Below are 115,343 nucleotides of genomic sequence, written 5' to 3'. Positions count from 1 at the left end.
GCAGGCTGGCCTCGACCGCGTAATCGAGCGCGTCGGCGATGAGCTGGTCGCGCGTGCCGAAGTGGTGCCGCACGAGCCCGTGCGAGACTCCGGCCTCAGCCGCGACGGCCCGGTAGGTCAGGGCGCGCAGACCGCCGCGGGCGACGACGGTGATGGTCGCCCGCAGCAGGGCCAGGCGACCGGCGCTGGATTCATCGCTCACGCGGCCAGACTATCCGCCGCGCGGGCTGCGCCCGACCGGCCGCTCGTCCGCCGAAAATCGCGATCCCGGCCGAGGCTCAGGGCGATGCCGCAAGTCTCGACCGGGATGCTGATCCTCGCCGTCGTCTGACGGCCAGGCGACAGCTCAGCCGAGCGTCAGGCCTTGCTCATCCCGTAGATCGGGCTCTTGGCCTGCTCCTGCTCGTGCTCCGGGCCCAGCGGGATGCCGGTGCGGTCGCGCAGCACCAGGGTCGCGACCAGCGCCAGCACGACCACGCCCGCGAGGTACCAGGTGATACCCGCTGTCGAGCCGGTGGACTGGAAGATCGCCTGGGCGATCATCGGCGAGAACGCGCCGCCGAGCACCGCCCCCAGCGCGTACGAGATCGACACACCGGAGAACCGGATGGATGCCGGGAACAACTCGGAATACAGCGCGGCCTGCGGGCCGTAGGTCAGCCCGAGCCCGACGGTGAGGATGGTCAGGGCCGCCAGCAGCGACCAGTACGTTCCGACATTGGTCAGCGGGAACAGCAGGAACACGCCGATCATCAACAGGATCCAGCCCACGATGTAGGTGTTGCGCCGGCCGAGCTTGTCGGAGGCCCACCCGCCGACCCAGGTGAATATCAGCCAGGTCACACCCGAGAGGGCCACGATCCAGAACACCAGGCCCGTGTCGAGCTGGATCGGACCTGTCGGGTCGGTCGCGTAGTGCTGCACGTAACCACCGGTGGTCATGTAGCCGACGGCGTTGTTGCCGGCGAACACAAGGGCGGCGACGATCACGAGCAGCAGGTGGTGGCGCAGCAGCTTGACGATCGGCATCCGCGTCTCGTCCTTGCGCTCGGCGATCTCCTGGAACACCGGGCTCTCGCTCACCCGGCGGCGGACCCAGTAGCCCAGACCGATCAGGACGATCGACAGCAGGAACGGGATGCGCCAGCCCCACTGTCCGAACGGGGTGTCGGCCAGCGCGATGTCGGAACCGGCGGGCACGCCCGGGAAGATCCACTCGACGATGGCCAGCACCATCGACGCCAGCAGCAGTCCGATCGGCACGCCGATCTGCGGCGAGGCTCCGAACAGTCCGCGCTTCTTCTTCGGTGCGTGCTCGACGGCCATCAGCACCGCGCCGCCCCATTCGCCGCCGGCCGAGATGCCCTGCAGCACCCGCAGCAGGATCAGCAGAATCGGGGCCCACACGCCGATCAGGGCATGCGTGGGCAGCACGCCGACCAGGGTCGTGGCCGCGCCCATCAGCAGCAGCGTGATCACGAGCATCGGTCGACGGCCGATCTTGTCACCGAAGTGACCCGCCAGGAATGCGCCCAGCGGCCGGAACAGGAAGCTCACGCCGACGCTGAAGAACGAGACGATCTGTGCGAACTCGTGCCCCATCGGCTCGAAGAACAGCGCAGCGAACACCGTCGCGGCGGCGAACGCATAGATGAAGAAGTCGTACCACTCGACGGTGGTGCCGACCACGGTGGCGAGGATGACCCGCCGTCGGTCTTTCGTCGATGCGATGGTTCCGGTGGGGGTGAACCCCTCGCCGGTGGCCTCGCCCTGCTGTCGTGAACTCATCTGTGTGACTCCTCTGTCGGTGAGACTGCGCTGTCTGCGGCCGAGGCTACCTGACCTGCCGTGTGCACGGAGGGCAACGTCGCATCTTGCCGGAACTCGATTGATCATATACGATTTCAGATACAACACAAGGGCGAGGGAGCTCATGAGTACTGAGAGCACATCAACGACGGATGCCGCCGCCGGCACCGATCTCCGCTTCGCGGGCCTGCCCGGCCGGCCGGGAAAGATCGTCGCGATCCACCTCAGCTACGCGTCCCGCGCCGACCAGCGCGGCCGCCGCCCCGCCGCCCCCTCCTACTTCTTCAAGCCGTCCAGCTCAGTCGCCGCCTCCGGCTCGACCATCGAGCGCCCGGCCGGCACCGAACTGCTCGCATTCGAGGGCGAGATCGCCGTCGTGATCGGCACCACGGCCCGCCGGGTCTCACTCGATGACGCCTGGGACCACGTCGGCTGGGTCACCGCCGCGAACGACTTCGGGCTCTATGACCTGCGCGCGAACGACAAGGGCTCGAACGTGCGCTCCAAGGGCGGCGACGGGTACACCCCGATCGGCGCTCGGCTGCTCGACGCCCGCGGCATCGACCCGGCCGGGCTGCGGCTGCGCACCTGGGTCAACGGAACTCTGGTGCAGGACGACACCAGCGCCGGACTGATCTTCCCGCTCGCGCAGTTCGTCGCCGACTTGTCCCAGCACTTCACGCTCGAGCCCGGCGACGTCATCCTCACCGGCACACCGGCCGGCTCATCCGTGGTCGTCCCCGGCGACGTGGTCGAGGTGGAGGTGGACGCCCCGGCCGCCCCCGGCGCACCGAGCTCCGGGCGCCTGATCACCACGGTGACGCAGGGCGCTGACGGATTCGATCCGGCGGTGGGCTCGCTGCCCGCCGTCGACGACGCGCAGCGGGCAGATGCCTGGGGCTCGCGCGAGGCCGCGGGCCTGCCGGACGCAGCCGACGAGCCGGCCGCGGCATCCCCCACCCTCTCCGACGAGCTGCGTGCCAAGCTCGAGAAGGCGCCAGTGGCCGGGCTGTCGGCGCAGCTGCGCAAGCGCGGCCTGAACAACGTGATGATCGACGGACTGACGCCGATGCACCCCGAGGCGAAGCTGATCGGCACCGCCAAGACGCTGCGGTTCATTCCGAACCGCGAAGACCTGTTCCGCGCGCACGCCCCGGGCTTCAACCCGCAGAAGCAGGCGTTCGACGCCGTGCGCGACGGCGAGGTACTGGTCATCGAGGCGCGCGGCGACGCCGGCGCCGGCACCCTCGGCGACATCCTCGCCATCCGCGCGCACGCCGCCGGGGCCGCCGGCATCGTCACCGACGGTGCGGTGCGCGACTACGACGCCGTGTCCGCCGTCGGCCTGCCGGTCTTCTCGAAGGGCGCGCACCCCTCGGTGCTGGGACGCAAGCACGTGGCCTGGGACTACGACCTGACCATCGGCTGCGGCGGCGCCGCCGTGCAGCCGGGCGACGTCATCGTCGGCGACAGCGACGGCGTCATCGTGATCCCGCCGACACTCGTCGAAGAGGTCGTCGATGCCGCCCTCGCGCAAGAGGACGAGGACGGCTGGATCGCCGAGCAGGTCGCCGCCGGCGGGCGCATCGACGGACTGTTCCCGATGAACGCGCAGTGGCGCGCCCGCTACGAGCAGCACGTCGCGCAGCAGGAGGGCCGATGACGGACACCCTCACGCCGTCGGTCAGCAAGTCCGAGCAGGCCTACGACTTCATCCGCGCGCGCATCACGGGCCACCAGTACACGCCGGGCTACCGGCTCGTGCTGGGCACGATCGCCGACGAGCTGCACATGAGCGTGGTGCCGGTGCGCGAGGCCATCCGCCGGCTCGAGGCGGAGGGCATGGTCACCTTCGAGCGCAACGTCGGCGCCCGGGTCTCGGTGGTCGACGAGAGCGAATACGTGTACACGATGGAGACGCTCGGCCTGGTCGAAGGGTCGGCGATCTCGCTGGCCGCTCCCCTGCTGACGGCGCCGCAGATCGCGCAGGCGCGCGGCCTCAACGAGCGGATGCGCCGGCTGCTGGACCACTTCGACCCGCACGAGTTCACCCGGCTCAACGAGCAGTTCCACGCCATCCTGTTCGAGCAGTGCCCCAACCCGCACATCCTCGACCTGGTGCACCGGGGGTGGCGACGCCTGCCCGGCGTGCGCGACTCGACGTTCGCGCTGGTCCCCGACCGTGCCGCGCACTCGGTCGAAGAGCACGAGCAGATCCTGCGGCTGATCGAGGACGGCGCGGAGGCGCTGGAGGTCGAGCTGACCGCGCGCAACCACCGCTGGCGGACGCTGGATGCCTTCCTTCTCGCCCGCCACCACGACCAGATCCACACCGACTCCCGGACGGAGCAATCATGACCGATACCGCACTGACCACAAGGCACGTCCCCGCGGACCTGCCCACCCGCATCCAGCACTACATCGACGGTGAATTCGTCGATTCCCTCGACGGCGACACGTTCGACGTGCTCGAGCCGGTCTCCAACGAGGTCTACCTGCAGGCGGCATCCGGCAAGAAGGCCGACATCGACCGTGCCGTCGCCGCCGCGAAGAAGGCGTTCGATGAGGGGCCGTGGCCGCGGATGCTGCCGCGCGAGCGCTCGCGCGTGCTGCACAAGATCGCCGACATCGTCGAGTCGCGCGACGCGCGACTGGCCGAACTGGAGTCGTTCGACTCGGGCCTGCCGATCACCCAGGCGCTGGGCCAGGCACGCCGCGCGGCGGAGAACTTCCGCTTCTTCGCCGACCTGATCGTGGCACAGTCCGACGACACCTTCAAGGTGCCCGGCCGGCAGATCAACTACGTCAACCGCAAGCCGATCGGCGTCGCCGGCCTGATCACGCCGTGGAACACGCCGTTCATGCTCGAGTCGTGGAAGCTGGGCCCGGCACTTGCCACCGGCAACACCGTGGTGCTCAAGCCCGCCGAGTTCACGCCGCTGTCGGCGTCGCTGTGGGCCGGAATCTTCGAAGAGGCGGGTCTGCCCCGGGGCGTCTTCAACCTGGTCAACGGCTTCGGCGAAGAGGGCTTCGCCGGCGACTCGCTCGTCAAGCACCCGGACGTGCCGCTGATCTCCTTCACCGGCGAGAGCCGCACCGGTCAGATCATCTTCGGCAACGCCGCGCCCTTCCTGAAGGGCCTGTCGATGGAGCTCGGCGGCAAGTCGCCGGCCATCGTGTTCGCCGACGCCGATCTGGACGCCGCGATCGACGCGACGATCTTCGGGGTGTTCTCGCTCAACGGCGAGCGCTGCACGGCCGGCAGCCGCATCCTCGTCGAGCGCTCGATCTACGACGAGTTCGTGGAGCGCTACGCCGCGCAGGCGAAGCGCGTGAAGGTCGGCTACCCGCACGATCCCGACACCGAGGTCGGCTCGCTCGTGCACCCGGAGCATTTCGAGAAGGTCATGAGCTACGTCGAAATCGGCAAGACCGAGGCGCGCCTGGTCGCCGGCGGCGGCCGCCCGAAGGGCTTCCCCGAAGGCAACTTCGTCGCCCCGACGGTGTTCGCCGACGTCAAGCCCGACGCGCGCATCTTCCAGGAGGAGATCTTCGGGCCGGTCGTGGCGATCACCCCGTTCGACACCGACGAAGAGGCGCTCGCGCTGGCCAACGGCGTGCGCTACGGTCTGGCCGCCTACGTCTGGACCAACGATCTGAAGCGGGCGCACAACTTCGCGCAGGCCATCGACGCCGGCATGGTGTGGCTGAACTCGAACAACGTGCGCGACCTGCGCACCCCGTTCGGCGGCGTCAAGGCATCCGGCCTCGGGCACGAGGGCGGCTATCGCTCGATCGACTTCTACACCGAGCAGCAGGCCGTGCACATCACCCTCGGTGCCGTGCACAACCCGACCTTCGGCAAGGCGCAGCACCACACCGAGGTCGAGCTGGACGACCCCGACCCGCGCTGAAGACCCCACCACCCACGAGCAAGGACGCTGAAATGACCAACCGCAAGGACATGACCCTCTCCTCATCGGGCTTCTACGTTTCCGCCGAAGCGCCGATCACCACCGACAACCCGATTCCGACACCGAAGGCCCCGGCCCCCGACATCCTGCGCTGCGCGTACATGGAGGTGCAGGTGACCGATCTGAAGCGCTCGCGCGACTTCTATGTCGACGTGCTGGGCCTGACCGTGACCGAGGAGGACGCGAACACCGTCTATCTGCGCTCGCTGGAGGAGTTCATCCACCACAACCTGGTGCTGCGTCAGGGCCCGGTCGCGGCCGTGGCGGCGCTGTCGTTCCGGGTGCGCTCCCCCGAAGAGCTCGACAAGGCGGTCGCCTTCTATGAGGAGCTCGGCTGCGAGGTGCGCCGCAACCCGGACGGCTTCACCAAGGGCGTCGGCGACTCGGTGCGGGTGGTCGACCCGCTCGGCTTCCCGTACGAGTTCTTCTACGACGTCGAGCACGTCGAGCGCCTCGCCTGGCGCTACGACCTGTACACGCCCGGCTCGCTGGTGCGGCTGGACCACTTCAACCAGGTGACCCCCGACGTGCCGCGCGCGACGAAGTTCATGCAGGACCTCGGCTTCCGCGTCACGGAAGACATCCAGGACGAAGAAGGCACGGTCTATGCGGCCTGGATGCGGCGCAAGCCCACCGTGCACGACACCGCCATGACCGGCGGCGACGGGCCGCGGCTGCACCACATCGCCTTCTGCACGCACGAGAAGCACAACATCCTCTCGATCTGCGACAAGCTCGGCGCGCTGCGCATGTCGGACTGCATCGAGCGCGGGCCCGGCCGGCATGGCGTGTCGAACGCGTTCTACCTCTACCTGCGCGACCCGGACGGGCACCGCGTCGAGATCTATTCGCAGGACTACTACACCGGGGACCCCGACAACCCGGTGGTCACCTGGGACGTGCACGACAACCAGCGCCGCGACTGGTGGGGCAACCCGGTGGTGCCCAGCTGGTACACCGACGCGTCGCTGGTGCTGGACCTGGACGGCAACCCGCAGCCGGTGCTCGCCCGTGCGCAGACCAGTGAGCTGGATGTCACGATCGGCGCCGACGGCTTCTCGTACACCCGCGGCGACGCGAAGGACGAGGCGATGCCGGAATGGAAGCAGGGCGAGTACAAACTGGGCCACCAGCTCTAGGCGTTCCGACCTCAGAAGGAGACAGGATGCTGAAGCCCGACATCATCGCGCAGATCGCCGAGGAGCTCGCCGAGGCCGACCGCACGCACGGCGTGGTGCCGCGCATCACGGCGCGGTATCCGGATGCCACGATCGAGGATTCGTACGCGATCCAGGGCGTGTGGCGCGACAAGAACCTCGCGGCGGGACGGCGCCTGGTCGGCCGCAAGATCGGCCTGACCTCGAAGGCCATGCAGCAGGCGACCGGCATCACCGAGCCCGACTACGGCGTCATGTTCGACGACACGGTGTACGAGAACGGGTCGACGATCGCCTTCGACCAGTTCTCGAACGTGCGCATCGAGGTCGAGCTGGCGTTCGTGCTGAACGCGCCGCTCGAGGGCCCGCACTGCTCGCTGTTCGACGTGCTGCGCGCGACCGAGTATGTGACACCCGCGCTCGAGGTGCTCAACTCGCACATCGAGCTCGAGGGTCGCACTATCGTCGACACGATCAGCGACAACGCGGCGTATGGCGGGATGGTGCTCGGCGGCATCCCGATGCGGCCCGACCAGATCGACCTGCGCTGGGTCTCGGCGATGCTCTACCGCAACCAGACGATCGAAGAGACCGGCGTGGCCGCGGGCGTGCTCAACCACCCGGCGACCGGCGTCGCATGGCTGGCGAACAAGTTCCACCAGCACGGTTCACGGCTCGAGGCCGGCGAGATCATCCTGGCGGGCTCGTTCACCCGACCGATGTGGGTGCAGCGTGGCGACACGGTGCACTGCGATTACGGACAGATGGGAACCATCACATGTCGCTTCGAGTGAAGCCCACCCTGCGCGACCGGCTCGCCGAGGCCGACCGTCCGCTCGCCGGAATCTGGACCTGCTCGGGCTCCGCCCTGGCCGCCGAGATCTGCGCCGGCAGCGGCATGGACTGGCTGCTCGTGGATGGCGAGCACTCCCCCATCGAACTCGGTGAGCTCGTCGGCATCCTGCAGGCGGCCGAGGCGTACCCCATCACGCCGCTGGTGCGGGTGGCCGCCAACGACCTGGTGCGCATCAAGCAGGTGCTCGACACCGGCGCGCAGAACATCCTGGTGCCGATGATCTCGTCGGTCGCCGAGGCAAAGGCGGCGGTGGATGCCGTGCACTATCCCCCGCGCGGCCATCGCGGCGTCGGTTCGGCACTGGCCCGTTCGGCGCGGTGGAACCGCGTCGACGACTACCTGCACCACGCCGCCGAGCACGTGTCGCTGATCGTGCAGGCCGAGACCGCCGCGGCGGTCGAGCACGCGGCCGAGATCGCCGCCGTCGACGGCATCGACGGCGTGTTCGTCGGCCCGAGCGACCTGGCCGCGTCGATGGGGCTGCTGGGTCAGCAGTCCCATCCGGATGTCGTGGCCGCCGTGCACCGCGTGTTCGAGGCCGTGCACCGGGCCGGCAAGCCGGTCGGTGTGAACGCGTTCGACCCGGCGGTGGCCGACGCGTACGTCCAGGCCGGTGCCGACTTCATCGCCGTCGGCGCCGACGTCTCGCTGCTGGCGCGGGCGTCCGAGGCCCTGGCTGCCCGGTTCATCCCCGACTCCGATCGCGCCGCTCGCGCCTCGTACTGAGCCCGCGCGCCGTCCTGGGCCGGGGCATCCTCGCCTCAGGCGAGGAGATTTCCCCGAACGAGGACCATACACGCGGAAAAGCTCCTCGCTTCGGCAGATCCCCTCGCCTCAGGCGAGGACGGCCACTCGTCGTGCCCGCGTCGACGCGGGCGACGTCCCGTGACATCCTGAACCCATGAAGAAGTGGATCGTCAGGTTCGGCTCGCTGCTGGTGTTCAACATCGTCGTGCTGCTGATCATCGGCGCCGTGACACCGGCGCACGTCGGGTGGTCGGCGCTGTGGGCGGGCATCATCATGACGGCGCTCGTGATCTGGGTCAAGCCCCTGGTCACCACGTGGTTCCGCTCGATGGCGGCGAAGTCCGCGACGAGGCGCTCGAAGCTCGGCGAGAAGCTCGTGCAGGCGCTGCTGGCGATCGCCGTCGCGTTCGTCGTCTGGATCGCGACGGTCGCACTGTCGGGTGTCGGCGTCTCGGGCTGGTTCTGGGGGTACGTGCTGCCGCCGGTCATCCTGCTCATCGGCTGGGCGATCTACGACGCGATCGACGACCGGGTCGAGGCCCAGGCATCCGACCTGTATGACAAGGCCACCGGTGCGGCCACGCGCACGGATGCCGCGACACCGGCGCCGCCGACGGCGGTCGAGCAGGCGGGCCGGCGCGAGCCGGCGGACGGGCTGACCCCCGAGCAGCGGAAGATGCTCGACGACCTCGGCTGAGCGCCGAACGTCGATGAGGCGACAGGTGGGAGGACTGCGACGATGACGACGAAACCGCTGCTGCGGATCGCGCTGGTGGGCACGGGCTTCATGGGGCGGATGCACACGCAGGCGTGGCGCACGGCACCGCGCTTCTTCGACCTGCCGGCGCAGCCGCAGCCCGCCCTGCTGGTCGGACACCGCGACGAGCCGACCGCCACTGCTGCCCAGCAGTGGGGATGGCCGGAGCACACGACCGATTGGCGCGAGGCCGTCGCCCGCGACGACATCGACCTGATCGACATCTGCACGCCCGGCGACACCCATGCCGAGATCGCGCTGGCGGCACTGGCAGCGGGCAAGCACGTGCTCTGCGAGAAGCCGCTGGCGGGCAGCGTGGCCGACGCCGAGCAGATGGCGCGGGCGGCCCGGACCGCGCCCGGGGTCGCGATGTGCGGCTTCAGCTATCGCCGGACGCCGGCCCTCGCCCTGGCCCACCGTCTGATCGGCGCGGGGCGCCTGGGCGAGATCAGGCACGTGCGCGCGCAGTACCTGCAGGACTGGCTGAGCGACCCCGACGCGGCGCACACGTGGCGACTGGACCGCGAGCGCTCCGGTTCGGGCGCTCTCGGCGACATCGGCGCGCACAGCATCGACCTCGCCCAGTGGCTCACCGGGCAGCGCATCACGGCGGTCTCGGCCACGATGCACACTTTCGTGCGGTCACGCCCGCGCGGCGGCTCGGCCGAGGGGCTCGGCGCCGTCGCCGACGCGACCGGCGAGCGCCTGCCGGTCACGGTGGACGACGCGACGGCGTTCACGGCGCAGTTCGACGACGGCGCCCTCGGCGTCTTCGAGGCGACCCGGATGGCCACCGGCCGGCGCAACGCGAACCGGATCGAGATCAACGGCGAGCGCGGCTCGATCGCGTTCGACTTCGAGCGGATGAACGAGCTCGAGGTCTACGACGTCGTCGACGACGACGCACAGGGCTTCCGCCGGGTGCAGGCCACGGAGGCGCGGCATCCGTACGCCGGCGCGTGGTGGCCGCCCGGCCACGGCCTCGGGTACGAGCATCTGTTCGTGCACCAGGCCGCCGACCTCGTGCGCGCGATCGCCGGCGAAGCGCCCGCGTCGCCGAGCTTCGACGAAGCCGTGCAGGTGCAGCGGGTCCTGGCCGCGGTCGAGGACAGCGCCGGCCACGACAGCATCCGTACCGCCGTTCCCGGCGGCGACGCATCCGAGCGAAGGAACCCCGCATGAGCCGCACCGCACTCGTCGTCCGCGGTGGCTGGGAAGGCCACCATCCCGTCGCTGCCACAGAGCTGTTTCTGCCGTTCCTGCAGGAACAGGGCTTCGAGGTGCGCGTCGAGGACGACCCGCAGGTGTACGCGGATGCCGACGCCATGAGCCGCACCGACCTCGTGCTGCAGTCGGTCACGATGTCGCAGATCACGCCCGAGGCGCTGACCGGACTGCGCGCCGCGGTGCGGGCGGGAACGGGGTTGGCGGGATGGCACGGCGGCATCGCCGACTCGTTCCGGGCGAGCTCGGACTATCTGCAGCTGGTGGGCGGGCAGTTCGCGACCCATCCGTCGAAGCATCCGGATGAGGTGCGCGGCGATGAGAGCGACAACTTCCTCGACTACACGGTCGAGATCACTCCGCTCGGGCGCACGCACGAGATCACCGCGGGGATCGAGGACTTCACGCTGACCACCGAGCAGTACTGGGTGCTGCATGACGACCTCATCGACGTCCTCGCCACCACGACGCATCCGGTCCGCCCCTACCACCCCTGGCACCGCACGATCGTCTCGCCCGTCGTGTGGACCCGGCTGTGGGGAGCCGGGCGCGTCTTCGTCGCCACGCCCGGGCACAGCCTCGATGTGCTGCAGGATGTCCACGTCCGCACCATCATCGAGAGGGGCCTGCTGTGGGCAGCGCGCGCCCGGTGACCGGCATCGGCATCGTCGGCCTCGGCGTCATCTCGGCTGCGTACCTGCAGACGCTGGCGGGCACCGACCGGGTGCAGGTCAGTGCGGTCGCTGATCTCGACGTGGAGCGGGCGCGCACGGCCGCCGACCGGATCCCGGGGTGCCGGGCCGTCGCCCCCGAGCAGCTGTTCGCCGATCCGGCGGTGGACACGGTCCTGAACCTGACGATCCCCGCGGCGCACGCCGACGTGGCCCTGGCCGCGATCGCCGCCGGAAAGGACGTCTACGGCGAGAAGCCGCTGGCGGCGACCCTCGCCGGGGCGGCACAGATCATGGATGCCGCCGCGGCGGCCGGTGTGCGCGTGGGCTGCGCTCCGGACACGGTGCTGGGCACCGGGGTCCAGACCGCCCGCGCCGCGGTCGACGAGGGGCGCATCGGCAGACCCGTCGCCGCATCGGCGATGTGGATCTCGGCGGGGCATGAGGCCTGGCATCCGCACCCGGACTTCTACTACCGCTCCGGCGGCGGGCCGCTGCTGGACATGGGCCCGTATTACCTCACGGCACTGGTCCAGCTGCTCGGACCGGTGTCTGCGGTGTCGGGGGCGTCCTCGCGCTCCCGCGACAGCCGCGTGATCGCGTCCGGGCCACGTGCCGGGGAGCGCATCGGCGTCGAGGTGGACACGCATCTGACCGGCATCCTGCACCACACCGGCGGCGCGATCTCGACCGTGACGATGAGCTTCGACGGCGTGGCCTCGCAGAGCCCGCCGATCGAGGTGCACGGCATCGAGGGCTCCCTCGTGCTGCCGGATCCGAACCTGTTCGGCGGCGAGGTGCTGCTGCACCGGCGCGGCGGCGAGGGCTGGGAGGCCCTGCCCCCGTCGGCCGGATTCGTCGACGCCTCACGGGGCGTCGGGCTGCTCGACTTCATCGACGGCGGGCAGCGCGCGAGCGGCGCGATGGCCCGCCACGTGCTGGAGATCATGGACGCCGTCGCCCAATCGGCCGCGTCTGGAGCGCGCGTCCCGCTGCGCACGAGCGTGACGCGGCCTCCGCTGGTGCCGCTGACGCCGGCAGCGGCCTGGCGCCGCGGCTGATCCGGCCACTGGCTGATCCGGTGGTGGGCTGCGGATCCGGCTTCTGGCTGCGGATACCGCGGCTGCCCCGCCGCCGGGTCAGCTCGCGGCGCGCTCGGCGGCCTCGACGACGTTGGTCATCAGCAGGGCGACGGTCATCGGGCCGACGCCGCCGGGGTTCGGCGACAGCCACCCGGCCACCTCGACGGCGGCCGGGTGGATGTCGCCGTACACCTTGGACTTTCCGGTCTCGGGATCGGTCTCGCGGGTGACCCCGACATCCAGCACCGCAGCGCCCGGCTTGACGTCTTCGGCCCGCACGATGTGCTTGACCCCCGCCGCGGCCACGATCACGTCCGCCTGTCGCAGGTACTTCGGCAGATCCACCGTGCCGGTGTGGGTCAGCGTCACCGTCGCGTTGATCTCGCGCCGGGTCAGCAGCAGGCCGATCGAACGGCCGATCGTCACGCCCCGGCCCACGACCACGACGTGCTTGCCCGCCAGCGCGTAGCCGTTGCGCGACAGCAGCTCGATCACCGCGCGCGGCGTGCACGGCAGCGGCGAGGTGATCGGCCCGTTCACGTTCAGCACCAGCTTGCCGAGGTTGGTCGGGTGCAGGCCATCGGCATCCTTGTCCGGATCGATCCGCTCCAGGATCGCATCCGTGTCCAGGTGCCCCGGCAGCGGCAGCTGCACGATGTAGCCGTGGCAGCCCGCGTCGGCATTGAGCCGGTCGATCGTGGCCTCCACGTCTGCCTGCGTGGCGGTCTCGGGCAGCTCGATCTGGATCGACTTCATCCCGATCGCCTCGGATTGCCGATGCTTCATCCCGACATACAGCTGCGAGGCCGGATCGGCCCCGACCAGCACCGTCGCGATTCCCGGGGTGATGCCGCGCGCCTTCAGCGCCGCGACCCGATCGGCCAGCTCGGCCTTGATCGTGGCCGCGGTGGCCTTGCCGTCCAACATGATCGCCGTCATCGTGACTCCGCTTCGTCGTGTTCGTGTGCTCGTGCTCGTCGTGCCTGTGCCCGCTCGCCGCACGCCGACCCGCGCCCGAAGGCGACGGATGCCGCAGCCGGCGCCCACCCGCGGATACCTATGTCGATAGTGATATTACGGGACGGATGCCGCCGACGCCAGACCCGCTACTGCTGCAGGCCCGGGTACAGCGGGAATGCCTCGGCCAGCGCCGCGACGCGGGCGCCCAGCGCCGCGATGTCGGGGTTCGGCAGCAGCGCGTGCGCGATGATGTCGGCGACCTCGGTGAACTCGGCGTCGCCGAACCCGCGCGTCGCCAGCGCCGGCGTGCCGATGCGCAGGCCCGAAGTGATCTTCGGCGGCAGCGGGTCGTTGGGCACCGCGTTGCGGTTGACCGTGATGTGGATCTCGTGCAGCAGATCCTCGGCCTCCTTGCCGTTGACGGCCGCATTGCGCAGGTCGACCAGCACCAGGTGCACGTCGGTGCCGCCGGAGCGGACGGCGACGCCGGCATCGGCGACGTCGGGCTGCATCAGCCGCTCGGCGAGGATCTTCGCCCCCGACAGCACCCGCTGCTGGCGCTCGGCGAACTCCGGCGACGCCGCGAGCTTGAAGGCCGTGGCCTTCGCCGCGATCACGTGCATCAGCGGGCCACCCTGCTGGCCCGGGAACACCGCGACGTCGATCTTCTTGGCCAGGGCCGGGTCGTTGGTCAGGATGAAGCCCGATCGCGGGCCGCCGATGGTCTTGTGCACGGTGGAGGAAGTGACGTGCGCGTACGGCACGGGGCTCGGGTGCAGCCCCGCGGCGACGAGCCCGGCGAAGTGCGCCATGTCGACCCAGAGCGTCGCGCCGACCTCGTCGGCGATCGCCCGGAACTCGGCGAAGTCGAGCTGGCGGGGGTAGGCCGACCAGCCGGCGATGATGACCTTCGGCTTGTGCTCGATGGCCAGGCGCCGCACCTCGGCCATGTCGATCAGCGAGGTCTGCGGGTCCACGCCGTAGGCGACGATGTTGTAGAGCCGGCCCGAGAAGTTGATCTTCATGCCGTGCGTGAGGTGGCCGCCCTGATCCAGCGACAGACCCAGCAGCGTGTCGCCGGGACGGGCGATGGCGTGCAGCACGGCCGCGTTCGCGGTCGCACCGGAGTGCGGCTGCACGTTGGCGTACGCCGCGCCGAACAGGTCCTTGGCACGCGCGATGGCGAGGTCCTCGGCGACGTCGACCTCTTCGCAGCCGCCGTAGTAGCGGTGGCCCGGGTATCCCTCGGCGTACTTGTTGGTCAGCACCGAGCCTTGCGACTGCAGTATCGAGACCGGCACGAAGTTCTCGGAGGCGATCATCTCCAGATAGGAGCGCTGCCGATCCAGCTCGCGCTCGAGAACCTGCGCGATCTCGGGGTCAACCTCAGCGAGCGGGGCGTTGAAATAACGATCGGTCATAGGGTGTCTCCTCGACTCGGCAGCCACACAGCACGGAATAGGGTTCCACATCGGCCCAGGCGTGCGGTCGAATGCCGGTCGGTCGCTCCCCGGTGGTGGCCCACCTCAACGCCAGTTGCGACATCCTGAGCATACCGGATGCCCGGGCGCCCGCGTGCTTGTCGCCTCATGACCGGTTTGTTAGTGTTCCTTACATGACCGGCCGCGCCCGTGCTCTCCCGAGCCGCGGCGGCCGCGGCCAGGCAGCAGAGGAGCATTCATGGCGGCGCTGACGGCGCTGGTTCCGATCCCCGCCTCGGTGACGGTGGATGCTGCCGCACCGTTCACACTCGCGGCGTCCACGCGGCTGATCGCCGGCGCCGGTGCCGGCGCCACGGCGGCCCTCGCAGCGCAGCTGATCGAGACGGTGACCGGGCGGCTGCTGCCGATCGCCTCGCAGGATGCCGGGTCCGCCGACATCGTGCTCGAGATGGCCGGGGCCGGCCCGGCGGAGTCCTACCGGCTGCGCGCCGGCACCGACGGCGTGCGCGTCACCGGCGCCGATCCGGCGGGCCTGTTCTACGGGATGCAGACGCTCGCCCAGCTGCTGGCCGGCGACGGTCGGCAGGTGCCGGCCGTGACGATCGCGGACGCCCCGCGGTTCGCCTATCGCGGGGCGATGCTCGACGTCGCCCGGCATTTCTTCCCAGTGGCCACCGTGACAGGTGTCATCGACCGCGCGGCATCTCTCAAGCTGAACCACCTGCATCTGCACCTGACGGACGACCAGGGCTGGCGCATCCGACTGTCGTCCCGCCCGAAGCTGACCGAACAGGCCGCCGGCGAGTGCTACACCGCCGCCGACTATGCGCAGATCGTCGATTACGCCGCGGCGCGGCACGTCACGATCGTGCCCGAAGTCGGCGGCCCCGGCCACACGCACGCGGTCGGGGTGGCCTACCCCGAGCTGGCCGGCGCGCCGGTGATCACGGATGCGGTACGCGCGGCCACGGCGCGGTTCGGCGGCGAACTGCCGGTCGCAGGGCAGCCGTATCGGGGCGTCGCGGTCGGGTTCTCGTCGCTGCGGTGCGACAGCGACGCCACATATGATTTCCTCGCGGACGTGTTCGGCGAGCTGGCGGCGATGACCCCCGGGCCGTACCTGCACGTGGGCGGCGATGAGGCCCTCGGCACGCCGGCGGACGATTTCGCCGAGTACATCCGTCGGGTCACCGCCCTGGTCACGGCCTCGGGCAAGACGCCGATCGCGTGGCACGAAGCGGGTGCAGCGGCCGGCCTGGCGGCGGGCACGATCGGCCAGTACTGGGGCTTCCGCACGCCGCGCGACGGGATGGACGGCCACGCCCGCGCATTCGTCGCGAACGGCGGACGGATGATCCTCTCCCCCGCCGACGCGATCTACCTGGACATGAAGTACGATCTCGACACTCCGCTCGGGCTCACCTGGGCGGACGGCCCGACCAGTGTCGAGCGCTCCTATCGCTGGGAGCCGGTCGACGTGGTCCCCGGTGCCGGACCCGCCGACATCCTCGGCATCGAGGCGCCGCTGTGGACCGAGACCGTCCGCACCGCCGCCGACATCGACGCGCTGGCGTTCCCGCGCGTCGCGGCCGCGGCCGAGATCGCGTGGTCGCCGGCGCCGGCCGATCACCCCCAGCGCAACTGGGCGTCGTTCCGCGCCCGGGTCGGCGGCCTCGGTGCGCTGTGGCGGCGGGCGGGCATCGACTTCTTCCGCTCCCCCGAGATCGACTGGGAGGCCCCATGAGCGTGGACCGCGTCATCCATTCGGCCCGGCTGGTCGATGCGGGCCGGGTCACCGACCGCGCGTGGGTGGCCTTCGACCAGGGGCGGGTCGTGGCCCGGGGCGCCGGCGACGGATGGCGCGACCTCGTGCCCCGCGCCGCCGACGATGCCGCCGGCCGATGGCTGACGCCGGGCTTCATCGACATCCACGGGCACGGTGGCGGCGGCGCCTCCTTCGACGACGGTCCGGATGCCGTCGCGACCGCCCGGGCGATGCACCGGGCGCACGGCACGACCCGCGCCGTGCTGTCGCTGGTGACGGCGGCGATCGGCGACCTCGCCGACCGCGCGGCGATGGTCGCCGAGCTGGCCCGGGCGGATGCGACGATCCTCGGCTCGCATCTGGAGGGCCCATTCCTGGACCCGGGCCACAACGGCGCGCACACCGCGGCGCTGCTGCGCGAGCCGGATCAGCACACGATCGAGCGGCTGCTGGATGCCGGAGCCGGCACGATCCGTCAGGTGACGCTGGCTCCCGAACTGGACGGCGGTCTGCCCGCGGTGCGCCGCTTCGTCGCGGCGGGGGTGCAGGTCGCGGTCGGTCACACTGCCGCCGACCAGTTCACCACCGCGGCCGCCTTCGACGCCGGTGCGACGATCCTCACGCATGCGTTCAATGCGATGAACGGCATCCATCATCGCGCCCCGGGCCCCGTCGTCGCCGCGCTGAACGACGACCGGGTGACGCTGGAAGTGGTCGCCGACGGAACGCACGTCGCGCCCGATGTGATCCGGCTGCTGGTGCGCAGCGCTCCCGGCCGGCTGGCACTGATCACCGACGCGATGGCCGCCGCCGGGGGCGCCGACGGCAGCTACGCGCTGGGCGGCCGGCAGGTCACCGTGACCGGCGGCGTCGCCCGCCTCGCCGGAGGCGGGGCGATCGCCGGCTCCACGCTCACTCAGGACGCCGCCATCGCGCTGATGGTGCGCCGGGTCGGAATGCCGCTGCCCGACGCCGTGCGGGCGGCGACGACCGTCCCGGCCGCGGCGATCGGCGTGGCCGATCGGTTCGGTGCACTGACTCCCGGCCGTGCCGCGGACGCCGTGTTGCTGGATGAGGATCTGGCCGTCGTGCGCGTCTGGGTCGACGGCGAGCCGATCGCCTGACCGCAGCGGCAGGCGGGCACCGAGTCGAACAGTTGCGGGGAGGGGGAGTTCCTCCCCCGAATACCTCGCCCTCCCCGCGGGCTGTCTTCGGGTGACAGCCGCCTACAGTCCGCCCCCGGGGGAGCTGCGGGCCTGTTCACTGATGAGACGCCGCCCCTGCCGGATCATGACGCGACTTCGCAGAAATTGCTTTCCGGCGGCCGAACACCCGCGCGCCCGCGCGCAATCCGTGCCGGAGACGACGCCGCGGCCGCCATCGGCGAGAATGGACGCAGCGCCGCGGCCGGAACCGGGCAACGGCCGGCCCCGACCGAGGAAGCCATGAATCAGCGCCGCAGACGTGAACGAGACGGCCGACGCCGACCTCGTGCTGCACACGCGCTCGGGGGATGCCGACGCCTTCGGGCAGCTCTGGCAGCGACACTATGCGTCGGGGATCGCGGTGGCGCGCTCGATCACCACGAGCATCGACCCGGACGATCTCGTCCAGGAGGCATACACCCGCATCTATCGCTCGATCCAGCGCGGGGGCGGTCCGACCGCGTCGTTTCGCGCCTACTTGTTCACCAGCATCCGCAACACGGCGGCCGCGTGGGGACGGGCCCGGCATGAGATGGCGTCGGATGAGCTGGATGCCGTCGAGCAGCCCGACGCTGGGCACCACCACGGCGACCTTCACCGGACGCGACGTCGTGCTGACCATCCCCGTCTCGGGCGCGCCCGACACCCAGGTGGTGGCGACCCTGGGCACCGACATCCAGCAGTCCCTCACGACCGACGGCAGCGGATCCGGTCGGGTGGTCATCAGCTCCACCCGGCAGAAGCTGCTCAGCAGCACACTGCTGTCGGTGCAGTAGCAGGCCGGCGACCAGCTCGGCACGCCCACCCAGATCGCCGTCCGCGAGCTGGTCCTGCCGGCGCTGCGCGGCTGATCGGGCTGATCGCTGCGGCAGTCCGCCCGCGGTGGCCGCGCCCGTGCCCCGGGTAGAATGGACACATGTCTGCCGCCGATCACGCCGAGCTCGCCCCGGGCACCCGCCCGCCGCTGTCCGCGGTCGACGTGTTCGCCGTCGTGTGCGAACTGTTCGCGTTCTGCACGTTCGCTTTCTGGGGCTTCGCCGGCTGGCTCTTCCCGTTCAACATCGCGGTGGGCATCGGCCTGCCCGTGGTCGCCATCCTGATCTGGGCGCTGTTCGTCTCACCGCGCGCCGTCATTGGGGTGCACCCGTTCATCCGGGCCGTGATCGAGCTGCTCGTCTACGCCGGCGCGACGATCGCCTGGTGGAGCATGGGCCAGACCTGGGTCGGCCTCGTGTTCGCCGTCGTCGCCGTCACGATCGGCGTGCTCGCCGGTCGTCGCCGGTTCGGATGACCGACTCCGTCGTCGACCGGCTGCGCGCCGCACTCGGCGAGCGCGTCGACACCTCCGAATCCGGCCGCGCGGCGATGCGGGCCGACAAGTCCGGGCACGCGGCCGACGGAATGCCGCTGGCGGTCGTGCACGCGGCGTCCATCGCCGACGTCCAGACGACGATGCGCATCGCGTCTCAGACCGGCACCCCGGTCGTCCCCCGCGGTGCCGGCACGGGCCTGGCCGGCGGCGCGAACACCGGCACCGGCGAGATCTCGCTGTCGGTGCTCGGAATGGATCGCATCCTCGAGGTGCGCCCGGACGATCTGCTGGCGGTGGTCGAACCCGGCATCATCAACGCCGACCTGAACGAGGCGCTCGCCGCCGACGGCGTCTGGTGGGCGCCCGATCCGGCCAGCCGCGACATCGCCACCGTCGGCGGCAACATCGCCACCGGCGCCGGCGGTCTGCTGTGCGCGAAGTACGGCGTCGTGCGCGACGCGGTGCTGGCGCTGGACGTGGTGCTCGCCGACGGCCGGCTGCTGCACCTGGGCCACCGCAGTGTCAAGGGCGTCACCGGCCTGGATCTGACCTCGCTGTTCATCGGCTCCGAGGGGGTGCTCGGCATCGTCGTGGGTGCGACCCTCAAGCTGCGCCGGCTCGTGCCCGGCCAGGTGCATACGCTCGCGGCGACCTTCCCCGATGTGCGCGCCGCGGCCGCCGCATCCGCAGCGGTGACGGCTGCGGGCATCCAGCCGTCGATCATGGAGCTGATGGATGCCACCTGCCTGGCCGCCGCGCACCGCCTGCTGGGACTGGCCCCGATGCCGGCCGGCGCCGCGCAGCTGACGGTCCAGACCGACGGCCCGGCCGCCGCCGCCGAGGCCGACGCGATCGCCGACGTGCTACGGGCGGCGGGCGGATCGGTCGCGGCATCCGGCGACCGCGCCGAGGGCGAGCGGCTGCTGGCGATCCGCCGGGCGATGCACCCGGCGATGCTGACGCTGGGCACGACCCTGATCGAGGATGTGTCCGTGCCGCGCAGCCGCCTCGCGGCCATGTTCGACGAGATCGCCCGCGTCGAGCGCGACCACGGGGTGGTCATCCCCACCGTCGCGCACGCCGGCGACGGCAACCTGCACCCGAATTTCATCTTCGACGGGCCCGACGTGCCGCCGCAGATCTGGGCGGCCGCGGACGACCTGTTCCGCGCGGCGCTGCGCCTGGGCGGCACCCTGACCGGCGAGCACGGCATCGGGGTGCTCAAGAGCCGCTGGCTGGCCGCAGAGCTCGGTGACGACCAGTGGCAGCTGCAGCGTCAGGTCAAAGCGGTGTTCGACCCGCAGAACATCCTGAACCCCGGCAAGGTGTTCGCCCCGCCCGCCGCCTGAGCGTCGGCACGGCGTTCGCCCCGCCCGCCGCCTGAGCGTCGGCACGGTGTCCACGTCGCGGCATCCTGCCCTGGTGCGACCCGTCTACAGCCCCTGCCAGGCAGGCTTGTTCGCATAGGTGTGCCGGTAGTAGTCGGCGAAGCGCAGCTGCGACGCCGCCGATTCGTCCACGACCACGCTCACACGCGGGTGCAGCTGGATCGCCGACCCCGGCAGCGACGCCGTCACCGGCCCTTCCAGCGCGCCGGCCACCGCGGCGGCCTTGCCCTCGCCGAACGCCAGCAGCACCAGGTGCCGGGCGCGCAGAATCGTGCCCAGACCCTGCGTGATGCAGTGCATCGGCACCTGGTCGACCGTGTCGAAGAAGCGCGCGTTGTCGTTCCGGGTCTGCTCGGTGAGCGTCTTGACCCGCGTGGACGAGGCGAATGAGGACCCGGGCTCGTTGAAGCCGATGTGACCGTCGGTGCCGATTCCGAGGATCTGCAGTTCGATGCCACCCGCGGCGGCGATCGCCCGCTCGTAGTCGGCGCCGGCGTGCTCGATCGTGGCGAGCGCGCCGTCGGGCGTGCGGATGCGCTCGGGGTCGAGCCCGAGCGGCTCGACGACCTCGCGCAGGATGACATTGCGGTAGCTCTGCGGGTGGCTCGGATCGATGCCGACATACTCGTCGAGTGCGAAGCCCCGCACCCGCGAGACGTCGACGCCGCGAAGCCGGGGGCGCAGCGCCTCGTAGACCGGCACAGGTGTCGACCCGGTCGCCAGCCCCAGCACCACCTCGGGGTCGGCGCGGATCAGCGATGCGATCTCGTCGGCGACGAGATCGCCCGCCGACTGCGCGTCCGGGACGATGACGACCTCAGCCATGGTTCCTCTTTCTCTCTCAGTGGTCGAAAATTCTCTCTCAGCAGCCGAACGGCCGGCCGGTCTTCGGGTCGTGCCCTGGCCTAGGACACGCCCAGTTGTTCGGACAGGACCATGACGGCCGCTCCGCGCAGGACGATGTCCCGGCCCTGCTCGGTCATCCGCACACGAATGCCCTCGTGCACCCCCGCGAGGGTGCGGGTCCGGAGGGTCGCCGCGGCGGTCGTGGCGAACGCCCCGCCGAGCAGGTCGGCGGGGCCGGCGAGGATGACCTCCGACAGGTCGAGTGCCCCGACGATGGGCGCGAGGCAGATGCCCAGGCGCTCGCCGGCGTCGCGCAGCACACCCGCGCGGGCTTCGTCGCCGACGGCGTCGGCCAGCCGCGCGGTCAGTGCGGGCACTGAGATCCATGCTTCGAGGCATCCGGTCTTGCCGCACGAGCACAGCGGGCCGCCGTCGGTGCCGACGGTGACGTGCCCGATCTCGCCTGCGGCGAAGCGCCTGCCGAGCATCGGCAGGCCGCCGGACAGCAGGCCCGAGCCGACGCCCCGACCGATCTTGACGACCATCACATCGTCACCGGCGCCGCCGAAAGCGTATTCGGCGAACACCGCGGCACTGGCATCGCCGGCGACGGTGACCGGCAGCGCGAGCGCAGCGCGCAGCGCGCCCGCGAGGTCGCAGCTGACCAGTCCCAGATTCGGCGCGGTCAGCACCACGCCGGCGTCGTCGACGATGCCGGGCGAGCCGACCCCGACGCCGAGCACCCGCTCACCCGCCTCGGCGGCCAGTTCCCGGGCGAGGTCGACGACGCACCGCACGACGTCTCCGCCGGCTCCCGGGTGTCGAACGTCGCGGCGCACCACGACGGCGCCGTCCAGGGTCAGGATGCCGCCGGTGAACGCGGTCGGACCCGACAGGTCGATCGCCACGATGCGATGCCCGGTCCGGTCGAGGTCCACGAGCATCGCGGGCTTGCCGGGCCGGACTCCCGCGCGCACGCCTTTCTCGGCGACGAAGCCGTCGCCGATCAGCTCGGCGACGAGGTCGGAGACGGTCACCCGCGTCAGAGCCGTGCGGCGCGACAGGTCGGCCCGGCTCATCGCCCCGTCATGGAAGAGCGTCTGCAGCACCAGTGCGCGGTTGTGCGTCCGGGCGTGCCCGGGCAGCACCTTGGCCGTCTGCCGCGCATGGCGCCGCAACCCGGGCACGGTCGTCGACGGTGACGACGGGGCAGGCAGCAGCGACTCGGCGGTGGCAAGGCTGCGCCGTGCTTCCGGGGCAGACATATTTGTTAGTACACCTTACGAACACACCCGGCACAAGCCGTGACCGACATCCGCACCCGGTCTTTATCAGAACGTTATCCACCGAGGGCCCGAAATCGCGCCGATCGGCGCCGGCAGATCTTCCCCGCGCATGCTCGTCGAATACCATAGAGCCGAGGGGAAGACAATCGGGGGTGATGGTGTGGCGGACACACCGGGGGGTTCGAGCGCGCACGCATCGTCTGACGGCCGCGCACTCGAGTGGGCGCCTGGGGCGCTCGTGCGCCGCAAGCGGCACCTGGGTCTGTGGATCGGCACACCGCTCGCGGTCGCGCTGGTCGGCGTGATCGCCGCCTCTCTCGTGCTGATCGCCCCGGGCACCGCCGTGGCCGGGGTGCAGGTGGGCGGCATGACCGCCGGCGCCGCCGCCGCCGCCATCCAGTCCCGGCTGAATGAGACCACCGTCGAACTGACCGGCCACGGAGTGCACGCGACCCTGACCGGCGCCCAGCTCGGCGCGAAGGTCGACGCGCAAGCGCTCGCGAAGGCCGCATTCGCCGACCACCCGATGTGGAATCTCGGCGGCTGGTTCTCCGGGGCCGACCACGCGCCGGTGACGCTGGATGCCGACACCGCCACGGCCGCGCTGCGCGCCGCCGCCCCGGCGCTGTTCGAAGCGCCGGTGGATGCCACGGTGACCTTCGACGCGAAGACCGCCTCCTACGCGAGCACACCGGCCGCAGGCGGCACCGGCGCTGATCTGGACGTCCTCGCGACCGCCCTGCAGGACGCGTTCGCGAAGGGCGAGGGCACCGTGCCGGTGGCGGCCACCCAGGCGCCGGTGGCACCGGCGATCTCGACCGACACCGCGAAGAAGACCGCCGCTGCCCTGAACACGATGCTCGACAAGATCGGCTTCTACGTCGGTGACGAGCGCACTGTCCCGGTGGATCGCAAGGTCGCGGCATCCTGGCTCACCGTCACCGCCGCGGACGACGGCTTCACCATCACGGCCGACCAGGCCGCGATCGCGAACGTCGTCGGCACGCTGGAGAAGTCAGTGAACCGTCCGCCGCAGAACGGCACCGAGATCACCGACCGCCAGGGCACAGTGCTGCGCGTGGACCGGCCGGCCCTCGACGGACGCACGCTCGGTGACACCAGCGGCATCGCCGCGGCGTTCGCCGGCCAGCTCGCCGGCGGCGACGGTGTGTACCGGCTTCCGGTGACCGTGACCAAGGCGTCCACGACGAAGGTCTCGCGGCATATCGTCGTCGACCTCAGCCGGCAGATGACCTACCTGTATCAGAACGGCGCGCTGCTGCGCAGCTACTTGATCTCCTCCGGTACGGCCGGCCACGCCACCCCGACCGGTTACTTCCGGGTGTTCGCGCACGTCGTGAAGCAGGACATGGGATGCTTCGACGGCGCCGAGTACTGCACCAAGAACGTGCCCTGGGTGACCTACTTCGCGCCGGACGTCGGGTTCCACGGCACCTACTGGCACCACAACTTCGGGCACGTGATGAGCCATGGCTGTGTGAACATGCCGATCGACATCGCCAAGTTCGTGTACGACTGGGCGCCCACCGGCCTCGAGGTCACCGTCCAGAACTGAGCGGTCGCGCGTCACGGGCGCGCCGCCAGCCTCGAGACCCCGCCGAGAAGGCGCAAACGGCGCATCGACGGGCACCGCGGCGCAGTTCGCGCATTCTCGACCGCTCCCCAGCCGTCAGCCCGGCAGGTGTCACCGTCGGGAGGATGTCACCGTCGGGAGGATGTCACCGTCGGGCGGATGTCACCGTCGGGCGGTGCCACGACCTCGCGGCGCCAGGGCCGCGCAGCCAGCGTCGAGACCCCGCCGAGAACGCCCAAACCGCGCGTCAACGGGCACCGCGGCGCAGTTTGCGCATTCTCGAACCACCCTCGCGGGCGGTACCCCCCACCCGCAGCCTGCTCGCCCCGCAGGCCGACCCTATTCAGCGCAGGCCGACCCTATTCAGCGCAGGCCGACCCTAATCCGCGCAGGCCGACCCCGCAGGCCGACCCCGACCCCGCAGGCCGACCCCGACCGGCGCAAGCCGACCCGCAGGCCGGACCCGCTCAGCGCAGGCCGTCGATGATCGCGTTCAGGGTCTGCGACGGGCGCATCGCCTTCGCGACCAGGTCAGCGTCCGGACGGTAGTAGCCGCCGATGTCGACCTTCGAGCCCTGCACGGCCAGCAGCTCGTCCACGATCTTCTGCTCGTTGTCGGACAGCGTCTGCGCGATCGGCGCGAAGATCGCGGCAAGCTCGGCGTCCGCGGTCTGCTTCGCCAGCTCCTGCGCCCAGTACAGCGTCAGGTAGAAGTGGCTGCCGCGGTTGTCGATGGTGCCGAGCTTGCGTCCCGGCGACCGGTCGTTCTCGAGGAACGCGCCGGTCGCGGCATCCAGCGTGTCGGCCAGCACCTGCGCCTCGGCATTGCCGGTGAAGTCCGCGTAGTGCTCGAGCGACGCCGCCAGGGCGAAGAACTCCCCCAGCGAGTCCCAGCGCAGGTAGTCCTCGGCCAGCAGCTGCTGCACGTGCTTCGGGGCCGACCCGCCGGCGCCGGTCTCGAACAGCCCGCCGCCGGCCAGCAGCGGCACGATCGAGAGCATCTTGGCGCTGGTGCCGACCTCGATGATCGGGAACAGGTCGGTGAGGTAGTCGCGCAGCACGTTGCCGCTGACCGAGATGGTGTCCAGGCCCTGTCGCATCCGCGCCAGCGAGTAGCGGGTCGCCTCGGCCGGCGGCAGGATCGTCGTGGTGACGCCGGCCGTGTCGAGCTTGCCGAGGTAGGTGGCGACCTTCGCGATCAGCTGTGCGTCATGCGCACGGTTGGCATCGAGCCAGAACACCGCCGGGTCGCCGGTGGCACGGGCGCGGGTCACGGCCAGCTTCACCCAGTCGCGGACCGGGATGTCCTTGGTCTGGGTTCCCCGCCAGATGTCGCCGGCGGCGACGGTGTGCTCGATGAGCACCTCGCCCTCGCTGTCGACGACCTGCACGCGGCCGTCGGCGGCGATCTCGAACGTCTTGTCGTGGCTGCCGTACTCCTCGGCGGCCTGGGCCATCAGGCCGACGTTGGGCACCGTGCCGATCGTGGCCGGGTTCAGCGGCCCGTTGGCGATCACGTCGTCGATGACGGCCTGGTAGACCCCGGCGTACGACGAGTCTGGAATGACCGCCAGGGTGTCGGCCTCGCCGCCGTCGGCACCCCACAGCTTGCCGCCGTTGCGCACCAGCGCCGGCATCGAGGCATCCACGATCACGTCGGAGGGCACGTGCAGGTTCGTGATGCCCTTGTCGCTGTTCACGTACGACAGCCGCGGGCCGCGGGCGAGGTCGGCGGTGATCTGCGCGGCGATCTCGTCTCCGCCGGCGACGGCGGACAGCCCGGAGAGGATGCCGCCCAGGCCGTTGTTCGGGCTCAGCCCGGCCGCGGCCAGCGCCGCGCCGTGCGTGTCGAAGACGTCGGCGAAGTACGCCTTCACGACGTGGCCGAAGATGATCGGGTCGCTGACCTTCATCATCGTCGCCTTCAGGTGCACCGAGTACAGCACATCGTCGGTCTCGGCCGCCCGCAGCGTCTCGGCGAGGAACGCGTCCAGGGCCGCAGCCGACAGGAATGTGGCATCCACGATCTCACCGGTGACCACCTTCAGGCCCGACTTCAGCGTCGTGACCGTGCCGTCGGCGGCCACGTGCTGGATCGTCAGCACATCGTCGTGGGGCACGACGATCGACTTCTCGTTGTGCGCGAAGTCGTCGGCGGCCATCGTCGCGACCCGGGTCTTCGAGCCCGGCGCGAACGGCTTGTTCAGGTGCGGATGCTTGCGCGCGTAGTTCTTCACCGACAGCGGCGCGCGCCGGTCGCTGTTGCCCTGGCGCAGCACCGGGTTCACGGCCGATCCCTTGATGCGGTCGTATCGGGCGCGCACGTCCTTGGCCTCGACCGAGGCGGCCTCGTCGGGGTAGTCCGGGATGTCGTAGCCCTTGCCCTGCAGTTCGGCGATGGCCGCCTTCAGCTGCGGCATCGAGGCCGAGATGTTCGGCAGCTTGATGATGTTCGCCTCGGGCAGCGTGGTCAGTCCGCCGAGTTCGGCCAGCGCGTCACCCACCTGCTGGGCGGGCGTCAGCTGCTGCGGGAAGGCGGCGAGGATGCGGCCGGCCAGCGAGATGTCGCGCGTCTCGATGTGCACACCCGCCTGACCGGTGACCGCCTGGATGATCGGCAGGAAGGATGCCGTGGCGAGCGCCGGCGCCTCGTCTGTGTAGGTGTAGATGATGGTGGACTCGGTCACCGCGCGCCTCTTCGTCTGTGTGGCTTGAGAATGGGGTGACTCCAGCTTATCGTGCGCGCCAAAGTATCTTGACGTCGAGATATCTTCGCGGAATCGACGGCGCATCGGCGGCGTCTTCGGACCGTCCCCGGCACCTGCCGACGTGTCTGCAGGGCGCAAATGCGGATAGCCTGGCGGTATGGGTGAGCTCAGCTTGGTGGAACTGTCGGCGTCGACGATCGTGGCGGTCAACAAATTCTCGCTGAAGCCCGGCCAAGAGGAGTTCCTGTCTCCGGTCAGCTACGGGATCGCCGCGACCGTGGTCAACCCGCAGACCTCTTGGCAGCGCGTGGTCGTGGACGGCGATGAAGTGGTCGGCTTCATCAGCGCCAATTTCGACTTGGATTTTCCGCAGGAGCACTTCCGCTCCGTGCTGTGGCGCATCAACGTGGATGCCGACGAGCAGGGTCGCGGTGTCGGAACGTTCGCCGTGCAGGGCCTGCTGGCCGAAGCCCGCGAGCGCGGCATGGACCGGGTCGACGTGATCTACGAGGCCGGCAGCGCCGGCCCCGCGGCGTTCTTCGAGCGGGTCGGCTTCCGGCCGGTCGGTGAGACGGAGTACGGCGAGGTCATCGCCGAGATCTCACTCTGATCCGGACGAGCTGACGGTGGGGGCTCGGATCCCCTCCCCGACCGAGGCCCCGTCGTCGCTGCATGGCGGCCGCGCGGCCGCCCGGCTCAGACCAGCGACTCGCGCCAGGCGGCATGCAGCTGCGCGAACTTGCCGGTGCCGCTGATCAGTGCCTCGGGGGTGTCGTCCTCGATCATCCGGCCGTGCTCCATCACGAGCACCCGGTCGGCGATCGAGACCGTCGACAGCCGGTGGGCGATGATGATCGCGGTGCGGTCGGCCAGCAGCGTCTGCAGCGCCTGCTGCACCTGCCGCTCGCTGGGCATGTCCAGCGACGCCGTCGCCTCGTCCAGGATCAGCACCGCCGGGTCGGCCAGGAACGCGCGGGCGAACGAGATCAGCTGGCGCTGCCCCGCCGAGACCCGGCCGCCGCGCTTGTTGACGTCGGTGTCGTAGCCGTCCGGAAGCGCCTGGATGAAGGCATCCGCTCCCACCGCCTCGGCGGCGGCGTGGATCTGCTCCATCGTCGCATCCGGCTTGCCCAGGGCGATGTTGTCGGCGACGGTGCCACTGAACAGGTATGCCTCCTGCGTGACCATGACGATCGCGCGCCGCAGGTCCTTGGGGTGCAGCGCGCGCAGATCCACGCCGTCCAGTTGCACGCTGCCGCGGCTGGGGTCGTAGAAGCGCGAGATCAGCTTGGCCAGCGTCGACTTGCCGGCACCGGTGGTGCCCACCAGCGCGACGGTCTGCCCGGCCGGGATGTCGAGGCTGAAGCCCGGCAGCACGACGGCGCCTGAGCCATAGGAGAACTCGACGTCGTCGAAGTGCACGTTGCCGCGCGCCTCCCACAGGTCCACCGGCTTGTCCGGGTCCGGCACCGAGGGCGCCTCCTCGAGCACGCCCGACACCTTCTCCAGCGCCGCGGTGGCCGACTGGTACGAGTTCAGGAACATCGCCACCTCCTCCAGCGGGCTGAAGAAGTTGCGGATGTACAGCACCGCGGCCAGCAGCGAGCCGATCAGCAGCGAGCCGTCGACCACCCGGAACGCGCCCCACAGCAGCACGACGGCCATCGTGACGTTCGCGAGCAGGATCAGCGCCGGGTCGAAGACGCCGTAGAGCTTGACCAGCCGCAGGTTGACGTTGCGGTAATCGGCCGAGACCTGGCCGAACTCGCCGTCGTTGCGCTGCTCCTTGCGGAACGCCTTGACCGCCCGGATGCCGGTCATCGTCTCGACGAACTGCACGATCAGCTTCGCGCTGACCACTCGGGATTCGCGATAGCCCTTCTGCGACTGCAGATAGAACCAGCGCATCAGGAAGGCCAGCGGGATGCCCATCGCCACCAGCACCAGCCCGCTGCGCCAGTCCAGCAGGAACAGCATCATCAGCGTGAACACGCCGTACAGCGCACCTGAGACCAGCTGGTTCAGGCCGCCGTCGAGCAGTTCCCGGATCGACTCGAGGTCGCTGGTCTGGCGCGAGATGATCCGTCCGGACGTGTACGTCTCGTGGAACTCCAGGCTCAGGCGCTGCGTGTGCTGGAAGATGCGGGTGCGCAGATCGAGCAGGATCGCCTGGGTGATCTTCGCCGACAGCACCACGAACCAGCCCATCAGCAGGGCGCCGATGCCGCCGGTGAGCACGTAGGCGGCCGAGATCATGATCGCCGGCATCCAGTCGGCGACCTCCAGTGCGCGCGGCAGCGCGGTGTTGATGCCGTACGCGATCAGGGTCGGACCGATCACGCGCAGCAGCGTCGAGACCACGACCACGACCCCGCCCAGGGCCACCAGGGGGGTCATCGGCTTCACGAGCACTCCGAGCAGGCGCACCGAGCGGCGCCGGATGGCGCGACTCTCGGCCTTCGAGTAGTCGTTGCGGTCTTCGCCGCGGGTTCCCTGCACCGTGCTCACAGGTTCACCTCCATCTCTCGCTGGCGCAGATCGTCGGCCTGAAGGCTCGAGATCACGTAGCGGTAGTGCTCACTGGAATGCAGCAGCTCGGCGTGCGTGCCGACGGCCGTGATGCGGCCGTCCTGCAGCACCGCGACCCGGTCGGCCAAAGCGACCGTCGAGGGCCGGTGCGCGACGATCAGCGCCGTCGTGGTGGCCAGCACCCGGCGCAGGGCGGCCTCGACGAGCGCCTCGGTGTCCACATCCAGCGCCGACAGCGGGTCGTCCAGCACGAGCACGGACGGCGCCGCCGCGACCGCGCGCGCCAGCGCGAGGCGCTGACGCTGCCCGCCGGACAGGCTCAGCCCCTCTTCGCCGACGGTGGTGTCCACACCCTCCGGCAGCTCGTAGACGAACTGCGCCTGGGCGGTCCGCAGCGCCTCGTCGAGCACCGCCTGTGCCTGTGTGCTGTGCAGGTCGAGGTCGGCGCGACCCAGCAGCACGTTCTCCCGCACCGACGACGAGAACAGCGTCGCATCCTCGAACGCCATCGAGATGTGGCGGCGCAGCTCGCCGAGCTTCAGGTCGCGCACGTCGACGCCGTCCAGCTCGACGCGGCCGGCGGTGACGTCGTACAGCCGGGTGGGCAGCGTCGTGAGGGTGGTCTTGCCCGACCCGGTCAGGCCGACCAGCGCCATCGTCTCACCGGGGCGCAGCACCAGGTCGACGCCGTCGAGCAGATCGCGCTCGTCTGCACGCGCATCCTGATACCGGAAGTGCACGCCGCGGAACGCGAGCTCACCGCGGGGCTCGCCGAGCGTGACCGGATCGGCGGGGTCGACGATCGCGTTCTCTTCGTCGAGCACCTCGAAGATCCGGTCGCTGGCGGTGCGCGCGTCCACCAGGAACGAGAACAGGAAGCCGAGTGACTCCAGCGGCCACCGCAGCGCCGTGGCCATCGCGAAGAACGCGAACAGCTCGCCCACGGTCAGCTGGCCGAGCGTGGCCAGCCAGATGCCCAGGAACAGGCATCCGGCGAAGGCCAGCGTCGGCATCATGTCGAGCCAGAACCACAGCACGCCGACCTCGCGCGCCTTGTGCAGCTCGGTGCTGCGCAGCGTGTCGGCCTGCCGCGTGAACTTCAGCAGCGCGTGCTTGCCGCGGCCGAACGCCTTGAGCACGCGGATGCCGTGCACGCTCTCTTCGACGGCGGTGGCCAGGTCGCCCGCCTGGTCCTGGCTCTGCCGCGCGAGCAGGCCGTAGTTGCGCTCGAACCGGTAGCCGAAGAACCACAGCGGGATGGAGATCACGATGAACGCGGTGCCCAGCGCCCAGTGCCAGCGGAACAGCAGCACGGCACCGATGATGATGGTCAGGATGTTGACCACCAGCAGGATCAGGCCGAAGATCAGCCAGCGCCGCACGATGTTGATGTCCTGCATCATGCGGCTCAGCAGCTGACCGGACTGCCAGCGGTCGTGGAAGGCAACCGGCAGCCGCTGCAGGCGCTGGTAGAAGTCCTGCCGGATCTCGTACTCGATCTTCGTGCCCGGGGTCAGCACGAAGGCGCGCCGCAGGAAGACGAACAGCGCCTCGAGGATGCCGAGGACCAGCACGCCCACCGCCGCCCACACGATCAGCGCGATGTCGCCGTCGGCGATCGGTCCGTCGACGGCGGCCTGCAGCACGAGCGGGATGATCAGCGTCATCAGGGCACCGCCGAGCGCGGTCAGCAGCCCGCCGATCATGCGGGGCATGGCGGGCTTTACGAAGGGGTACAAGCGCGCCAGGGCGCGGAAAGTGGACAGGCGTTGAGGCGTGGTGGCAGACGAAGAAGTCATGATCCTTGCGGCGTGGAGACAAGTGTCGCGAGCGGCGACGGAGCGGGGCGCCCGGGCGAGGGCGCAGATGTCAGGCGGTGGCGCGGGGGCTATCCCCGGCGCCGGTCGAGGTCGGCGCGGAAGGCGACCGGATTTACGGCAACATCCTGGTACATGTCTTCCCCCTCGAATCGACGGGCCGCCGCCGATGCGACAGCCCTTCAGCCTATGCCCGGTGTGCGGCCGATTGCAACCTTAGGACCATCGCCGCCGGTGCCGATCCCATGCGGCCGGTGCCGATCCCGCACCAGCGGCGGGCCGTTCACAGCCTTCGGAGGATCGCACGAAGTGCGGAGGCATCCGGCCGAACGGGTCCGACGTCGGTCACATCTTCCGAAGTCTGTGAACGGCCGGGCGGCGGCATCCGGCTCGGCGCGCTCGTCAGTCGGGGCGTGGGTCGGGCGGCGCGCGCGTCAGGCGGCGCGCTCGCGCGCGAGCAGGCTGCGCTTGACGTCGGTCCCCCAGGCGTATCCGCCCATGGAGCCGTCACCGCGCAGCACCCGATGGCACGGCACGAACAGCGCCGGCGCGTTGCGCGCGCAGATCGACGCGGCGGCGCGCACCGCCGTGGGGTGGCCGAGCGTCGCCGCGAACTCGGTGTAGGTCAGCGGCTGCCCCGGCGCGATCGCGCGCAGGGCGCGCCACCCGTCGTCCTGCATCACGGTGCCGTGCTGGCTGACCGGTACGCGGCCGACGGCGGCGAGATCCCCGGCGTAATAGGCGCGGACGGCGTCTGCGGCGTCCGTCTGGCCCACCGCGACCTCGTCGGGTCGCAGATCGGGGTGGATGCGCGCGAGCGCCGCGTCGACGTCGGCGGTCCATCCCGAGGCGAGCACACGCTGGTGGTCGTCGACGATGATCGTGAACGGTCCGTCGGGCGTGTCGATGGTCTGCACGGTGCCTGTTTTGGCGGTGGTGCCGGTCATGGGGTCTCCTTCGTGGGGCTGGATATCGCGCGGGCGGATACCGTGGGTCCGGAGGCCGCGGGGGCGACGAGCGCGCGCCAGAGGTGCGCGGTCAGATAACTGCGCCACGGAGCGGTGCGAGCCGCCCACGCGGTGAGCGGTTTCGGTTCGGCGGGCAGGCCCAGCCGGGCGGCTCCCGCACGGGCGGCGACGTCGCCGGGCAGGAACGCGTCGGGGTCGCCGGTGATGCGCATCCGCACGTAGTCGGCCGTCCACGGGCCGATGCCGGGCATCGCCAGCAGCGCCGCTCGCTGCGCGAGGGGATCGTCGCCGGCGCCAAGCTGAAGATCGCCTGCGGCCAGCGCCGCCGCGGCACCCGTGATCGCACGGATGCGGGCGCCCGGTCCGCGCAGCACCTCGTGGCCGTGCTCGGCGATCGCGGTCATGGTCGGGAACAGGATGCCGCCGTCCGGCAGCCGCTCGCCGAGCGCCTCGACCAGTCGGGTCAGCGCCGTGCGCGCGGCGGCGACCGTGACCTGCTGACCGATCATCGCCCGCACCAGCATCTCGCCGGCGTCGACGGCACCGGGCACGCGGATGCCGGGCGTGGCGCGCACGGCCGCGGCGAGCTCGGGCTGCCCGGCGAGGGCGTCGTCGATGCCGACCGGGTCGGCGTCGAGGTCGAACAGCCGCCGCGCGCGGGCGATGAGGGCGGGCAGATCGGACAGGTGCGTCAGCCGCGCATCCAGCCGGATGCGGCCCGAGTCGGCGGAGATGCGCATCCAGGCCGGGCCGTGCGGCAGCGCGAGGGTGCGGGCGTACGAGTCGGCATCCGCGTCTTCCATGCCCGGCACGGCTCGCGCCTGCATCCAGCCGAACAGGCCGGCCAGGTCGATCGGCTCCCGGTGCGCCAGCACGAGGCGGAGCTGCCCGCTCTGGCCCGTGCCCGGCAGCGTCCGGCGGCGCGCGCGCAGCTGCAGCGGCGTCGTGCCGAACACGTCGCGCAGGGTGTCGTTGAACTGCCGCACGCTGGCGAACCCGGCGGAGAATGCGACATCGGCGGCCGACAGCTCGGTGCCCACCAGCAGCATCCGCGCGACGTGCGCGCGGTGCGCGCGCGACAGGGCCAGCGGCCCCGCGCCCAGTTCGGCCGTGAGGATGCGGCCGAGCTGGCGCTGCGAGTAGCCGAGGCGCTGCGCGAGCCCGGGCACCCCCTCGCGTTCGACGACGCCGTCCTCGATGAGCCGCATCGCGCGGCCGGCGACGTCGGTGCGCAGATTCCACTGCGGCGAGCCGGGTGCGGCATCGGGCAGGCACCGCTTGCACGCGCGGTAGCCGGCCTCGTGCGCCGCCGCGGCAGTGGGATAGAACGTCACATTGGCCGGCTTCGGGGTGCGCGCCGGGCAGCTCGGCCGGCAGTAGATGCCGGTGGAGCGCACGGCCATGATGAACTGGCCGTCGAAGCGGGCATCCCGCGCATCGATCGCGCGGTAGCGCTGGTCGAACGTCATGCCCTGGATGCCCATGCCTCTAGCCTGGCACGCGCCGGGGGCCCGAGGTAGCGGAAATCCGCCATCACGCTGTCGCGGCGCGGCCAGGGCGGCGCGACCGGCCGGCTGACACGGCGCGCGCACGACGATAGCGTGAGGGAATGGCGCAAGCGGAGTACGACCTCATCGTGATCGGGGCCGGCGCAGTCGGCGAGAACGTCGCCGAGCGCGCCGTCGCGGGAGGCATGTCCACCGTCATCATCGAGAGCGAGCTGGTCGGCGGCGACTGCTCCTACTGGGCGTGCATGCCCTCGAAGGCGCTGCTGCGCAGCGCGGCGGCGGTGCGCGCCGCGCAGAATCTGGACGGCGCGAAGCAGGCCGTGACCGGCGACCTGGACGTTGCCGGCGTGCTGCGCCGGCGCAATTGGATCACCAGCGACTGGCACGATGACGGACAGGTGCGATGGCTCGAGGACGCGGGCATCGAACTGGCCCGTGGGCACGGCGCCCTGGTCGGCGCCAAGCGCGTCGCGGTCACCGGGCAAGACGGGGCCGTCACCGAGCTCACCGCCCGGCACGCCGTCGCGATCTGCACGGGATCGGCCGCGATGCTTCCGGACATCCCGGGTCTGCGCGAAATCGATCCGTGGACGAGTCGGGATGCCACCTCGGCGCGCGTGGTCCCCCGCAGCCTGGCGATCATCGGCGGCGGCGTCGTGGCGTGCGAGATGGCGACGGCATACGCCGGGTTCGGCACGAAGGTCACGATGGCGGTGCACTCGCGGCTGCTCGGTCACAACGAGCCGTTCGCCGGCGACGCCGTGCGCGAATCGCTGGAGGGCATGGGTGTGACGGTGCGCACCGGTGTCGGGGTGATCCGCGCCCACCGCACCGACCGCAATGCCGTGCTGACCCTGTCGGACGGCGGCCGGATCGTGGCCGAGCAGGTGCTGGTGGCGACCGGGCGCGTGCCGCGCACCGGCGACATCGGCCTGGAGCACGTCGGCCTCACCCCCGCCGACTGGCTGAGCGTGGACGACACCATGCTGGTGGCCGGAAGCGACTGGCTGTATGCCGTCGGCGACGTCAACCATCGGGCGCTGCTGACCCACCAGGGCAAGTACCAGGCGCGCGCGGCCGGCGACGTGATCGCGGCGCGCGCCGCCGGCAACGCCGTGGCCGACGGGCCGTGGGGCCGGCACGTGGCGACCGCCGACCACGGGTACGTGCCACAGGTGACTTTCACCGATCCCGAGGTGGCGTCGGTCGGGGTGACCGAGGCCGAGGCGCGGGCGGCGGGCCGGCGCATCCGGGTCCTCGACTACGACTTGGCCTGGGTGGCCGGCGCGTCCGCGCATTCCGACCGCTATCGCGGGCAGGCCCGCGCGATCGTCGACGAGGACCGCCGCGTGCTGATCGGCGCGACGTTCGTCGGCCCGGACGTGGGCGAGATGCTGCAGTCGGCGACGATCGCGATCGTCGGGGAGGTGCCGATCGACCGGCTGTGGCACGCCGTGCCGGCCTACCCCACCGTCAGCGAGGTGTGGCTGCGCTGGCTGGAGGCCTACGGTCGCGACAGCGCCTGACCGCGGGCGGGGTCAGCCGGCGGGCACCCAGGTCAGAGTCGAGACGCACAGATCGAACAGCATCCGCATCTGCACCATGGGCTCGTCGTCCGTCGGCGCATCCGGCGGACGGACGATCACCAGGGTCAGCTGCAGCGCCCGGCGGCGACCGCTGCCGGGGATCGGCGTGAGGTAGACGACTGTCGTGACCAGGCCCGATTCGCCGTCGAGCGACTGGCTCGTCTCGCGTTCAGCCCGAAGGAAGCGCTTGTCACCCAGCAGCGGGGTCGCACCATCGCGCGCCACGGCCTCGCGCACGAGGTCGTCGAGACTGCGGCCGGGCTCGGGGCGCAGGATGCTGGCGGTCAGCCCATCGTTGCGCTCTCCCCCGCCTCAGACGGGCCTCGGGGCGTGTTGCCCGCTCACGTCGACCTCGAACTGCTTCGTCGTGTCCTGGTCCCAGTCCTTCATCCCGTCGACGACGCCCTGCACGTGCTGCTGGACCTTGCCGACCTCACGCGCCAGATCGCTGCGCTTGTCGTCCCACCGCGACTCGAATTCGTGGGCCTTGTCGTTCAGCGCTCCGGCTTCCGCCGGACCGATGACACGAACCTAACAAGGCCCGTCCGACCCCGTCGATGGGGACAAATGTCCACCTGCGGCGCGGCGCGGCCTCACGCGGACCGGCCGCCACCGGGGGTGAGGTCGGCGCGCGGAGCCATCGTCATCCCCAGCATCCCCACCGGCGCCGCCAGGGCCCGCAGGCCGTCTTCATCCGAGACGAGGTCGCGTCCCACCAGCGCGTCGACGGCGCCGCGGATGTCGGCGAGGATGCGGGCCCGTTCGGGCTCGGGCACGGCATCGCGCGCCGACTCGAGTCGGGCGAGGTTGCGGTGCCACCGACGCGTCTGGTCGGTCGCGGGCCCGCGGTACACGACGAAGTGCAGGATACCGACTGCGAGGTCGAGCACGAGGCCGAGAATTCCCAGCACGCCCCCGGCCGACTGCTGCGCGATCGCGATGACGGCGATCAGCGCGGCCGCGGCCGACGGGACCAGGTGCAGGGCGCCCAGCAGCCGCCCGATCCCCGCCGATGCCCGGTCCGGGCTGCGCGCCTCGTCGATCAGCCCGATCCCGGCGATCACGGCGGCGATCGCCGCGAGGATGCCGGCGATGCCGACCGGGGCGACCGGTCGCAGCGGGTCGTCGGCGGGCGTGCCCACCAGCCACCCGATCATCAGGAACGCGGCGATCACCGGCAGCGTGAAACTGGCGATGTTGGCGATCGTCAGCAGGCATCCGAGGGCCGTGGGGACGTTGCGCGACAGTCCCTTCCACGCCGACGCGGGTGCGAAGTGGGCCAGCGCCACCCGCAGATCGCGGGCGCTGCCGAGCGCCTTGGATTCCACGTCCCACCACTGCTCGGGATGCCACGTCGGCACCGTCCGCGCATACTCGGTGGCGGGTCCCTCGGTCATGCCCGCCACGCCAGGTCCTCGGTCGGCTCGGGATAGACGAAGGCGCGCGCGTCGAAGGCGGCCGATGCCGCCCGGCGCCGGTCGTCGATGCGGATCGTGGCGAGCGTCGATTCCACACTCGCCGCCGCCGGCAGCACGGCCGGGGCCGCGAGCGGATCCAGCGCCGCGACGAACGTGAGGCCGGGCACGACGAACAGCCAGGCGACCCGGCCGCGGCCCTGCTCGTCGAGCACGGTGACCGAGCAGCCCAGGCCCAGTCCCTCGGTCGCGCACAGGCGCCGCTGCGGCGGGAGGATCGCCGCCGGCTGAAGGAAGCGCCGCTGCTCGGCGGCATCCAGCTCTCGTTCGACGAGGGTGAACCGGGCCGGCGCCCACGCGCGGGTGACGGGTTCGAACACCAGCAGGTTCGTGCTGGGGTCGGCGGCCGCGCGGGCCTGCGCATGCGCGAGCACGTCGATCAGCGCGTCGACGTCGACGGCCCCGTCGGCATGCCGGTCGGCCAGGCGCGCTGCGGCAGCGCGCGCCCAGGCGTCGGTCTGCGCCGGCGGCGCGGCCGGACCCGGCAGCGCGATCAGGGTGGCTTCGTCGTAGGTGAACGCGACCTGCATCACTTCCCCGTCCAGGCGAAGGTGAGCAGGTGCGCGTCCAGCAGGTCGAGCCAGGTGCGCATCTCGGGCTGGGTCGTCGGGTCGACGTCGATGGGGTGGGCGAGTGTGGCGGTCAGCTGCAGAGCCTTCCGGTGCCGCGTTCCCGGCATCGGGGTGAGGTAGACGACGACATAGGCGCCGGCGGTCTCGCCGGACAGCTCCACGGTCTGCGCCTGGGCCCAGCGCAGGAAGTGCCGGCTGCCGTCGAGCGCTCGCGCGCCGCGGTTCTCGACGGCATCGGCGACCATCTGATCCAGCGAGACGGCGGGCGTGCCCTCGCGCACCGACGCCAGGATGCTGATGGGCACGAGCGACCACTGCGGAGTGTGCGCACCCGGCGTGATCATCGCGAACGCGCCCTGCTGCCGTGCCGCCCGCATCGCCTCGGTGACATGCCCCGCGAGCATCGCGTAGGTGTCGGGCCGCTGTGCGGCGCGCAGCCGGGCGCGTGCCGCGGCCAGCAGCTCCTGCTCGGTGCGCTCGGACACGTCGCTCATCGTCCACCCGTCGGGCAGCAGCAGTCGGAACTCGGGGACGCCGCCGCGGCCTCCGGCGAGCTCCTCACGAATCGAGATCACCGTCCCACCCTGCCACAGGGTGCGGGTCTCACCACGTCGGCCAGAGCAGCGGCTTCGGGTCGCCGGCGATGCTGATCGCCCCGGTCACGCCGAAGTACCCGGTCAGGATGTTCTGATAGTGGGCACCGGCGGAGCCGAGGCCGTACACGGCCTGCTCGCCGGCGGTGCCCAGCTTCGTGATGACCTCCCACATGCCCGGGTCCTGGCCGCTGATGACCGTGGTGGCGATGTCGTCGAACGAGTTCGCGAGATAGCCGGCCTCGGGGCCGAGCCCACGCATGTTGCTCACCCATTGCGCGGGGTTCTTCGAGCCCAGGCTGAGACTCCAGCGGGCGAAGTCGTCGCCCACCGACAGGCCGCCGCGCGACAGGCCGCCCCAGGCGCGCATCCCGGCGCCGAATCCCCCGCTGGCGAACTCGCCGAATGCGCCGAACGGGATCACCCCCACCACGGCGAGAGCGACATCCCAGCCGGAGGCGTCGCCGCGCGAGTACTGCCACAGCGTCCCGATCAGGGTCAGCGCGCCCACCGCCAGCGCCAGCAGGGCCACGATGGGTCCGCCCACGACCAGCGCGAGGACGGCCAGCACGAGTCCGGCCACGGCCAGCACCTTCAGCGCGAATCGGACGAACCCGTCCAGATTGTCCTTCCAGCTGTCGTGGATGGCGTCCGAGGTCGAGTTCTTGACGCCTGCCACGGCGGTGTCGAAGGCATCCTCCCACTTGTCGTACTGGGCATCGAAGTCATCGGCCGCGGACTTCCACAGGTCGTACGCGTTCGACTTGTCCAGCACGGCGTCGTCGACGTTCCGATCGTGATCCTGCTGCGCCGTGCCGTCCGGGTCGTCCTCGCCCGAGGCCACGGGCGCGTTCTGGGCCTGCTCGAGGTCGTCCAGCCGCGCCTGGTACTTCTTCCAGTACTCTTCGGCGTCCGGCACGATCGACGTCAGGGCGGAGATCACGCCGGCCAGTGCATCGCCGTAATTCTTCACGTACGGGCCGACGTCGACGTACAGCGACGACGCCTTCGACAGTTCGTGATTGACCTTGCCCCCGGCCTCGCGGAGCTTGTCGACCGCGTTGCCCTCCATGTCGGCGCCGAAGTCCACGAGACGGTCCAGCAGCGCGGACGCCTCGGACATCGCTTCGCCGAGTTTCATGATCTGCTGACCGCGGTCGCTGACGTCCTCGCCGTTGCCCTCGACCATCTCGACGGGACGCCCCTTGGGCGAATTGTGCGTGGCCACGCGTCTACTCGACCTTCTGCATCTCTTGCGCGAGCTTGGCCGCGGTCTTCGTGTCGAAATCGCCGAATCCCTCGAGGATCCCCTTCGCGTGCTCGGTCACGGCCTTCAGGCCCTCGTTGAGCTTGTAGCGGCGGTCGTCCCACTGCTTCTCGAAGTCGTCGGTCTTGTGCCGGAGCTCGTCGCGCCCGTAGGGGGTGCCGATGTCTTCGCTCAGCTCACTGCGGCGCTTCGAGGCGTCGTCGAATTCGATCCGCGTCGCCAGCAGGTTCGTGTAGAGGGTCCCCAGGTCGTCGTAGGAGATCTTCACGCCCATGAATCGTCAGCCCCGTCTGTTCGTGCTCGTGTCGCCGCGTGTTCGGGGCGGGCCGTGCACGGCCCGCCCCGAATCGTCGTCGGTCAGCTGCCGGCGAGTTGCTGGTCCAGGTCCTGGATCGCGTGCATCATGCCGGTCAGGGCATCGGACATGTCGCCGATGCCGTCGACCGCGTTCTTCAGTCCGGTCGTGAGCTCCTCGTAGCCCTCGCCGAACTTGCCCGACGCGTGCTGCGTCTTGAAGTCCTCGCCCAGCAGCGTGTCCACCTGGCTCTTCAGCGTGTCCAGCTGGCCCTGGATGTCATCACGAGCCTGGGTCAGCGAGTTCGCGACCTGCTCCATCTCCGAATACGATGCTCCGAAATCAGCCATCGTCAACTCCCTCACTCAGAATGCCCGACCCCCACCGGGCCGATGAATCGAACCTAACAACACCGCGTAGTCCGGTCGATGGGGACAAATCCCCACCCCGTGCCCGCTGGCGTCCTCACGCCCTCGACGCCGGCACGGCGACCTCGGATGCCTCGGTCAGCGGCATCTGCACGGTCACGGCGCGACCGGCCTGCACGAACAGGCCGCGCCCCTCCGGAAACTCGGTCCGCTTGACCTTCGGGAACGGCACCTTGAAGATCGCGTCGCCGTCGAACGAGTCCGGCTTGAGCACGATGCCCCGCCGGCCCGCCTTGAAGTCGCCGATCAGACCGAAACCGCTCGTGACCTGCGAGACGTCGGCGTCGCCGATGAGGAACTGCTCGCTGCGGTTGATCGCCTGGAACAGCGCCTTCAGGGGCCGCTCCGCCGGTGAGTCGGCGAACTGCGGGACGTCCTCGACCACGACCATGAGTCGCATGCCGAGCGATTCGTCGGCGACGAGGTCGGTCAGCTCGGTGACGAGCTCCTTCGCGTCGTCGGGCGTCGTGGCGCTGCGCACCCAGGGGGCGAACTCCTTCAGCTGCGAGCGGCGGCCGCCCAGGTGGAAGAGCTTGACCTCGGGGTCGAAGCGCACCATCGCCGTGATCAGCGACTTCATCGCCGTGGTCTTGCCCGCCTGCGGGGGCCCGGCGACCACGAACGTACCGACCGGGTCGAAGCCGCGCGCAACGAGGGTGTCCTCGGCGATGCCCAGCACCGGGAACTCGCCGACCCGTGCGGGCAGCTCGGCCGGGTCGAGCCGGGTGGGCAGTGCTCCGATCTCAGGTGCCTCTGCAACGCCCAGCGAACGTAGCTCGGCGGCAAGCTGCTCGAGCAGTTTCGTCTGCTCGGCGACGTTCGGGGTGCCGCCGAGCACCGCGATCTGCGTCTCGAAGCCGTCGACGATCGCCCGTCCCGGCACCGACCGCTCGTCGAGCACGTCCTTCGGGGCGTTCAGCAGCGAGTAGGCGTTCTCGTCGGCCAGCCGCAGCACGACGCGGCGCGAGATGTTCGCGCTGACGGCGGTGGGCACCGATCCCGACCGGTCGGCGGTGGCGACCACGTGCACGCCGAGCGGGCGCCCCTCGCCCAGGATCCGCATGAACACCTGGTAGAACGGCATCCTCGCACTGGTCGACTCCCACTCGCCGCGGAACTGCGGGAGCCCGTCCAGCAGCAGCACGATGCGCGACTCGTCCCGTCCGGTCAGTTCGCGGTACTCGGTCACGCTTGCGGCATTGGCGGCGCTGAACCGCTTGCCGCGGTCATCGAGCACGGCGGCGAGGGTGCGCAGCACGCGCTGCACCCGCTCCGCATCGTCGCCCGGGATGATCGAGCCGACGTGCGGCAGCATCTCCAGGCTCTTCAGCGACCCCGAGCCGAAGTCAAGTCCGTAGACCTCGACCCGCTCCGCACGCCGGCCCATCGCCGCCGAGACGGCCAGCGTGCGCAGCACCGTCGACTTGCCGGAGCCGCTCGTGCCGTACACGAGCAGCGAGCCGTCGCGATCCGGCTCGAAGTACACCGGCTCCTGAAGCTGCCGCTCGGGCACATCGCGCTTGCCGAGCAGAATGGAGCCGGCCTGCCCCGCCGCCAGCTCACGGATGTCGACGGTCGCCTCGACATCGTCCAGCCACGGCCGACGCGGGGCGGGCACGCCGGCCTGTGCGGCCGCCGCGATCAGGGCCGCCACGATCCGCTTCTGGTCATTGGGGCCGGGATCGGCGTCGTGGATGTCGTCGTTGCCGGAACGCTCGAGCTCCCACGGCTGCACCGACCCGAACCGCAGCTCGGCGACGCGCACGTCCGCCTCGGCCACCTCGTCCGTGCTCCACCCGCCGGCGTATGCGGACTGGAACGGCACGAGCCGACCCGGGCCGGTCTTGGCGATGCCGCGGCCGGGGATGCCGGGGTCGAACGTGCCCGCGATCGGGTCGTCGACGACGTCCTTGGAATCCGACTCGTCCGCCATCCGCAGCGCGACGCGCAGGTTGGTGTTGGCGCGCAGGTTGTCCTTGATGACGCCCGCGGGCCGCTGCGTGGCCATGATCAGGTGGATGCCGAGCGAGCGGCCGCGCTGGGCGATGTCGACGACGCCGTCGACGAACTCGGGCACCTCGCCGGCGAGCGCGGCGAACTCATCGATCACGAGCACCAGCGCCGGCGGCGTCTCGGGGTCGCGCCGCTTCTCCATGTCGAGCAGGTCCTTGGCCTTCTTGCGGTTGAACAGATGCTCTCGGTAGTGCAGCTCGGCTCGCAGGCTCGTCAGCGCCCGTCGCACCAGATGCGGACTCAGGTCGGTCACCAATCCCACGCAGTGCGGCAGCTCGACGCAGTCGGCGAACGCCGACCCGCCCTTGTAGTCCACGAACAGGAACGTGACCCGGTCGGGGCTGTGCGCGGCGGCCATGCCCAGCACCCAGGCCTGCAGGAATTCGCTCTTGCCGGCGCCGGTGGTGCCGCCCACCAGCGCGTGCGGCCCCTGGGTGCGCAGGTCGAGGGTCATCGCATCGGTGGCGCCGTGCCCGACGATCGCACGCAGGTTTCCGGCCTTCTTCAGCCGCGGCAGGGTCGCGCCGGACCGGTCGATGATCGTATTGTTCTCGCGCCAGCGGTCCACCGCAGATGACGGGTTGGTCGCGAGCTCGGTTCCCACCAGCGACAGGAACATGACCGAGTTGGGGATGTCGGAGGCGTCCTCGACGATAGTGCTGGCGTCGGTGACCGGCGCCAGGCGCTTGGCGAGGACGGTCATCAGCTCGTTCGAGACCCCCTCGATCGCAGCATCCGTATACTCGACGCCGTTGCGCACGGTGCCCACCCGGGCCTTGTCGAGCCCGGCGCCGACGTCTATGAAGCTGCGGCACACGGCCGGCAGCGCTTCGACGACGGGCGCGACGAACAGTCCGTACACGCCGACGTCGGCACCGCGCTCGAGCACCTGGGTCAGCCGTGCCCGGTCGACGGGCGCGTCGGCGGTGACGATCACCAGGACGGCAGTCTGGCCGGGGTGCGTCGCCTCTTCGGCGGCGCGCTTGACGTTCGTGCCGAACTGCATGGGATGCCAGTCGTCGCCATAGGGCGGGCGCGGCGAGGACGGCGCCGTCGACCGGCGCATCACGAGCTCCTCCAGAGCCGACAGCAGGGCGGTGCCGGTAGATGCCGAGTCCGACAGCGGCAGGTCGCGGAACGGGCTGCGCTCGCTGGTGGTGTGCGGCAGCCACTTCAGCCAGCTGAGCTCGCTCGCCCACCCAGGCTCGGTCAGCGCGACGGTGACGAGGTCGTTCGACGAGTGCAGGCCGAACAGCTGCACGCACAGGCCACGCAGGGCATCCGCCGCCTCGCGCTGGCCGCCTGCGACCCCGATCACGCCTACGCTCTGCAGCGATTCGAGCACCGGCACGCCGTCGATCAGCCGATAGCGCTCCTGCAGCCGGTCGACGCGGTCGACGTACTCCGGCAGCGACTCCGGAGCATCCGTGCGCGCGATCGTCGTGCGCGCGGGTGCCGTGCAGCTGCCCAGCCGCACGGCGAGGAAGTTCCAGTGCTCGGGCCGGCGCGTCCACAGCATCGGGCCGAGCCCCATCGCCTGTTCGAACACCACCGCCACCGGCGGCGCCTCGGCGTTGCGCACCTCGCGTTCGCGCGGCCGCTCGCGGTACAGCTTCTCCTCCAGCTCCTCGAAGGTGCGCTCGAAGACCTCACCTTCCTTGCGCAGCCGCTGACCGACCTGGGTGCGCTGCGACACGAAGTTGCCCAGCAGCATGAGCGGCGACATCGCGACGACCAGCAGCGAGCGCGGATTGTCGGTCAGCACGAACATCGCGATGCCCAGGATCAGCGGGGCCACGAGCATCGGCCACGGGAAGAGCCGGGTGGTGGCCTCCTTGGGCATGCGCGGCTCGGCCAGCTCCGCACCGGCGAAGCGCGGCTCGACGCGCGGGCTGCGGTTGAACATGAGCGTGCCGCCGCGCTCGAGCACCGGATCGTGCACGACCGGCGCGAAGTCCGGCAGCATCTGCACCACGACGTCGCTGTCGCCGAGCACGAAGCGCTGGCCGGGGATGACGCGCAGACGCTGCACGAGCCCGCCGTCGACGACGATGCCGTTCGCGGAGTTGCGGTCGACGACCTCGACGCCCGCGCCGACCTCGATGCGCGCGTGCCGCTTGGAGACGAGCGGGTCGTCGATGACGATGTCGTTGCCCACCGCGCGCCCGATCGTGAACGAGCCCTTCCGCAGCGCGAACTGGTGGCCGGCGAACGGGCCGGCCACCACGTGCAGGGTGGCCACGGCGGGGCCGGCGCCCGAGCGCTCCGGCGTGTACCCGGCACCCAGGCTCGCCACGCTCGCCACGAATCCCGAGCCGATCGGGGCGTCGCCGATGAGCAGGTCGGGATCGAGCATGGTCGCCTCGCCCGACGTGGGGGGCGCGACGCGCAGCGTCAGGACGTCATCGGCCGACGCCGTGGCCAGCCGCGCCGGATCGGTGTCGCAGATCATGCGCGCGACGTCCTGCACGGTCGCGGTCGCGTCGGCGGTCACCACGATGTCGGTGTCGGCACCGTTCTGGCGCTGCAGGGTCAGCTTGAGTCTCATCGGTGCTTCCTCATCGGGTCAGGCTCATAGGTGTCCGGCGATGCCGACCCGGGCGTGTCGATCCCCGAAGCGAAGATCGTCTCCATCGGCCAGGACGGCCGGCCGGCCCGGCACGAGTTCGATCTGGGCCCCGTTGCGCACGATCGCGACGCCGTTGGACGAATGCCGGTCGACGACCGCGAACCCGCCGTCGACGCACAGGATGGCCAGGTGCGTCTTCGAGACCGACTTCGTCTGGTCCACCAGCGGGATCAGCGCCAGGTCGCCGTCGCCGGACGCACGCGCGGGGGCGCGGCCGAGCAGAACGCCTGGCGGCGTGACGTCGATGCATTCGCCGGAATCGAGCACCAGCTCGGCGCGCGGACCGGCTGCGGATGCACCGGCCGGCGGTGGTGCAGACGGCGCAGCCGCCGACGATACGGCGACGGGCGCGATGGGTGCCGTGCCCACCGGAGTTGCGGCGGGCGCGGGCGCCGCACCGCCCGACGTGGCAGGCGCAGCCGGCCCGGCCCCAGCGGTGCGCGGCGCGCCCAGCACGCCACCCGTGCTGCGCGCGAGCGGGAACGGCGTGCGCCCACCGGCATCCTGCGCCGGCGTGGCCAGCGAGGGCAGCGGCACCACGACGTCGTCCAGATCGGTGGCGGCGGCCTTGCGGGCGATCCGCATGCGCTTGTGGTCATAGGGGTTCAGGCCGCGGCGCACGTCCACGAACCAGGTCGCACCGGCAAGGTCCGCCCAGCCGCGGCCGCGGTGCTCCGGGTCCAGCAGCGGCGAGACCATGATCACCAGCACCGGTCCGACGATCGGAACGACGAAGCTCGCCCACAGCACCAGATAGCGCACCACCGCGCCGCGCCAGAAGCCGGGCCGCTCCAGCGTGCGCACATTCACCGACCGCACGCCGGCGATCAGCTTGCCGACTGTGACACCGGCCCGGCCGTGCAGCACGAGCTGCACGACGGTGTACGCCGCCGTCAGCACCCAGGTCGCGGCGAGCAGGACGATCACGAGCAACACGTCGCCGCGGGTGCGCAGTGCGGCCCCCGGGTCGGCCGAGGAGGCGATCAAGATCAGCGCCGGCAGCGCCACGACCGCCGGCAGCAGCAGCAGCACCCCGAGCACGACCTCGCAGGCCGTGGCCAGCACGCGCTGCCCGGTGCGCGCCGGCAGCAGCCCCAGCGAGGCCGCGTACCCGGGGATCGCCCGCCCGCGCTCGTCGAGGCCCTCGACGGCGCGCGTGTCCTGTTCGACCTGCCAGATCACCTGCGGGTCCTCCCTTTTCCCGCATCGACCTTACCGGCCGCGGCCCCTGCCGGCGGACGGCCGCGCTCCGCAGGACGGAACGCGGCCGCGTGCATGGCCGGGCGACGGCTCAGTGGAAGAAGTGCCGCTCGCCGGTGAAGAACATCGTGACGCCGCGCTCGCGGGCCAGCTCGATGGTCTCGTCGTCGCGCACCGATCCACCCGGCTGCACGATCGCCGTCACTCCGGCATCCATCAGCACCTGCGGGCCGTCCGAGAACGGGAAGAAGGCATCGGATGCCGCCACCGCCCCGGTGACCCGGTCGCCGGCCCGCTCGACGGCCAGCTTGCACGAGTCGACGCGGTTGACCTGTCCCATGCCGATGCCGACGGTGGCCGAGTCCTTGGCCAGCACGATCGCGTTGGACTTGACCGCGCGGCACGACTTCCACGCGAAGATCAGGTTCTGCATCTCGCCGCCGGAGGGCCGCTCGCCCGAGACGAGCTGCCAGTTGTTCGCGACGGACTCGATGTCGTCGGGGAACCGGTCGGCGTCCTGCAGCAGCAGGCCGCCCGAGACCAGGCGCACGTCCATCCGCTCCTGCTGCCAGTCGGCGGGCAGCTGCAGCACCCGCAGGTTCTTCTTGAGCGCGAACAGCTCCAGCGCCTCGGGCTCGAAGTCGGGCGCGATGATGACCTCGGTGAAGATGTCGCGCATGTTCTCGGCCATCTTCAGCGTGACCGTGCGGTTGGCGGCGATCACGCCGCCGAACGCCGACAGCGGGTCGCACGCGTGCGCGCGCACGTGCGCGCTGGCGATCGGGTCCAGCGCGTTGGGCGCCGCCACTGCGATGCCGCACGGGTTGGCGTGCTTGATGATCGCCACCGCCGGCAGCACCATGTCGAACGCGGCGCGCAGCGCGGCATCGGCATCCACGTAGTTGTTGTATGACATCGCCTTGCCCTGCAGTGTCGTGGCCTGGGCGATGCCGTGGCCGCCCACGCGCGAGTAGATCGCGGCGCGCTGGTGCGCGTTCTCGCCGTAGCGCAGCGGCTGGATGCGCTCGGCCTTGATGGTCAGGTGCTGCGGCAGGTCCACGCCCTCGGCGAGCGTCTCTTCGGCGAACCATGTCGCCACGGCGCGGTCGTAGTTGGCGGTGTGTGCGAAGGCGCGCGCGGCGAGCTGCTTGCGCTGACCGAGCGTCGTGCCGCCGGCCTGCACGGCCTCGATGATCGCCGGGTAGGACTCGGGCTCGACCACGACGGCGACGTTGGCGAAGTTCTTCGCCGCCGCGCGCACCATCGCCGGACCGCCGATGTCGATCTGCTCGACGACGTCGTCGCCGGACGCCCCCGAACGCACCGTCTCGGCGAACGGGTAGAGGTTGGCCACGACCAGCTCGAACGGCTCGATGCCCAGGCTCGCCAGCTCCTCCTCATGCGACTGCAGTCGCAGGTCGGCCAGCAAGCCGCCGTGGATGTTCGGGTGCAGCGTCTTGACCCGGCCGTCGAGCATCTCGGCGACGCCGGTGACGGCGGCGACATCGGTCACCGCGAAGCCCGCGTCGCGGATGGTCGCACCGGTCGAACCCGTCGACACGATCTCCACACCCGCGCCGGCCAGCGCCTCGGCGAGGGTCAGCAGGTCGGCCTTGTCGCTGACCGACACCAGCGCCCGCCGGATCGGCACGACATCGCGGTCGCGGTACAGAGACGGATCGTGACGGGGGCCGGCCATGTGTTCTCCTCGGTTGTCGTTCAGCGGGGTTGCGGTACGGGGGCGGATGCCGCGGCGAGATCGAGCTCGCCGTCGGCGACGCGCCGCACCACGTCGATGAGCAGGCGCCGTTCGACGAGCTTGATGCGCTCGTGCAGGCTCTGCTCGTCGTCGCCCGGCAGCACGCTGACGCGCTCCTGGGCGAGAATCGGTCCGCTGTCGACGCCGTCGTCGACCAGGATGACACTGGCTCCGGTCTGGGCCACACCCGCGGCCAGCGCATCGCGCACCCCATGGGCGCCGGGGAATTCGGGCAGGTACGCCGGGTGGGTGTTGATGATGCGCCCGCGCCAGGCCGCGACGACCGACGCCGGCAGCAGCCGCATCAGCCCACTGAGCACGATCAGGTCGGGGTTCCACACGCGCAGCTGGGCGGCCAGCTCGGCACCCCACTGCTCGCGGTCGGTGAAGTGCGCGTATTGCACCGTGAAGCTGGGGATGTCGTAGTCGGCGGCGTGGTCGAGCCCGTCCGCTTCGCGGTCGGCGCCGACCACGACGACCCGCGCCGGATACGCGGGTTCTTCGGTTGCTTCGAGCAGGGCCCGCAGGTTCGAGCCCGTGCCCGATATGAGGACGGCGACCGTGAGCACCCGCCCAGTCTACCCGCGCGCGCCCTTCGCTCTTTTCAGGGCTGGGTGCCCCGGAGCAGGCCCGGGTCGATCGGCACCGTGTCGGTCGCATCCTCGGTCGGCGCCGCCGGCGCCGCGGACGGTGCCGCGTCGACCCGGTCGCCGGCGCCGCGCTCGCGCCGCCCGACGACGCTGACGGCGCCCGGCGTCTGCGAGCCCAGCAGCAGGATCGCCGCGCCGATCAGCACCTCGATGCCGACGGCCAGTGCCACCGGTCCCGGGTGCGGGCCCGCCTCGGCGAGCCGGTCCGGTCCCATCGACCCGCCGGCCAGCCACGCCAGCAGCGCCGCGCCGCCCGCGCTGCAGGCTGCCACCGCGACGGCGACGGCGGAGCGCACGCCGTACTCCTGGGAGCCGACCAGCTCCGACATCCGCTGCCGCAGCACCCAGCCGGCAACGGCGCCGGCCGCGATCGGCAGCAGCACGATCACCAGCAGCCACGGCGAGGTCGACGCGGGCAGGGCACCCAGGATCGGCACGCCCGGCACGACGCCCAGCTGCGTGCCGGCGGGCGAGACGGCGGTGCCGACGCCGACGCTGAAGCCGGGGCCGGCGACGAACCCGATGCCCCAGACCACGAGCGTGGGCAGGTACGCGAGCTGGCCGAGCGAGACCACGATCACGCCGATGCCGTCGAGATTGCCGGCCTGATACAGGGCGACGACCTCCCCACCGCGCAGCAGCAGCGCCACCACGACGGCCAGCGACCCCGCCGCGACCAGACCGGTCAGCGCGATGGCGCCGCCGCGCAGCGCCAGGGCGGGCACCTCCGGCCAGCCGCCGGGCAGATCGTGCAGGTACTCGCGCAGCGGGCGCAGGATGCCGGTGTCCTCGTGCCACGCGCAGGCCACGGCGGCGATCAGCGCGGGCACGGCGAACACGAGAGCCGGAAACAGGATCGCCTGCCACAGCGGCGAGACCACCACCGTGTTGCGTGTGGTCAGCGCGATGACCGCACCGATCACCGCGAACACCGCGGTGCCGCTGAGCACGCCGGTCAGCCAGCCGCCGCTGCGGCCGGCCCGCGCACCGGACTGCGCGGCGCGGATCGCCGTGAACCCGGCCAGCGCCAGCGGCGCCACCGACAGCGTGAACGCGGCCGCACCATCGGGGATCCCCGCCACCGTGAGGTATTCGACGGGCAGGTGCACCGCCTGTGGCACGAGATGCCCGAGCTGCCAGACCGCGCCGGTGGCCGGCCACAGCGCCGACCAGTCCGGCGCACCGATGCCCAGCACCCACAGCAGCGTCAGCGGCGCGAGCACGACCGCGACGCCGACGGCAGCGACGATCAGGGCGTCGAAGGCGGCGAGCAGGGCGACGAGAAGGCGATGCATGGGCGCAGTCGAGACTACCCAGCACCGCGGCATCCACCCGCACGGGCGCGCCCGTGGGAGCCAATCGCGGTGATTCCTGAATGGATGCTGTGCAAACGTCCCGGTAACGCTAAGTTTCTCTCGGAGGACCCAACATGAGCACAGCCCCTGCACCCGAAACGACGGCTGAAGCCGAGCGCCCGCCGAAGAACGGGTTCGACCGGTTCTTCGAGATCAGCAAGCGCGGCTCCACCCTCGGCACCGAGATCCGCGGTGGCCTGGTGACGTTCGTGACGATGGCCTACATCGTGATCTTGAACCCGATCATCCTGGGCGGTCCGAAGGACGTCGTCGGCAACGTGCTGCAGGGCCAGCAGCTGGCGGCGGTGACGGCCTTGACCGCCGGCGTGATGACGATCCTGTTCGGCCTGGTCTCGCGCCTGCCGTTCTCGTTCGCCGCCGGCCTGGGCATCAATTCGTTCCTGGCCGTCAGCGTGGTCGGGCAGCTGACCTGGCCCGAGGCCATGGGCCTGGTGCTCATCAACGGTCTGATCATCGTGCTGCTTTCGGCCACCGGGCTGCGGCGGATGATCATGGACGCGATCCCGATGGACCTGAAGATCGCGATCACCGTCGGCATCGGCCTGTTCATCGCGTTCATCGGCACCGTCGACGGAGGCCTGGTCAGCGCCAGCGGCGTGCCATCGCCGCCCGTGGGCCTGGGGGTGGGCGGCTCGATCGCCACGATCCCGACGCTGCTGTTCGTGCTGACCCTGCTGCTGGCCGGCATCCTGATGGCGCGCCGGGTGAAGGCGGCGCTGCTGATCGCGCTGGTGGCCGGCACGATCGTCGCGATGATCATCGAGGCGATCTGGCACCTCGGCGCCAAGAGCGCCACCAACCCGGGCGGCTGGTCGATGGCGATCCCGACGCTGCCGTCGCAGTGGCTGAGCCTGCCCGATCTGGGCCTGGTGGGTCAGGTCGACATCGTCTCGAGCTGGGGCCGCATCGGCGTGATCGCCTGCGTCATGCTGGTGTTCACCCTGGTGTTCACGAACTTCTTCGACGCGATGGGCACCATGACGGGCCTTGCTGAAGAGGCCGGCTTGTCGGACGGCAAGGGCAACTTCCCGCGGCTGAAGTCGGCACTGATCGTCGAAGGTGTCGGTGCGGTCGTCGGTGGTGGCACCTCGGCGTCGTCGAACACGGTGTTCGTGGAGTCGGCGGCAGGCATCGGCGAGGGCGCCCGTACGGGCGTGGCGAACCTGGTCACCGGCGCCCTGTTCCTGCTGGCGATGTTCCTCACGCCGCTGGTGGGAATCGTGCCCAGTGAGGTCGCCTCGGCCGCGCTGGTGGTCGTCGGCGCGCTGATGATGTCGCAGATCCGCCGCATCCACCTCGACCAGATGTCGGTGCTGATCCCGGTGTTCGTGACCATCGTGGTGATGCCGTTCACGTACTCGATCGCCAACGGCATCGGCGCGGGCTTCATCGCCTGGGCCGTCATCCGCAGCCTCTCCGGCAAGGCACGCGAGATCAGCCCGCTGCTGTGGATCGTCGCCGCCGGGTTCGTGATCTACTTCGCGCGCGGCCCCCTCGAGCACATCATCGGCGGCTGAGGGTCAGGCGATGACCGGGCTCACACCGTACCTGCACTTCGACGGCACCGCGCGTGCCGCGCTGACCTTCTACCAGTCCGTCTTCGGCGGCGAGGTCGGGCTGAACACGTTCGGCGAGTTCGGCCGTGACGACGGGCCCGCCGATGCCATCGCGCACGGCATGCTGCGCGGCGCGGTCGAGCTGTTCGCGGCCGACGTCGGGGCCGGCGAGAGCGCGCTGCGCCTGGACGGCGTCATGTTCTCGCTGCTGGGCACCGCGGCGCCGGCCGAACTCGAGCGCTGGTTCGCCGCGCTCGCCGCCGGCGGCGGCACCATCGTCGACCCGCTGCAGCCGCGGCCGTGGGGCGCGCACGACGGTCAGGTCACCGATCGGTTCGGCGTGCCCTGGCTGATCGGCTACGAGGTCTGACCGTGCGGGATGCCCGGGCATCCCGCAGTGGTCACTGCTCGATCGGGTCGAGCACGAACACCGCGATCTTGCGGCTGGTCTTCGTCGCATACTCGGCGTAGGCCGGCCAGGCCGCGACCGCGTACGTCCACCACTGGGCGCGCTCGGCGCCGTCGACCTCACGGGCCAGGTAGTCCTTCGTGACGGCGCCGTCCTGCAGCTCGACGTGCGGGTTCTTGCGCAGGTTCGACCCCCACGCGGGCTCCTTCGGCGCACCGCCCCGTGAAGCGACCACCGCATAGCGGCCCTCGTGCTCGACGCGCATCAGCGCGGTCTTGCGCAGCGCGCCGGTCTTGGCCCCGATCGAGGTCAGCACGATGATCGGCGCCCCCTTCAGAGTGTTCGCGTCGGCGCCCTCGCTCTGCTCGAACTTCTCGGCCTGCGTGCGTGCCCAGTCGGCGGTGCTGGGCAGATACTCTCCACTCAATGGCATGCACCCACGATATCGCCACAAGGCGGGCTGCTCGGCGCGAACGGGCGGGGTGGTGGGCGCGGACGCGCGGTGGCGGGCCGGACCCGCGGTGGCGGGGGGGGGACCCGCGGTGGGCTGGACGCCCGGTGGTGGGCCGGACGCGCAGCGAGGCGCGCTGCGCGGACCGGTGAAGCGGGATGGGTTGTGGCCGCCCGCGCTGGTTTCTGGCATCCGCTCTCGTTCTCGTCCGGGCCAGCTCGCTCGCGCGCCAGTTTCTTGCATTCGCGCACGAAGAAGACGGGCGCGGATGCAAATTTCTATAGCGTGAGCGGATGCCGCGGCCCGGCGGGTGGCCTCGCGCGCCAGTTTGTTGCGCGCGGTAGTTCCGGCGGGTGCCGGGACGCACCGGCGGGGCCAGGCGGCGACGCCCTCCCAGACTTCGGAGCATCCGACGAACTTCGGACCATTCAGGCAGAACATCCGAGGTTGACGCGATCCTCCGAACCCTGTGCGTGCGGCACCCGCCGACGCAGACATCTGCGCCGATCCCGCACGACGCGGGCGGAGGGCTGGATGCCGCATGACGAAGGCCCCGGGGTGGAGCCCGGGGCCTTCGCCTCAATGCTAATACGTGCGCGCCGCATGTGCGGCGCAGCCCGTCAGAGCGCCTGGATGATCGCGCGCATCAGCTCGGCGGTTTCGCTCGGCGTCTTGCCGACCTTGACGCCGGCGGCCTCGAGGGCCTCCTTCTTGGCCTGCGCGGTGCCCGCCGAGCCGGAGACGATCGCGCCGGCGTGGCCCATCGTCTTGCCCTCGGGGGCGGTGAACCCGGCGACGTAGCCGACGACCGGCTTGGTCACGTGCGCCCTGATGTACTCGGCGGCACGCTCTTCGGCATCGCCGCCGATCTCGCCGATCATCACGATCGCCTTGGTCTCGGGGTCGGCTTCGAACGCGGCCAGCGCGTCGATGTGCGTCGTGCCGATGACCGGGTCGCCGCCGATGCCGATGGCGGTCGAGAAGCCCAGGTCGCGCAGCTCGAACATCATCTGGTAGGTCAGGGTGCCCGACTTCGACACCAGGCCGATCGGGCCCGGGCCGGTGATGTTGGCCGGGGTGATGCCCACCAGGGCCTGCCCCGGGGTGATCACGCCGGGGCAGTTCGGACCGATCAGACGGGTCTTGTTGCCCCGCGACTGCGCATACGCCCACGCCTCGGCGGTGTCGCCGACGGGCACGCCCTCGGTGATGACCACGAGCAGCGGGATGTCGGTGTCGATGGCTTCGATCATCGCGTCCTTGGTGAACGCGGGCGGCACGAACGCGATCGACACGTCCGCACCGGTCTTCTCGATGGCCTCGGCGACCGTGCCGAACACGGGCAGCTGGACGGGGTTGCCGTCCTTGTCGACGTGCGAGACGGTGGTGCCGGCCTTGCGCGCGTTCACGCCGCCGACGACCTGGGTGCCGGCCTTGAGCATCAGCGCGGTGTGCTTGGTGCCCTCGCCGCCGGTGATGCCCTGGACGATGACCTTGGAGTCCTTGTTGAGGTAGATCGACATCTTCTGTTCCTTATCTCGTCGGCTCAGGCGTTCGCCAGCTGGGCGGCCTTGTCGGCACCGTCATCCATGGTCGCCGCGAGGGTGACCAGGGGGTTTCCGGCAGCGGCGAGGATCGCGCGGCCCTCGTCGACGTGGTTGCCGTCCAGACGGACCACCAGCGGCTTGGTCGCGGCATCCCCGAGGATCTCCAGCGCCTTCACGATGCCCTCGGCGACGGCCACGCACGAGGTGATGCCGCCGAACACGTTCACGAACACGCTCTTGACCTGCGCGTCGCCCAGAATCACGTCCAGGCCCGCCGCCATCACGGTGGCCGACGCCCCGCCGCCGATGTCGAGGAAGTTGGCCGGCTTGACGCCGCCGTGCTTCTCACCGGCGTAGGCGACGACATCCAGCGTCGACATGACCAGGCCTGCACCGTTGCCGATGATGCCGACCTGGCCGTCCAGCTTGACGTAGTTCAGGTCGTGCTCCTTGGCCTTGGCCTCGAGCGGGTCGGCGGCCGACTTGTCTTCAAGCGCCTCGTGGTCGGGGTGACGGAACGCGGCGTTGTCGTCGAGCGTGACCTTGCCGTCCAGCGCGATGATGTCGCCGGATTCGGTCTGCACGAGGGGGTTGACCTCGACCAGGGTGGCATCCTCGCCCTTGTAGACGTTGTAGAGCCCTACGAAGACGTCGGCGACCTTGGGCGCCAGCTCGGCGTCGAAGCCCGCAGCGGCGGCGATCTCAAGCGCCTTGGCCCGGTCGATGCCGGTCAGCGGGTCGACCTCGATGCGGGCGAGCGCCTCGGGCTTCTCGACGGCGAGCTGCTCGATCTCCATGCCGCCCTCGATGCTGGCCAGCGACAGGTAGGTGCGGTTGGCGCGATCCAGCAGCACCGAGAAGTAGAACTCCTTGGCGATCTGGGCGCCGCCGGCGACCATCACGCGCTTGACGACGTGGCCCTTGATGTCCAGCCCCAGGATCGCCTGGGCCGCCTCGTAGGCGTCGTCGGGCGTCTTGGCCACCTTGACGCCGCCGGCTTTGCCGCGTCCGCCGACCTTGACCTGCGCCTTGACGACGGTCACGCCGCCGAGCCTGGCCGCCGCGGCGCGCACTTCTTCGGGGGTGTCGGCGATGATGCCGGGAAGCACCGGCACCTCGTACTTTTCGAACAGGTCTCGTGCCTGGTACTCGTAGAGATCCACGTGCAATCCTTCGTTGGGACGTATGCAGGGTCATGAGGCGAAAAACGTCTCGACGTCGAGATAAATCGACCAATCACCCAGCCTACTACCGGCACCTGGGTGCCCTCATCCGGTGTTGCCATGGCAGGGACGGCAGTCGTGAACGGATGCCGGTGGCACGACTACGCTCAAGGGATGAGCACGTCCGGGTCGGCCACTCCGCCATACACCGTCGTGATGGCGGCGGCGCTCGACCTGTTCAGCCGGCAGGGCTTCGAGTCCACCTCGGTGGAGCAGATCGCACAGGCGGCCGGGGTGTCGCGCTCGACCTTCTTCCGCCAGTTCGGCGGCAAGGACGACGTCGTCTTCGCCGACCACGAGCTGCTGCTGACGATGCTGCGCGAGTACCTGGCCGCTCCGCACGAGAACCCGTGGGAGGCGGTGCGCGAGTCCTGCCTCAAGGTGTTCCGCCACTTCGCGGCCGACCCCGAGCTGGCCCGCCGCCGCTATGCCGTGGTGCGCCAGGTGCCGGCGCTGCGCGAGCGCGAGATCGTCACGGTGTTCCGCTACGAGCGCCTGTTCGACGAGTACCTGCGCCAGGCGCTGCCGGGGTTGGACCCGATCGACGCGGTGAGCTTCTCGGCGGTCGTGACCTCGATCCACAACCACGTGCTGCGCCGGTTGATCCGCGGGTCGAAGCGGGTGCCGGCTTCCGTGCTGCGCCACGCGCTGGACGACGCGATGCGCAGGTTCGGCGTGCTCGATGAGGATGTCTCCGCGCACGACGACATCGTCGTGGCGGTGTTCCCCCGGCGCATGCCAGTCGCCGAGCTGACCCGCCGGCTGCAGAGCGACCTGCCGGGCGGGTCGTAGGATCGCACCGAGAAGAGGCCGACGATGGACTTCCTGATCGAGGGCGCCGCCCTCCTGCCTGAGCTGCAGACCCTGCGCCGCCAGCTGCATCGTGACCCCGAGATCGGCCTCGACCTGCCGCGCACGCAGCGGCGCGTGCTCGATGCGATCGCCGACCTCGGCCTGGAGATCACGCTGGGCACTCGGACGACTTCGGTGGTCGGCATCCTGCGCGGCGCCCGGCCCGGCCCGGTCGTGCTGCTGCGCGGCGACATGGACGGACTGCCCGTACAGGAGCAGACCGGCCTGGCCTATGCATCCACCAGCGGCGCGATGCACGCGTGCGGGCACGACCTGCACACGACTGCTCTGATCGGTGCGGCACGGCTGCTGGCCGCACACCGGAACGAGCTGCCGGGAACGGTCGTGTTCATGTTCCAGCCCGGCGAGGAAGGGCACGGCGGAGCCGAGATCATGCTCGAAGAGGGCCTGCTCGAGGCCGCCGGGCAGCGTCCGGTCGCCGCGTACGCCGCCCATGTCGCACCAGGGCCGTTCGGCGTGGCCGGCACGCGGCTGGGCCCCCTGATGGCCGGCGCGAACGCCCTGACCATCACGGTGCACGGCCGCGGCGGGCACGGGTCGATGCCGTCCACCGCCGTCGACCCGGTTCCCGCGCTCGCCGAGATCGTCACGGCGCTGCAGGTGATGGCCACCCGCGATTTCGACCCGTTCGATCCGGTCATCATCAGCGTCACGATGCTCGAGGCGGGCAAGGCGCTGAACGTGATCCCCGATGCGGCGAGCCTGCACGCCACGGTGCGGACCCTGTCACACGCATCCTTCGACCTGGTGGCCGACCGCACGAAGCGGCTGGCCGACGGCATCGCCGCCGCGCACGGCTGCACCGCCGAGGTCGAGCTCACCGCCCAGTTCCCGGTGACGGTGAACACCTCCCCCGAGACGGAGCGCACGATCGAGGTGCTGCGGGACCTGCTCGGGCAACAGCGAGTCCTGCTCATGCCGCAGCCGATCATGGGCTCGGAGGACTTCTCGTTCGTGCTGAACGAGGTGCCCGGCACCTTCTTCATGATGATGTGCACACCGCCCGAGATAGATGTGGCGACCGCCGCCTACAACCACTCGCCGTTCGTGGTGTTCGACGACGCGGTCCTCGGGGACCTCGCCGCTGCGCTGGCCCGGCTCGCCTGGGACCGGCTCGGCGCCTGACCCGCCGCGGCGCGGGATCAGCTGAGCGGGCGGATCGACGCGCCGCCGTCGATCAGCAGCGTCTGCCCGGTCATCCACGCCGCGTCGTCCGAGAGCAGAAAGGCGACCGGCCCGGCCACGTCGCCCGGCTCGCCGAGTCGCCGCAGCGGATAGTGAGCGGATGCCTCGGCCTCGTGCCCTTCGTAGAGGGCGCGCGCGAACCGGGTCTTGACCACCGCCGGAGCGACCGCGTTGACCCGCAGCCCGGGGGCGAGTTCGCCGGCGAGCTGGACGGTGAGGTTTATCAGGCCGGCCTTCGAGATGCCGTACAGGCCGATGCCCGGGCTGGCCGAGACGCCGGCGATCGAGGCGATGTTGACGATCGATCGGGTCAGGCCCGCCGCGACGGCGGCGCGCACCCACGCCAGTGCGGCGAGCACGTTGACCTCGAAGATCTTGCGAGCCGCGTCGGCATCCACGTTCAGCAGCGGGCCGAACGCCGGGTTGATGCCGGCGTTGTTGACGAGGTGGTCGATGTGGCCGTGGCGCCCCGCGATGTGCGCGAAGACCGCGGCGCGATGGTCGGGATCGTCGGCGGCGCCGGCGACGGCGGATGCCTGTGGGCCGAGGTCCTTCGCCGCCTGTTCGAGGGCGTCCTGGTGTCGACCGGTGATGACGACGCCGGCGCCCTCGGCGATCAGACGCTGGGCGATCGCATAGCCGATGCCCCGGCTCGCACCCGTGATGAGTGCGACCCGCCCCTCGAACCTGCGCAAGCTGCTGTTCATCGTGCTGCCATGTTATTCGCGTTGCCGCACGGGTCGCTCCCCGCGAATGCCTGTGGACAACTCTCGGGGCCTCGGCCGCGGAATAGGTAGCTTAGGCGTGTGTCTCCTCGTCGAATCGCCGTCGCGCTGATCGCCGCGTGCGCTGTCGCCGTCCTCACCGGCTGCGCACCCGCCGCGCACGCACCGACGCAGACCCCGACCCCGACGTTCACCAGCGAAGCGCAGGCGTTCCAGGCCGCGGAGGAGACGTATCGGGCCTATGTCGATGCGCTCAACCATGTCGATACGCGTCGGCCCGCGACTTTCGAAGATGTCTACAAATGGGCGACGGGAACGGCTAAAGCGAGCGACAAGAAAGTCCTCACTGGTTACCATTCATCTGGTACCCGCATTTCTGGGGAGTCCGTAGTCACGGTCGTCATACCAGCCTCAACCTCGGCGCCGTTTTCATCGGTCGAGTTGGCAGCCTGTCTTGATGTCTCGGCAATTCAGCTCTTGGACCCAAGCGGGAAGTCTGTGGTGAACCCCGAGCGCCCAGAAATCCAAAGCATCTCGGTCACCCTGGACCGTTCGTCCAGTTCTCGTACAGGCCTCCTCGTATCCAACATATTCGCTAGAGAAGGCGCACCGTCATGTTGAGCAAGGTGCTGGCAATGGCCGCCATCTTGCTCACCACGCTCGGCGCTTCGACTCCACCTCCGCCCTCAGGTGGAGGTGGGGGTGCCGGACTCTTTGGAGAATCCGCCAAAGCGAGGACCTCGGATAATCAGGTCGTCGTCACAGGTAACAAGCACATTTCTGCACTCAGCTCAGCTCCGCAGACAAGTCATCGCGATCAAGCGATTGACCTAGATGCAACCGACACGCGTAGATCCAACACCCCACCCCCTCCCGCGGCAATAGACCGCACCGCGGTGGACTGCGTGTCGCCGACGGTCGCGTGCGCGGGCGGCGTGACGCCGTCGCCGAAGCCCTCCCCCACCCCGACGCAACGGACGATCCCCGCGATCACGCTGACCGACCTGGTGTCGTTCCGGCCGGCGCCACCCCGGCTCGCCAGCGAGCCCGACGGCATCGGGGTGGCCGGACTCCCCCTGAACCTCGTCGCGACGACCAGCATGCAGCGGCTCACCGGCACGCTGTTCGACTTTCCCGTCACGGTGCGTTTCGCGCCGCACCACTACGACTGGCACTATGGCGACGGGGCCACCCAGACCACTGCCGGCGGCGGCGCAACATGGGCGGCGACGGGCGATCCGCAGTTCACGCCGACCCCGACCAGCCACACCTATACACAGCGCGGCACCTACACGGCATCCGTCACCGTCTTCTACGCCCCCGACGTCAATTTCGGCGACGGCATCTGGCGCCCGGTCGCCGGATATGTCACCGCGACGAGCACGACGCAGAGCATCCGCATCCTCGAAGCGCGCACTGCGCTGGTGGCGCACACCTGCGTCGAAGACCCGGCCGGGCCAGGCTGCTGAATCGGCGTCATCCGGCAGTATCGGAATGCGGCACAAGGTGTCACCACCGCTACCGCCGCCACGTCGCGGACCTCACCCGGGCCGCCGAAGCGAGCCGGGTGGCTCGCGAGGCCATCGCCAGCGGGGCTCAGGTGGACGCCCCGCATCGCCTGGCCCTGGGCAGCCGGCTGCGCCGGCTCTTCACCATCCCCACCCACCCGCGCGCCGGGATCGTCCGCTGAGCAGAGCCGGCCGCACCCGTCCGGCACCCGCAACGCGGGCCACCCGCCGAAGCGGTCCTCTATCGCAGCGGCGCGCGGCACGGCACGATGGACTCATGCCGCATGACATCCCCGCACCGATGCTCGCCGCGTCGGTTCCCGACCTCCCCGCACCCGACAGCGTGCCCGGCGGGCTGAGCTACGAACCGAAGTGGGACGGATTCCGCGGCCTCATCTCGTGGGATGGCGACACCGTCGAGATCGGCAGCCGCGGTGCGAAGCCGCTGACCCGCTACTTTCCCGAACTGGTCGAGGCCATCTCCGCCCAGCTGCCCGAACCGTGCCTGCTCGATGGCGAGATCGCGGTGCCCACCGGTGCCCCGGGCGCGCAGCGCCTCGATTGGGAGGCCCTGAGCCAGCGCATCCACCCTGCCGCCTCACGCGTGGCCCGGCTGTCGGCCGAGACCCCCGCGATCTTCATCGCCTACGACCTGCTCGCCGACGGCGAGGGCGACCTGCAGGGCGAGCCGTTCGAGGTGCGCCGTGCCCGGCTGGAGCGACTGGTCGGCGGGCTGGGGCATCCCCTCCACCTCACCCGCACGACGCGCGACGCCGATCTCGCACAGCGCTGGCTCGCCGAATTCGAGGGCGCCGGGCTCGACGGGGTCGTCGCCAAGCGGCTCGCCGGGGCGTACACGCCGAACAAGCGCACCATGTTCAAGGTCAAGCACGCCCGCACGGCCGACGTCGTCGCCCTCGGCTACCGGGTGCACAAGTCGGGCACCGGCCTCGGCTCGCTGCTGCTGGGTCTGTACGACGCGGACGGGCAGCTGCGCAACGTCGGTGCGGTATCAGCGTTCAGCAACGCACGCCGCGTCGAGCTCATCGACGAGCTCGACCCGCTGGTGGCGCGGGATGCCGACGGCCAGGCCCTCTCTGATGAAACGGAGCGCTCGCGATTCTCGGCGGGCAAGGACACCCGCTTCGTGCGGCTGCGCCCGGAGCGGGTGCTCGAGGTGCGCTACGACCAGCTCGAGGGCGCGCGCTTCCGCCACACCGTGCAGTTCGAACGCTGGCGCCCCGACCGCGACCCGGCCTCGTGCCGCTTCGACCAGCTCGAGGTCGTGTCGGCGTTCGACGTCGGTCGCGTGCTCGCGTAGCGCGGCTGCCCGGCGCACCGTGGCTCGGCGGCGAGCGGGCTCAGTCCCCCCGAGGATCCACCTCCGGCGCGATACAGCGGGATCGGCATCCGCATCAGCCGGGGCGCCTGCAGCGGCCGCACGATGGCGCGGTCGGCCAGGCTCGCTCGATCAGTCGCCGGCCGCCTTCGCGCGGCTGGGCTGCACCCGCGGCGGCTCACCGGCCATCTTCGGGAACTCCGGTGGGAACGGCAGCTCGCCCAGGCCCTCGTCGAGGTCGCGCTGCCACCACTGCAGCAGCGTGTCGATGCGACCGGGCTTCGCGTGGAAGGTCGCCCACGGGTCGCCGGTCTCGGCCAGGCGCTGCGGGGTCGTGCGCACCGTGAACGCTGCGGGGTCGAGGGTGGCCAGTTCGTCCCACGTCACCGGAGTCGACACGGTGGCCGCGGGCAGCGCCCGCGGGCTGTACGCGCCGGCCATGGTCCGGTCGCGATTGGCCTGGTTGAAGTCGATGAAGATGCGCTGGCCGCGCTCCTCCTTCCACCAGTTCATCGTGACCTGCTCCGGCATCCGCCGCGCCAGTTCGCGCCCTGCCGCGATCACCGCATGTCGCACGTCGAGGAACTCGTGAGTGGGTTCGATCGGGCAGAACACGTGCAGGCCGCGGCTGCCGCTGGTCTTGATCCAGGCATCCAGCCCGGCCTCGGCCAGCACGTCGCGCAGCGCCGGGGCGACGGCCGCCGCGTCGGCGAAGTCGGTGCCCGGTTGCGGGTCGAGGTCGATGCGCAGTTCGACCGGGCGATCGGTGTCGGTCGCGAGCGAGGCCCACGGATGGAACACGACGGTGTTCATCTGTGCCGCCCAGACGGCCGCGGCGATCTCGGTGAGCACGAGCTGCGGATGCCGCCGCCCGCTGTTGTAGGTCACCGTGACCTGGTCGACGTAGTCCGGTGCGCCCTTGGGCGGGTTCTTCGAGAAGAAGCTCTCGCCATCGATTCCGCCGGGGAAGCGCTGCAGCGACACCGGCCGGTTGCCGTTGGCGGCCAGGAACGGGTCGGCGACGGCGATCAGATATTCGGCGAGCTCGCGCTTGGTGATGCCGACCTCGGGCCAGATCACCCGGCTCGGGCTGGAGAGCCCGATCTCGCGGTCGCCGTCGGGACCGGGAACGACCAGCGTGATCCGCTCGGATGCCATGGCCCCAGGCTACGGGGCAACCCCGCGGCGGCGGAAGGGCCGATGATGGGTGGGTCCGCGTACCGCGGCGGGCCGGTGCCGGACTGGCGCCGGGCAGAACTCCTCAAATCCGGGCCGCAAACGGCTGAAGACCGCCCCTTCAGAGGTGCCGGGCTCCGTTTTGGAGGAGTTCTGCCCGCCGACGGACGGAGGCCTGCCCACCGACGGGCGGCGGAATTCAACCCCCGGCGTCAGTCAAGCCGGCCACGCGCGGGCAGAACTCCTCTAATCCGGGCCGCAAACGGCTGAAGACCGCCCTTTCAGAGGTGCCGGGCTCCGTTTTGGAGGAGTTCTGCCCGCCGACGGACGGAGACTGTCCGAGGCCGGAGACGCTCAGGCCTCGGGGTCGACTGCCTCGTCAGAGTCCGCAGCACCGCCGTCGCCGTCGCCTTCGTCCTCGATCTGCTCGTCGGGCTCCGGCTCGGGCAGCGCCAGCACCGGCGCGAGGTCTGCGCGGTCCAGGCGGATCCACGGGCCGGCCGGATCCACGACGACGCCGTTGATGCCCTCGTCGCCGCGCAGCGCGGAACCCAGCTGGGCGGCAGTAAACGGCATCGGCCGGTCGCCGCGACCGAGGGCTACGACCTCGAGCGGGTGCGAGAAGATCGGCAGCACCCGGTCGCCGACGTCGGTGCGCGACTCTGCCACACCCCAGTCGGCTTCTTCGGACTCGCGGTTCACGGCGATCCACAGCGGCGCCGCAGTCAGCGCCTCTGCGACGGCCGCCGCCGTCTCGGATGTGCGCGGACCGACGACCAGCTGCTTGAGCACGAGCGCCGGATCCATCTCGGCGAAGATGCGCTCGATGAGCACGCGCGGCAGCACCACGGCCGCCGGCGCCGACGCATGATCGACGATCACGCCGGCGAAGTTGTTCTGCAGCGCATACTGCAGCGCGGCGGGGGCGGGCTGCCCCATCGCCGAAGTCTCGGTGTCGCCATCGGCCTTGACCGCCGCAGCGAGCGCCTCGCCCGAGCTGTACACCAGCACGAACTGGCCGTCGTCGCGGTTCGCGATCGCCAGCGGCAGCTCGGCACCGGCATCCATCAGCTCCTGCGCGTTGCCCTGCACCCGCAGATAGACGTTGCCCTGCAGCAGCTGCCGGGCGACGTTGAGCACCTCGTGCCCCTCGGGCGATTCGGCCAGCACGTTCAGCGCGCTGCGCAGCACGACGTTGTCGGGCAGGCCGGGGATCGTCTCGACCGGCTCGGGCGCCTCGCCGGTGGGTGCGGGGGCTGCCGTGGCCGGCACCGCGCCGAAGCCGCTGTAAGAGGTGGTCGAGATGGTGACGGCGGGGGCTTCCTCGTCGACGGATGCCGCAGCGGTGGCCTCGGCCGCGGCGGCATCGCCCGCAGCGGGTGCCTGCGCGGCGGCATCGCCCGCAGCGGGTGCCTGCGCGGCGGCGTCATCAGCAGCAGCGGGTGCCTGCGCGGCGGCCTCCGACACCGCGCCGGAAACGTCGGCAGCACCCGGCGATTGCGTGGCACCCTCCGCCACGTCTGCCTCGGTGGGCGGCTGGGCTGAGGAGTCGCCTGCCTTCGGACCGCGTGAGAAAAGCGCCATTACGCAAGCCTAACCGGCCCGGCCGGTCACAGCTTTTCGATGGGTGCGATCTTGATGAGAAGCTTCTTGACCGCACCATTGTCGAAGCGCACGTGCGCGATGCGCTTCGCACCTTCGCCGGTGACCGCGTCGATGCGGCCCTCACCGAAGTCGTCGTGCCGGATGCGGTCGCCGGTCGCCAGCTGCATGTCGCCATTGTCGCGCACCTTCGCGGGGATGCGATTGGCGAACCTCTCCAGCGATGTCGACTTCGGCATCAGCGGCGGCGGGTCATCGGTGCGGCGCGACCCCCAGCCGCCGGGACGGCGGGCATTCAGCGCGCGCGACTGCGTGCCGCCGCGCGAGTTGACGTCGCCCGGCGACTGCCGCCAGTCGACGAGCTCGGGCGGCACCTCCTGCAGAAAGCGGCTGGGCATCGCCACCGAGACCTCGCCGAACTGCGCGCGGGTCATCGCCAGCGTCAGGTACAGCCGCTTGCGGGCCCGGGTCACCCCGACATAGAACAGGCGTCGCTCCTCGGCCGGTCCGCCGGGCTCGCCCGCCGAGATGCGGTGCGGAATGAGATCTTCTTCGACACCCGTGATGAACACGGCGTCGTACTCCAACCCCTTGGCGGTGTGCAGGGTCATCATCGACACCGTGCCGGACTCGTCATCCAGGCCGTCGGCGTCCGAGACCAGCGCCACCTCGGTGAGGAAGTCCAGGAGGGTGCCCTCGGGATTGTTGCGCGCGAACTCGCGCGAGACCGCGACCAGCTCGTCGAGGTTCTCGAGCCGGGCTTCGTCTTGCGCATCGCGGCTGGCGCGCAGCGCGTCTCGGTAGCCGCTCCCCGCCAGCAGCAGCGCGAGCCCATCACCGACCGCCGACGGCGGCGCGAGTTCGCCCGATGCCGGCAGCATCAGCTCGGATGCCTCGGTCAGCACCGCGTCCAATCGGCCGATCGCAACCTGCAGCTTGGGTCCGAGGCCCATTTCGGCGCCGAAGCCGAGGGCATCGCGGAAGGTCAGGCCCTGCGCCGCCGCGTACCGCGCGATCGACTCGACCGTGACATCGCCGATGCCGCGCTTGGGCCGGTTGACGATGCGGCGCAGCGCCATCTCGTCGGCCGGATTGGCGACCGCGGTCAGGTAGGCGAGGGCGTCCTTGATCTCGGCGCGCTCGTAGAACCGGGTGCCGCCCATGATCTTGTAGGGCACCGCCGAGCGGATGAAGATCTCTTCCAGCGCACGGGACTGCGAGTTGGTGCGGTAGAACACCGCCATCTGCGCATAGTCGATGCCGGTGCGCCGCAGCGCCTCGACCTCGTCGGCCACGAACTGTGCTTCATCGTGCTGCGAGTAGCCGGTGAACCCGACGATCTTCTCCCCCGCGCCGACGTCGGTCCACAGCCGCTTGTCCTTGCGGTCGAAATTGTGCCCGATCACGGCGTTGGCGGCGGAGAGGATGTTCTGCGTCGACCGGTAGTTCTGCTCGAGCAGCACCACCTTCGCCCCCGGGTAGTCGCGCTCGAACTCGGTGATGTTGCGGATGTCCGCACCGCGGAACGCGTAGATCGACTGGTCGGAGTCGCCGACGACGGTGAGGGAGGCGCCGGGCAGTTCGGGTGCCTGCTCGGGTTCGAAGATCATCATGCCGCCCGCGGCATATGGTTCGGCGGCCTTGCCGACAATCGGCCGGGTCAGTTCGCGGATGAGCGCATACTGCGCGTGGTTGGTGTCTTGATACTCGTCGACGAGGATGTGCCGGAACCGGCGTCGGTACACGTCGGCGATGTGCGGGAACGCCCGGAACAGATACACCGTCTGCCCGATCAGGTCGTCGAAATCGAACGCGTTGGCCTTGCGCAGCGCACGCTGATAGTCGCCGAACACCTCGACGAACTTGCGCTCGGCGGGGTCGGACATGTTGGCCTGCCGGGCATACCCCTCGGCATCGGACAGCTCGTTCTTCAACTTCGAGATGCGACTCTGCACGGCGCCCGGCGTCAGGCCGAAGGCATCCGCCTCATGGTCCTTCACCAGCCGTTTGAGCAGTGCACGCGAATCGCCGGAATCGTAGATGGTGAACGACTTCGTGAACCCGAACTGCTCGGCCTCGCGACGCAGGATGCGCACGCACGCGGAGTGGAACGTCGAGATCCACATGCCCTGCGCATGCTGGCCGACCAGCTGCCCGACGCGCTCGCGCATCTCGCCGGCAGCCTTGTTCGTGAACGTGATGGCCAGGATCTGGCTGGGCCACGCCTCACGGCCGCGCAGCAGCGAGGCGATCCGGTGCGTGAGCACCCGGGTCTTGCCCGAACCGGCACCCGCGACGATCAGCAGCGCCTGGCCGCGATAGACGACGGCTTCACGCTGCGGCGGGTTCAAGCCCGCGAGCAGGTCTTCGTCGGGTCGGCCGTCACCGTGGGGGCCGGAAGCCCCACCGACGATCAGGGGTGCGGGAGCATCGGTCATGGCCCTTCGAGTCTAGGCGTCGCTGCCGACACGCGCCGTCAGCTGCCGCAGTGCCGCCCACCGCACCGCCAGGGATGCCCCGGCCAGCAGGATCACCAGTCCGATGCCGGCGGCCCACCAGACCGCGTCATCGGGGATGCGCAGCCGCAGCGTGATGCTCAGGATCCGCGCGAGCCCCCACGGCATCAGCCCGCTGCGGTCATCCCAGACCGTCAGGGCGCGTTCCAGCCCGACCGCGCCGATATAGGCCGCCGGCACCGCGATGCCCGCGCCGATCGCGCACAGCGTCGCACCGACCGCGCGACGCGGGCCGAGCTGGGCGAACAGTGACCATGCCGCGCACAAGAACAGCCAGCAGAACACGGCGAAGGCGACCGTCAGGTAGGCACCGCGCGCGACCCGCAGCTCCCAGAACGCGTACCAGTAGCCGCCCGGCCCAGCCGGCGACAGGGCGATCAGGGTCAGCACGCAGCGCAGCACGATCACGCCGCCGACGGCGGCCATCACCGGCCACGGCGAGCGCCGGCGCACGACGATGCGCAGCGCCAGGGCGAACACCGTCCAGGCGCCGATCACCGCCAGCAGCCGTATCCAGCCGACGAACGAGCTCTGCACGGCCCGCGTGGCGATCAGCAGCGCGACCGGCACCAGGAACAGCAGCCAGCGGTCGAGGGTCAGCATGCCGAGCGTGGACTCGCGGGCGCGCCACGGCCGCGTCGCGGCCAGCCAGGTGGCACGCGCGGCGGCCGCACCGGGGCGGCGCACCAGGCTCGTGCGGGCGGACAGGATGCCGATCAGCACCCACGCCACCGACAGCACCAGCAGGACCCGCGCGAGCCATGCCAGCTGCATGTCGGCGGCGGTGATCACCGGCTCGCCGGGCTGGGCCGGGCTCGGCAGCGCGTGCGTGTTGATGGCCTGGGCGAGAAGCATGGAGGCGCCGACACCGAGTGCCAGCAGCAGCACGGACAGCCCGACGGCGATGATGCCCCGCCGCTCCGCCATCGCCATGACTTGATTTTAGGGGCCGGAGCAGGCGGAATTTTACCGATTCACCCAGCCGTGATCCAGACCCCGCGGCTATCGTGTCGGATATCCGGCACGGACACCGTCGCACGGCCGGCACGGAGGCAGAGGAGCAGGATGCCCGCACGCATCGCCGCGGTCGCCGCGGGGCTTCTGCTGCTGGCGCTCACCGGCTGTGCGGGGACCGCGACGACGGCGCCCTCGGGCCCGGCATCCGACCAGGCGCACCCACCGGCCGCGAGCATGTCCCCCGCGCCGCTGACTCCGAGCGGCAGCCCCGTCGATGTGCCGCAGGCCCGCTGGAACGCTATCGCACAAGACCTGTCGGCCCGCGGTGTCGCGGGAACTCCGACCCTGGTGTCATCGGTTGCCGTGACCTGGAACAGCGGCGCGCTCGGCTGCCCGCAGCCCGGCATGTCGTACACGCAGGAGACCGTGCCCGGGATGCGGATCGTCGTCGCCGTCGCCGGTGTGCAGTACGACTATCGGTTCGGTCGCTCCGACACGCCGGTGCTGTGCCCGGGTGCGCTGCGGCCGAGCACGAGGCCGTAGCGCGCAAGCCGACAGGGGATGCGCGCGGACCCCGGGCGTGGCCGAACCAGCCGTCGCAAAACGCGGTTCAGGATGTCATCGCCGGTCATCCGGCGTCATCGCCGGTCATCCGGCGTCATCCATCGTCATGCCCGGTCACGTGCGTTCACCGACGGCGCCGATGTCGGCCGCCTCGCCTAGCGTGGAATCACCGCGACGATCCGGGTGGCCCGGGCGCCGGCTCATAACCGGTCGTGCAGTGGGTTCGACTCCCGCCGTCGCGTCGATGCCCGACTTCGGTCCGAGGCACGCGTCCGAATCGCGTCGAGAACGCACAAAATGCGCACCCCGCCGTCGTGCGGCGCAGTTTGCGCATTCTCGACGGATAACGATGACGAGGGACCCGCGGGAAGTGGCACCACCCCGCACGCATCCGGCCACGATCCCACCGGCTGACCGTGGCACTCCCATGGTCCCGCGCTCACAACCGCCGTCGCGTCGGCACCCCGCCGGATCCGGCCTCAGGTCACCCGGTAGGCGACGTAGCGCACCCGGTTGGCCTCGCGGATGTACGACGCGATGTACAGCGAACGCTCGAACTCCGGGTGGGCGGCCGACTCCAGGGTGACGACCGCACGGAAGTAGTAGTCGGCGGGGTCGACATCCACGCCGCGCAGCAGCGCCTCGAGCACCTCGGGGTCGCCGCTGCGCACCCCGACGGCGCGCACGTACAGCAGCGAACCGTCCGTGCCCCGCGCGCTGTAGCGCCCGTCGATCTCGATCGAGCCGTCGGCGCGCACGACCTGCCAGTCCGCGCCGCCGGGCAGGATCTCGCCCTCGAACATGCCGGTGACGCGGCCCCCGATGACGGGGATGATGCGGCGATGACCGGCCCGCGTCATGCCGTGGTCTTCGAGGGGGCCGAGATCGGCGACGACCTCGAAGACGGGTTCGAGCGCCGGCACCGGCGGATTCTGAGTCATGCGCGCTGCCCTTCTGCGGTCCACACAGGCAGCACGATACGCGACGCGTCGGGTCCGTGCGAGATCTCCTGGTGCGCGACGACGGTGGATGCCGTGTCGAACGCGGGCTCGCCGGCGCTCAGCAGCACGTCGAAGGCCCGGGTCAGCTTCGGGTCGGGCAGCATCATCGCCAGGATCGACGGTCCGGGATCTGCGGAAAATCAACGGAGGCGGGCACCCGATCAGGCGTCGCGGAAGACCCGGATGCCGAGATCGGCATGGTCGACGAAGACACCGTCCACCCCGGCCTGCGCGAGCACGCGCCACTCCCCCGCATAGTCGCCGAATGCGGCCTTGCCGCCGGGGCCGCGGAAGCGCGGGATCAGGAACGTATTCTCCGGTCGGCATGTCCAGGTGAACACCCGCAGTCCGCGCGCGTGTGCGTCGCCGACCAGCGACGACGGGCCCGCCGTACGGCCGTTCCGGTCGGCCGCGAGGATCATCCTCTTGGCGACGCTGATGCCGTCCACCGACCCGGCGAGTCCGTCCAGCCCCGCGGGGGTCGCGATGTGCGCGTAGGTCGGCGCGGCCCGGCCCTGCGCGGCGACCAGGTCGAACGGACGGCCGGACGCCTCCAGCAGATACACGTACTGCGCGATGATCCCACGCGCGCGGACCCGGGCCAGGACGGTCTGCTCGAACGATTCGACCACCAGCGGCATCCGCCCGTCGGCCCAGCCGGATGCATGCAGCTCGTCGGCCAGCATCGCGGCCACATCCCAACCGCGCGCGGCGAAGAAGGTGGCGTGCTTGATCTCCACGACCGCGCCGATCTCGCGCTGCCCGGCGACGGATGCCGTGCGCACCAGGTCGAGCACGTCGCGCAGCCGAAGCATCGGCTCCGTGCCGTCGAAGGTCGCGCTGACGGGCCGCAGCCGCGGCAGCCGCTCGCGGGCGCGGAGCGTTGCCAGCTCGTCCCAGGCGAAATCCTCGGCGAACCAGCCGGTGACCGCGTTCCCGTCCACGGTCTTGGTGGTGCGGCGGCCCGCGAACGCGGCGCGGGTGGCGACGTCCGTCGTGCCCGAGATCTCGTTCTCGTGCCGCACCACCAGCACGCCGTCGCTGCTGACCACGATGTCAGGCTCCACGGCATCCACCCCCTGCGCGAGCGCGAGCTCGTACGAGCTGCGAGTGTGCTCGGGACGATACCCGGGCGCACCGCGGTGGCCGATCACGAGCGGACGAGGGTGCGGCACGGGCCCCACGCTACGCGCCACGAGCCGGATTCCCCGTGTGCTCATAGCGGAATCACAGTGCAGCGGGTGCCCATGAGCGGGTGCGCCCGGGTATCGTGGAGGCACAGCAGAGTGCTGTGACACAGATTCTTCTGGAGTGTGCGAGCATGCCGTCGGCAAACCCCGCCTTCAACAACCCGGCGTTCCGCGATCAGAGCGCCGTCAAATCTTACCCGGGCGGCCCGCAGGCCGCACAGATCGGCGGGCCGGGCGCCGCCGCCACCCAGCAGGCCGCCGCCGCATCGGTGAACGCGCACCTCGAGGGGCAATTCGCCGCCCCGGCCGCCGGCGCACTGGACACCGACCGGATGACGGTCGAAGACACCGTCCTGAAGACCCTCGGCCTGTTCGCCGTCCTGGTCGTCACCGCCGTCATCGGCTGGGTGTGGTCGGCCTCGTCGATGACCGCCACCTCGGCGCCGAGCATGCTGCCGTGGATCATCGGCCTGGTCGGCGGCTTCGTGCTGGCGATGATCATCTCGTTCTCGAAGACCGTGCGTCCGCCGCTGATCTTCGCCTATGCCGCGTTCGAGGGCCTGTTCGTCGGCGGCATCTCGATGTTCTTCGAGTCGATGTGGCCGGGCATCGTGCTGCAGGCCACGCTGGGCACTCTCTCGGTGGTCGGCGTGACACTGGCGCTGTTCGCCAGCGGCAAGATCCGCGCCACCAAGCGGGCGACCAAGATCTGGATGATCGCGATGATCGGCTACCTGGTCTTCTCGCTGATCAACGTCGTCATGATGATGTTCGGCGCCTTCCCGGACGGATCGGCCGGCGCGTTCGGAATGCTCAGCAGCATGAAGATCGCCGGCATCCCGCTGGGCCTGATCATCGGCGTGTTCGTGGTGATCATGGCGGCCTACTCGCTGGTGCAGGACTTCGACTTCATCCAGCAGGGCGTGCGCAACCGCGCCCCGCGCAAGTACGGCTGGCTCGGCGGCTTCGGCATCATGGTGACCGTGGTCTGGCTCTACGTCGAGATCCTGCGCATGATCGCCATCGCGCGCAACTGACATCCGCCTGACACGAAGGGGATCGCTGGTATGGGCGGTCCCCTTCGTCGTGTTCGCCGCGATATCGTAGGCGCATGGCAGAGATCATCCCGCTGCATCCGACCCCGCAGCCCCAGCCGCAGCTCGAGCCGCTGTGGCGCGAAGCCGTGGGCGACGTGCTGCGCCGCACCCGCCATGATCGCGGCGAGCGCCTCGCCGACACGGCGCGTCAGTCGGGCGTCTCGCCCCAGTACCTGTCCGAGATGGAACGCGGACTGAAAGAGCCCTCCAGCGAGATGCTCGCGGCGGTCGCCGGGGCCCTCGAGCTGACGCTCCTCGACCTGGCCGCTGCCGTCGCCGCCGACCTGCTCCCCGCAGCGCCGACCGGCACGGTCCGCAACGCGGCATAGGGGCTGGCCGCAGCATCCCCCAGCCGCTAGCGTGGCGGACATGAGCAGCCCGGGCAAGAAGGGCGCGGCCGAGGCGCATCTCGACGTCGAGGGGCAGGACGTGCGCGTCTCGCACCCCGACAAGGTCATCTTCCCCCAGCCCGGACTCACCAAGCTCGACCTCGTCAGCTACTACCTCGCCGTCGCCGAGCCGGCGCTGCGCGGCGCCGGCGGGCGTCCCCTGGTGCTCAAGCGCTTCGTCAAGGGCATCGACGCCGAGCCGTTCTTCCAGAAGCGCGTCCCCGAGAACCACCCCGATTACATCGACACCGCCACACTGCGGTATGCGTCGGGCACGTCGGCCGAAGAGGCGGTGATCCGGGATGCCGCGGGCCTGGCCTGGGTCGTGAACCTCGGATGCCTCGACCTGAATCCGCACGCCGTGCGTGCGGAGGACCTCGACCATCCCGACGAGCTGCGCGTCGACCTGGACCCGATGCCCGGGGTGGACTGGAACCAGATCGTCGACGTCGCCTTCGTCGTGCGCGACGTGCTCGAGGAGCACGGACTCGTCGGTTGGCCGAAGACGAGCGGGTCGCGCGGCATCCACATCCTCGCCCGGATCCGGCCGGAATGGGACTTCCGCCAGGTGCGGCTCGCGGCCGAGTCGCTCGCGCGCGAGGTCGAGTCGCGGGCGCCCGGGCTCGCGACGGCGCGCTGGTGGAAGGAAGAGCGCGGCGAGAGCGTGTTCGTCGACTTCAACCAGAACGCGAAGGACCGCACCGTGGCATCCGCGTATTCGGTGCGCCCGCTGCCGGACGCCCGCGTGTCGACACCGCTGGGGTGGGACGAGCTGCGCAGGCGGCGCCCCGAGGAGTTCACGGTGCTCACGGTGCCGGATCGCTTCGCCGATCAGGGCGATCCGCACGCCGGGATCGACGCAGCCGCCGGCTCGCTCGCGGGCCTGCTGCGCCTCGCCGAGGAGCTCGGACCCGCCGACAAGCCGCCCCGAGGGACGAGTCAGGCCGGTCGGCGCGCTTCCACGATGCCGCTCATCGAGATCGCCCGCACCGAGACCAAGCCGGAGGCCGAAGCCGCACTCGCGCGCTGGAAGGCCGCCCACGTCGACATAGCCGCCCTGCTGCACCCGGCCGATGTGCTCGTCGACGGCATGCGCGGCTCGAGCTCGCAGTGGTACCGGGTGCGGATCAACCTGCAGCACGTGCCCGCACCGGATCGTCCGGTGCAGGGGCCGCTGCTGGCCGACTACGATCCGTGGGCCCGGTAGGACGCCCGGCGCGTCCGGGCGCCCTACCCGGCCAGCCGTCCCCGGAGTCCCGCGATATGACCGCGCCGTGCTGACGCAGCACGGCTCAGACCCGGCCGCGCACCCCGCCTTCCTCAGCCCGTCGGCGGTCGTGCACTCGGTCACGCCGCCGGTGCGACGCCAGCCTGCTCAGACCCGGCGGGACGGCACCGCCAGCACGTCGCGCACGGCGCCGGCGAGGGCGGCCATCACGTTCTCGGGGTCGACGCGACGCGCGGCCTGCACGGCTTCCTGCGAGAGCCGCACCCGCAGGTCGACGTCGCCGAGCACCCGCACCAGCGCGTCGGTCAGCCCCGCCACGTCGCCGTCGGGCACCAGGATGCCGCCGCCATCGGCGAGTGCCTCGCGCGGACCGTACCGCACGTCGTACGAGACGACCGGGCAGCCGTGCGCGAGCGCCTCGATCACGGCAAGTCCCTGACCTTCGAACGCCGAGGTGAACAGCAGCGCGGATGCCTCGTCGAGCACCCGCTCCGCCTCGGTCGTGCCGCCGCGCAGCACGACGTGCGCGCCCAGGCCCCACTCGTCGATCAGGTCCTGCAGCGCGCCGCGCTGCCCGCCTTCGCCGAAGACGTCCAGGTGCGCGCCGGGCACCGCCGCGACGACCCCGGCGAACGCGCGGATCGCGTGGTCGATGCGCTTGCCCGCCGCCAGCCGGTTGAGCATGACGACGCGGCCCGCATCGCGGCGGGCGGGCGGGACGACGGATGCCGCAGCCGGCACGCCGTGCGGCACCACGACGTGCACGCCGGCCAGATCGAAGCGCTCGCGCGCATCGGCGCGCTGCGCGGCGGTCAGCCACAGCACCGCGTCGAACCGCTCGGCGAGATCGAACCAGCGCGACCAAAGCGCGTTCACCGGTGCGTCGGGCCGGTACGGCGGCTCGAGGTGGATCGTGTGGATCGCGTGGATCAGCCGCACCGCCGGGTCGTCCCACCCGGCCAGCAGCTCGCCGAGCTGGCGTGACTCGCACAGCACCACGACGGCCCGGTCGTCGGCGACGCGCAGCCCGCGCACGACGTGGTCGAGCCAGGCGCGGTACAGCGCGCCGAATCCGTCGAGCACTCCCGCAATCGCGCCGCCCGCCGCGTAGACGAGCACCGCGGCGGTGCTGATGTGCCAGTCCGGGTCGCCGGGCAGCACCGGCAGCCCCACCACCGGCTCCCCCTTCGTGCCGGTGACGGTACGGTACGCGATCGCGGGGTCCGCGGCGCCGGCGTGCGCGCCGTCCCTCAGCCACCGGGCCGCCCCGCCGGCGGGGTCGGATGCCTCGTCGAACAGGTTGCGCATCCGGTTCGGGTCGACGACCAGATCGCGGGCCGCGAACTCGGCGCGGTGCCGGGCATGGTCGGCCGGGGTGCCCGGGTCGACGGTCAGCAGCAGCGGGCCGCCTCCGCCGTGCACGCCGGATGCCGCCATCTGCCGTGCCCGCGCGAGCGTGGCCAGCGTGTACCCGCCGTCGGTGTCGGGGATCAGCCGGCTCGACAGGACGACGTAGTGCGCGTCGGGGAAGGTGACGCTGATCGTGTTCATGGATGCCACGCTTCCATGATCCTCGACCTCAGGCCGCCGCGCGCGCCGCTACTCCCACTCGATCGTCCCCGGCGGCTTGCTGGTCACATCCAGCACGACCCGGTTGACATCGCGCACCTCGTTGGTGATTCGGTTCGAGATCTTCGAGAGCACATCGTAGGGCAGCCGGGTCCAGTCCGCCGTCATCGCGTCTTCGCTCGAGACCGGCCGCAGTACGATCGGGTGCCCGTAGGTGCGGTGATCGCCCTGCACGCCGACCGAATGCACATCCGCCAGCAGCACCACCGGGCACTGCCAGATCTCGCCGTCCAGACCCGCCGCGGTCAGCTCGGCGCGCGCGATGGCATCGGCCGCGCGCAGGATCTCGAGCCGGTCGCGGGTGACCTCGCCGATGATCCGGATGCCCAGACCCGGCCCCGGGAACGGCTGCCGGCCGACGATGGCCTCGGGGATCCCGAGCTCGCGCCCGATCGCCCGCACCTCGTCCTTGAACAGTGTGCGCAGCGGCTCGATGAGCGCGAAGTCGAGGTCGTCGGGCAGTCCGCCGACGTTGTGGTGGCTCTTGATGTTGGCGGTGCCGGCGCCGCCACCGGACTCGACCACGTCGGGGTACAGCGTGCCCTGCACCAGGAACTTGATCGGCGCGTCGCCGGAGGCCGCGGCCTCGGCGACCAGCTCGCGCTGCACCTTCTCGAACGCGCGGATGAACTCGCGGCCGATGATCTTGCGCTTGGCCTCGGGGTCGGTGACGCCCTCGAGGTGGCCGAGGAAGGTGTCCGCGGCATCCACCGTGATCAGCCGCACTCCGGTCGAGGCGACATAGTCCTGCTCGACCTGCTCGCGCTCGCCCGCGCGCAGCAGGCCGTGGTCGACGAACACGGCGGTGAGTTGGTCGCCGATGGCCTTGTGCACGAGTGCGGTCGACACCGCCGAGTCGACGCCGCCGGACAGCGCCGAGATGACCCGGGCATCCCCCACCTGTGCGCGGATGCGCTCGACCTGCTCGGCGATCACGCTGTCGCTGTTCCACGACGCGTCAAGGCCGGCGGCCTTGTGCAGGAAGTTCTCGATGACCTCTTGGCCATGGTCGGTGTGCCGCACCTCGGGGTGCCACTGCACGCCGTAGAAGCAGCGCTGCGCGTCGCCGAAGGCCGCCACCGGGGTGGCGGGCGTCTTGGCCAGCACCTCGAAACCGGCCGGCGCCTGCGAGACCTGGTCGCCGTGGCTCATCCAGACGTTCTGCGCGGCCGGCTGGCCGCCCAGCAGCACGCCGCCGTCACCGGCGATCATGGCCGCGGTCGCGCCGTACTCGCGCAGCCCGGTGTTGGCGACCTCGCCGCCGAGTGCCTTCGCCATCACCTGGAAGCCGTAGCAGATGCCGAGCGTGGGCACGCCGAGCTCGAAGACCGCGGGATCCAGCTGCGGAGCGCCGGCTTCGTACACCGACGACGGGCCGCCCGAGAGGATCAGGGCGACCGGGTTCTTCGCAGCGATGTCGGCGGCGGTGGCCGTGTGCGGCACGATCTCGCTGTACACGCCCGCCTCGCGCACGCGTCGCGCGATCAGCTGCGCATATTGCGCACCGAAGTCGACGACAAGGACGGGGCGCTGCGCAGTCGGTTCGGTCACCGGGCTCCTTCGGGGGCGGGGCTGATATCGGATGCCGGAACCGCCGCCGCTTCGCGTTCGGCGAGATACCGCTTGACGTCGCGGGCGACGATCATCTCCATGATGAAGGACAGGAACGGCACCACGCCACCGGCGGCGAGCATGATGAAGCGCAGGAACTGCCAGCGCATCATGCTCCACACCCGGAAGCACGTGAACAGGTACACGACGTAGAACCAGCCGTGCACGATCAGGATCGTCATGTTGATGTTCAGGCCGTTGCCGGTGGATTCCTCACCATGCGGCCCGTTGATCACCGGCGACAGGTAGATGGCGCCGCCCGATCCGCCGACGAACAGCTCCTGGTGGAAGCCGTACTTCATCACCATCTCGGCCACCAGCAGCAGCAGGAAGGTGCCGGTGATCACCGACGCGATCTGGTAGAGCTTCAGAGCGCCGCGGATGGCAGGAAAAGTGGCCAGTTTCGGGGCGAGGGGCATGGTGCCATCCTACCTGCGGTGCTCTGCGTCCTCGCCGGGAGCCCCGGGATCAGGCTCCAGGATCTCCTCGACCTCTTTCTCCCAGGCATCCTTGGCCAGTCGGTACCAGAGGTAGAACGCGAAGCCCGCGAAGACGGCCCATTCGGCGGCGTAGAACAGGTTCAGCCAATTGACCTGGCTGCCCGCCTGCGGCGGCCGCGACACGATCTGCACCAGGCCCGCCACCGGGGTGTTCGAGACGACATAGGCGCGGTAGACATCCAGCCCGGCGATGTCGTGCCAGCGGCTCAGCAGCGACGCGGGCGACATCGACAGGATCGCCATCGGGTCATCGCGCGGCGGCACGATCGGGCCCTCATCGCTGATCAGCCGGCCGGTGACGGTCACCGGCGTCACGGCGGCCCGGTTCAGGTCGGCTGCCGCAGCGCGCGCCTGTCCGACGGTCGGCGCCCAGCCGAGCGCGACCGCCAGCGATGTCGGAGCGGCGGCGTCGGTGCGCAGCTGACCGGTGACCCAGAAGCCCTGCACGTCGCCGTTCATCCGGCGTGAGACGACCAGGTAGTCACCGGCGACGAAGTGGCCGGTGACGGTGACCTGCTGACCCTCGACCGGGGCGTTCAGGTAGGTGCTGGGCTGCAGCACCTGGTCGATGGGCACGACCTGTTCGCTCTGACCGGGTTCGAACGGAACCGTGTCCAGGGCACGGCCGAGCTGCCATTGGCCCAGCCAGGCGAACACGCCGGCCACGACCAGGCACAGCGCGAGCAGGGCGATCCAGCGCGGGCGCAGCAGCACCTCGCGCAGCGTCGGCGGAAAGACATCCGGCTCGTCCGGCGCGTGCTGCTGCGGAATCGACGTGCTCATTCCACGCCGTAGGGCGCGACGACGACCTCGACCCGCTGGAACTCCTTGAGGTCGGAGTACCCGGTGGTGGCCATCGACTTGCGCAGTGCTCCGACCAGGTTGGCGGTGCCGTCGGCGATCGTGGCGGGGCCGTACAGGATCTGCTCCAGCGGTCCGACCTGCTCGACGTGCACCCGGCGGCCGCGCGGCAGTTCGGCGTGGTGCGCCTCGGGGCCCCAGTGGAAGCCGCGACCCGGGGCGTCCGTCGCGCGGGCCAGTGCGACGCCGAGCATGACCGCATCCGCGCCCATCGCCAGCGCCTTCACGATGTCGCCCGACGTGCCCACGCCGCCGTCCGCGATCACGTGCACGTAGCGGCCACCGGACTCGTCCATGTAGTCGCGGCGGGCACCGGCGACGTCGGCCACGGCGGTGGCCATCGGCGCGTGGATGCCGAGGGTGGCGCGAGTGGTGGATGCCGCTCCCCCGCCGAATCCGACCAGCACGCCGGCGGCACCGGTGCGCATCAGGTGCAGCGCGGCGGTGTAGGTGGCGGCGCCGCCGACGATGACGGGCACATCGAGGTCGTAGATGAACTTCTTCAGGTTCAGCGGCTCGGCCACCGAGGAGACGTGCTCGGCCGAGACCGTGGTGCCGCGGATGACGAACAGGTCGACGCCGGCGGCGACGACCGTCTCGTAGAGCTCCTGGGTGCGCTGCGGAGTGAGCGACCCTGCGACGATGACGTCGGCGTCGCGGATCTCGGCGAGCCGGTCGCGCACCAGGGCGGGTTTGATCGGCTCGGTGTAGAGCTGCTGCATGCGCGCGGTCGCATCGGCGTCGCTGAGCGTGGCGATCTCCACGAGCAGCGGCTCGGGGTCGTCGTAGCGCGTCCACAGGCCCTCGAGGTCGAGGACGCCCAGGCCCCCGAGCTTGCCGAGCGCGATGGCGGTCTGCGGGCTGACCACCGAATCCATCGGCGCGCCCAGCACCGGGATGTCGAAGGTGAATGCGTCGATCGACCAGGCCGTCGAGACGTCTTCGGGGTTGCGGGTGCGCCGCGAGGGCACCACCGCGATGTCGTCGAACGTAAAGGCCCGACGGGCGCGCTTGGCGCGGCCTAGCTCGATGTCCATGCTCACCCTGACAGCCTACCCGCGCGGTTCGGCCGCGTTCCGCGTGTCGGCCGGTGGCTGGCGCGCGCCGTGCACCGGCCACGCGCCGGCCACGCGCCCTCGCGCGCCCGTTTCCGACAACCGCGTATGAAAAGAACGGGCGCGGGTGTCAGAAACGGGCGCGCGGACCCAGATCGCGCACGGACCCACCGGCCGGCGCGGCTCAGCGGCGGCGACGACGGGACAGGGTGCTCGCGGTGGATGTCTCCGGCGGTACGGCGTAGGAGTCTACCGGTGCGGCGGACTGCGGCGCAGGCAGGGGCGCGGAGTCCAGCACCGCCGCGGTCGAGTCCGTCAGCGCCGTGAACGAAACCAGGCCGATCAGCGGCAGCGGGCCCGCTGCGCCGGGGAGAGTGGATGTCTGTGCGAGCGTCGACGGCGTCGTCGTGTCGGCGGCCCCGGCGGCGTTGATGGCGGCAACCGTCGCATCCGCCTCCACGACCACGGCGCTCGGTGCCGCATCCGTCGTGCCCGCCGGCACGGTCGGCGGCGTCAGATCGGCCTCGTAGTTGTTCCAGCCGTCGAGCACGCTCTCGAGGCTCGAGATCTGAGCGTCGTCGCCCGAGGCCAGCGCCGCGTCGACCGCCGCGATCAGCCAGGCGGCGCTCTGCGGGTACGAGATGTACTGACACGTCGTGGCCAGCAAGCCCGCCACCGCCGCCCGCAGCAGCGCGATCGCGCCGCCGCCGCCGGCGCCGAGGGCGTCGAGCAGCGTCTGACCGGACAGCTCGGCCGGAACGTTCGTGAACACCGTGGTGAGCAGCTGGTCGGGCGTGTACACGAACACCCCGTCAGACTGGGCCGGCCACAGCGCCGTGTGGTTCTTCCAGTATCCGGGCGTCAGGCCCTCGCCGAAGCCGTTGCCGTAGTAGCCGGCGACGTCGCTGCCGGAAGCCCCCTGATGCGTCACCGACTCGGTGACCACGGCCGCCGCGGTGTTGCGGTAGGCGCCGGCGCCGACGATCGTGGTCGCCCGGAACAGCCAGGTCTCGCCGACGTCGATGAGCCCGTTCTGGTTGACGTCGCCCGCGTTGTACGACGTGCCCACGGCCAGCACCTGCGCCGGTGCGAAGTCGTCGGAGGTGGCGGGGGTGCCGTTGTCGTCCCACAGGCTGGTGAACGTGACCGCGAAGTTGCCGGTGTTGGTGACCAGATACGTCCACACTGCGGTGGTGCCCACCAGCAGCTCCTTGGCCGGCTGGGTGTTCGCGTCTTCGATCGTGGTGGGATGCCACGGGTCGAGGGCGTTCACTGCCTTGCCGACGGTGACCGACGCCACGACACCGAACGAGTAATTGATGTCGGCGCTCCACACCGTGACCGCCGGTGACGCACCGGAGGTCGCGCCGCTGACCCGCACCACATTGTTGTAGGCGCCTGCCGGCACCAGGTGCGGGGCGCTGAACAGCCACAGCTCACCCGGGTCGAGCACGCTGTCGCCGTCGGTGTCGCCCGAGACGTAGGTCGGCGTGATGTCGTCGCTGGGGTCGTCCGGCGTGCCGTTGTCGTCGACGATCGTGATGTCCGCCAGCGCGACCCCGGTCGTCGCCGACACCTCGTACGTGAAGGTGGCCTGCCGCCCGGCGGCCAGCAGCACGGCGGCGTCGGCGGAGCCGGCCGCCACGCCGCCGAGGTACTTGCGCACCAGGATGCCGGGGACAGTGCCGGTGTAAGTGGCGACATCGTGCGCCGTGACGGTCTGGTCGGCCTGGCCGACGACGCTGCCGGTCACAGTGGCGGTGTTGCGGTAGTCGCCGGAGGTGACGGGTCCGGTCGCGAAGAAGCACCAGGTCTCGCCGGGGTCCAGCATTCCGTTGCCGTTGATGTCGCCGCCGCCTGGGATCGTGGTCTGGCACAGCTGCTCGACGGCGAACGCGCCGCTGCCGTCGGCCGTGCCGCCGTCATCGGTCAGCCCGATCATGTCGAGCACCGTGGTGCCGGTGTTGGTCACGAGGTACGTCCAGGTGACGGTCGAGCCGACCGCGAGCACCGGGCCGGTCGTGTTCGCGTCCTCGCGCACGGTCGGGTGCCACGGGTCGACGGCGTTCACGGCCTTGCGGATCGTGATCGAGCTGGTGGCGCCGAAGTGGTCGCTGATGTCGCTATCGCTCACCCGTGCCCCGGTGCGCGGCTCGGCCGCGGTGACGGTGCCGGTGTTGGAGTACTGCCCGGCCACCACCGTGGCGGTGACCACGCCGGCCGACGTGTACAGCCAGACCTCGCCGGGGTCGAGCAGGTCGTTGCCGTTGGTGTCGCCCGACACGAGCCGCGGGCTGAAGTCGTCGGCCGTGCTCGCGGTGCCGCGGTCGTCGACGATCGACACGATGCTCACGGCGACGGTGCCGGGGTTGGTGACCAGGTACGTCCAGACCAGGGCCGTGCCGATCGGCAGGATCAGCTGGTGCGCGGTGTCGTTGCCGTCTTCGCGGACGGTGGGATCCAGCGGGTCGACAGCATTGGTGGCCTTGACGATGTGCACCTGTGGTGCGATGCCCAGGTACCAGGCCGGGTCGGTCGCCGCGTACGTCACGCCGCTGACGACGGCGACGACGGTGCCGACGTTTCCGTGCAGGCCGGCGCGCGCGAGGCCGCCGATCACGCCGGCGGAGGTGAACTGCCACACCTCGGTGCCGTCCAGGATGCCGTTGTAGTTTGTGTCGCCGATGTTGTACGAGCCGGCGACGCCCTTGACCTTGGCGGTGACCATCACGCCGACCGGCGTGAAGTCGTCGGAGGCGTCGTCAGGGGTGCCGTTGTCATCGATGATCCGCAGCGCGCCGCCGGCGAACGAGACCCGGTTCGGGCTGCTCACGAGGTAGGTGAACACGACCGCGCTGCCGACGGCGACGTAGTACGGGTGCGCCGGGTCGTTCGCGTCCTCAGCAGAGGTCGGCGCACCGGGCTGTGCCGCGTTGACGGCCTTGACGATGCGGATGCCGCCGGCCGGGCTGCCGGTGTAATAGGTGGGGTCCGTCGCGGTCGGAGCCGGGCCGGCCGGGGGCTGGGCCGTGACCGACGAGCCGTCGCGGTACATGCCCACCACGGCGGTGAGGGTGACCGCGCCCTGTGAGCTGAACAGCCAGGTCTCGCCGACGCCGAGCACCCCGTCGCAACCGGTGTCGCCGACGATGCAGCCGCTCGCATCGCGCACGGCCACGGCGGTGAAATCGTCGGCGGTGCTCGCTGTGCCGTGGTCGTCGGTGACGACGACGTCGGTCAGGGCGAGGGCGCCGTCGTTGGTGACGAGGTAGGTGAACACGACGGATGAGCCGCCCTGCAGGTACCGGCCCGGTGCGGTGTCGGCGTCCTCAGTCGCGGTCGGATGCAGCGGATCGGCCGCGTTCACGGCGGTCTGGATCGCGATGTGGGCGCCCAGGCCCGTGTACTGCGCGATGTCGGATGCCGTGACGGTCTGCCCGGTGCCGCTGGTCGCCGTCACCGTCGCGGTGTTGGTGAACGGGCCGCCGAGCAGGGCCGTGGTCGCCCACTGGTACACCCACGTCTCACCGGAGTCGAAGATGCCGTTGACGTTGAGGTCGCCGATGTTGTGGATGCCGTCGGTGCCCAGCAGCGGCGTCATCTGCGCGAGCCTCACGTCGTCGCTGGTTGCGGTAGTGCCGTTGTCGTCGACGAGGCCGGTGATCACCATCGCGGCGGCGCTGGAGTTGTGCACCAGGTAGGTGAAGACCACGCGGGAGCCGACGGGGACGGCCGGGCCGGCGGTGTTCGCGTCCTCGGCGGCGGTGGGATGCTGCGGGTCGACCGCGTTCACGGCCTTGACCAGGCTCAGCCCCGAGTCGCCGAAGTACCAGGCCGGGTTCGTCGCCGTGTCGGTCGCGCCGGTGCCATCCGTCGCGGTGACGGTGCCGATGTTGCCGTGCCAGCCCTGTGCGGCGACGGTCGGGGCGCCGACGACCCCGGCAGACGTGTACAGCCAGACCTCGCCGGCCCCCAGCATCCCGTCGAAGTTCGTGTCGCCGACGTTGTACTGCGCGCCGCGGAACGTCGTCAGCACCGGCAGCGGCGACCAGTCGTCGGAGAGGTTCGTGCTCGTGCCGTTGTCGTCGATGACGCCGACCACCATGACCGGGGTCTGCGAGTTCGTGATGACCCGGTAGGTGAACACCACCGCGACGCCGGCGCCCAGGTGCGGCGCGGTCGCTGTGCTGTCGGCCTGCTCGGTGGTGGTCGGGTGCAGCGGGACCGCCGCGTTGACGTCCTTGAAGATCTGCACGGTCGGCAGTGTGCCGGTGTAGTTCGTCGGGTCGGCGGCCGTGACCCGGATGCGACCGACCGGGTCGAAGCCCACAGCGGTCACCGTGTGCTCGTGCCCGCCGGCCAGCGCGAACTGCGGGGCGCCGGCCACGCCCACTGCGGTGAACAGCCACACTTCGCCGGGATCGATCAGGCCGTTGCCGTTGGCGTCACCCGAGACGTAGACGGGGTGGAAGTCGTCGGTCGGGTCCGCGGAGGTCGCATTGTCGTCGGTGATCGATACGAGCTGGAACGAGATCGTCGACGGGTTGGTGACCAGGTAGGTCAAGGCGAGTGCGGACCCGACCGCGAGGGTCGGTCCCGGCGGCACGTCGGCGTCTTCGACGTCGGTCGGCGCCGGCGGGTCGATCGCGTCGACGGCACCGGCCACGCCGATCGTGGTCAGCGGGTTGCAGTCGCAGCCGAGGTCGACAAGGCCCCGGTAGTCGATCTGCACCCCGGGCACGTTGCCGGGCTGCGGGTCGCGCGGTCCGCCGTGCTGGTCGTCGAAGTACGAGCCGCCCGGGATCGGCATCGCGGTCTCGTCCAGCGGCGTGTTCGGGGTGAACGTCGAGTCCTGCCCGCCGGCGTTCGACAGCGCCGTGATGAACGCCTGGATGTGCGGGTTCGGGCTGCGGTTGACGACGGGGGCGCCGAAGGGGCTGAACGGCACGACGAAGCTGTTGAACTCGCCGGTCCAGTCGAACATGCGCGCCCGGCCGCTGCCGGCGATCAGCACGTCCAGACCCGCACCGCCGTAGGCGAACGTCGGTGCCGACCACAGCGCGTCCTCGGGCACCCGGTTGTGCTCGCCGTCGGCTTCGAGGTTCTGCACGGACTGCAGCAGGTCGTCGCCGAAGCCGCCGAACAGCCAGTTGCTGTCGGTGCCGCCGACGAGCCAGTCGTTGCCGTTGTCGCCGTAGATGATGTCGCAGCCGTCGTCGCTCTTGATGACGTTGCCGGCGGCATCCAGGATCGGGTGACCCGCGGCATCCAGCACGAACGGTGTGAAGCTGAGGAAGAAGTCGACCTTCTGCCCCGAGGCGCAGGTGCCGTCGACGCCGATGTCCTTGGTGCCGTCGGTGCAGTCGTAGATCTTCGACCACGGGTCATCGGCGTTGTAATCGGCGAACTTCGTCGTGGCCGGGTTGTAGGCCAGCGGGTCGGCCGCGTTCACGCCCCATGTGGTCAGGAGTGCGGACTGCGGGATGTCGGTGTAGTAGAAGGGCAGGGCTGCCGCGCCCGAGATGGCGTCGTCGCCGGCCTCGCCGTGGATCCAGTCGTTGCCGAGCCCGCCGTAGACGATGTCGGCGTAGCCGCCTGCGGTGGGGTCGTTGCTGTCGTAGCCGAGCAGCCGCGCCTCGTTGAACAGGTCGCCGGCGGTGAACGTCGTGGCTTGCGTGTACGGGCCGGGCAGGGCCAGCAGCACGTCGGTGGCGTGGGGTGTGCTGACATCCCACAGCGGCTCGGTCAGGCCGTTGCGGCTGACCTTGAAGTAGCCGTCGTCGCCGAGGATGCGGTCGTCGCCGGCGCCGCCGTAGACCCGGTCGTCGCCGGTGCCGCCGATGATGGTGTCGTCCTGTCCGTCCCCGGCGAGCACGTCGTCGCCGAGTTCGCCGAGGATCACGTCGCCGCCGGCTTCGCCGTGCACGAGGTCGGCGGCGCCGATGTCGGTGGCGGCGGGGTCGCCGATCGTGTAGTCGAGGTAGCGGTACGAGCGCGGCACGATCTTCTCGGTGGTGCTGCCGCCATAGATGTCGTAGGTGAAGGTGAGGAACGACAGCGCCGCCTTGACGTGGCCGTACGCGTCGCGCGTCGGGCTGCCCGAGGCCCCGACCAGCCGGTAGATGTCGCCGTTGTCGGCCATGATCACGTCGGCGTCGTGCGCGTGCCCGGCCGCCGACAGGTCGCCGAGGTCGTTGAGCCCGGTGCGCGTGTGGGCGCCGCCGTAGATCGTGTCGGCGCCGTCGGGGCGCTGGTCGCGGGTGATCAGACCGAACATGTCGGAGCTGCCGCCGACCAGGTCGTCCTGGCCGAGGTCGCCGTAGAGCACGTCGGCCCCGCCGTTGCCCTCGATGTAGTCGTTGCCGTCGCTGCCCGGGCCTGCGGCATCCTCCGCCGACGCCCGCGGATCGGTGACGGTGTCGCGGGTCTGCACGTCGATCGTGACGCTGCCCTCATCGTCGATGACCGTGGCGTCGCCCTGGATCCAGTCGCCTCCGAGCTGGCCGAACAGCACGTCGTCGCCCGCGCCGCCGGCGATGTCGCTGTCGGAGAAGGTGCCCGAGGCCGGCGTGAAGCTCTGGTCGTGCAGCTGGATGTAGCGCACGTGTGCGCCGCGCGGGTCGCGCTGGTAGCCGTAGTCCGTGCATGTCGCCGGGGTCAGGCCGTTCGGGTCGATCCACTGGCAGGGCAGGCTGACGCCGTCGAACTCGGTGCCGGCGATGTTCGTCGAGCCGTCGACGGTGCTCAGGATGTCGGTGCCGCGCAGCACGCGCATGCGGGCGCTGGCGTCGGATCCGGTGCGCAGGATCGTGGCGTTGTCGCCGGCGATGACGTCGTTGCCGGCGCCGCCGTCGAGGAAGTCGCCGTAGCGGCAGGACGAGGTGGCGGTGCAGACGCTGTGTGCGCCGTCGGTGCCGCCGGTGCCGTCGAAGACGTCGCCGAACGCGACCGGGCCGGCGCTGTAGTCGACGCCGCCGTTGTAGCCGCCGGCGCCGCCACTGTTCGCGACGACAGAGTTCGCCATGACGACGCCCGTGCCGCCGGTGGTGAGCGGGTCGCCGGTGTTGCCGCCGACGATGTCGTCGTCGCCCGCGTCGCCGGTGATCCGGTCGCTGCCGGCACCGCCGATCAGGGTGTCGGCACCCGCATTGCCGTTGATCAGGTCGTTGCCCCAGTTCGCGCCGGCCTGCGTGTCGAGCGAGGTCCAGCTGAAGGTGTGGTCGTTCAGCGGCACGTCCAGCGGCAGCAGGCTCGGTGCGATGCGGCAGCCGGGGTCGGCCTGCGTCGGGTCGGTCGGGGCGGTGCCGATCTGGGTGCACAGCACGGCACCGAAGTCGCCGAAGACCAGGTCGTTGCCGGCGTTGCCCCAGATGGTGTCGCCGCCGCCGCCGCCGAGGAGCAGGTCGTTGCCGAGGTCGCCCTCGATCGTGTCGCTCACACCGTTCTGCTGCTGCACGCTCTGCAGCGACATCAGCAGGGCGGTCGTCTGCAGGCGCTGCAGCCGGGTGCCGCTGGTCTGAACGAACGTGCCGGTCGCCTCGTCCAGCGCCCAGGTGCGCTGATCCTGCACGTCCTGGACGACGGCGCCGTGGTCGCCGAAGATGACGTCCTCGTCTTCGCTGTTCGCGTCTCCCGGCGTCGCGGCGCTGGCCGGCGCCGAGCCGATGCCCTCGCCGATCAGCACGTCGTGGCCGGCGAGCAGTCCGTCGGCGTCCGGCAGCGCGCTGGTGCTGACGGTGGGCACGGTCAGCACCCGGGTGATGACGTCGATGTTCACGCCGGAGTCGCCGTAGATCAGGTCGCGGCCGCGCTGGCCCAGGATCAGGTCGTTGCCCGAGCCGCCGGCGAGGATGTCGCCGGCCTGGCTGCCCAGGATCGTGTCGTCGCCGGCACCGCCGTAGATCGTGACACCCACCGACGGCAGGGCGCTGCCGGCGATGCCGGCATCCAGCGCGCTCGCGTCGATCATGTCGTTGCCGGCGTAGGTGTAGGTCTGCGCGACCGGGAACACGTAGTCCGGGGCGTTGCCGACCGGTTCGATCGTGGGCTTGGCGCCGAAGTCATGACCCGACGGCTGCGAGATGCTGCCGCTGTACCAGATGCCGTCCTGCGAGGTGTCGCCGTAGATCACCAGGGGCGAGCTCGGGCCCGGCGAGCCGGCGCCGACGCCCGGTCCGTCCAGCACGACGATGTGGTCGCCGCCCACGCGCACATAGCCGGTCTGCGACGATGCGGGGTCGTAGACCGAGACGGTGCCCGACAGCGTGCCCGCCGCCGGCGCGCCCACGAGCGCGCCCTGCAGCAGCAGGGTCTGGCCGGCGGTGCCGGCGAACCCGGTGATCGTGTAGGCGCCGTAGATCGCACTGCCGGGCAGGGTGATCCGCTGGCCGACCGCGAACCCGGCGTCGTGCCACGAGTAGCCGTCGGTGCGGGTCAGGGTGGCGCTGCCGGCGGCGCCGGTGGCCCACGTGAAGGTGCCGGTCACCTGCAGCAGCGCGTTGCCGCCGCCCTGCAGCACGGTCAGTCCGCCGTGCAGGGCCGGGATGCCGGTGGGCAACTGGTCGTCGGCGGCCTGATCGGGTCCGGGGATCATCGTGCTGTGCACGATGAGGGTGTCGTTGCCCTGGCCGAGCATGACATTCAGTACCTCGATCGTCGTCTTCGAGGCATCCATGACGAAGTTCCCGTTCGCGTCGACGGTGATCGTGCCGTACGAGATGCCGCCGGGGAATGAGCTCGGTTCGCCGAACGAGGTGCGGCCCGTGAAGGTGACGCCCGGGCCCATGCCGAAGCCGGTCAGTGCGGTCGAGGTGAGGTCGCCGGTCTGGTCGGCACGGCTGCCGTCGTCGAACACGTTCAGCAGGTCGACCTGGCGCGCCTCGGACGGCTGCTGTCCGATGCCGAACGGCGGCGTGTCGACCTCGCCGGGCAGGATGACGGCGTTGTTCAGGGTGTGCTGCTCGCCTGCCGTGCCGCCGTCGATCTGCAGCGGGCCGCGAATGGCCGACAGCAGATGCGGCTGCTTCGGGAACGTGTACAGGTCGGCGCGGCCGGCCGGCAGCACGTAGTTCGGGTCGGCCGAGACCGTGACGGTGACCGGCATCCACCAGTTCGTCTGGTCGAACGTGACCGCCGGCATCAGCGTGCCGCCGATCGAGACCAGGCAGACCCGGCCGAGCGGGCTCGTCGCGCACCCGGGGTCGGTCGCGATCAGCACCTGGCCGTCGGTGACCAGCGCCACCGTCACCTGTGCGGTCGGCGCCGACAGCAGCCGCACCGTGAAGGTGTCGGTGATGCCCGCCGTGCCGGCGCCGGTGACGCTGACGACGGTGCTGCCGCCGGTGGGCGCCGTGTAGACGCCGGGTGCGCTGTCGCCGTAGACCATCACGTCCAGCTGCGCGGTGACGCCGTCGAACGTGGCGTCGCGACCGGCTCCGGCGGCGAGCGTGCTGATCTGCAGCGTCGTGTAGCCGGCATCCGTCCGACGGAAGTCGACGGCGGCGCGCACCGTGATGACGACCGCGGGGGTGGTGTCGGTCGGGCGGAAGGTGACCAGGTAGGTCTGGATGCCAGAGACGACGTCACCGAGCGCGAACCGCGAGTCGGTGCTGGAAAGGATCAGCCGCGCGTCGGTCGGGGTGATGACCTCGGTGACGGTGCCGGTCGGGGTGTGCGAGAGCGCGAGCGAGAACGTGTCGGTCAGCTGCGTGATCGTGGTTCCTTCGATCACCGTCGTGTCGTTGTCGGGGGCGCCGGATCCATCGAGGGCTGTGACGTCGATGCCGGCGGCGAGGTTGTCGCGCACCGTGACGGTCACGTCGCGCACCAGCGTGCCGGCGAAGACCGGGTCGGCGCTGATGACCGAGTGCGCGAGGACCACCTTGATGGTGCCCTGCGGGGTGGTGTCGTTGGCTGCGGCGACCCAGACCGTCTGCGCGGTCATCCAGTTCATCGTCGTGAAGTGCAGCACCACCGACCGGTTCGCCACGCCCAGGTCGCCCAGGCCCTCGTACTGGGGCACACCGTCGACGTACACGGTGCGGAAGTAGTCGGCGGCCGACGAGCAGGCGGCGGCCGTGCCGGTGCACAGGTAGACGGTGTCGGCGCCGGGACGGGTTTCGTCGGGGCTGACCCCGGCCGAGACGGTGATCCAGACGTCCGAGGTGGGTGCTGCGGCCAGGGCGACGGTGTAGGAGTCGATGCTGCCGATCGCGCCGGTGCCGGTCAGCCGCCCCACCGAGGTGGCTCCACCGGTCTCGGCGATCACGACGGCGCCCTGCGTGGGCCGGGCCACCGAGACCGGGATGCCGGCGGCCACGACGTCGTGGTAGGCGGGGTCGTTCGAGCTGACGAGTTCGTTGATCGTGGAGTGCGTGCCGTTGGGGTCGCGGCTGACCACGTCGCCCACGACGTCGCCGGCGACGTTGATCACATCGCTGCCCAGTCCCCCGAGCACGCGGGTGACCACGCCCAGCGCCGTGGAGAGCACGTCGATGGTGTCATCGCCCTGCAGCGCGTCGACCTCGACGACCTGCACGTTGCCGTAGTCGACGGCCAGGCCGGCGCCGTAGATCGCGGTGGCGGTGACGACGATGTGGTCGGCGAATTCGGTGCCTAGCACCACCATCTTGTTGAACCCGGTGCCGCCGTCGACCGAGACCGGCGCGTTGACGTTGTACTTCACCTGGTCGTCGCCGGAGCCGGCACGTACGTCGGTCTGCGCAGCAGTGCTGAAGCCGAGGCCGAGGACGGGGCTGGGCAGCACGGTGGCGACGGTGGCGCCCGTGAACGTGCCCGCGACGAGGATGCCCTGCACGGTGAGGGTGGTCGCGGTGACCTTGGCGATCACGTACGGCAGGCACGGCTGCGCTGCGCTGGCAGCGCACCCGGTCAGGTTGTCGTTCGCCCCGGCGCCGACCAGGGCGAGCGCCTGGCCCACGAGGTAGCCGTCGGTGACGAAGCTGCCGCCGGACCGGGTGATCGTGCTGGTGCCGTCCGCGGCTGCGGCGGTGATGATGGTGCTGCGGGCGATGGGCCCGTTGCCGATCGCGACCGTGAAGGTGCCGCTGTGCTGCAGCGGTGCCGTCGTCGTAAGGCCCGCGGCGAGGGTGATCGTGGTGGCGGTGACGGCGCTGATCACGGCGGCGTGCGACGCGTCATGGTCGTCGCCGGTGCCGGCACCGGTCAGCGTCAGCGTCTGCCCGCGGGCGAACCCGTCGGCGATGAAGCTGCCGCCATCGCTGCGGGTGATCGTCCCGGTCGCGGCGTCGATCGTGACGGCGCCGGTGAAGACCGGCCCCAGGATCAGCGTGCCCTGCGCGTCGGTGCGGGCCAGCGCGAACGCCTGGATGAGGAAGAGGTCGTTGTCGGCATCCCCTTCCAGCCGCAGGGCGGCGTGGTTGGAGTACACCGTGAACACGTCGTCGCCGCTGCCGCCCTGAGCGATCAGCGGTGCGCTGGTGCCTTCGGACAGGTAGCCGCGGGTCGTGGCGATCGTCGGGAACCAGTCGGCGGGCGACAGACCGCTGTAGGCGGCGTCGCGGCGCATGCCGAACAGCTGGCCGATCTGGAACGTGTCGGCGCCCGCACCGCCGTCGAGGTTCGTGATGGCGGCGTTGTCATCGACGGCGAAGTGGTCGTTGCCGCCAAGGCCGAGCACCGAGAACATGCCGTTGACGGCGTTGTCGTAGGTGATCCGCTCGGAGACCCCTGCATAGCCGGAGGTCTGCGTCACGGCCAGCGGGTCGACGCCCGCCACCGCCGCCGGGTGCAGCACTGCGACGTATGCGGGACGGTTCGCGCACGTGGTGCCGGCCAGCCCGCAGTAGATGTCGGGGCGGGCGGCGGATTCACCGGGCAGGTACGACGCGGCGCGCAGCAGGAAGATGTCATCGGTCGGGTAGGGCAGGCCGGTGGTCGGGTCGATGCCGTTCGCGGTGCTGTCGGCACCGCGCACGGTGAGGGTGTCGACGCCGTCGTCGGCCCGCCCGCTGTCGAGCACGTTGACGACGTAGTGGGCGACGCCGTGCGCGCTGCCGTGGGTGTAGACGAGGTAGTGGTCGGTGCCGGCCTGGCCGTCCAGGCTCAGCGTCGTGCCGGCGCGCGGCATGGTCGGCAGCAGGTAGACGGTGATCGTGTCTTCGCCGTCGCCGACCGGCGCGAAGCCCCCGAATGCGGTGGGCTGAGCGGAACCGTAGGCGCGGGTCTGGCCGCCCAGCAGGGTCTGGTCGAACGTGATGTGGTCGTCGTCGCCGTTTCCGAACACGCGGGTCAGCCCCGCCGCGGTGACCTCGCCGCGCAGCACGATCATGGTGCCCTCGTGGGCGGTGGCGTCGGTCACGCCGGGGTGCCAGTCGCCGTGGATGTCGATGTTGCCGGTGGCGCTGGTCGGCTGGCTGGGGTCTGTGGTGTTGCCGGTGCCGGGGTCGCCGGCGGCGGTTGTGGCGAGGATCTGACCGCTCGGGTCGGTGACGACGTCGTCGGCCGCCAGCAGCAGCACGTTGCCGTTCTCGGCCTCGATGAGCCCGTTCGGGACGACCTGCGGGGCGTTCTCGCGCACCAGGGTGCTGCCTGAGTGCAGCAGCAGGATGTCGTTGCCCTCGACCGCGGTCTCGGTGGTGGTGATGCGCACGTCACCGTGCGTCGTGTGGGCGAGCACCACGTTCGCGGGTCCGTCGAGCTCGGTGAGGTGGATGCCGGTGTCCGCCTGCGCGGCGATGTCACAGGTCGCGGTGACTGCGCGCTGGGCCGGTGTGGCGTTCAGCCAGTCCAGGGTGAACGTGCTGAGGCATCCCACCCCTGCGGCGGAGTCGAGCTTGAGGTCGCCGGTGAATACGCCGGTCGCCGCCTCGGTCTCGGTGCCGATGCCTCCGCCGACGGCGAGCAGGTCGATCGTGTCGCCGGTGACGTTGACACTCGTGCCGCCGGCTGCCCCGCTGCCGTCCGCGCGCGGGTTGTGGCCGTCGCGGATGGAGCCGGCCGCCGTCGCCAGGCTCACGTCGGCGCAGCCGGCTGCGCTGGCGCCGTAGCAGGTGGTGATGGTGTTGACGTTGAGATCGCCGGGGTGCGCGTAGCCGGCCGAGCTGTCGCCGACGGTCTCGGTGAGGCGGATGACCCCGGTCGCCGAGGCGGTGACGACACCGAATCGGTCATACGACGAGTCGATCTCGAGGAAGTTGACGTCCTGCCCGATCGTGCCGCCGTTCGCGGTCATCGTGATGTTGACGCCGACCACGTCGGCCTCGGGGTCACCGGCGGCCGGCGGCAGCGTCGACCCGACCGGCGCGTCGACGATGGACGCCGGAGAGATGAGCGTCACATCGTCGTCGGTCGACGTGATGAGCCCCGCGCGCAGGTCGCGGTTGGGGCCGGCGGCGATGGTCTGCGTCGTCGTCGTGACGAAGTCCGTGGCGTCGGGCAGTTCGCCGGTCTGCACCTGCAGGTGGATCGCGGTGCTGTCACCGGCGCTCTCAGTGAGCCTGACGAACCCGTTCGTCACGGTGTTGACGTTGCCGTTGCGGTGCACCTCGACCAGGCCGATGACGTTGATGCGGGTCGCCGTGCGACTCGGGTCGGCGGCGGCGACCGTCACGGATCCGTTCGCGATGGCCGACCCGGCATCGAGCAGGCTGAAGTCGTAGGTGCTGGCGACGGCGTGCGGTGTGTCGCCGAAGGCGCCGGCCTCGTACAGGCACGGGCGGACGGTGCGTCCCGTGCAGTTCTGGTCGGGGCGGAAGAAGTTGTAGTACGACCCACTGGACGGGCTCTCGGAGGGCACGACGACCAAGATGCCGGGCACGGCGGGCGCACCCGTGCCATACAGGGTGGCCTGCAGCAGCAGATTCAGGTCGCCGCCGGCGACGAGCTGGTCGATCGCGATCACGTACGCCGGGTTGCCGGCGATGGCCGGGTCGGGGATCGACGCGTCGCGCAACCAGGTGCGCAGGTCGAGGTAGGCGTCCAGCCCCGCGGTCGCGGTGATCACGAGCGGATGACCGGCGAACTGGATGAGGTCGACGCTGACGCGCTGCGCGGCCGAGCCGATGCTGCCGGCCGGGGCGTCCAGATGCAGCACGTTCGTCGTGATCAGCGTGGTGTGCCCGTCCACGCTCTGACCGCGTCCGGTGGCCGCCAGGATCGACCCGCCGACGTTCAGAACATCGGTCTCGCCGATCGGGTTGCTGATCGTGCCGGCGAGGGTCAGCGCGGATGCGCTGGTGTTGTCGATGACGACGCGGCTGGGCGTGACGATCTGCACCAGGGCGAAATGCACCGTCACATCGTTGCTGCCGGCAGACGTGTTCAGCGTGACCTTCGGCCTGGCGTCCTGGTTGATCACGTCGATGTCACCGATGTACATCGGCAGGGCGGAGTGGTTGATCAGGGTGACGGCGTCGAAGTTCTGGTGGAACGTGAAGGTGCCCCAGAAGTGCGCACCGACCTGGCTGCCGCCGCTGATCGTGCCGCCGGCGCTGGTCATGTAGATGTCGCCGGTGCCGGTGTTGCGGATGTCGCCGACGGTGACGGCGCCGGTCAGCTGCGTCTGCAAGTCGGGGTTCTTCATGCCGTTGACGGTGACGTTTATCGCGGTGGCGATCGTGCCGTCGGGGTTGACCACGAGATAGGGGTCGGGTCCGGCATCGACGATGACGTCGGAGTTCCAGTTGATGCTGCGGCTGTAGCCGGCGCTGTCGCCGAAGGTCGGGCCGACGTTCTCGGCCTGCACGTACAGCACGAGGTTCGGGTCGTTGTCCTGTTTGACCAGCGGCGATGCGGGCGCGTTGCCGGCCTCGTTGACGTGGGGGATGAGTCGCGCGCCGGCGTAGACGGTCACGCCCTGGCTGCCGGTGACGGTGTTGGTCAGCTGCGCGCTGTCGCTGTAGTCGTCGTGCGACGGGCCGATGCAGTGACACGACGAGTCGTGGCTGCTGAGGTAGGTCCACCGGGTGTGCCACGAGCGGATGTCGACACCGTAGCGCCCGGTGAGGGTCGTGTGCGTGCCGCTGTCGCCGTCCAGCTGCGCCAGGTCGGTCGAGGCGATCGTGATGCCGCCGCCCACGTGTGTGACGCCGAACAGGGCGTACATCGTGGCGTGCACATACGCCGTGCTGGTGCCGCCCGAGGTGGCCAGCACCTGTGCGGTGTCGCCGGCGACGTGCGCGTTCCGGCCGATCGTGGCGGTGGTGTCATCGGTGACGTTGGTCGATCCGTCGGCGGTGAAGCCGCCGGCGAAGCCGCCGCCCTCGCTGTGCGCGTACAGGTTCGTCAGGGGGGTGGTGGATGCCTTGACCATGACGTTTCCGCCGGAGTCCAGCGAGGTCGAGGGCGCCACGGTCGCGGTCGTGGTGACCGTGACGGTCAGGGTCGAGTGCACGACGCCGACGGCGATGAAGCCGCCGCTGCCGTTGTCGGACGAGACCGTGTCGTTGGTCAGGTTCTCGGCCTGCACGCTCACGTCGCCCACGGCGGTGATCGTGCCGCCGACCGAGGCGGTGACCTTGCTCGTGTCGGTCAGTTCGGCGGTGGGCACCGCGACGCTGACGAACCCGCCGCTGCCGCCGGCGGCGGATGCCGACGACTGGCCGTCACCGGGCGGGGGTGACAGCTGGCGCAGCGATGTGTACGGACCCGCGGCTGGGCTGGTCGAGGCGTACAACTCGTACATCCCGCTGGGGACCGAGCCGAATACGATGTGCAGGCTGTCGGTCGGGCAGGTCGCGGCCGTGCAGTCGGTCAGCGCGAGTCCGGTCGCGAAGATGTGCTGCGGGCCGAAGACGGCTGGGGCCGTCCAGTCCTGGCCGTGCACGGTGTCGGTGGCGGTGGTTCCCAGCGTCACCGCGGTGCCGTCGAGGTGGGTGAGCGAGAAGCCAGACGCGGTGCGGTCCTTCACGAGGTAGGTGTAGCCGTCGACCAGGCCCGAGATCGGGGCGGGTGTGATCTGCTGCACGGCCTTGTCGTCGGTGGGCCGGGTGATGTGAATCGGATTCGGGCCGTCGGTGCACGTGTTGGAGCCGCACGCATAGTCATGCGAGGTGGTGTCGTACCGGGTGGCAGCGAGCCGGATCACATAGTCGTTGACCACGATGACGTAGTAAATGCCGCCGTCGGTGAGCCCACCGACCGGCGCCCCGCCGTAGGTGTGGTAGATGACGCGCTGGCCGGTGACCAGACCGTCTTTGGCGAGGTTCGGCGTACCGTCGTCGTTCGTGCTCAGATACGGGCCCACGACGATGTCGTACTGGCTCGCATCGTCTGGGTAGCAGTGGTCCTTGTCGCTGCAGGTGGGCGTGACGCCCACCGCAGCCTGCCGGAACGACAGCGCAGGAGACGTCTGGTAGGTGACCCGCTGACCCTCCGTGAAGGTGTTGGCGAGGTTGATGGTGTTGCCGCCGACCTGGGTCGGGTCGAAGGTGAGCTTCGCGGCGTTCGCGGCGGCGGCGCTGGTGTACAGCTGGATCGTGTAGTCATCGATGACCCGCACGTACAGCGTCTGCCCGGCGGAGATCGTGCCATTGATGGATCCGGTGCCGGCCAGGACCACCGGGTCGCCGTCTGCGAAGTTGTGCGGCGAGGCGAACCGGATCGTGGATCGGTTCGGGTCGATGCCGGCGTGGCCGGTGAGGTCACTGGAGTCGACCGTGGCCGTGTTGAAGGTGTCGCCGAACTGCAGGGTGTCGGCGTCTGCGGCCAGCACGGTGTAGATGCGGCCGGTCTGCAGACCCGTCGTCGACGGGCCGATGTAGAGCACCGTGTCGCCGTCGGCGAGCCCATGGCTGGGGAAGTAGACCGTGCCGGCGGCACTGTCGATATTGACCTCATTGGTCGTGGTGCCGGCGACCGTGTGGATGCCGCCGGTGGCGTAGCTGTCGCCCAGCGGGGTGCCGGTGGCCTTCGTCTCAGCACGCACGGTGACATCGCCGCCGGCGTCGACGTGCACCCCGGTGCCCAGGAAGGCCGTGACGGTGGGGGCCGTCGTGACCTTCGCCCATGCGGTGCCGACGTCGACTCCGCCGCCGCCGTAGCTCTTCGCAGTGGCGTTGCCTTCGGCGCGGGTCGAGGTCGCCAGCACGCTCACATCCCCGGTGACCCGGATGGGGGTGGCCGTGGCGCTGGTGGCGCTGCCGACCGAGGCGGTCACGGTGGGGCTGACGGTCGCTTCGCTCTGCGTCCCATGCACGTCGATGGCACCGCCGGCTCCCGCCACCGAGATGACGTTCGCGGTGGACGTGTCACTGGCGGTGACCGACAGTGATCGCGGTGCCGCGGCCGCGCTGGCGGTGCCGCCGATCACCACGCCGTCGGCGACGGTTGCCGTGGTGCTGCCGTCCACGGTCCCGAACGCGATCAGGATCGTCGCGGCGACGAGGCCGCCCGCACCGCCCTTGTTCGAGGACGAGACGGTCTGGCTGTGCTGTGCGCTGACGGCGATGGTGGTGTCGGTGCCCAGGATCTTCGCGCCGGTGGCCAGGCCCGCCGCGACGGCCCCGCCGACGGTGCTGTCGGCCTTCGCGCCTGCGCCCGACGCCAATCCGACCGAGACGATGAGCACGTCGGTGGACGCGGTGTCGGTTCCGATCGCGGCCACGGTCAGTGATGCGCCCTGGCGCAGCGTGCCCGCGAAGGTCGCCGAGGCGCCGGCCGAGTCGATGGCGGTGGCGGTGAACGCCGTGATGGCCACGGCGCCGCCTGCGCCGCCGTGCGTCGCGGCGCTCGCACTGTTGGTCGCCGTCGCGCTGACAGTGGCCCCGTCGGCACCGAGAGTGAGGTCCGCGCCCGTGCCGACCGATGCGGTGACGTCGGCACCCGACGTGATCTCGGCGACGGTGCTGACCACCGTCACTGCGGCCAGGCCGATGCTGACCGGGGTGGACGAGGTGGTGGCCGTGTTCGTGCCGTTCGCGGTCACGGCAAGGCCTGCCCCGGTGACCGTGCCCATGAAGGACGCCGCCACACCGCCCTCGATCCGGCTGGTGGGCACCCCCACGCCGATGGCCAGGAAACCGCCGGATCCGGCGTCCGACGTCGCGGCGGCCCTGTTGATCCCGGTCGCGGTGAAGGCAGCGTCGCCGGAGACGCTCAGCTCGGCGCTCGACGATGCTGTGGCGGAGACGACGGCGTCGGAGGTGACATGCGCGTAGCTCGCCGAGGCCGACACGGTCAGCGCGCCGATCCCGACCGACAGCGTGTCGGCCTTCACCGCGGAGCCGCCCGTCGCCGTCACGGTCAGGCCCGCGCTCTGCACCCATCCGGCGACGCTCGCGGCGATGGGAGCTCCGACGGTGGCGGCTGCGGTGAAGACGCCGGCGTGGATCGCACCCCCGCCACCGCCCTTCGCGAGCGCCGTGGCCGCGTTCTGACCGACCAGGCTGCTCGTGACGCTGATGGCGCCGCTGGTCGTGACGTGCGCCGATGCGCCGATCGCCGCCGTGGTCGCAGCATCCTTCATCACCGTCGCCGTCGCGGTGGCACCCGCGCCGCCGGCGAGTCCGATCGAGACGACGATGGTGGTGGCGGTGGCGGTGTTGTGCCCGGTGGCCGAGACCGCGAGGTTTGCGGCGTCGACGGTTCCGGCGACCGTGGCACTGACTGCGCCGGCGATCGTGGCCGAAGGCAGCATCGCGACAACCGAGATGCCCGCGCCGAACGCCCCGCCGTTCGACGACGCGGTCGCGGTGTTCGAGCCGGTGGCGGTGACCGATGTGGCGCCGGTGACCGTCACGTTCGCGCTCGTCGTGACGTTCGCCGCGACATCTGCGGTGCTGGTGATACTCGCCTCGGCCGACGACCCGGCGCCGCTGAACAGCCCCACCGCGACCGCCAGGGCCGTCGCGGTTGCCGTGTTGCTTCCGGTGGCGGTGACGGTCAGGGACGCAGCATCGGTGATCGCGCCGCCCGCCGACGCGGTGACCGCCCCCGCGATGCGGGCGGTGGGCACGCTCACGCCGATGCTGAGGCCGATCGAGCCCGACCCGGTGTTCGATTCGGATGTCGCGGCGTTGCCGCCGTGCGCGGTGACCTGCACCGCGCCGTCGGAGGCGATGCTGCCGCCGGTGATCTGGGCGGTGACGTCGGCCGTGTCGGCGATCGCGGCCAGCGAGCCGGCCCCTGTTGCCGAGCCGAACCCGGCACCGGTGACGGCGGTGGTCTTCGCGGTCACGGTGTTCGATCCGGTGGCGGTCACGGCCACTGAACCCGAGCCGGTGACCGTGCCGGCCACGGTGGCGGTCACGGCTGCGGCGATCTCGGCGTCCGAGACCATGACGGCCACGCCCGCGAGGGAGCCACCCGCGCCGCCGTTCGCCTTCGCTGTGGCGGCGTTGCCGCCATCCTGCACGGCGGCCGTGATCGCCACGGCGCCACTGCTGTTGAGGGCGGCGGTGGAGCCGACACCGGCGGTGATGGCGGCGCCGTCGGTGACGTGGGCCTGCGCATAGGCGCCGGCTGCGCCCGCGCCGAGCGAGACCGAAACGACCGTGGCGGTCGATGTCGCGACGTTCTCGGCACGTGCGGCAACCGTGATCGACGATGACTGCGTGACGTCGCCGTCGAGTTGGGCGGTCGTGTGCCCCGACACCGTCGCGAACGGCAGCATGAGCGCGAGGGAGATCGCTGCACCGGCACTGCCGCCGGGGGCGCGCGCCTGTGCCTCGTTCCAGGCGGTCGCCGTGACCTCGACGTCGCCGGCGGCGTTGACGCTTCCGGTGCTGAGCATGGCGGCCTCGGTCGAGCGGTCGTCGGTCGCCAGGGCCAGGGTCACTCCCACGCCGACGGCCCCGCTGAGCGCGATGTTGAGGGTGTCGGCGAGGATGCCACGGTGGTTGCCGGTCGCTCGCACGATGACGTCGCCGCCGATGCGCACTGCGCCGTGGGCGCCGGATTCGGCGCGGGTCGTGCCGCTGTAGGTGATCACGGCGACGGCTCCGCTGAGGGCGCCGCCCACACCGCCTTGCGCCGACACGGCGAGGTCGGTCGGGGTGAAGGTGTCGGTCGCGACCACGCTGATGCCGCCGATCGGCCCGGCTGCGCCGATCGCGACGTCGCCGATCGAGGCGAGGGTGTCGCCGCTGACCAGCACGACGGCGACGGCGGCTCCCACACCGACCACGCTGACGCCGACGCCGACCGCCAGGCCGGCGACATCCCGGTTCGCGGTCGCACTGACATCGATCAGGCCCGCGGTGGGGATCGCTGCGTTGTCTTCGATCTGCGCCGTCTGCGCGCTGCTGTCGACGATGACCACGACCTGCCCGGCGATGGCCAGGCCGCCCACCACGCCGCTGGCGACAACGCCGAGCACGTCTTCGTCGAGTTCGGCGTGGACGCCCACGGTTCCACTGGCGCTGACCGCCGCGCCGTCGGCGACGGCCGCCGTGGTGTTCTGGCCCAGTGAGAGCACCGCGACGCCGGCGCCCAGCGCACCCAGCCCCACGGCGGCGACACCGGCGACGGCCACGACGTCGAGGCCGTCGGTTGCGCGCACCTGCACGTCGCCGCCCAGCGCATGCACGGTGCCGAACACGGTGGCCGACGTGCCGGTGGCCGGTGCGGGCTGCGTGAACGGCGTCGAGGCGACACTGCTGCCGGGCGTGGCACCGGTCACGCCGCTGCGGCCGCTCGCCGACCCGTCGGCGATGCGCTGCTCATAGCCGGAGGCGGTGCGCCAGTGCGCGGTGTCGAGGTCGGGGCTGACGGTGGAGTCTGCGATGTCGGCGGTGGCGGCATACGTCGTGCCGTTGTACGTGACGAGGGTGCCGTTGGCATAGCCCACACCCGAGGTCCACGCCCCGGCGCTGCCGGCCAGGACCGAGCCGTAACCGCCGCCCGACCCCGACGCCACGTCGTCGGCGGCGCCGGTCGATCCGCCCGTCGGGTCCTGGTCGCTCAGCGACCAGTAGGTCTTGTCCAGGGGTGCCGGGGTCTGCCCTTTGTTGTTCTCCCGTGCGGCGTACGTCTTGACGCCGTTGCCGTCGTCGTAGGTGACGACGTCACCCGCCGCATAGGTGGCGGTGGGGCTCCAGACGCCCTTGTTCGGGCCCTGGTCGTTCTGCTGGTAGGTCTTGGTGGGGGTGGCCCCGACCGTCCACACCGACACGGCGCCGGCGACGCCGACGACACCGCCGCCGACGCTGATCGCGTACGTCTGGATGTTCTTCAGGGCCAGCGCCGCCAGCGACACGCCCTGGCGCGCCCAGATGTCGCTGCCGACCCCGAAGTACGACTGCACGTTGACGTTCGCGATGCCGATGTCGACACCGCCGGCCACGCCGACCAGACCGCCGGCGATGCCGCCGGCGAACGTGACGGTGCTCAGCTGGTCGGTGGCGGTCACGGCGACCGCCTGCGCTGCGCCGACCGACGTGTCGATGCCCGAGGTGCCGCGGTTGACGATCGTGCTCTGGGCGATGAACGCCTTCACCGTGACCGTGAGCAGCGTCACTCCGACGCTGCCGCTGATGGCGGCCGCGCCGACCGCGAGCCCGGCGACGATGCCGAAGAACCGCTCGCTGGAGGATGCCTGCACGGCAAGGCCACGGAAGCCGGCGGTCACGCCGAAGGCGCCGTCTGAGACCGTGCCGTCGTCGATGCCGTCGAGCCCCGCGGCGGTCGCCCGCACCGTGACGATGTTCGACGCGCCCAGGTACGCTTCGGTGTCTTTCGTCACGACCACCACGCCCACGCCTGCCCCGACCCCGGCCCACACGCCGCCGGCGACGTTCGCGGCGACCTGGACGAGCAGCGTGTCATCGCTTGCCGCCAGCAGCAGGTTGCCACCGGAGACCAGCGTGGCGCCGTCTCCGGTCGAGGCGGTGGTGGTCGGGGTGAGCACGGTCACCCCGACGGTGCCGGCGACCCCGCCGTCGCCGCCGATCGCGACGGCGGCCGAGACGGCGATGAGCTGTTCGCGTGCGCGGGCGGTGATGATGATGTCACCGCCGGCGACGACTGCGGCGTCCGCACCGATGGTCGCTGTGGTGCGCAGGGTGACGACGCCGACGGCGACACCCGCGCCGGCCGAGACCGACCCGCTCAGTGCGACGGCGGCGGCAACAGCGAGGTCGTAGAAGCTGTTGCCGGCGGCGACGGCGACATTGCCGGGTGTGCTGACGTCGGCGCGCGCCCCGATCGTGGCGGCCGTGGTGATGCCCGCGACGACCACCGAACCCGAGATGTTCACGGCGACGCCGCCGCTGGCGCCGGCGCTGACGCCGATCGCCAAGAGCAGATCGCTGTTGGTCGCGGTGACGGCGACGCCGCTGAATCCGGTCTGCGTGCCGGTGGTGACCGTCTGCGGTCCACCCAGCCTGGCATCGGATGCCGGCAGTGCGCCCGAGGGGACGATGCTGTGCGAGCGGCCGGTGGCCACTGACCCGTCGAGCGGGATCGCCACGGGGCTGGCGGCGGTGCCGCAGTCTGCCGCTGTGCCGGTCGCGTGGCACTTGCTGTCGGCGAGTTCGATCGTGGGCCCGGTCGTGGCCGTGGCCGCATTGAGGATGATGAGGTAGTAGCTGTGGCCGTCGATGAGACCGCCGATGGGGGTGCCGCCGCCGGCGCTGTAGACGACCTGGTCGCCGGTCTTGGCGCAGTTGCCTTTGGCGCACAGCAGGTAGGGCAGGGTGATCGCGCTGCCGTTGATGTCATGGCTGGGGTCGAACCGGGGCACGATGCCGTCGCCCTGGCTGATCGGGGTGCTTGCGCGGCTGGTGGGCACGAAGCGCTGCGATTCGCCCATGCGGCCGCTGTCGGGGAGGATGAGGCGGATCGGGGGCCCGCGCGGAGAGGCGGCCAGTTGGATCTCGGTCGACGAGATCACGATCACGTAGTAGGCGGTGCCGCTGGTGAGGTTGCCGATGTTCACGCCGCCGCCGGAATCGTAGGCGACCTGCTGCCCGTTGGAGAAGCCGTGGTTGTAGCCGAGGTTGACGGTGTAGCCGTCGGGCTCGAGGCCGGGCGTCCCGTTCGGGCCGGGCGTGCCGGGTGTGCGCGGGTTGAACGTGGTGTCGGTGCTGATGACCTGGGTGGCGCCTGTGTTCACGGTCGAGTGGGTGATGCTTCCGGCCCGGGCGAACGCGGTGACCAGGGCATCGTCGCCGATCGTGGCGGTCGTGGACTTCGTGACGACGGGCACGGCGGCACCGGCGCCGATGGCGGCGCTGCCGCCGATCGCGACGTTGCCGGCGACGGTGTCGAGCGAGAGATGCTCGTCGGCCGACACGATGACGTTGCCGCCGGCGCGGACGACCGCGCCGGCTCCCACCGCAGCCGAAGTGGTGATCGAAATGACCGGCACCGCGGCGTTCACGGCGATTCCGACGGTTCCCCCGCCGGCCCCGCCGACGGAGATGGCGAGGATGTCTTCGCTCGAGACGGCGGAGACCACGATGTCGCCGGCGGCCTGTACGTGCGCGCCGCCGCCGATCGAGGCTGTCGTGTTCTTCGTGATCGCCTTCACATCGACTCCCGCGCCCACGCCGGCGGTGCCGCCGATGGCGAGCATGCCGGCCGCGCCGACGATGTGGCTGGTGTCGGTGGCGGTGACGACGACCGCCTGGGTGGGTGCGGCGGCGGGGTTGGTGCAGCCCGCGTCGACGCAGTTGACCAGTGCGCCGTCGCCGATGGATGCCTCGGTCGTGTCGCCGAGCACCAGGACGGTTGCCGAACCGGCCACGCCGACGTCGCCGCCGATGGCCCCGGCCATTGCGATCTGAGTCAGGTCCTGCGCCTGCCGGGCGTCGACGAGCACGCCCTGCTCCCCCGCTGCGCTGACGTCGCTGCCGGCGCCGATCTGGGCTTTCACCGGGCTGGTGCGCACGAGCACGGCCGCGGCAAGGCCTACGCCGGCGGTGCCACCGAAGGCGAGCCCCCCGGCGTAGAGCTGGATCTTCTGCACCGCGGTGCCGTCCAGATCGTCGGCGGCGCGGTACGCCTGGTCGCCGAGCGAGACCAGGTCGCCCTGCGCGTAGTGGCTGCCCGAGACCCAGGGGGTGACCGGCGCCCAGTGCGCGGCATCCGATCCCGGCGCCGTCGCCGACCCGCTCACATCGGCCGTCGCCCGGTAGAAGACGTCGCCGACGACCACGACCTGGCCGTTCGTGTAGCTGCCGCCGGACACCCAGGCGTCGGCGCGCTGCCAGTCCGCGCTGTCCAGGTCGGGGCTGATCGCGGATGCGGCGATGTCGCCGAGAGCACGGTACGCGATTCCGTCGAAGGTGACCACGTCGCCGGCAGTGTAGTCGGCGCCGCGGGTCCAGTCCTCCACCGCCGTCCAGTCGCTGGGCGCGTCGACGGCGCCGGTGATGTCGACGGTGGCCCGGTAGATCGCACCCGCGTCGGCGACCAGGTCGTCGATGGTGTAGTCGGATGCCGCGGCCCACGCGGCCGGCGCGCCCAGGGCGATCCAGTCGGCGGAGTCGGCATCCGGTGTCGTGGCGGTGCCGTCCGGCAGCAGCGGCGCGCCGAGCACCTGGACGAGCGCCCGATACGGCGTGCCCTGATAGTCGACGATCGTCCCGGTGGTGTAGACGGCGGCGGCGCTCCAGGTCGGCACGAGCTGCCAGCTGCCGGGCAGGTCGGTCGCGGCGGCCACCGTGCGGGCCGCGACGTACTGGCCGGCGTGGCCGCCCACGACGCGGCCCGCCTGATAGGTGCCGCCGGCGACCCAGGTGCCGGCAGTCTGCCAGTCGGCGCTGTGGTCGGGTGCGATCGCCAGCGACGGGTCGTCGGTGTTCTGGTGGGCCGAGACGACCAGATCGGCACCTGCGCGCACCACGGTGCCGGCGCCGATGGTGGCGGCGATGCCCTTCCCGCCCGCGGCGTTCTGCAGAATCACGATGATCGAGCCGGCGACGCCGACTTCGCCGGCCGCCCCCGCCGATGCGGCCACTGTCAGCACCGGATCGGTCGAGGCGGCGCTCAGCGTCGTCGTCCCGTCGGTGCGCACCTGTGCGGCCGATCCGATCGACGCCGTGACGGTGGTGTCGACGACGTCGACGATGACCGCCACGCCGATGCCGGCGTCGCCGGTGGACAACCCCAGGGCGCCGGCGATCTCGACCTGGTCGGTGTCGTCGCGGGCGAGCACGGCCAGGCTCTGCGTGGAGCCGCCGCGCCGGCGCTGGTCGACAAGGGCGCCGTCGCCGATGGTGGCCGTCGTCGTGCGGCTCCAGACGTTGACCACGAACGACCCGCCCAGCGACACCTGGCCGGTGCCGGCGCCGCCGGCCACGGCGATGGTCGAGACGGCGGGGGTGGCGACCTGGCTGCCGGGTGAGGGGATCAGCGAGACGCCGGGGATGCCTTCGAGTGCCGAGAGCAGGTGCGAGCCCATCAGCCCCACGTCCACGCCGAGCAGGCCGATGCTCGCGGTGCTCTCGACGGTCATCGCGTGTGCGGCGTCCAGCCGGGTGGGGGTGGCGATGGACGAGTCGACGGTGGCGGTCGTGGTGACCTGTTCGAGGATGTTGATGGCGATCGCGGCGCCGACGGCCGCGCCGCCCTGCGAGAGGGCACCGGCGATCGCGAGGTTCTGCAGGCCCAGCGGGTTGCGCGCTGCGATGGTCAGATCACCGGTGGAGTTCAGGTCGGCGCCGAATCCGACGTGGGCGGTCGTCGTGTAGCCGATGACGTTGAGCCCGACCGAGCCGGCGATCTGCGGGTTGCTCTTGCCGCCGGCGGCGGCCATGCCCCAGGCGATGACGCTGTTCTGCTCGGCTTCGCCGGTGCCGGCGTCCGTGGGAGTGCCGGCGAAGACGTGGATGCCGTCGGCACTGATCGTCGCCCCGCTGCCGATGTCGGCGGTGTTCGAGGCGGACAGGTAGGTGAACCCGACGGCAGCGCCGATGTTGGTCTTGGCGTCTTTCGGGTTGAGCGCGATGCCCAGGGCGCGGGCTGCGACGCTGGTGAGCTGAGTGGCTTCGACCTCGACCGCTCCGGCCGCGGTCACCGCGACGGACGGGAGGATGGCTGCTGTGTTGGCCGTCTGCAGCCAGACGATGGCGATTGCTGCTGCGACCCCGACGCCTCCGCCGGACTCGCCGCTCTGTGCTGCTGCTTTTGTGCCGCCCTGCTTTGCGGCGCTGTCTGCCGACGGGGGCGAGTTGGCGCCCTTGCCGCCGGCGTTGGGGTCCTGGGTGATCGTGTCGGTGGCGGTCGTGTCGGTGCTCTTGCCGCCCTGGGGCAGGTCGAATCCGCCGATCGCGCTGGCGTTGGCGGTGGCTGCGACATCCACTTCGGACTCGGCTGAGACGGTCACCTCAGCGGCGGTGACACCGCGGCCGAGCTGCGCCAGCGTGTTCCAGCCGATGATCACCGGCAGTGCGACGGCGGCGCCGACGCCGATGTTCTCAGCCTCGACATTGGCGTTGGCACTGGTCTCGGCGGCGTCGATGGTGTGCGTGGCACGGATCGTCACGGCTCCGTCGACCGTCAGTCCGACGGAAGCAGAACCCAGCATCGCGGTCGCGGTGTCGTCGGTGTCGACCACGAGCGCGACTGACGGGCTGAACGCGCTGCCGCCCTTCGTCCCGGCCTCGGCGACGGTCGTGATCGTGCGCTCGGACACGGCCGTGATGGTCACGTCGCCGCCGGCGCTGACCGGCACGCCGTCGGCGATCATCGCGATCGTCTTGGTCGGGGTGAGCACCTGCACGGCGACCGAGGCGCCCATGCCCAGGCCCGCACCGCTCGCGTCCTGCCCGGTGATGGCGGTGGAGATGTTGCAGGGCAGGCCGAACACCTGCGCGCAGGTCTTGAATCCGGCCTTGGACGACGCCTCGGCGGTGTCGTGCTGCACGAAGTCGGCGGTCAGCGTGACGTCGCCGGCGCCGGCATCCACCGACGCCCCGGCCGGGACGAGCGCCTCGGTGTCGGCGGCGACGATGTTGATCGCCAGGGCACCGGCCACCCCCAGCGTCGTGGCGTTGCTGGCGCCGGACTTCGCCGTGGCGGACACCGTGTGCACGGTGTCGACCGCGTCGCTGTCTTCGGCGGTGACCGGGGTCATCGTGGCGGTGACGGTCAGGCCCTCGGAAACGATCGCCGATGCGCCGGTCGTGGCGACGTTGGTCATCGACACGTCGTTGACGGCGACGCCCGCGCCCACTCCCACTTTGCCCTTCACGGCCGTGCTGCCGTTGGCTTCGCCGATCGCGTCGGTGTTCGCGCTGCTGGCGACGGTGACCGACCCGGTGTCGGCGGTGACGGCCAGGTGGTCGCCGATCGCCGCGCGAGAGGTGGTGGTCACCATCAGGATCGTGAAGGCGCCCGCGATCGACAGCGAAGCGCCGCCATTGTCGCTCGTGCCGGCGGTCGGCGTCGCCTTCTTACCGGTGTTCACCGTCGACAGCGCGTTGCCATGGCCGAGCACTCGGTCGGCGGTGCCGTTGATGCCACCGGCGGTCTGACCGCTCGCGCCCGGGGCGGCGGCATCCGTGCCGCCTTCGTTCGTCGACGAGCCGGTCGCGCTGATCGTGATCGCGCCGGTGGCGTGCAGGCTGCGCCCGAGCGTGGCGTGCACGTCGTCGGCGACGACGGCCAGCGCCAGAGCCAGGGCGATGCCCACCTTGTCGGGATCGGTGTCGCCGGCGGATTCGGTCGAGGTGCTCGCGGTCTGCGCTGCGACGATCGTGGCCGCGCCGGTGATCTCGAGCAGGGCGCCGGTGCCGACTTCGGCGGCGGTGGTGAGGTTCACGATCGTGAGGGCGACGGCCGGGGCCAGGGCGACCGCGCCGCCCGAACCGCTCACGGCCAGCGTGTCGGCTGTGTTGTCATCGGCCGCGTGCACGGCGAGGTCGTGCCCGCCGGTCAGCTGCACCGAGTTCTGAATGCCCGCCGTCGTCGTGACGTTGTCGATGCCCATCGCGAACGAGGCGCCGATGCCCATCTTCGGGCCATCGCTGTCATCGACGGCCACGAGGTAGTGCCGGTCTCCGGTGGCCGCTCCCGGGATCAAGACGAGCGCGTCACCGGCCATCGCCTGCGGGAAAGTCTCGGCGAGCTGGATGTAGCCGGGCTGGACCACGATCGCGTAGTAGATGCGGTTGTTCACCAGGGTCTTCGCCGACCCCGTGGTCAGCAAGGTCGGCTCGATGCCGATCGGGTCGCCGCCGCCGGTGCGGTAGACGACCTGGTCGCCGGTGCGCAGGTTGCCGTCCTTGACCGCATAGCCGAGGCGGATGATGGTGAGCTCGCCGTGGTCGTCGGCGAGGATCGCGGATGCCGGATCGAACGCGTTCAGGAACGGCAGCGCGGTGGACGATACGGCGACGCCGGACGCGGCATCCATCGTCACGTCGCCGGTGCCGGCCGCCACCTGGGCCGCGGACGTGGCGTCGGCGCGCAGCTGCGCGCTCGTGGTCACCGAGGTGATGTTGATGGCCACGGCACCGGCGACACCGAGCGTGCCGCCGCCCGAGGAGGCCGAGTATCCCTCGGCGTCGAGGGCATGCGTGCAGTCGACGTCCTCTTCGCCGCAGACCGGGTCGGCGATGTCGGCGACGGGCGTCATCGTCGCGCTCAGGGTCAGGCCGTCGGTGTGGATGACGGCGCCCGGTGCGACGTCGGCCGTGTTGGTCACGGTGGCCAGGTTCAGCCCGAGGCCCGCGCCGATCGCCGCGGTCGCGGCCTCAGTGGCGGTCTCGCCGTCGCCGACGGCCGAGGCGTCGGTGTTGGCCGAGGAAGCCAGGATGAGCGGGCCGCCGGTGACGGTGATGACGACGGTGCCGGGAAGGCTCACATCGCTGGTCGTGGTGACGAGGTTGAACGAGATCGCGGCGGCGACGCTCAGCGGCGCGTCGTTGTTGGCGGCGGTGCCGGCCGTGGGTGTCGTGGCGTTCTTGCCCTTGCTGGCGCCGTTGCTGCCGGCAAGGTTGTTCGCCATGCCGAGGAAGTCGTTGCCGATGTCGTTGACCGAGCCCAGGGTCGACGTGTCCCCGTCGGGTGCGCCGGCGGTGCCCGCCCAGGTCGAGGCCGAGGTCGCCGAGGATCCGGTGGCGCCGAATGCGGCCGAGCCGACCGCGGTGAGGCTGCGCGCCGTCGTGGCGGTGACGCTGTGGTCGGAATCGTTGACGGCCACCGAGACCCCGATCGCCCCGTTCGAGGTGGTGTCGCCGTTGGCGGCGGTGTCGACGCTGGCGATCTGGGTGGCCTGCGCGTCGAACGCGCCGGTGAGCACGAGGGTGCCGCCGGTGCCGAGTCCGGCGTGGGTGGTGACGTTCGAGATCGCGACCGAGACGACGGGGGTGAACGCGATGCCGCCCGATGAGCCCGCCTTCGACTCCAGCGACATCGTGTTCGTGGTGTCGGCGTACAGGCTCAGGTCGTGCGCGCCGGTCAGCTGCGCATCGTCGCCGATCGTGGCTTCGGCGGTGTCGTTGACGATGTTCACCGAGACGCCGGCGCCGACGCCGACGTTGTCGGACGGCGTCTCGACGAGGGTGAGCAGGTGGTCGGCTCCCGATTCGGGTTCGACGCCGAGGGTGAGCACGTGCGAGGACAGGTTCGGGTCGGCTGCCAGATCGACGAGCGAGAGGCTGCCCGAGATCAGCTGCACCCGGGTGACGCCCGCGGCGGGGTCATAGAGGCAGACCCCCGTGCCCGGGCAGTACAGATAGTAGGTCGCCCCTGAAGCGAGTCCGTCGATGTTGGTACCCAGGCCGTTCGTGTACACGACCTTCTGCAGGGTGCGTACGGGGAGGCCGGCGCCGTCGAGGAACGGGAAGGGCAGGTCGATGGTCTTGTGATCGGATTCGATCGCGGTCGCCGGGTCGAAGAACGATCCATACGGGCGGGCGCTGGTGGTCGAGGTGGTCTCGTGCGTGCTGGCCAGCGTGACGTCGGCGCCGTGCACGTTCAGCTTCGCGCCCGCATCGATCGCGGCGGTGGTGTGCACCGTGATCACGTTCACCGTGAACGAGCCCTGGAAGTTCACCGACGAGGCGGTCGCGCGCGGCAGGGTCGACACGCCGGCTCCCCCGCCGGCGATGGCATTCGTCTCGAAGCTCTGCGGCGATGCGGTGGCTTCGCCGGTCGTGGGATCGACCGGTCCGGTGGTGTCGACCGTGACAGTGCCGGTGACCAGGTCGACGGTCCCGCGGATCGCGGCCGTGGTGGTGGCCGTCGCGATCGCCACGGCGACCGAGGCGGCGAGCGACGAGCCGGACCGCAGCATCGCGTGGCCGTCGGCGAAGGTGGTCGCCGTCGTCGCGTCGTCGGCGTGCACGAGCACAGAGCCGGTGGCGGGGGTGGTCATGCCGAAGGTGCCTGAGGCCGGGGCGATGTAGGCCTGCGTGTCGGCGGTCACGTCCGTGACGGCGAGCGCGCCTGCGACGTTGACCGGGCTCAGCGCGGTGACGGCGCCGCCGAGGAACTGGGCGGGCGTGATGGGCAGGCCGCTGCCGTCGGTCACGTCAGTGGCGCCGCCGGGCGTGGCCGCGGCGGTGGTGGTCAGTGTATTCGCGCTGTCGGCGGTGATCGCCAGGCTCTGCGCGGTGTTGCCGGTGCTGTTCGCGTCGATGTAGGCCGTGGTCGACTCGTTCAGGGTGAGCAGCGCGACTCCGGCGCCGGCGGCCGCCAGCAGCGCACTGCCGTTGGCCGTGAGGTCGGAGACGGTGGTCGCCGCCAGGCTCAGCGCGCCCGCCACCTGGAAGTTCGTGGAGCCTGACAGGTTGGTCTGCGCCGTCGAAGTGACATCCAGCTTCGCGAAGGCGGCACTGACGGCGGGGTCGTTCGCTGTGCCGTCTGTCGAGGCGGCACTGGCCGTGACGGTCGAGTTGCTCGAGACCGAGACGTCGCCGCTGGAGACGATCGAGGTGTCCAGGAGCGAGACGGTCGCGTTCGAGTCGACGGTGATCACGCTGATGGGGGTCGCCGTGGTCGGGGATGCCGCGGCCGAGGCGGCGAGCGTGATCACACCGCCGCGCAGCGTGGCGCCGGTGAGCTGGATCGTGGCTCCGGGCGCGGCGGTGATGTGCCCTGTCGTGGCTGTGCCGTCGTCGGATGCCGTCGCCCGGAAGTCGATCGACCCGTCGCCGGCGCCGCCCTGCGTATTGATCGTGACGCCGTGCACGGTGATGGTCTCGGCATCCACCGTCAGCGACACTCCGGGGATGAGCAGGTCCGTGGAGAACGACACCGAGTCGTCGCCGGCGCCGCCGTCGATCACGACCGAGGTGGCCGTCGAGCCGAAGGCGAGGGACTCCATCGTGGGCGAGCTGACCGTGATGACCCCGGCGCTCACACCGACCACGATGGCATCGTCGCCGGCCGTGCCCGTCACGTGCACGGCGCCGGCGCTGAGCGTGATCGGCTCGAGCCCGGTGTAGGCCAGCGGCGTTCCGTCGATGCTCAGGCTGCCCGAGCTGTGGTCGATCGCGCTCGTGCCGATCGTGCCGCGCTGGCCGGCCACGACGAGCGTGTCGTAGCCGCCGGCGCCGCCGTCGAGCATCCCGGTCAGCGACCCGCCCGGCTGGACCGTGAAGGTGTCGCGGTTGCCGGCTGCTCCCGCGAGGTGGCCGACCCGCGTGAACGAGACCGCACCGAATGCGCCCGCGTCGGCACCGGTGACCGCCCACTGCGTGTCGGCGGCGGGGCCGCCGATCGTGTTCGCGCCCGCAGCGCCGTCGAAGCGGAAGGCGAGTCCTGCGGGGGCGCCGCTCACGTCGAACGTGACGGTGTCGTCGCCGGCGCCGCCGAGGATCACGACGCTCGTCGTCGCCCCGATCGGCGCCGCGACGACAGTGCCGTCGGCGCCGGTGAAGCTCACCGTGCCGGTGGCGGCGTCGTAGCCGACGGTGCCGTGCAGAGTCGCGGATCCCGCGGCGAGGGTCAGCGTGCCGCCTGATGCGACCCAGGCGAGGGCTGAGGTCGTGGTGGTCGAGTCCGCGGCCGTCGCCGATGCCGGGTCGGTCGACGTGGTCGCTGTCGAATCCGTCGACGTCGCCGCGGCCGGATCCGTCGAGGTGGCCGACGCGGTCAGATCGGTCGACGTGGTCGTCGCGGTCAGATCGGTCGACGTGGTCGTCGCGGCCGGATCGGTCGACGTGGTCGTCACGGCCGGATCGGTCGTCGCGGCCGGATCGGTCGACGTCGTCGCGGTTGAGGCGGTCGTAGTCGTGGTAGCGGGATCGGTCGAGGTGGTCGACGTCGGATCCGTCGAGGCCGGATCCGTCGACGCGGGATCCGTCGAGGTCGTCGACGTGCCGTCCGTCGCTGTGGTCGAGGTCGAATCCGTCGACGTGGCCGACGTCGTCGCCGCGGTGGTCGAGGCCGAATCCGTCGAGTCGGTCGTCGTAGCGGTGGTCGGTGTCGCAGTGCCGGTGGAGGTCGTGGTCCCGCTGTCCGACGATGCGGGTGCGGTCGTTGCCGGCAGCAGCGACCCGTCGACGTTCCACACCTGGCCGGCGGCGAGGGTCGGGGCCATCAACCCCGTCGTGTCATGGCCGAGGCCGAGGAAGTGACCGATCTCATGGCGGACGACGGTGAGCAGGTCCATGTGCGACGTGCCGCTGCCCCAGCCCCACCCGGCGGCGTCGGAGTCGATGACCACGGCGCTCGATCCTTCGGATCCCAGGTCGAGGTCGGGCAGGTCGCCCACGCTCGCGGTGAACCCGCTGAACGACGCGGTGGGATCGACGGCGTGCCACTCGCTCTCGGCCTGGGCGACCGCGGAGGCCAGCGCGCTCGCCGACAGCGGCGCGTCCGTGACCGGCGTGCTGGGGGCTGAAGCCGCCTGCAGCAGGTGCGTGCCGTCAGAGATCGTGCTCGACGAATCGGTCGGAGCAGGGCTCGGCGTGGGGGTCGGCGTGGGGGTCGGCGTCGGCGTGGGCGTGGGGGTCGGCGTGGGCGTGGGGGTCGGCGTGGGCGTGGGGGTCGGCGTGGGGGTCGGCGTGGGCGTGGGGGTCGGCGTGGGCGTGGGGGTCGGCGTCGGCGTGGGGGTCGGCGTCGGCGTCGGCGTCGGCGTCGGCGTCGAACTCTTGCCCGAGCTGCACGTGACCGAGTTGCCGTCGGCCGAACGCACGCAGACCATCTGCGACCCGGTGCTCGTCGCGGTAGGTGTCGGAGTCGGGGTCGCCGTGGGTGCGCTCGAGGCGGACGGCACCGGCACCGGTGTGGTCGTGGTCACCTGGATCGTGACCGGGCGCGAACTGCCGGTCGGCGGGACGACGACGCGGACGGACTTCACCCTGGTCTGCTTCTGCGCAGGAAGAACCGGCGCCGCGGTGGCTGTCACCGCCGGGGTCGACGCGGGCGTGCTCAGCCCGGTGCTCGGTGCCGCGGGCGCGGCCACCGGCGCCACCGGAGCGGCCGGCGCCGCGGCGATCGGAGCCGCGACTGCGACGAGGGATCCGCTCATCGGGGTGACGGCCATGGCCAGCGATACGACCAGCGTCAGGAGGGGGCGTCCAGCCCAGCGTGCGGGCACAGAAAAGCGTGTGCTGGCATGGCGCGGCATTTTGCCGATCGCAGGCATCGCAACAGCTTCCCCAAGGCGACCAAAAGGATCGCAAGCTTGAGCGCAGCCCGGAGTGCGTAAGTCGAAACCCGAATTCGACCGACCCGGCACGGCGTTCGAGCGAAAACGTATACCCCAGTCACGAGGCACGTCAAGGAGGGCCTTGCGGAGGACGACGGAAACCGCCGCCGCGCGATGTCCGGGAGGGCACAGAGCTCCGACGCGCGACATCCGCCATATACGGGCACCTGCATATATCCCTCGATCAGGAATTTCTAAGGCAAGGACCACCCAGACATCGGCGAATCACACCAAGTTCGGACCCATCCGCCCAGACGCATCCGAACTTCGCGCGATCCTCCGAACCCTGTCAGAGGGCAAGGATGGATGCCGCGGGGGTGCCGCACCGCGCGACCGTTCGGCGGCGCCGGTCTCAGCCGCGACACCCAGCACGGCGCCAGCCACGCTCGCGCGGTACACACCGACACCCGCGTATGAAAACAACGGGCGCGGGCGTCAGAAACGGGCGCGCGGCCCGGCAGCCGCTGGCGCGCCGCCCAGCGGCCGCCAGGCCCGGCGGGCCTACTTCTTGTAGTTGGGTGCCTCGACGACGATCTGCACGTCGTGCGGGTGCGATTCCTTGAGGCCGGCGGCGGTGATCCGCACGAACTTTCCGCGTGCCTTGAGCTCTTCGACGGTGCGTGCGCCGACGTAGAACATCGACTGACGCAGCCCGCCGATCAGCTGGTAGGCGACGGCCGAGACGGGGCCGCGGTAGGCGACCTGGCCCTCGATGCCCTCGGGGATGAGCTTGTCGTCGGTGGGGACGTCCGCCTGGAAGTAGCGGTCCTTCGAGTACGACGTCTTCTTGCCGCGGGTCTGCAGCGCGCCCAGCGACCCCATCCCCCGGTACAGCTTGAACTGCTTGCCGCCCTGGAACACGATCTCGCCCGGCGACTCGTCGGTGCCGGCGAACAGCGATCCGATCATGACGGTGTCGGCCCCCGCGACCAGCGCCTTGGCGATGTCGCCGGAGTACTGCAGACCGCCGTCGGCGATGACCGGGATGCCCGCCTCGCGGGCGGCCAGGTACGCCTCGTACACCGCGGTCACCTGCGGCACGCCGACGCCGGCGACGATGCGGGTCGTGCAGATCGACCCGGGCCCGACGCCGACCTTGACGGCATCCACCCCGGCATCGATCAGCGCCTGCGCGCCCTCACGGGTCGCCACGTTGCCGCCGATGATGTCGATCCCGGCGAACGAGGGGTCGGCCTTGAGCCGCGTGATGATGTCGATGACCCCGGCGGACTGGCCGTTGGCGGTGTCGACCACCAGGGCGTCCACGCCGGCGTCGCGCAGCGCTTGTGCGCGTTCCCACGCGTCGCCGAAGAAGCCGATCGCGGCGCCGACGCGCAGCCGGCCCTGCTCGTCCTTGGTGGCCAGCGGGTACTTCTCGCTCTTGTCGAAGTCCTTGATCGTGATCAGGCCCGCGAGCTTGCCCTCGTCGTCGATCAGCGGCAGCTTCTCGACGCGGTGCTTCGCGAAGGTCGCGATGACCTCGCCGGCGCTGATGCCGACCGGCCCGGTGATCAGGCCCTCCTTGGTCATGACATCGCGCACCTTGGTGGTCTGGCGCTCGAAGCCCGACACGAACCGCATGTCGCGGTTGGTGATGATGCCGATCAGGTGCCGATCGGCATCGATGACCGGCAGGCCCGAGATGCGGTACTGCGCGCACAGCGCGTCGACCTCTTCGATCGAGGCATCCTCAGTCGTCGTGATCGGGTTGGTGATCATGCCCGACTCGCTGCGCTTGACCTGGTCGGCCATGCTCGCCTGGTCCTCGATCGACATGTTGCGATGCAGGATGCCGAGGCCTCCCTCACGGGCGATGGCGATCGCCATCCGCGCCTCGGTCACGGTGTCCATCGCCGCCGACAGCAGCGGGGTGGCGACCGTGATGCGCCGGGTCACGCGCGAGGAGGTGTCCGCCTCGCTCGGGATGACATCAGTGTGTCCGGGCAGCAGCAGCACATCGTCATAGGTGAGGCCGACGAAACCGAAGGGGTCGGGCTGGTCCATCAAGGCTCCTTTCGCGCCCACGGCGCGTACCGAGCGGCGGGGCGCCCCCCGCCGATATCTCATTGTAAGCGCGCGGGGGCGCGCGGCATTCCCGAAGGCGCCCGCGCTTAGCACACCGCGTCGACAGAGCATTGTGCGCACATTTCGGTCGGGCGATAGGACAACGCGCCGCTCACAGGTTACGCTCAGACGGTCACCCCTGACGGGTCGCGCCCACGACCCCTGCTGCGCAGTCAAGGAAGCCGCGCGGCTGGAGGGGCGGCGTTCTCAATGTGGAGGTTGCGTGAGACTGAACACCCCGGCGCCACGCCGACCCGCAAAATGGGCGGTGGCGCTGATCGGCGCAGCCGCCGCTGCATTGATGCTGCTGACGGTGCCCGCCGGCGCGGCCTTCGCGCAGGAACAGGCGGATGCCCCGACCACCGTTGCCGTCACCGCGGCCGCGTCGCAGACGGCCCCCCACGCCGCCACGCACACCACCACTGCGGCGTCGCACGCCAGCGCTCGGATCGCCCCGGCGGACGAGAACACGCCGAAGACCGACTTCTACTTCGCCGGTTTCATCTCGTACAAGGACAAGCCGCTGGCGGGCGTGGTGATCGCCGTCGCGGGCAACGGGTTCAGCGCCAGCACCAAGACCGACGTGGACGGCCGCTGGAAGCTGTATGTGCCCAAGAGGGCGACCTACACGCTGACCGTCGACGAGTCGACGCTGCCCAAGGGCGTCATCGTCGCCGGCGACTCCGCCTCGCAAGAGGTGAAGTTCGGTCTGACGAACACGAAGATCGTCAACCTGTTCCTCGGCCAGGGCGAGCGCGTGACTCAATCGATGTTCAGCCAGTTCATCGGCCGGGCCGTGCAGGGCATCAACTTCGGCCTGCTGCTGGGGCTCGCCTCGATGGGCGCCGCGCTGATCTACGGCACGACCAAGCTCGCGAACTTCGCGCACGCCGAGATGGTGACCTGGGGCGGCCTGGTCGCCCTGATCGCGACGAGCGTCTGGCAGCTGCCGCTGTGGCTGGGTCTGATCGCGGCGGTCCTCGCCGGCGGACTGCTGGGCTGGGGGATGGATGCCGCGCTGTGGCGCCCGCTGCGCCGCAGAGGCCTCGGAGTCGTGCAGGTGATGATCGTCAGCATCGGCCTGTCGCTGGCGCTGCGCTACTTCTTCCAGTTCCTGATCGGCGGCGGCACCGAGCAGCTGCCGGGTTCGAGCCCGACGCCGATGCAGCTCGGGCCGATCTCGCTGTCCTACATCGACCTGATCAGCATGGGCGTGAGCTTGATCGCGATCCTGGGCGTCGCGTACTTCCTCACCCGCACCAGGATCGGCAAGGCCACGCGGGCCATTTCGGACAATCCGCAACTGGCTGCGGCATCCGGCATCAACGTCGACCGGGTGATCCGCATCGTGTGGATCCTCGCGGCGGGACTGGCCGCGATCTCGGGCGTGCTGTGGGCGTACTACCGTCCCGGCGTGAAGTGGGACATGGGCGTGCAGATGCTGCTGCTGATCTTCAGTGCGATGACTCTGGGCGGCCTCGGCACCGCGTTCGGGGCGATGGTCGGCTCGCTGATCGTCGGTGTCGCGATCGAAGTGTCCACGCTGTGGATCCCGTCGGATCTGAAGTACGCGAGCGCGCTGATCGTGCTGATCATCATTCTGCTGGTGCGCCCACAGGGGTTGCTGGGACGCCGAGAGAGGCTGGGCTGACATGGACTGGGGAAGCATTCTCAGCAACACCGCGGTCTATCTGATCAGCCCGGTCACGGTCGCGTACGCCCTGGCGGCCACGGGCCTGGCCGTGCACTTCGGCTACGGCGGCCTGCTGAACTTCGGCATGGCGGCGTTCATGGCCGTCGGCGGCTACGGCTATGCCATCTCGGTGATCTCGTTCTCACTGCCGTGGTGGCTCGGCATGCTCATCGGCCTGGCCGCCGGCGCCCTGTTCGCCCTGGTCCTGGGCATCCCGACCCTGCGCCTGCGCGCGGACTATCTGGCCATCGCGACGATCGCCGCGGCCGAGATCGTACGGCTGCTGTTTCTGACCGAGGTGTTCCAGAAGTGGACCGGCGGTTCGGGCGGACTGGCTGGCTACCACGCCGGCTTCCGCGGCGCGAACCCGTTCCCGGTGGGAACCTACGGGTTCGGCCCGTGGACGTTCAACCAGAACGA

At 70.8% G+C, this 115,343-nt stretch carries 75 protein-coding genes, 1 tRNA gene, 1 pseudogene and 1 riboswitch (2 of these 78 running past the window's edge); of the genes and pseudogenes, 36 read left to right on the top strand and 41 right to left on the bottom strand.

Annotation, left to right across the window (positions count from 1 at the left end):
* Together ABD705_RS08135 and ABD705_RS08130 are read right to left on the bottom strand one after the other, a co-directional pair.
* Window positions 1–202 carry the beginning of a TetR/AcrR family transcriptional regulator gene (locus ABD705_RS08135; protein WP_344782389.1) on the bottom strand. 356 nt of this gene lie to the left of the window's left edge, so the window shows 202 of its 558 coding nt (coding positions 1–202); its start codon is at window positions 200–202; the stop codon falls past the left edge of the window.
* Window positions 203–357: 155 nt separating this feature from the next.
* Window positions 358–1,788 (bottom strand): MFS transporter, encoded by a 1,431-nt coding sequence (locus ABD705_RS08130; RefSeq protein ID WP_344782387.1) that lies wholly within the window; start codon window positions 1,786–1,788, stop codon window positions 358–360.
* A 145-nt stretch (window positions 1,789–1,933) separates the two neighbouring features.
* On the opposite strand from ABD705_RS08130, the gene ABD705_RS08125 reads away from it, so the two are divergent.
* The 10 genes from ABD705_RS08125 (at window position 1,934) to ABD705_RS08080 (ending at window position 12,256) form a co-directional block, all read left to right on the top strand.
* On the top strand, window positions 1,934–3,472 hold the full coding sequence (locus ABD705_RS08125) for a fumarylacetoacetate hydrolase family protein (RefSeq protein WP_344782385.1): 1,539 nt from the start codon (window positions 1,934–1,936) through the stop codon (window positions 3,470–3,472).
* Window positions 3,469–4,167: a GntR family transcriptional regulator gene (locus ABD705_RS08120; protein ID WP_344782383.1), complete on the top strand. Its 699-nt coding sequence runs from the start codon at window positions 3,469–3,471 to the stop codon at window positions 4,165–4,167. Before ABD705_RS08125 ends, ABD705_RS08120 begins: the two co-directional genes overlap by 4 nt.
* Complete coding sequence (gene hpaE / locus ABD705_RS08115) at window positions 4,164–5,723, top strand: 5-carboxymethyl-2-hydroxymuconate semialdehyde dehydrogenase (protein ID WP_344782381.1); 1,560 nt, start codon at window positions 4,164–4,166, stop codon at window positions 5,721–5,723. Before ABD705_RS08120 ends, hpaE begins: the two co-directional genes overlap by 4 nt.
* A 32-nt stretch (window positions 5,724–5,755) precedes the next feature.
* Window positions 5,756–6,922 carry a 3,4-dihydroxyphenylacetate 2,3-dioxygenase gene (hpaD, locus tag ABD705_RS08110; RefSeq protein WP_344782379.1) on the top strand — a complete coding sequence of 389 codons (1,167 nt, stop codon included), beginning with the start codon at window positions 5,756–5,758 and terminating at the stop codon, window positions 6,920–6,922.
* A 26-nt stretch (window positions 6,923–6,948) separates the two neighbouring features.
* Window positions 6,949–7,734, top strand: a complete 786-nt coding sequence (hpaH, locus tag ABD705_RS08105) for a 2-oxo-hept-4-ene-1,7-dioate hydratase (RefSeq protein WP_344782377.1) — start codon at window positions 6,949–6,951, stop codon at window positions 7,732–7,734.
* Window positions 7,719–8,522 carry an HpcH/HpaI aldolase family protein gene (locus ABD705_RS08100; RefSeq protein WP_344782375.1) on the top strand — a complete coding sequence of 268 codons (804 nt, stop codon included), beginning with the start codon at window positions 7,719–7,721 and terminating at the stop codon, window positions 8,520–8,522. Before hpaH ends, ABD705_RS08100 begins: the two co-directional genes overlap by 16 nt.
* 175 nt (window positions 8,523–8,697) lie before the next feature.
* Window positions 8,698–9,240: a hypothetical protein gene (locus ABD705_RS08095; protein WP_344782373.1), complete on the top strand. Its 543-nt coding sequence runs from the start codon at window positions 8,698–8,700 to the stop codon at window positions 9,238–9,240.
* 42 nt (window positions 9,241–9,282) lie between these two features.
* Window positions 9,283–10,482 carry a Gfo/Idh/MocA family protein gene (locus ABD705_RS08090; RefSeq protein ID WP_344782371.1) on the top strand — a complete coding sequence of 400 codons (1,200 nt, stop codon included), beginning with the start codon at window positions 9,283–9,285 and terminating at the stop codon, window positions 10,480–10,482.
* Complete coding sequence (locus ABD705_RS08085; protein WP_344782369.1) at window positions 10,479–11,177, top strand: ThuA domain-containing protein; 699 nt, start codon at window positions 10,479–10,481, stop codon at window positions 11,175–11,177. Before ABD705_RS08090 ends, ABD705_RS08085 begins: the two co-directional genes overlap by 4 nt.
* Complete coding sequence (locus ABD705_RS08080) at window positions 11,156–12,256, top strand: Gfo/Idh/MocA family protein (RefSeq protein WP_344782367.1); 1,101 nt, start codon at window positions 11,156–11,158, stop codon at window positions 12,254–12,256. The genes ABD705_RS08085 and ABD705_RS08080 overlap by 22 nt, the downstream gene beginning before the upstream one ends.
* Window positions 12,257–12,334: 78 nt before the next feature.
* Here the strand turns inward: ABD705_RS08080 and ABD705_RS08075 are convergent, their stop codons facing one another.
* The gene (locus ABD705_RS08075; RefSeq protein WP_344782365.1) at window positions 12,335–13,216 is read right to left on the bottom strand and encodes a bifunctional methylenetetrahydrofolate dehydrogenase/methenyltetrahydrofolate cyclohydrolase; all 882 of its coding nucleotides are present in this window, start codon (window positions 13,214–13,216) and stop codon (window positions 12,335–12,337) included.
* A 167-nt stretch (window positions 13,217–13,383) separates the two neighbouring features.
* Window positions 13,384–14,658 carry a serine hydroxymethyltransferase gene (gene glyA / locus ABD705_RS08070; RefSeq protein ID WP_344782363.1) on the bottom strand — a complete coding sequence of 425 codons (1,275 nt, stop codon included), beginning with the start codon at window positions 14,656–14,658 and terminating at the stop codon, window positions 13,384–13,386.
* 46 nt (window positions 14,659–14,704) lie between these two features.
* A riboswitch (ZMP/ZTP riboswitch) is annotated at window positions 14,705–14,787 on the bottom strand.
* A 130-nt stretch (window positions 14,788–14,917) separates the two neighbouring features.
* Here glyA and ABD705_RS08065 point away from each other — a divergent pair.
* From ABD705_RS08065 to ABD705_RS08045, 6 genes and pseudogenes are all read left to right on the top strand, one after another.
* Window positions 14,918–16,423, top strand: a complete 1,506-nt coding sequence (locus ABD705_RS08065) for a family 20 glycosylhydrolase (protein WP_344782361.1) — start codon at window positions 14,918–14,920, stop codon at window positions 16,421–16,423.
* Window positions 16,420–17,568, top strand: a complete 1,149-nt coding sequence (gene nagA / locus ABD705_RS08060; protein WP_344782359.1) for an N-acetylglucosamine-6-phosphate deacetylase — start codon at window positions 16,420–16,422, stop codon at window positions 17,566–17,568. The genes ABD705_RS08065 and nagA overlap by 4 nt, the downstream gene beginning before the upstream one ends.
* A 340-nt stretch (window positions 17,569–17,908) precedes the next feature.
* A pseudogene (locus ABD705_RS16105) lies at window positions 17,909–18,145 on the top strand (RNA polymerase sigma factor); the annotation flags it as partial.
* Between the two features lie 46 nt (window positions 18,146–18,191).
* Entirely contained in the window at window positions 18,192–18,425 is a 234-nt protein-coding gene (locus tag ABD705_RS08055) for a hypothetical protein (RefSeq protein WP_344782357.1), read from the top strand.
* A gap of 140 nt (window positions 18,426–18,565) precedes the next feature.
* Window positions 18,566–18,940, top strand: a complete 375-nt coding sequence (locus ABD705_RS08050; protein WP_344782355.1) for a YrdB family protein — start codon at window positions 18,566–18,568, stop codon at window positions 18,938–18,940.
* Window positions 18,937–20,310 (top strand): FAD-binding oxidoreductase, encoded by a 1,374-nt coding sequence (locus ABD705_RS08045; protein WP_344782353.1) that lies wholly within the window; start codon window positions 18,937–18,939, stop codon window positions 20,308–20,310. Before ABD705_RS08050 ends, ABD705_RS08045 begins: the two co-directional genes overlap by 4 nt.
* 84 nt (window positions 20,311–20,394) lie before the next feature.
* On the opposite strand, the gene ABD705_RS08040 is transcribed toward ABD705_RS08045, so the two are convergent.
* Window positions 20,395–21,174 (bottom strand): glucosamine-6-phosphate deaminase, encoded by a 780-nt coding sequence (locus ABD705_RS08040; protein WP_344782351.1) that lies wholly within the window; start codon window positions 21,172–21,174, stop codon window positions 20,395–20,397.
* Between the two features lie 80 nt (window positions 21,175–21,254).
* Entirely contained in the window at window positions 21,255–22,460 is a 1,206-nt protein-coding gene (locus ABD705_RS08035) for an ROK family transcriptional regulator (protein WP_344782349.1), read from the bottom strand.
* 181 nt (window positions 22,461–22,641) lie between these two features.
* Between ABD705_RS08035 and ABD705_RS08030 the strand changes: the two genes are divergently transcribed.
* Window positions 22,642–24,057, top strand: coding sequence for a L,D-transpeptidase (locus ABD705_RS08030; RefSeq protein WP_344782347.1), 1,416 nt, complete (start codon window positions 22,642–22,644; stop codon window positions 24,055–24,057).
* A gap of 485 nt (window positions 24,058–24,542) precedes the next feature.
* On the opposite strand, the gene ABD705_RS08025 is transcribed toward ABD705_RS08030, so the two are convergent.
* Window positions 24,543–26,762, bottom strand: a complete 2,220-nt coding sequence (locus tag ABD705_RS08025; protein WP_344782345.1) for an NADP-dependent isocitrate dehydrogenase — start codon at window positions 26,760–26,762, stop codon at window positions 24,543–24,545.
* Window positions 26,763–26,940: 178 nt separating this feature from the next.
* Between ABD705_RS08025 and ABD705_RS08020 the strand changes: the two genes are divergently transcribed.
* Window positions 26,941–27,393 carry a GNAT family N-acetyltransferase gene (locus ABD705_RS08020; RefSeq protein WP_344782343.1) on the top strand — a complete coding sequence of 151 codons (453 nt, stop codon included), beginning with the start codon at window positions 26,941–26,943 and terminating at the stop codon, window positions 27,391–27,393.
* 86 nt (window positions 27,394–27,479) lie between these two features.
* Here ABD705_RS08020 and ABD705_RS08015 read toward each other — a convergent pair whose 3' ends face one another.
* The 4 genes from ABD705_RS08015 to ABD705_RS08000 all read right to left on the bottom strand — a co-directional run bounded on the left by ABD705_RS08015 (window position 27,480) and on the right by ABD705_RS08000 (window position 33,581).
* Window positions 27,480–29,291 carry an ABC transporter ATP-binding protein gene (locus tag ABD705_RS08015; RefSeq protein WP_344782341.1) on the bottom strand — a complete coding sequence of 604 codons (1,812 nt, stop codon included), beginning with the start codon at window positions 29,289–29,291 and terminating at the stop codon, window positions 27,480–27,482.
* Window positions 29,288–31,111: an ABC transporter ATP-binding protein gene (locus tag ABD705_RS08010; protein WP_344782339.1), complete on the bottom strand. Its 1,824-nt coding sequence runs from the start codon at window positions 31,109–31,111 to the stop codon at window positions 29,288–29,290. The genes ABD705_RS08015 and ABD705_RS08010 overlap by 4 nt, the downstream gene beginning before the upstream one ends.
* Window positions 31,112–31,563: 452 nt before the next feature.
* Complete coding sequence (locus ABD705_RS08005; protein ID WP_344782337.1) at window positions 31,564–32,076, bottom strand: methylated-DNA--[protein]-cysteine S-methyltransferase; 513 nt, start codon at window positions 32,074–32,076, stop codon at window positions 31,564–31,566.
* On the bottom strand, window positions 32,073–33,581 hold the full coding sequence (locus ABD705_RS08000) for a DNA-3-methyladenine glycosylase 2 family protein (RefSeq protein ID WP_344782334.1): 1,509 nt from the start codon (window positions 33,579–33,581) through the stop codon (window positions 32,073–32,075). Before ABD705_RS08000 ends, ABD705_RS08005 begins: the two co-directional genes overlap by 4 nt.
* A gap of 125 nt (window positions 33,582–33,706) precedes the next feature.
* On the opposite strand from ABD705_RS08000, the gene ABD705_RS07995 reads away from it, so the two are divergent.
* The gene (locus ABD705_RS07995) at window positions 33,707–35,131 is read left to right on the top strand and encodes a dihydrolipoyl dehydrogenase family protein (RefSeq protein ID WP_344782332.1); all 1,425 of its coding nucleotides are present in this window, start codon (window positions 33,707–33,709) and stop codon (window positions 35,129–35,131) included.
* Window positions 35,132–35,143: 12 nt separating this feature from the next.
* On the opposite strand, the gene ABD705_RS07990 is transcribed toward ABD705_RS07995, so the two are convergent.
* From ABD705_RS07990 to ABD705_RS07935, 12 genes are all read right to left on the bottom strand, one after another.
* Window positions 35,144–35,428: a hypothetical protein gene (locus tag ABD705_RS07990; RefSeq protein WP_344782330.1), complete on the bottom strand. Its 285-nt coding sequence runs from the start codon at window positions 35,426–35,428 to the stop codon at window positions 35,144–35,146.
* A 356-nt stretch (window positions 35,429–35,784) separates the two neighbouring features.
* Window positions 35,785–36,588, bottom strand: a complete 804-nt coding sequence (locus ABD705_RS07985; RefSeq protein ID WP_344782328.1) for a hypothetical protein — start codon at window positions 36,586–36,588, stop codon at window positions 35,785–35,787.
* The gene (locus tag ABD705_RS07980) at window positions 36,585–37,196 is read right to left on the bottom strand and encodes a hypothetical protein (protein ID WP_344782326.1); all 612 of its coding nucleotides are present in this window, start codon (window positions 37,194–37,196) and stop codon (window positions 36,585–36,587) included. The genes ABD705_RS07985 and ABD705_RS07980 overlap by 4 nt, the downstream gene beginning before the upstream one ends.
* Entirely contained in the window at window positions 37,196–37,813 is a 618-nt protein-coding gene (locus tag ABD705_RS07975; RefSeq protein ID WP_344782324.1) for a hypothetical protein, read from the bottom strand. Before ABD705_RS07975 ends, ABD705_RS07980 begins: the two co-directional genes overlap by 1 nt.
* Before the next feature lie 28 nt (window positions 37,814–37,841).
* Complete coding sequence (locus ABD705_RS07970) at window positions 37,842–39,059, bottom strand: hypothetical protein (RefSeq protein ID WP_344782322.1); 1,218 nt, start codon at window positions 39,057–39,059, stop codon at window positions 37,842–37,844.
* A 4-nt stretch (window positions 39,060–39,063) separates the two neighbouring features.
* Window positions 39,064–39,372 carry a hypothetical protein gene (locus ABD705_RS07965; RefSeq protein WP_344782320.1) on the bottom strand — a complete coding sequence of 103 codons (309 nt, stop codon included), beginning with the start codon at window positions 39,370–39,372 and terminating at the stop codon, window positions 39,064–39,066.
* 83 nt (window positions 39,373–39,455) lie between these two features.
* Window positions 39,456–39,743, bottom strand: coding sequence for a WXG100 family type VII secretion target (locus ABD705_RS07960; RefSeq protein ID WP_344782318.1), 288 nt, complete (start codon window positions 39,741–39,743; stop codon window positions 39,456–39,458).
* A 115-nt stretch (window positions 39,744–39,858) separates the two neighbouring features.
* On the bottom strand, window positions 39,859–44,382 hold the full coding sequence (locus tag ABD705_RS07955; protein WP_344782316.1) for a type VII secretion EssC family protein: 4,524 nt from the start codon (window positions 44,380–44,382) through the stop codon (window positions 39,859–39,861).
* Window positions 44,383–44,406: 24 nt separating this feature from the next.
* Window positions 44,407–45,645 (bottom strand): RDD family protein, encoded by a 1,239-nt coding sequence (locus ABD705_RS07950; protein WP_344782314.1) that lies wholly within the window; start codon window positions 45,643–45,645, stop codon window positions 44,407–44,409.
* Window positions 45,646–45,754: 109 nt separating this feature from the next.
* On the bottom strand, window positions 45,755–47,362 hold the full coding sequence (gene purH / locus ABD705_RS07945) for a bifunctional phosphoribosylaminoimidazolecarboxamide formyltransferase/IMP cyclohydrolase (RefSeq protein ID WP_344782312.1): 1,608 nt from the start codon (window positions 47,360–47,362) through the stop codon (window positions 45,755–45,757).
* A 20-nt stretch (window positions 47,363–47,382) separates the two neighbouring features.
* Window positions 47,383–47,991: a phosphoribosylglycinamide formyltransferase gene (gene purN / locus ABD705_RS07940; protein ID WP_344782310.1), complete on the bottom strand. Its 609-nt coding sequence runs from the start codon at window positions 47,989–47,991 to the stop codon at window positions 47,383–47,385.
* A 35-nt stretch (window positions 47,992–48,026) separates the two neighbouring features.
* The gene (locus ABD705_RS07935) at window positions 48,027–49,367 is read right to left on the bottom strand and encodes a cell division protein PerM (RefSeq protein ID WP_344782308.1); all 1,341 of its coding nucleotides are present in this window, start codon (window positions 49,365–49,367) and stop codon (window positions 48,027–48,029) included.
* Window positions 49,368–49,501: 134 nt separating this feature from the next.
* On the opposite strand from ABD705_RS07935, the gene ABD705_RS07930 reads away from it, so the two are divergent.
* Both ABD705_RS07930 and ABD705_RS07925 read left to right on the top strand, forming a co-directional pair.
* Window positions 49,502–50,965, top strand: a complete 1,464-nt coding sequence (locus ABD705_RS07930; RefSeq protein WP_344782306.1) for an NCS2 family permease — start codon at window positions 49,502–49,504, stop codon at window positions 50,963–50,965.
* A 10-nt stretch (window positions 50,966–50,975) separates the two neighbouring features.
* Window positions 50,976–51,374 (top strand): VOC family protein, encoded by a 399-nt coding sequence (locus tag ABD705_RS07925; RefSeq protein WP_344782304.1) that lies wholly within the window; start codon window positions 50,976–50,978, stop codon window positions 51,372–51,374.
* A gap of 31 nt (window positions 51,375–51,405) precedes the next feature.
* Here ABD705_RS07925 and ABD705_RS07920 read toward each other — a convergent pair whose 3' ends face one another.
* The 3 genes from ABD705_RS07920 to sucC form a co-directional block, all read right to left on the bottom strand.
* Entirely contained in the window at window positions 51,406–51,846 is a 441-nt protein-coding gene (locus ABD705_RS07920; RefSeq protein WP_344782302.1) for a nitroreductase family deazaflavin-dependent oxidoreductase, read from the bottom strand.
* A gap of 638 nt (window positions 51,847–52,484) precedes the next feature.
* Window positions 52,485–53,387, bottom strand: coding sequence for a succinate--CoA ligase subunit alpha (sucD, locus tag ABD705_RS07915; protein ID WP_344782300.1), 903 nt, complete (start codon window positions 53,385–53,387; stop codon window positions 52,485–52,487).
* Between the two features lie 23 nt (window positions 53,388–53,410).
* Window positions 53,411–54,574, bottom strand: a complete 1,164-nt coding sequence (gene sucC, locus ABD705_RS07910; protein ID WP_344782297.1) for an ADP-forming succinate--CoA ligase subunit beta — start codon at window positions 54,572–54,574, stop codon at window positions 53,411–53,413.
* A gap of 174 nt (window positions 54,575–54,748) precedes the next feature.
* On the opposite strand from sucC, the gene ABD705_RS07905 reads away from it, so the two are divergent.
* Together ABD705_RS07905 and ABD705_RS07900 are read left to right on the top strand one after the other, a co-directional pair.
* The gene (locus ABD705_RS07905; protein WP_344782295.1) at window positions 54,749–55,426 is read left to right on the top strand and encodes a TetR/AcrR family transcriptional regulator; all 678 of its coding nucleotides are present in this window, start codon (window positions 54,749–54,751) and stop codon (window positions 55,424–55,426) included.
* A 24-nt stretch (window positions 55,427–55,450) separates the two neighbouring features.
* On the top strand, window positions 55,451–56,632 hold the full coding sequence (locus tag ABD705_RS07900) for a M20 metallopeptidase family protein (RefSeq protein WP_344782293.1): 1,182 nt from the start codon (window positions 55,451–55,453) through the stop codon (window positions 56,630–56,632).
* Between the two features lie 17 nt (window positions 56,633–56,649).
* Here the strand turns inward: ABD705_RS07900 and ABD705_RS07895 are convergent, their stop codons facing one another.
* A complete protein-coding gene (locus tag ABD705_RS07895; protein ID WP_344782291.1) occupies window positions 56,650–57,399 on the bottom strand; it encodes an SDR family oxidoreductase in 750 nt (249 codons plus the stop codon).
* Between the two features lie 99 nt (window positions 57,400–57,498).
* Between ABD705_RS07895 and ABD705_RS07890 the strand changes: the two genes are divergently transcribed.
* The 4 genes from ABD705_RS07890 (at window position 57,499) to ABD705_RS07875 (ending at window position 60,246) form a co-directional block, all read left to right on the top strand.
* Window positions 57,499–58,038 (top strand): hypothetical protein, encoded by a 540-nt coding sequence (locus tag ABD705_RS07890; protein WP_344782289.1) that lies wholly within the window; start codon window positions 57,499–57,501, stop codon window positions 58,036–58,038.
* A 284-nt stretch (window positions 58,039–58,322) separates the two neighbouring features.
* Window positions 58,323–58,886, top strand: coding sequence for a hypothetical protein (locus ABD705_RS07885; RefSeq protein ID WP_344782287.1), 564 nt, complete (start codon window positions 58,323–58,325; stop codon window positions 58,884–58,886).
* Window positions 58,887–58,984: 98 nt separating this feature from the next.
* Complete coding sequence (locus ABD705_RS07880; protein ID WP_344782285.1) at window positions 58,985–59,107, top strand: hypothetical protein; 123 nt, start codon at window positions 58,985–58,987, stop codon at window positions 59,105–59,107.
* A 95-nt stretch (window positions 59,108–59,202) separates the two neighbouring features.
* Window positions 59,203–60,246 (top strand): ATP-dependent DNA ligase, encoded by a 1,044-nt coding sequence (locus ABD705_RS07875; protein WP_344782283.1) that lies wholly within the window; start codon window positions 59,203–59,205, stop codon window positions 60,244–60,246.
* Between the two features lie 150 nt (window positions 60,247–60,396).
* Here ABD705_RS07875 and ligD (ABD705_RS07870) read toward each other — a convergent pair whose 3' ends face one another.
* The 4 genes from ligD (ABD705_RS07870) to ABD705_RS07855 all read right to left on the bottom strand — a co-directional run bounded on the left by ligD (ABD705_RS07870) (window position 60,397) and on the right by ABD705_RS07855 (window position 66,491).
* Complete coding sequence (ligD, locus tag ABD705_RS07870; protein ID WP_344782281.1) at window positions 60,397–61,422, bottom strand: non-homologous end-joining DNA ligase; 1,026 nt, start codon at window positions 61,420–61,422, stop codon at window positions 60,397–60,399.
* Between the two features lie 372 nt (window positions 61,423–61,794).
* Window positions 61,795–63,024, bottom strand: coding sequence for an SseB family protein (locus ABD705_RS07865; RefSeq protein WP_344782279.1), 1,230 nt, complete (start codon window positions 63,022–63,024; stop codon window positions 61,795–61,797).
* 26 nt (window positions 63,025–63,050) lie between these two features.
* Entirely contained in the window at window positions 63,051–65,480 is a 2,430-nt protein-coding gene (locus ABD705_RS07860) for an ATP-dependent helicase (RefSeq protein WP_344782277.1), read from the bottom strand.
* 12 nt (window positions 65,481–65,492) lie between these two features.
* Window positions 65,493–66,491 (bottom strand): hypothetical protein, encoded by a 999-nt coding sequence (locus tag ABD705_RS07855; protein ID WP_344782275.1) that lies wholly within the window; start codon window positions 66,489–66,491, stop codon window positions 65,493–65,495.
* A gap of 132 nt (window positions 66,492–66,623) precedes the next feature.
* On the opposite strand from ABD705_RS07855, the gene ABD705_RS07850 reads away from it, so the two are divergent.
* Both ABD705_RS07850 and ABD705_RS07845 read left to right on the top strand, forming a co-directional pair.
* Complete coding sequence (locus ABD705_RS07850; protein WP_344782273.1) at window positions 66,624–67,058, top strand: hypothetical protein; 435 nt, start codon at window positions 66,624–66,626, stop codon at window positions 67,056–67,058.
* A 191-nt stretch (window positions 67,059–67,249) separates the two neighbouring features.
* Window positions 67,250–67,321 (top strand) — tRNA-Met (locus tag ABD705_RS07845).
* Window positions 67,322–67,558: 237 nt separating this feature from the next.
* Here the strand turns inward: ABD705_RS07845 and ABD705_RS07840 are convergent.
* From ABD705_RS07840 to ABD705_RS07830, 3 genes are read right to left on the bottom strand one after another with little or no spacing between them, the layout of a single operon-like run.
* On the bottom strand, window positions 67,559–68,020 hold the full coding sequence (locus ABD705_RS07840) for a DUF3237 family protein (protein ID WP_344782271.1): 462 nt from the start codon (window positions 68,018–68,020) through the stop codon (window positions 67,559–67,561).
* Entirely contained in the window at window positions 68,017–68,187 is a 171-nt protein-coding gene (locus tag ABD705_RS07835) for a hypothetical protein (protein WP_344782269.1), read from the bottom strand. Before ABD705_RS07835 ends, ABD705_RS07840 begins: the two co-directional genes overlap by 4 nt.
* A gap of 54 nt (window positions 68,188–68,241) precedes the next feature.
* On the bottom strand, window positions 68,242–69,300 hold the full coding sequence (locus ABD705_RS07830) for a glycerophosphodiester phosphodiesterase family protein (RefSeq protein ID WP_344782267.1): 1,059 nt from the start codon (window positions 69,298–69,300) through the stop codon (window positions 68,242–68,244).
* A 101-nt stretch (window positions 69,301–69,401) separates the two neighbouring features.
* On the opposite strand from ABD705_RS07830, the gene ABD705_RS07825 reads away from it, so the two are divergent.
* The 3 genes from ABD705_RS07825 to ligD (ABD705_RS07815) all read left to right on the top strand — a co-directional run bounded on the left by ABD705_RS07825 (window position 69,402) and on the right by ligD (ABD705_RS07815) (window position 71,963).
* Window positions 69,402–70,307, top strand: coding sequence for a Bax inhibitor-1/YccA family protein (locus ABD705_RS07825; RefSeq protein WP_344782265.1), 906 nt, complete (start codon window positions 69,402–69,404; stop codon window positions 70,305–70,307).
* A 74-nt stretch (window positions 70,308–70,381) separates the two neighbouring features.
* Window positions 70,382–70,696, top strand: a complete 315-nt coding sequence (locus ABD705_RS07820; protein ID WP_344782263.1) for a helix-turn-helix domain-containing protein — start codon at window positions 70,382–70,384, stop codon at window positions 70,694–70,696.
* A 40-nt stretch (window positions 70,697–70,736) separates the two neighbouring features.
* Window positions 70,737–71,963 carry a non-homologous end-joining DNA ligase gene (gene ligD / locus ABD705_RS07815; protein WP_344782261.1) on the top strand — a complete coding sequence of 409 codons (1,227 nt, stop codon included), beginning with the start codon at window positions 70,737–70,739 and terminating at the stop codon, window positions 71,961–71,963.
* Window positions 71,964–72,131: 168 nt separating this feature from the next.
* Here the strand turns inward: ligD (ABD705_RS07815) and ABD705_RS07810 are convergent, their stop codons facing one another.
* The 6 genes from ABD705_RS07810 to ABD705_RS07785 all read right to left on the bottom strand — a co-directional run bounded on the left by ABD705_RS07810 (window position 72,132) and on the right by ABD705_RS07785 (window position 109,684).
* The gene (locus ABD705_RS07810) at window positions 72,132–73,535 is read right to left on the bottom strand and encodes a glycosyltransferase (RefSeq protein WP_344782437.1); all 1,404 of its coding nucleotides are present in this window, start codon (window positions 73,533–73,535) and stop codon (window positions 72,132–72,134) included.
* A gap of 48 nt (window positions 73,536–73,583) precedes the next feature.
* Window positions 73,584–75,164, bottom strand: coding sequence for a glutamine-hydrolyzing GMP synthase (gene guaA, locus ABD705_RS07805; RefSeq protein WP_344782259.1), 1,581 nt, complete (start codon window positions 75,162–75,164; stop codon window positions 73,584–73,586).
* Window positions 75,161–75,643, bottom strand: a complete 483-nt coding sequence (locus ABD705_RS07800; RefSeq protein ID WP_344782256.1) for a DUF3817 domain-containing protein — start codon at window positions 75,641–75,643, stop codon at window positions 75,161–75,163. Before ABD705_RS07800 ends, guaA begins: the two co-directional genes overlap by 4 nt.
* 9 nt (window positions 75,644–75,652) lie before the next feature.
* The gene (locus ABD705_RS07795; protein ID WP_344782254.1) at window positions 75,653–76,507 is read right to left on the bottom strand and encodes an SURF1 family protein; all 855 of its coding nucleotides are present in this window, start codon (window positions 76,505–76,507) and stop codon (window positions 75,653–75,655) included.
* Window positions 76,504–77,622: a GuaB3 family IMP dehydrogenase-related protein gene (locus ABD705_RS07790; protein ID WP_344782435.1), complete on the bottom strand. Its 1,119-nt coding sequence runs from the start codon at window positions 77,620–77,622 to the stop codon at window positions 76,504–76,506. Before ABD705_RS07790 ends, ABD705_RS07795 begins: the two co-directional genes overlap by 4 nt.
* A gap of 202 nt (window positions 77,623–77,824) precedes the next feature.
* Window positions 77,825–109,684: a hypothetical protein gene (locus ABD705_RS07785; RefSeq protein ID WP_344782252.1), complete on the bottom strand. Its 31,860-nt coding sequence runs from the start codon at window positions 109,682–109,684 to the stop codon at window positions 77,825–77,827.
* On the opposite strand from ABD705_RS07785, the gene ABD705_RS07780 reads away from it, so the two are divergent.
* Together ABD705_RS07780 and ABD705_RS07775 are read left to right on the top strand one after the other, a co-directional pair.
* The gene (locus tag ABD705_RS07780; protein WP_344782250.1) at window positions 109,647–110,090 is read left to right on the top strand and encodes a hypothetical protein; all 444 of its coding nucleotides are present in this window, start codon (window positions 109,647–109,649) and stop codon (window positions 110,088–110,090) included. The genes ABD705_RS07785 and ABD705_RS07780 overlap by 38 nt on opposite strands.
* Window positions 110,091–110,111: 21 nt before the next feature.
* Window positions 110,112–111,146, top strand: coding sequence for a hypothetical protein (locus ABD705_RS07775; protein ID WP_344782248.1), 1,035 nt, complete (start codon window positions 110,112–110,114; stop codon window positions 111,144–111,146).
* Between the two features lie 521 nt (window positions 111,147–111,667).
* On the opposite strand, the gene guaB is transcribed toward ABD705_RS07775, so the two are convergent.
* Entirely contained in the window at window positions 111,668–113,170 is a 1,503-nt protein-coding gene (guaB, locus tag ABD705_RS07770; protein WP_344782246.1) for an IMP dehydrogenase, read from the bottom strand.
* Window positions 113,171–113,453: 283 nt separating this feature from the next.
* On the opposite strand from guaB, the gene ABD705_RS07765 reads away from it, so the two are divergent.
* Together ABD705_RS07765 and ABD705_RS07760 are read left to right on the top strand one after the other, a co-directional pair.
* On the top strand, window positions 113,454–114,881 hold the full coding sequence (locus ABD705_RS07765) for an ABC transporter permease subunit (RefSeq protein WP_344782244.1): 1,428 nt from the start codon (window positions 113,454–113,456) through the stop codon (window positions 114,879–114,881).
* Between the two features lies 1 nt (window position 114,882).
* A protein-coding gene (locus tag ABD705_RS07760) for a branched-chain amino acid ABC transporter permease (RefSeq protein ID WP_344782242.1) crosses the window boundary here: on the top strand, window positions 114,883–115,343 show its 5' end (the start). Its footprint extends 517 nt past the window's final position; the window shows 461 of its 978 coding nt (coding positions 1–461); it begins with the start codon at window positions 114,883–114,885; its stop codon lies beyond the right edge, outside the window.

The sequence above is a fragment of the Microbacterium kribbense genome (assembly GCF_039537285.1).
In the GTDB taxonomy this organism is placed as follows: domain Bacteria; phylum Actinomycetota; class Actinomycetes; order Actinomycetales; family Microbacteriaceae; genus Microbacterium; species Microbacterium kribbense.
Note: the sequence above shows the minus strand (reverse complement) of the source record. Positions and strands in the feature narration are given on the sequence as shown.

Coding starts and splice junctions, on each gene's coding strand:
- hpaH (WP_344782377.1), top strand. CDS start 6,949: ATGCTGAAGCCCGACATCATCGCGCAGATCGCCGAGGAGCTCGCCGAG.
- ABD705_RS07925 (WP_344782304.1), top strand. CDS start 50,976: ATGACCGGGCTCACACCGTACCTGCACTTCGACGGCACCGCGCGTGCC.
- ABD705_RS08055 (WP_344782357.1), top strand. CDS start 18,192: ATGAGCTGGATGCCGTCGAGCAGCCCGACGCTGGGCACCACCACGGCG.
- ABD705_RS08095 (WP_344782373.1), top strand. CDS start 8,698: ATGAAGAAGTGGATCGTCAGGTTCGGCTCGCTGCTGGTGTTCAACATC.
- ABD705_RS07920 (WP_344782302.1), bottom strand. CDS start 51,846: ATGCCATTGAGTGGAGAGTATCTGCCCAGCACCGCCGACTGGGCACGC.
- ligD (WP_344782261.1), top strand. CDS start 70,737: ATGAGCAGCCCGGGCAAGAAGGGCGCGGCCGAGGCGCATCTCGACGTC.
- ABD705_RS07825 (WP_344782265.1), top strand. CDS start 69,402: ATGCCGTCGGCAAACCCCGCCTTCAACAACCCGGCGTTCCGCGATCAG.
- ABD705_RS07800 (WP_344782256.1), bottom strand. CDS start 75,643: ATGCCCCTCGCCCCGAAACTGGCCACTTTTCCTGCCATCCGCGGCGCT.
- ABD705_RS07960 (WP_344782318.1), bottom strand. CDS start 39,743: ATGGCTGATTTCGGAGCATCGTATTCGGAGATGGAGCAGGTCGCGAAC.
- ABD705_RS07895 (WP_344782291.1), bottom strand. CDS start 57,399: ATGAACAGCAGCTTGCGCAGGTTCGAGGGGCGGGTCGCACTCATCACG.
- glyA (WP_344782363.1), bottom strand. CDS start 14,658: ATGACCGATCGTTATTTCAACGCCCCGCTCGCTGAGGTTGACCCCGAG.
- ABD705_RS08000 (WP_344782334.1), bottom strand. CDS start 33,581: ATGGGCATCCAGGGCATGACGTTCGACCAGCGCTACCGCGCGATCGAT.
- hpaD (WP_344782379.1), top strand. CDS start 5,756: ATGACCAACCGCAAGGACATGACCCTCTCCTCATCGGGCTTCTACGTT.
- ABD705_RS07875 (WP_344782283.1), top strand. CDS start 59,203: ATGCCGCATGACATCCCCGCACCGATGCTCGCCGCGTCGGTTCCCGAC.
- ABD705_RS08100 (WP_344782375.1), top strand. CDS start 7,719: ATGTCGCTTCGAGTGAAGCCCACCCTGCGCGACCGGCTCGCCGAGGCC.
- hpaE (WP_344782381.1), top strand. CDS start 4,164: ATGACCGATACCGCACTGACCACAAGGCACGTCCCCGCGGACCTGCCC.
- ABD705_RS08045 (WP_344782353.1), top strand. CDS start 18,937: ATGACCGACTCCGTCGTCGACCGGCTGCGCGCCGCACTCGGCGAGCGC.
- ABD705_RS07900 (WP_344782293.1), top strand. CDS start 55,451: ATGGACTTCCTGATCGAGGGCGCCGCCCTCCTGCCTGAGCTGCAGACC.
- ABD705_RS07840 (WP_344782271.1), bottom strand. CDS start 68,020: ATGACTCAGAATCCGCCGGTGCCGGCGCTCGAACCCGTCTTCGAGGTC.
- ABD705_RS07930 (WP_344782306.1), top strand. CDS start 49,502: ATGAGCACAGCCCCTGCACCCGAAACGACGGCTGAAGCCGAGCGCCCG.
- ABD705_RS07855 (WP_344782275.1), bottom strand. CDS start 66,491: ATGGCGATGGCGGAGCGGCGGGGCATCATCGCCGTCGGGCTGTCCGTG.
- ABD705_RS07860 (WP_344782277.1), bottom strand. CDS start 65,480: ATGACCGATGCTCCCGCACCCCTGATCGTCGGTGGGGCTTCCGGCCCC.
- ABD705_RS07955 (WP_344782316.1), bottom strand. CDS start 44,382: ATGAGACTCAAGCTGACCCTGCAGCGCCAGAACGGTGCCGACACCGAC.
- ABD705_RS07985 (WP_344782328.1), bottom strand. CDS start 36,588: ATGACCGAGGGACCCGCCACCGAGTATGCGCGGACGGTGCCGACGTGG.
- guaB (WP_344782246.1), bottom strand. CDS start 113,170: ATGGACCAGCCCGACCCCTTCGGTTTCGTCGGCCTCACCTATGACGAT.
- ABD705_RS08010 (WP_344782339.1), bottom strand. CDS start 31,111: ATGACTTCTTCGTCTGCCACCACGCCTCAACGCCTGTCCACTTTCCGC.
- ABD705_RS07995 (WP_344782332.1), top strand. CDS start 33,707: ATGGCGCAAGCGGAGTACGACCTCATCGTGATCGGGGCCGGCGCAGTC.
- ABD705_RS07790 (WP_344782435.1), bottom strand. CDS start 77,622: ATGGACATCGAGCTAGGCCGCGCCAAGCGCGCCCGTCGGGCCTTTACG.
- ABD705_RS08035 (WP_344782349.1), bottom strand. CDS start 22,460: ATGTCTGCCCCGGAAGCACGGCGCAGCCTTGCCACCGCCGAGTCGCTG.
- ABD705_RS07795 (WP_344782254.1), bottom strand. CDS start 76,507: ATGAGCACGTCGATTCCGCAGCAGCACGCGCCGGACGAGCCGGATGTC.
- sucD (WP_344782300.1), bottom strand. CDS start 53,387: ATGTCGATCTACCTCAACAAGGACTCCAAGGTCATCGTCCAGGGCATC.
- ABD705_RS07865 (WP_344782279.1), bottom strand. CDS start 63,024: ATGGCGCTTTTCTCACGCGGTCCGAAGGCAGGCGACTCCTCAGCCCAG.
- ABD705_RS08120 (WP_344782383.1), top strand. CDS start 3,469: ATGACGGACACCCTCACGCCGTCGGTCAGCAAGTCCGAGCAGGCCTAC.
- ABD705_RS08040 (WP_344782351.1), bottom strand. CDS start 21,174: ATGGCTGAGGTCGTCATCGTCCCGGACGCGCAGTCGGCGGGCGATCTC.
- ABD705_RS07905 (WP_344782295.1), top strand. CDS start 54,749: ATGAGCACGTCCGGGTCGGCCACTCCGCCATACACCGTCGTGATGGCG.
- ABD705_RS07810 (WP_344782437.1), bottom strand. CDS start 73,535: ATGAACACGATCAGCGTCACCTTCCCCGACGCGCACTACGTCGTCCTG.
- ABD705_RS08020 (WP_344782343.1), top strand. CDS start 26,941: ATGGGTGAGCTCAGCTTGGTGGAACTGTCGGCGTCGACGATCGTGGCG.
- ABD705_RS08130 (WP_344782387.1), bottom strand. CDS start 1,788: ATGAGTTCACGACAGCAGGGCGAGGCCACCGGCGAGGGGTTCACCCCC.
- ABD705_RS07965 (WP_344782320.1), bottom strand. CDS start 39,372: ATGGGCGTGAAGATCTCCTACGACGACCTGGGGACCCTCTACACGAAC.
- ABD705_RS07820 (WP_344782263.1), top strand. CDS start 70,382: ATGGCAGAGATCATCCCGCTGCATCCGACCCCGCAGCCCCAGCCGCAG.
- ABD705_RS08075 (WP_344782365.1), bottom strand. CDS start 13,216: ATGACGGCGATCATGTTGGACGGCAAGGCCACCGCGGCCACGATCAAG.
- ABD705_RS07935 (WP_344782308.1), bottom strand. CDS start 49,367: ATGCATCGCCTTCTCGTCGCCCTGCTCGCCGCCTTCGACGCCCTGATC.
- ABD705_RS07835 (WP_344782269.1), bottom strand. CDS start 68,187: ATGATGCTGCCCGACCCGAAGCTGACCCGGGCCTTCGACGTGCTGCTG.
- ABD705_RS07850 (WP_344782273.1), top strand. CDS start 66,624: ATGCCCGCACGCATCGCCGCGGTCGCCGCGGGGCTTCTGCTGCTGGCG.
- ABD705_RS07980 (WP_344782326.1), bottom strand. CDS start 37,196: ATGCAGGTCGCGTTCACCTACGACGAAGCCACCCTGATCGCGCTGCCG.
- purH (WP_344782312.1), bottom strand. CDS start 47,362: ATGGCCGGCCCCCGTCACGATCCGTCTCTGTACCGCGACCGCGATGTC.
- ABD705_RS08085 (WP_344782369.1), top strand. CDS start 10,479: ATGAGCCGCACCGCACTCGTCGTCCGCGGTGGCTGGGAAGGCCACCAT.
- ABD705_RS07830 (WP_344782267.1), bottom strand. CDS start 69,300: ATGAGCACACGGGGAATCCGGCTCGTGGCGCGTAGCGTGGGGCCCGTG.
- ligD (WP_344782281.1), bottom strand. CDS start 61,422: ATGGCATCCGAGCGGATCACGCTGGTCGTTCCCGGTCCCGACGGCGAC.
- ABD705_RS08125 (WP_344782385.1), top strand. CDS start 1,934: ATGAGTACTGAGAGCACATCAACGACGGATGCCGCCGCCGGCACCGAT.
- nagA (WP_344782359.1), top strand. CDS start 16,420: ATGAGCGTGGACCGCGTCATCCATTCGGCCCGGCTGGTCGATGCGGGC.
- ABD705_RS08050 (WP_344782355.1), top strand. CDS start 18,566: ATGTCTGCCGCCGATCACGCCGAGCTCGCCCCGGGCACCCGCCCGCCG.
- ABD705_RS08005 (WP_344782337.1), bottom strand. CDS start 32,076: ATGACCGGCACCACCGCCAAAACAGGCACCGTGCAGACCATCGACACG.
- ABD705_RS08065 (WP_344782361.1), top strand. CDS start 14,918: ATGGCGGCGCTGACGGCGCTGGTTCCGATCCCCGCCTCGGTGACGGTG.
- ABD705_RS08090 (WP_344782371.1), top strand. CDS start 9,283: ATGACGACGAAACCGCTGCTGCGGATCGCGCTGGTGGGCACGGGCTTC.